Source organism: Massilia sp. Bi118 (assembly GCF_918697865.1).
Taxonomy (GTDB): Bacteria; Pseudomonadota; Gammaproteobacteria; order Burkholderiales; family Burkholderiaceae_D; genus Telluria.
The window spans coordinates 56647-170128 of sequence record NZ_CAKKMV010000007.1 but is presented as its reverse complement, the minus strand read 5'-3'; the positions used below and the strand labels follow the sequence as shown (position 1 = coordinate 170128).

102 protein-coding genes (2 of these 102 running past the window's edge) are annotated in these 113482 nt (G+C 62.9%); 50 read left to right on the top strand and 52 right to left on the bottom strand.

Going from position 1 to position 113482, the window contains the following annotated elements; genetic code table 11:
- The 10 genes from LQV39_RS12435 to LQV39_RS12390 all read right to left on the bottom strand — a co-directional run.
- A protein-coding gene (locus tag LQV39_RS12435; protein ID WP_230025923.1) for a metallophosphoesterase crosses the window boundary here: on the bottom strand, positions 1-638 show its start. Its footprint begins 664 nt before the window's first position; only the first 638 of its 1302 coding nucleotides appear in the window; it begins with the start codon at positions 636-638; its stop codon lies beyond the left edge, outside the window.
- Positions 639-765: 127 nt separating this feature from the next.
- Positions 766-2349, bottom strand: coding sequence for an alkyl hydroperoxide reductase subunit F (gene ahpF, locus LQV39_RS12430; RefSeq protein ID WP_230025921.1), 1584 nt, complete (start codon positions 2347-2349; stop codon positions 766-768).
- A 276-nt stretch (positions 2350-2625) separates the two neighbouring features.
- Positions 2626-3189 carry an alkyl hydroperoxide reductase subunit C gene (gene ahpC, locus LQV39_RS12425; protein WP_230025919.1) on the bottom strand — a complete coding sequence of 188 codons (564 nt, stop codon included), beginning with the start codon at positions 3187-3189 and terminating at the stop codon, positions 2626-2628.
- A 156-nt stretch (positions 3190-3345) separates the two neighbouring features.
- Positions 3346-4566, bottom strand: coding sequence for a hybrid sensor histidine kinase/response regulator (locus tag LQV39_RS12420; protein WP_230025917.1), 1221 nt, complete (start codon positions 4564-4566; stop codon positions 3346-3348).
- Positions 4563-5168 (bottom strand): chemotaxis protein CheB, encoded by a 606-nt coding sequence (locus LQV39_RS12415; protein WP_230025915.1) that lies wholly within the window; start codon positions 5166-5168, stop codon positions 4563-4565. Before LQV39_RS12415 ends, LQV39_RS12420 begins: the two co-directional genes overlap by 4 nt.
- Complete coding sequence (locus tag LQV39_RS12410) at positions 5168-6022, bottom strand: protein-glutamate O-methyltransferase CheR (RefSeq protein ID WP_230025913.1); 855 nt, start codon at positions 6020-6022, stop codon at positions 5168-5170. Before LQV39_RS12410 ends, LQV39_RS12415 begins: the two co-directional genes overlap by 1 nt.
- Positions 5995-9462: a response regulator gene (locus LQV39_RS12405; protein WP_230025911.1), complete on the bottom strand. Its 3468-nt coding sequence runs from the start codon at positions 9460-9462 to the stop codon at positions 5995-5997. Before LQV39_RS12405 ends, LQV39_RS12410 begins: the two co-directional genes overlap by 28 nt.
- A 91-nt stretch (positions 9463-9553) precedes the next feature.
- The gene (locus LQV39_RS12400) at positions 9554-12088 is read right to left on the bottom strand and encodes an excinuclease ABC subunit UvrA (protein WP_230025909.1); all 2535 of its coding nucleotides are present in this window, start codon (positions 12086-12088) and stop codon (positions 9554-9556) included.
- Positions 12089-12170: 82 nt separating this feature from the next.
- The gene (locus LQV39_RS12395) at positions 12171-13250 is read right to left on the bottom strand and encodes an SDR family oxidoreductase (RefSeq protein ID WP_230025907.1); all 1080 of its coding nucleotides are present in this window, start codon (positions 13248-13250) and stop codon (positions 12171-12173) included.
- 86 nt (positions 13251-13336) lie between these two features.
- Entirely contained in the window at positions 13337-14581 is a 1245-nt protein-coding gene (locus LQV39_RS12390) for a glycosyltransferase (protein ID WP_230025905.1), read from the bottom strand.
- A 228-nt stretch (positions 14582-14809) separates the two neighbouring features.
- Between LQV39_RS12390 and LQV39_RS12385 the strand changes: the two genes are divergently transcribed.
- Entirely contained in the window at positions 14810-16435 is a 1626-nt protein-coding gene (locus tag LQV39_RS12385) for an ATP-binding cassette domain-containing protein (protein WP_230025903.1), read from the top strand.
- A 90-nt stretch (positions 16436-16525) separates the two neighbouring features.
- Positions 16526-17053 (top strand): hypothetical protein, encoded by a 528-nt coding sequence (locus tag LQV39_RS12380; protein WP_230025901.1) that lies wholly within the window; start codon positions 16526-16528, stop codon positions 17051-17053.
- A gap of 83 nt (positions 17054-17136) precedes the next feature.
- On the opposite strand, the gene LQV39_RS12375 is transcribed toward LQV39_RS12380, so the two are convergent.
- Together LQV39_RS12375 and LQV39_RS12370 are read right to left on the bottom strand one after the other, a co-directional pair.
- The gene (locus LQV39_RS12375; RefSeq protein WP_230025899.1) at positions 17137-17601 is read right to left on the bottom strand and encodes a DUF1854 domain-containing protein; all 465 of its coding nucleotides are present in this window, start codon (positions 17599-17601) and stop codon (positions 17137-17139) included.
- Positions 17601-19883: an ABC transporter ATP-binding protein gene (locus tag LQV39_RS12370; RefSeq protein ID WP_230025897.1), complete on the bottom strand. Its 2283-nt coding sequence runs from the start codon at positions 19881-19883 to the stop codon at positions 17601-17603. The genes LQV39_RS12375 and LQV39_RS12370 overlap by 1 nt, the downstream gene beginning before the upstream one ends.
- Positions 19884-20110: 227 nt before the next feature.
- On the opposite strand from LQV39_RS12370, the gene cphA (LQV39_RS12365) reads away from it, so the two are divergent.
- The 5 genes from cphA (LQV39_RS12365) to LQV39_RS12345 all read left to right on the top strand — a co-directional run bounded on the left by cphA (LQV39_RS12365) (position 20111) and on the right by LQV39_RS12345 (position 26133).
- Positions 20111-22300, top strand: a complete 2190-nt coding sequence (gene cphA / locus LQV39_RS12365; RefSeq protein WP_230025895.1) for a cyanophycin synthetase — start codon at positions 20111-20113, stop codon at positions 22298-22300.
- A gap of 20 nt (positions 22301-22320) precedes the next feature.
- Positions 22321-24897: a cyanophycin synthetase gene (gene cphA / locus LQV39_RS12360; RefSeq protein WP_230025893.1), complete on the top strand. Its 2577-nt coding sequence runs from the start codon at positions 22321-22323 to the stop codon at positions 24895-24897.
- Between the two features lie 194 nt (positions 24898-25091).
- Positions 25092-25433: a hypothetical protein gene (locus tag LQV39_RS12355; RefSeq protein ID WP_230025892.1), complete on the top strand. Its 342-nt coding sequence runs from the start codon at positions 25092-25094 to the stop codon at positions 25431-25433.
- 77 nt (positions 25434-25510) lie between these two features.
- Positions 25511-25765, top strand: a complete 255-nt coding sequence (locus LQV39_RS12350) for a hypothetical protein (RefSeq protein WP_230025890.1) — start codon at positions 25511-25513, stop codon at positions 25763-25765.
- A 149-nt stretch (positions 25766-25914) separates the two neighbouring features.
- Complete coding sequence (locus LQV39_RS12345) at positions 25915-26133, top strand: hypothetical protein (protein WP_230025887.1); 219 nt, start codon at positions 25915-25917, stop codon at positions 26131-26133.
- Positions 26134-26514: 381 nt separating this feature from the next.
- Here LQV39_RS12345 and LQV39_RS12340 read toward each other — a convergent pair whose 3' ends face one another.
- Both LQV39_RS12340 and LQV39_RS12335 read right to left on the bottom strand, forming a co-directional pair.
- Positions 26515-27270: a hypothetical protein gene (locus LQV39_RS12340; RefSeq protein WP_230025886.1), complete on the bottom strand. Its 756-nt coding sequence runs from the start codon at positions 27268-27270 to the stop codon at positions 26515-26517.
- Positions 27271-27538: 268 nt separating this feature from the next.
- Positions 27539-29527 (bottom strand): DUF262 domain-containing protein, encoded by a 1989-nt coding sequence (locus LQV39_RS12335; protein ID WP_230025884.1) that lies wholly within the window; start codon positions 29525-29527, stop codon positions 27539-27541.
- 73 nt (positions 29528-29600) lie between these two features.
- On the opposite strand from LQV39_RS12335, the gene LQV39_RS12330 reads away from it, so the two are divergent.
- From LQV39_RS12330 to LQV39_RS12310, 5 genes are read left to right on the top strand one after another with little or no spacing between them, the layout of a single operon-like run.
- The gene (locus LQV39_RS12330; RefSeq protein ID WP_230025882.1) at positions 29601-30008 is read left to right on the top strand and encodes a very short patch repair endonuclease; all 408 of its coding nucleotides are present in this window, start codon (positions 29601-29603) and stop codon (positions 30006-30008) included.
- Positions 30009-30049: 41 nt separating this feature from the next.
- Positions 30050-31462 (top strand): DNA cytosine methyltransferase, encoded by a 1413-nt coding sequence (locus LQV39_RS12325; protein ID WP_230025880.1) that lies wholly within the window; start codon positions 30050-30052, stop codon positions 31460-31462.
- 17 nt (positions 31463-31479) lie between these two features.
- Entirely contained in the window at positions 31480-32943 is a 1464-nt protein-coding gene (locus tag LQV39_RS12320; RefSeq protein WP_230025878.1) for an McrB family protein, read from the top strand.
- Positions 32943-34706 (top strand): DUF2357 domain-containing protein, encoded by a 1764-nt coding sequence (locus tag LQV39_RS12315; protein ID WP_230025876.1) that lies wholly within the window; start codon positions 32943-32945, stop codon positions 34704-34706. Before LQV39_RS12320 ends, LQV39_RS12315 begins: the two co-directional genes overlap by 1 nt.
- A 17-nt stretch (positions 34707-34723) precedes the next feature.
- Positions 34724-35047, top strand: a complete 324-nt coding sequence (locus tag LQV39_RS12310; protein ID WP_230025874.1) for a hypothetical protein — start codon at positions 34724-34726, stop codon at positions 35045-35047.
- A gap of 82 nt (positions 35048-35129) precedes the next feature.
- Here the strand turns inward: LQV39_RS12310 and LQV39_RS12305 are convergent, their stop codons facing one another.
- Together LQV39_RS12305 and LQV39_RS12300 are read right to left on the bottom strand one after the other, a co-directional pair.
- Positions 35130-35879 carry a DUF4142 domain-containing protein gene (locus tag LQV39_RS12305; RefSeq protein WP_230025872.1) on the bottom strand — a complete coding sequence of 250 codons (750 nt, stop codon included), beginning with the start codon at positions 35877-35879 and terminating at the stop codon, positions 35130-35132.
- On the bottom strand, positions 35858-36208 hold the full coding sequence (locus LQV39_RS12300) for a hypothetical protein (RefSeq protein ID WP_230025870.1): 351 nt from the start codon (positions 36206-36208) through the stop codon (positions 35858-35860). Before LQV39_RS12300 ends, LQV39_RS12305 begins: the two co-directional genes overlap by 22 nt.
- Positions 36209-36382: 174 nt before the next feature.
- Between LQV39_RS12300 and LQV39_RS12295 the strand changes: the two genes are divergently transcribed.
- Positions 36383-36679, top strand: a complete 297-nt coding sequence (locus tag LQV39_RS12295) for a hypothetical protein (protein WP_230025868.1) — start codon at positions 36383-36385, stop codon at positions 36677-36679.
- Between the two features lie 626 nt (positions 36680-37305).
- On the opposite strand, the gene LQV39_RS12290 is transcribed toward LQV39_RS12295, so the two are convergent.
- The 4 genes from LQV39_RS12290 to LQV39_RS12275 form a co-directional block, all read right to left on the bottom strand.
- Positions 37306-37629: a hypothetical protein gene (locus tag LQV39_RS12290; protein WP_230025867.1), complete on the bottom strand. Its 324-nt coding sequence runs from the start codon at positions 37627-37629 to the stop codon at positions 37306-37308.
- Positions 37626-38600: an ArdC family protein gene (locus tag LQV39_RS12285; protein WP_230025866.1), complete on the bottom strand. Its 975-nt coding sequence runs from the start codon at positions 38598-38600 to the stop codon at positions 37626-37628. Before LQV39_RS12285 ends, LQV39_RS12290 begins: the two co-directional genes overlap by 4 nt.
- A complete protein-coding gene (locus LQV39_RS12280; protein ID WP_230025864.1) occupies positions 38597-38995 on the bottom strand; it encodes a hypothetical protein in 399 nt (132 codons plus the stop codon). Before LQV39_RS12280 ends, LQV39_RS12285 begins: the two co-directional genes overlap by 4 nt.
- Before the next feature lie 146 nt (positions 38996-39141).
- On the bottom strand, positions 39142-39366 hold the full coding sequence (locus LQV39_RS12275) for a hypothetical protein (protein WP_230025862.1): 225 nt from the start codon (positions 39364-39366) through the stop codon (positions 39142-39144).
- 25 nt (positions 39367-39391) lie between these two features.
- Here LQV39_RS12275 and LQV39_RS12270 point away from each other — a divergent pair, with 25 nt between their 5' ends.
- The gene (locus tag LQV39_RS12270) at positions 39392-40156 is read left to right on the top strand and encodes a hypothetical protein (protein ID WP_230025860.1); all 765 of its coding nucleotides are present in this window, start codon (positions 39392-39394) and stop codon (positions 40154-40156) included.
- Between the two features lie 63 nt (positions 40157-40219).
- On the opposite strand, the gene LQV39_RS12265 is transcribed toward LQV39_RS12270, so the two are convergent.
- Positions 40220-42271 carry a type IV secretion system DNA-binding domain-containing protein gene (locus LQV39_RS12265; RefSeq protein WP_230025857.1) on the bottom strand — a complete coding sequence of 684 codons (2052 nt, stop codon included), beginning with the start codon at positions 42269-42271 and terminating at the stop codon, positions 40220-40222.
- Positions 42272-42438: 167 nt separating this feature from the next.
- On the opposite strand from LQV39_RS12265, the gene LQV39_RS12260 reads away from it, so the two are divergent.
- The 5 genes from LQV39_RS12260 (at position 42439) to LQV39_RS12240 (ending at position 45549) form a co-directional block, all read left to right on the top strand.
- Complete coding sequence (locus LQV39_RS12260) at positions 42439-42999, top strand: hypothetical protein (protein ID WP_230025855.1); 561 nt, start codon at positions 42439-42441, stop codon at positions 42997-42999.
- 60 nt (positions 43000-43059) lie between these two features.
- A complete protein-coding gene (locus tag LQV39_RS12255) occupies positions 43060-43611 on the top strand; it encodes a hypothetical protein (protein ID WP_230025853.1) in 552 nt (183 codons plus the stop codon).
- Positions 43612-43805: 194 nt separating this feature from the next.
- The gene (locus tag LQV39_RS12250; RefSeq protein ID WP_230025851.1) at positions 43806-44417 is read left to right on the top strand and encodes an NYN domain-containing protein; all 612 of its coding nucleotides are present in this window, start codon (positions 43806-43808) and stop codon (positions 44415-44417) included.
- Positions 44418-44797: 380 nt separating this feature from the next.
- Positions 44798-45031, top strand: a complete 234-nt coding sequence (locus LQV39_RS12245) for a hypothetical protein (protein WP_230025849.1) — start codon at positions 44798-44800, stop codon at positions 45029-45031.
- Entirely contained in the window at positions 45028-45549 is a 522-nt protein-coding gene (locus LQV39_RS12240) for a hypothetical protein (RefSeq protein ID WP_230025847.1), read from the top strand. The genes LQV39_RS12245 and LQV39_RS12240 overlap by 4 nt, the downstream gene beginning before the upstream one ends.
- Before the next feature lie 118 nt (positions 45550-45667).
- Here the strand turns inward: LQV39_RS12240 and LQV39_RS12235 are convergent, their stop codons facing one another.
- On the bottom strand, positions 45668-46267 hold the full coding sequence (locus LQV39_RS12235; RefSeq protein WP_230025845.1) for an AlpA family transcriptional regulator: 600 nt from the start codon (positions 46265-46267) through the stop codon (positions 45668-45670).
- 349 nt (positions 46268-46616) lie between these two features.
- On the opposite strand from LQV39_RS12235, the gene LQV39_RS12230 reads away from it, so the two are divergent.
- The 6 genes from LQV39_RS12230 (at position 46617) to LQV39_RS12205 (ending at position 57939) form a co-directional block, all read left to right on the top strand.
- Positions 46617-47957 (top strand): hypothetical protein, encoded by a 1341-nt coding sequence (locus tag LQV39_RS12230; protein WP_230025843.1) that lies wholly within the window; start codon positions 46617-46619, stop codon positions 47955-47957.
- A gap of 1009 nt (positions 47958-48966) precedes the next feature.
- Positions 48967-50154, top strand: coding sequence for a site-specific integrase (locus LQV39_RS12225; RefSeq protein WP_230025841.1), 1188 nt, complete (start codon positions 48967-48969; stop codon positions 50152-50154).
- A 125-nt stretch (positions 50155-50279) separates the two neighbouring features.
- A complete protein-coding gene (locus LQV39_RS12220; protein WP_230025839.1) occupies positions 50280-50582 on the top strand; it encodes a hypothetical protein in 303 nt (100 codons plus the stop codon).
- 3 nt (positions 50583-50585) lie between these two features.
- The gene (gene mobF, locus LQV39_RS12215) at positions 50586-53564 is read left to right on the top strand and encodes a MobF family relaxase (protein WP_230025837.1); all 2979 of its coding nucleotides are present in this window, start codon (positions 50586-50588) and stop codon (positions 53562-53564) included.
- 95 nt (positions 53565-53659) lie between these two features.
- Complete coding sequence (locus LQV39_RS12210; protein ID WP_230025835.1) at positions 53660-54487, top strand: hypothetical protein; 828 nt, start codon at positions 53660-53662, stop codon at positions 54485-54487.
- A 365-nt stretch (positions 54488-54852) separates the two neighbouring features.
- Positions 54853-57939 carry a TrlF family AAA-like ATPase gene (locus tag LQV39_RS12205; RefSeq protein WP_230025833.1) on the top strand — a complete coding sequence of 1029 codons (3087 nt, stop codon included), beginning with the start codon at positions 54853-54855 and terminating at the stop codon, positions 57937-57939.
- Positions 57940-58025: 86 nt separating this feature from the next.
- Here the strand turns inward: LQV39_RS12205 and LQV39_RS12200 are convergent, their stop codons facing one another.
- From LQV39_RS12200 to LQV39_RS12190, 3 genes are all read right to left on the bottom strand, one after another.
- Entirely contained in the window at positions 58026-58592 is a 567-nt protein-coding gene (locus LQV39_RS12200; RefSeq protein ID WP_230025830.1) for a DUF4755 domain-containing protein, read from the bottom strand.
- Positions 58593-58601: 9 nt separating this feature from the next.
- Positions 58602-59390 (bottom strand): hypothetical protein, encoded by a 789-nt coding sequence (locus tag LQV39_RS12195; RefSeq protein WP_230025828.1) that lies wholly within the window; start codon positions 59388-59390, stop codon positions 58602-58604.
- 68 nt (positions 59391-59458) lie between these two features.
- Complete coding sequence (locus LQV39_RS12190; RefSeq protein ID WP_230025826.1) at positions 59459-60025, bottom strand: DUF4755 domain-containing protein; 567 nt, start codon at positions 60023-60025, stop codon at positions 59459-59461.
- Positions 60026-60158: 133 nt separating this feature from the next.
- Here LQV39_RS12190 and LQV39_RS12185 point away from each other — a divergent pair, with 133 nt between their 5' ends.
- Entirely contained in the window at positions 60159-60563 is a 405-nt protein-coding gene (locus LQV39_RS12185) for a helix-turn-helix domain-containing protein (RefSeq protein WP_230025824.1), read from the top strand.
- 165 nt (positions 60564-60728) lie between these two features.
- Here LQV39_RS12185 and LQV39_RS12180 read toward each other — a convergent pair whose 3' ends face one another.
- Positions 60729-61646: a helix-turn-helix domain-containing protein gene (locus LQV39_RS12180; protein WP_230025822.1), complete on the bottom strand. Its 918-nt coding sequence runs from the start codon at positions 61644-61646 to the stop codon at positions 60729-60731.
- A gap of 316 nt (positions 61647-61962) precedes the next feature.
- On the opposite strand from LQV39_RS12180, the gene LQV39_RS12175 reads away from it, so the two are divergent.
- On the top strand, positions 61963-62697 hold the full coding sequence (locus LQV39_RS12175; RefSeq protein ID WP_230025820.1) for a PEP-CTERM sorting domain-containing protein: 735 nt from the start codon (positions 61963-61965) through the stop codon (positions 62695-62697).
- A gap of 75 nt (positions 62698-62772) precedes the next feature.
- On the opposite strand, the gene LQV39_RS12170 is transcribed toward LQV39_RS12175, so the two are convergent.
- On the bottom strand, positions 62773-63624 hold the full coding sequence (locus tag LQV39_RS12170) for a hypothetical protein (protein WP_230025818.1): 852 nt from the start codon (positions 63622-63624) through the stop codon (positions 62773-62775).
- A gap of 95 nt (positions 63625-63719) precedes the next feature.
- On the bottom strand, positions 63720-64307 hold the full coding sequence (locus LQV39_RS12165) for a helix-turn-helix domain-containing protein (RefSeq protein ID WP_230025816.1): 588 nt from the start codon (positions 64305-64307) through the stop codon (positions 63720-63722).
- Between the two features lie 223 nt (positions 64308-64530).
- On the opposite strand from LQV39_RS12165, the gene LQV39_RS12160 reads away from it, so the two are divergent.
- Complete coding sequence (locus LQV39_RS12160) at positions 64531-64710, top strand: hypothetical protein (RefSeq protein WP_230025814.1); 180 nt, start codon at positions 64531-64533, stop codon at positions 64708-64710.
- Positions 64711-64714: 4 nt separating this feature from the next.
- Here LQV39_RS12160 and LQV39_RS12155 read toward each other — a convergent pair whose 3' ends face one another.
- Complete coding sequence (locus LQV39_RS12155; protein ID WP_230025812.1) at positions 64715-64894, bottom strand: hypothetical protein; 180 nt, start codon at positions 64892-64894, stop codon at positions 64715-64717.
- Positions 64895-64932: 38 nt separating this feature from the next.
- Positions 64933-66471 (bottom strand): tyrosine-type recombinase/integrase, encoded by a 1539-nt coding sequence (locus tag LQV39_RS12150; RefSeq protein ID WP_230025810.1) that lies wholly within the window; start codon positions 66469-66471, stop codon positions 64933-64935.
- Positions 66472-66831: 360 nt separating this feature from the next.
- Between LQV39_RS12150 and mutS the strand changes: the two genes are divergently transcribed.
- Both mutS and LQV39_RS12140 read left to right on the top strand, forming a co-directional pair.
- Positions 66832-69462 carry a DNA mismatch repair protein MutS gene (mutS, locus tag LQV39_RS12145; protein ID WP_230025808.1) on the top strand — a complete coding sequence of 877 codons (2631 nt, stop codon included), beginning with the start codon at positions 66832-66834 and terminating at the stop codon, positions 69460-69462.
- Positions 69462-70490: a hypothetical protein gene (locus LQV39_RS12140; RefSeq protein WP_230025806.1), complete on the top strand. Its 1029-nt coding sequence runs from the start codon at positions 69462-69464 to the stop codon at positions 70488-70490. The genes mutS and LQV39_RS12140 overlap by 1 nt, the downstream gene beginning before the upstream one ends.
- 55 nt (positions 70491-70545) lie before the next feature.
- On the opposite strand, the gene LQV39_RS12135 is transcribed toward LQV39_RS12140, so the two are convergent.
- Positions 70546-71088 carry a peptidylprolyl isomerase gene (locus LQV39_RS12135; RefSeq protein ID WP_230025804.1) on the bottom strand — a complete coding sequence of 181 codons (543 nt, stop codon included), beginning with the start codon at positions 71086-71088 and terminating at the stop codon, positions 70546-70548.
- Between the two features lie 79 nt (positions 71089-71167).
- Between LQV39_RS12135 and LQV39_RS12130 the strand changes: the two genes are divergently transcribed.
- The 3 genes from LQV39_RS12130 to LQV39_RS12120 all read left to right on the top strand — a co-directional run bounded on the left by LQV39_RS12130 (position 71168) and on the right by LQV39_RS12120 (position 73288).
- The gene (locus LQV39_RS12130) at positions 71168-72289 is read left to right on the top strand and encodes a cupin domain-containing protein (RefSeq protein WP_230025802.1); all 1122 of its coding nucleotides are present in this window, start codon (positions 71168-71170) and stop codon (positions 72287-72289) included.
- 4 nt (positions 72290-72293) lie between these two features.
- The gene (locus LQV39_RS12125) at positions 72294-72764 is read left to right on the top strand and encodes a hypothetical protein (protein WP_230025800.1); all 471 of its coding nucleotides are present in this window, start codon (positions 72294-72296) and stop codon (positions 72762-72764) included.
- 239 nt (positions 72765-73003) lie between these two features.
- On the top strand, positions 73004-73288 hold the full coding sequence (locus tag LQV39_RS12120) for a hypothetical protein (protein WP_230025798.1): 285 nt from the start codon (positions 73004-73006) through the stop codon (positions 73286-73288).
- A gap of 153 nt (positions 73289-73441) precedes the next feature.
- On the opposite strand, the gene bamC is transcribed toward LQV39_RS12120, so the two are convergent.
- The 9 genes from bamC to LQV39_RS12075 all read right to left on the bottom strand — a co-directional run bounded on the left by bamC (position 73442) and on the right by LQV39_RS12075 (position 83304).
- Entirely contained in the window at positions 73442-74578 is a 1137-nt protein-coding gene (gene bamC, locus LQV39_RS12115; RefSeq protein WP_230026174.1) for an outer membrane protein assembly factor BamC, read from the bottom strand.
- A 23-nt stretch (positions 74579-74601) separates the two neighbouring features.
- A complete protein-coding gene (dapA, locus tag LQV39_RS12110) occupies positions 74602-75495 on the bottom strand; it encodes a 4-hydroxy-tetrahydrodipicolinate synthase (RefSeq protein WP_230025796.1) in 894 nt (297 codons plus the stop codon).
- A 118-nt stretch (positions 75496-75613) separates the two neighbouring features.
- Positions 75614-77311: a group II intron reverse transcriptase/maturase gene (gene ltrA / locus LQV39_RS12105; protein WP_230025794.1), complete on the bottom strand. Its 1698-nt coding sequence runs from the start codon at positions 77309-77311 to the stop codon at positions 75614-75616.
- A gap of 1113 nt (positions 77312-78424) precedes the next feature.
- On the bottom strand, positions 78425-78985 hold the full coding sequence (locus LQV39_RS12100) for a bifunctional 2-polyprenyl-6-hydroxyphenol methylase/3-demethylubiquinol 3-O-methyltransferase UbiG (RefSeq protein WP_230025792.1): 561 nt from the start codon (positions 78983-78985) through the stop codon (positions 78425-78427).
- Positions 78985-80184 (bottom strand): tryptophan--tRNA ligase, encoded by a 1200-nt coding sequence (locus LQV39_RS12095; protein WP_230025790.1) that lies wholly within the window; start codon positions 80182-80184, stop codon positions 78985-78987. The genes LQV39_RS12100 and LQV39_RS12095 overlap by 1 nt, the downstream gene beginning before the upstream one ends.
- A 15-nt stretch (positions 80185-80199) precedes the next feature.
- Positions 80200-80853: a site-2 protease family protein gene (locus LQV39_RS12090; RefSeq protein ID WP_230025788.1), complete on the bottom strand. Its 654-nt coding sequence runs from the start codon at positions 80851-80853 to the stop codon at positions 80200-80202.
- Positions 80854-80872: 19 nt separating this feature from the next.
- Entirely contained in the window at positions 80873-81496 is a 624-nt protein-coding gene (locus LQV39_RS12085) for an L-threonylcarbamoyladenylate synthase (protein ID WP_230025787.1), read from the bottom strand.
- A gap of 21 nt (positions 81497-81517) precedes the next feature.
- A complete protein-coding gene (locus LQV39_RS12080) occupies positions 81518-82351 on the bottom strand; it encodes a 3',5'-nucleoside bisphosphate phosphatase (RefSeq protein ID WP_230025785.1) in 834 nt (277 codons plus the stop codon).
- A gap of 74 nt (positions 82352-82425) precedes the next feature.
- Positions 82426-83304 carry an alpha/beta fold hydrolase gene (locus LQV39_RS12075; protein WP_230025783.1) on the bottom strand — a complete coding sequence of 293 codons (879 nt, stop codon included), beginning with the start codon at positions 83302-83304 and terminating at the stop codon, positions 82426-82428.
- Between the two features lie 161 nt (positions 83305-83465).
- Between LQV39_RS12075 and LQV39_RS12070 the strand changes: the two genes are divergently transcribed.
- The 5 genes from LQV39_RS12070 to LQV39_RS12050 all read left to right on the top strand — a co-directional run bounded on the left by LQV39_RS12070 (position 83466) and on the right by LQV39_RS12050 (position 86876).
- Positions 83466-83990: a gamma carbonic anhydrase family protein gene (locus tag LQV39_RS12070; protein WP_230025781.1), complete on the top strand. Its 525-nt coding sequence runs from the start codon at positions 83466-83468 to the stop codon at positions 83988-83990.
- A gap of 3 nt (positions 83991-83993) precedes the next feature.
- Positions 83994-84950 (top strand): Hsp33 family molecular chaperone HslO, encoded by a 957-nt coding sequence (gene hslO / locus LQV39_RS12065; protein WP_230025779.1) that lies wholly within the window; start codon positions 83994-83996, stop codon positions 84948-84950.
- A 12-nt stretch (positions 84951-84962) separates the two neighbouring features.
- Positions 84963-85388 (top strand): thioesterase family protein, encoded by a 426-nt coding sequence (locus LQV39_RS12060; protein ID WP_230025777.1) that lies wholly within the window; start codon positions 84963-84965, stop codon positions 85386-85388.
- 116 nt (positions 85389-85504) lie between these two features.
- Positions 85505-86272, top strand: a complete 768-nt coding sequence (locus LQV39_RS12055; RefSeq protein WP_230025775.1) for a DUF3108 domain-containing protein — start codon at positions 85505-85507, stop codon at positions 86270-86272.
- A gap of 232 nt (positions 86273-86504) precedes the next feature.
- Positions 86505-86876: a PAAR domain-containing protein gene (locus LQV39_RS12050; RefSeq protein ID WP_230025773.1), complete on the top strand. Its 372-nt coding sequence runs from the start codon at positions 86505-86507 to the stop codon at positions 86874-86876.
- A 48-nt stretch (positions 86877-86924) separates the two neighbouring features.
- Here the strand turns inward: LQV39_RS12050 and LQV39_RS12045 are convergent, their stop codons facing one another.
- From LQV39_RS12045 to LQV39_RS12020, 6 genes are all read right to left on the bottom strand, one after another.
- Positions 86925-87674 (bottom strand): hypothetical protein, encoded by a 750-nt coding sequence (locus LQV39_RS12045; protein ID WP_230025771.1) that lies wholly within the window; start codon positions 87672-87674, stop codon positions 86925-86927.
- Between the two features lie 141 nt (positions 87675-87815).
- A complete protein-coding gene (locus LQV39_RS12040) occupies positions 87816-88058 on the bottom strand; it encodes a hypothetical protein (protein WP_230025769.1) in 243 nt (80 codons plus the stop codon).
- Positions 88059-88069: 11 nt separating this feature from the next.
- Positions 88070-88435 carry a cell division protein FtsB gene (gene ftsB, locus LQV39_RS12035; protein WP_230025767.1) on the bottom strand — a complete coding sequence of 122 codons (366 nt, stop codon included), beginning with the start codon at positions 88433-88435 and terminating at the stop codon, positions 88070-88072.
- 71 nt (positions 88436-88506) lie between these two features.
- Positions 88507-89793 (bottom strand): phosphopyruvate hydratase, encoded by a 1287-nt coding sequence (gene eno / locus LQV39_RS12030; protein ID WP_230025765.1) that lies wholly within the window; start codon positions 89791-89793, stop codon positions 88507-88509.
- A 160-nt stretch (positions 89794-89953) separates the two neighbouring features.
- Positions 89954-90805, bottom strand: a complete 852-nt coding sequence (gene kdsA, locus LQV39_RS12025) for a 3-deoxy-8-phosphooctulonate synthase (protein ID WP_230025758.1) — start codon at positions 90803-90805, stop codon at positions 89954-89956.
- Positions 90802-92502: a CTP synthase gene (locus LQV39_RS12020; protein ID WP_230025751.1), complete on the bottom strand. Its 1701-nt coding sequence runs from the start codon at positions 92500-92502 to the stop codon at positions 90802-90804. The genes kdsA and LQV39_RS12020 overlap by 4 nt, the downstream gene beginning before the upstream one ends.
- A 236-nt stretch (positions 92503-92738) precedes the next feature.
- Between LQV39_RS12020 and LQV39_RS12015 the strand changes: the two genes are divergently transcribed.
- The 4 genes from LQV39_RS12015 (at position 92739) to LQV39_RS12000 (ending at position 97284) form a co-directional block, all read left to right on the top strand.
- A complete protein-coding gene (locus tag LQV39_RS12015) occupies positions 92739-93884 on the top strand; it encodes a YjgN family protein (protein WP_230025746.1) in 1146 nt (381 codons plus the stop codon).
- 5 nt (positions 93885-93889) lie between these two features.
- Positions 93890-94963 (top strand): M48 family metallopeptidase, encoded by a 1074-nt coding sequence (locus tag LQV39_RS12010; RefSeq protein WP_230025744.1) that lies wholly within the window; start codon positions 93890-93892, stop codon positions 94961-94963.
- A gap of 131 nt (positions 94964-95094) precedes the next feature.
- Positions 95095-96783 carry a methyl-accepting chemotaxis protein gene (locus LQV39_RS12005; protein ID WP_230025742.1) on the top strand — a complete coding sequence of 563 codons (1689 nt, stop codon included), beginning with the start codon at positions 95095-95097 and terminating at the stop codon, positions 96781-96783.
- A 102-nt stretch (positions 96784-96885) separates the two neighbouring features.
- Positions 96886-97284 (top strand): PRC-barrel domain-containing protein, encoded by a 399-nt coding sequence (locus LQV39_RS12000; RefSeq protein WP_230025740.1) that lies wholly within the window; start codon positions 96886-96888, stop codon positions 97282-97284.
- Between the two features lie 131 nt (positions 97285-97415).
- Here the strand turns inward: LQV39_RS12000 and LQV39_RS11995 are convergent, their stop codons facing one another.
- The gene (locus LQV39_RS11995; RefSeq protein WP_230025738.1) at positions 97416-98741 is read right to left on the bottom strand and encodes an amidohydrolase; all 1326 of its coding nucleotides are present in this window, start codon (positions 98739-98741) and stop codon (positions 97416-97418) included.
- Between the two features lie 215 nt (positions 98742-98956).
- On the opposite strand from LQV39_RS11995, the gene LQV39_RS11990 reads away from it, so the two are divergent.
- Positions 98957-100657, top strand: coding sequence for a methyl-accepting chemotaxis protein (locus LQV39_RS11990; protein ID WP_230025736.1), 1701 nt, complete (start codon positions 98957-98959; stop codon positions 100655-100657).
- A gap of 133 nt (positions 100658-100790) precedes the next feature.
- On the opposite strand, the gene LQV39_RS11985 is transcribed toward LQV39_RS11990, so the two are convergent.
- On the bottom strand, positions 100791-103955 hold the full coding sequence (locus tag LQV39_RS11985; protein WP_230025734.1) for an error-prone DNA polymerase: 3165 nt from the start codon (positions 103953-103955) through the stop codon (positions 100791-100793).
- 85 nt (positions 103956-104040) lie between these two features.
- Here LQV39_RS11985 and LQV39_RS11980 point away from each other — a divergent pair, with 85 nt between their 5' ends.
- Positions 104041-104811, top strand: a complete 771-nt coding sequence (locus tag LQV39_RS11980) for a PhzF family phenazine biosynthesis protein (RefSeq protein ID WP_230025732.1) — start codon at positions 104041-104043, stop codon at positions 104809-104811.
- 100 nt (positions 104812-104911) lie between these two features.
- The gene (locus LQV39_RS11975) at positions 104912-105361 is read left to right on the top strand and encodes a hypothetical protein (protein WP_230025730.1); all 450 of its coding nucleotides are present in this window, start codon (positions 104912-104914) and stop codon (positions 105359-105361) included.
- Here LQV39_RS11975 and LQV39_RS11970 read toward each other — a convergent pair.
- From LQV39_RS11970 to LQV39_RS11960, 3 genes are read right to left on the bottom strand one after another with little or no spacing between them, the layout of a single operon-like run.
- Positions 105358-105744 (bottom strand): DUF1801 domain-containing protein, encoded by a 387-nt coding sequence (locus LQV39_RS11970; protein ID WP_230025728.1) that lies wholly within the window; start codon positions 105742-105744, stop codon positions 105358-105360. The two genes, LQV39_RS11975 and LQV39_RS11970, sit on opposite strands and share 4 nt — an antisense overlap.
- Positions 105741-106163 (bottom strand): SRPBCC domain-containing protein, encoded by a 423-nt coding sequence (locus tag LQV39_RS11965; protein WP_230025726.1) that lies wholly within the window; start codon positions 106161-106163, stop codon positions 105741-105743. The genes LQV39_RS11970 and LQV39_RS11965 overlap by 4 nt, the downstream gene beginning before the upstream one ends.
- Positions 106160-106483 carry a helix-turn-helix transcriptional regulator gene (locus tag LQV39_RS11960; protein ID WP_230025724.1) on the bottom strand — a complete coding sequence of 108 codons (324 nt, stop codon included), beginning with the start codon at positions 106481-106483 and terminating at the stop codon, positions 106160-106162. The genes LQV39_RS11965 and LQV39_RS11960 overlap by 4 nt, the downstream gene beginning before the upstream one ends.
- A 123-nt stretch (positions 106484-106606) precedes the next feature.
- Between LQV39_RS11960 and LQV39_RS11955 the strand changes: the two genes are divergently transcribed.
- The 4 genes from LQV39_RS11955 to LQV39_RS11940 all read left to right on the top strand — a co-directional run bounded on the left by LQV39_RS11955 (position 106607) and on the right by LQV39_RS11940 (position 112489).
- Complete coding sequence (locus LQV39_RS11955) at positions 106607-107377, top strand: DJ-1/PfpI family protein (protein WP_230025722.1); 771 nt, start codon at positions 106607-106609, stop codon at positions 107375-107377.
- 92 nt (positions 107378-107469) lie between these two features.
- A complete protein-coding gene (locus LQV39_RS11950) occupies positions 107470-110739 on the top strand; it encodes an EAL domain-containing protein (protein WP_230025720.1) in 3270 nt (1089 codons plus the stop codon).
- Between the two features lie 4 nt (positions 110740-110743).
- Positions 110744-111814 carry an AI-2E family transporter gene (locus LQV39_RS11945; RefSeq protein ID WP_230025718.1) on the top strand — a complete coding sequence of 357 codons (1071 nt, stop codon included), beginning with the start codon at positions 110744-110746 and terminating at the stop codon, positions 111812-111814.
- Between the two features lie 21 nt (positions 111815-111835).
- Positions 111836-112489: a hypothetical protein gene (locus LQV39_RS11940; RefSeq protein ID WP_230025716.1), complete on the top strand. Its 654-nt coding sequence runs from the start codon at positions 111836-111838 to the stop codon at positions 112487-112489.
- Here LQV39_RS11940 and LQV39_RS11935 read toward each other — a convergent pair.
- Entirely contained in the window at positions 112482-112742 is a 261-nt protein-coding gene (locus LQV39_RS11935; protein WP_230025714.1) for a hypothetical protein, read from the bottom strand. The two genes, LQV39_RS11940 and LQV39_RS11935, sit on opposite strands and share 8 nt — an antisense overlap.
- A gap of 482 nt (positions 112743-113224) precedes the next feature.
- Here LQV39_RS11935 and LQV39_RS11930 point away from each other — a divergent pair, with 482 nt between their 5' ends.
- On the top strand, positions 113225-113482 hold the 5' end (the start) of the coding sequence (locus tag LQV39_RS11930) for a TonB-dependent siderophore receptor (protein WP_290368581.1). Its footprint extends 2121 nt past the window's final position; the window shows 258 of its 2379 coding nt (coding positions 1-258); its start codon is at positions 113225-113227; the stop codon falls past the right edge of the window.

Sequence of the window (113482 nt, the reverse complement as noted above, 5' to 3'; positions counted from 1 at the left end):
AGGATATATTGTTCGTGATTGCCGAGCAGGACATGGACGGCTCCGCCGTGGCTCTGCGCCTGGAGGCTGAGCCCATACAGGCGCCAGAGCACGGCAAAGACCTCGCGGCCGCGATCGACCGAATCGCCGGCGATGACCAGATGATTGCTGCCATAGCGCCAGTTACCTTCTGCGTCCACGACGCCGAGCTTGACCAGGGCCGCATCGAGGAAGGCGCGGTTACCTTCGATATCGCTCAGGACCGCCAGCTTCTTCGGCATGGCAAACTCGGCCGGCGGGATGGTGGCGCGGGCCAGCGGATACGATGAGCGCCTGCCCGCGCAATCGATGTCGAGCCGGGCGCCGCGTCCCTCGGCGCGATGCGCATGCTGCTCGCAAAACCAGGTGGCCTGCCAGTTGCCGGCGGCATCGGTGCGAACGATGGGACCATCGAGGAAGCCGGCAATCGTGGGATCGTCGGCGGTGCCGCCGTAGAGCGGGAGCGCCATCTTCCCGGCCGGCCCGAGCGGCAGAAGCAGCCGCTTGTGCGCCCCGTGCTCGGTCAGCTCGACGCTCGCCTGCGACAACATCATGGCCAGCAATAGCACCGGCAGCAGCATCAGCACGAACAGGATCCGGATCAGTTTTTTACGCCGCACGCCCACTCCTCTTTATAAAAATGCAAGAGGCGTAACGATGGCTCAAAAGATGAATCCATGCAACAAAAAAACAGCGTCCCCCTCGCGAGGGACGCTGCTTTGCTTGCTACCGGCCGTGGCCGGGGCCTCAGGCCGCTTCGACCGCCACCGGCATGCGGATCAGGTAGTCGAAGGCCGACAGTGCGCACTTGGCGCCGTCGCCGGCCGCGATCACGATCTGCTTGAACGGCGTGGTGGTGGCGTCGCCGCCTGCGAACACACCGGGGATGTTGGTGCGGCCGTGGGCGTCGACCACGATCTCGCCGAAGCGCGACAATTCCACGCTGCCCTTCAGCCATTCGGTATTCGGCACCAGGCCGATCTGCACGAACACGCCTTCGAGCTCGACGTGACGGTCTTCGCCCGACACGCGGTCCTTGAAGCTGATGCCGTTGACCTTCTTGCCGTCGCCGGTGATCTCGGTGGTCTGGGCGTTCACGTGCACGGTCACGTTCGGCAGGCTGTTCAGCTTGTTGACCAGCACCGCGTCCGCCTTCAGCTGATTGGCGAACTCGATCAGGGTCACGTGCTGGACGATGCCGGCGAGGTCGATCGCCGCTTCCACGCCCGAGTTGCCGCCGCCGATCACCGCCACGCGCTTGCCTTTATACAGCGGGCCGTCGCAGTGCGGGCAGTAGTTCACGCCGGCGTTCTTGTACTGCTCCTCGCCCGGCACGTTGACGTTCCTCCAGCGCGCACCGGTCGACAGGATCACGGTGCTCGACTTCAGCGAGCCGCCGTTGGCGAATTTGACTTCGACCAGTTCGCCCGGCGCCGACGGCGCGATCAGTTGCGCGGCTTCCTGCTGGGTCATGATGTCGACGCCGTAATGGCGCACCTGGGCTTCCAGCGCGCTTGAAAATTTCGGGCCGTCGGTTTCCAGCACCGAAATGTAGTTCTCGATCGACATGGTGTCGTTCACCTGGCCGCCCATGCGGCCGGTGGCGATACCGGTGCGGATGCCCTTGCGGGCCGCGTACACGGCGGCCGCCGAACCGGCAGGACCGCCGCCGACGATCAGCACGTCATACGGCTCTTTCGCGTTCAGCTTGGCGGCGTCGCGCTCGCCGGCGCCCTTGTCCAGCCTGGCGACGATCTCTTCGACCATCATGCGGCCGGAACCGAACATTTCACCGTTCAGGAACACCATCGGCACGGACATCACCTGGCGCTCCTCGACTTCCTTCTGGAAGGCGCCGCCTTCGATCACGGTAGTCTTCACGCGCGGATTCAGGATCGCCATCAGGCTCAGGGCCTGGACCACGTCCGGGCAGTTATGGCAGCTCAGCGACATATAGACTTCGAACTCGTAGTCCTCGTCCAATGCTTTAATGGTGTCGATGGTGTCCTGCTCGACCTTGGGCGGGTGGCCGCCGGTCCACAGCAGGGCCAGCACCAGCGAAGTGAATTCGTGGCCCAGCGGCAGGCCGGCAAAGCGCAGGCTGCTGTTACTACCCGTACGTTGCAGGCTGAAGGACGGCTTGCGGGCGTCGTTGCCGTCGGTGCGCAGGGTGATCTTGTCGGCGCGCAGGCTCTGGATGGTCTGCAGCAGGTCGAGCATCTGCTTCGAGGTGTCGCTGTCGTCGAGCGAGGCCACCAGTTCGAAGGAATGCTGGACGCGTTGCAGGTAGGCACCCAGCTGGGTTTTCAGGTCATTGTCGAGAGCGCTCATGGTCTTGTCCTTTTCGTTCAAACGTGCTCAGGCCGATGCGACGCACATGCGGACGCATCCAATCAAATCAAAGTGGTAAATCCAAGCCGGCAGATCGACCAGTTTGATCGCCTGTCTTTCAGGGCAGGCCCATCGCGTGTGGGCTGCTTTTTGGGAGGGGGGAGAGCACGTCCCGCCCCCCGGCGGTCGGTGCTCTGGTGCTGCTGGTGCTGCTTGTGCTGCTTGTGCTGCTGGTGCTGCTTGTGGGCACATGGTGCCCACCCTACGTATTACATATTAGATCTTGCCAACCAGGTCCAGCGACGGCTTCAGGGTTTCAGCGCCTTCGGTCCACTTGGCCGGGCACACTTCGCCCGGGTGGGCGGCGACGTACTGGGCAGCCTTGACCTTGCGCATCAGTTCCGATGCGTCGCGGCCGATGCCGTTGTCGTGCACTTCCATGACCTTGATCTGGCCTTCCGGATTGATCACGAAGGTGCCGCGCAGGGCCATGCCTTCTTCTTCGATCATGACTTCGAAGTTACGCGACAGGGTGCCGGTCGGGTCGCCGATCAGCGGGTAGTTCACTTTCTTGATGGCATCCGAGGTGTCGTGCCATGCCTTGTGAGCAAAGTGGCTGTCGGTCGACACGCCGTACACTTTGACGCCCATCTTCGCGAATTCCGGCTGGAAAGCAGCCAGGTCTTCCAGTTCGGTCGGGCAGACGAAGGTGAAGTCGGCCGGGTAGAACATCAGAACCGACCAGGTGCCTTTGAAATCGGCTTCGGTCAGGTCGACGAACTTGCCATCGTGGAAAGCGGTTGCCTTGAACGGTTTGATTTCGGTGTTGATGATGGACATGAAAGCTCCTCTTTCGGGGTTAAAAAAAACGTCAGGTACGCACTATACCGCGCACGCACTTGAATGTGAAATTAATTGAACGGATTTCCTCAATTGATTTTAGCTATCGCTGGCGTGGATTGAGATACGTGGGCTCGGGAGGCCACGTCACGGAGTTCAAGCAGAAACGGCAGCAGCTGCCGGCACCTCGGCCTCGCTACAAGGCAGCAGCAAACTGAAAGTCGCCCCCTGCCCCGGCACACTCTGCACCGTCAGCTCCCCGCCGTGAGACGTGGCCAGCTGGCGCGAAATGTACAGGCCCAGGCCCAGCCCCTTCGGCTCGCCGCTCTTGGCCCCGCGCTCATAGGGTTCGAAGATGCGGTCGATGTAGTCGGGCGCGATGCCCTTGCCGTGGTCGCGCACGTCGATGCGGACATTGCAGCCGATCTGGTGCACGCTGAGCTCGACCGTGCCGCCGCCGCCGTAGCGCAGCGCATTGGTCAGCAGGTTGACGATCACCTGCTCGATGCGGAACTCGTCCCAGATGCCTTCCACCGGCGCGTGGGTTGCCAGCTGCAGGCTGGAGCTGGCCGCGGCCGCCTGCAGCGAGAGGTCGTTGACGACCCGCTCCAGCAGCCCCATCAGTTCGACTTTGGCCGGACGGATCGACAGCGTGCCGCTCTTCATGCGCGAGACGTCCAGCATGTCGTCGATCAGGCGGATCATGGCCTTGATCTGGCGCTCGTCGCGCTTGATCATGCCCGACATCTGCTCGGGGTTGAAGGCCGGCAGGTTGCCGCGCTTGATCTGCAGGCTGCGCATCTGGGTTTCCAGGAATAAGGTATTTAACGGAGTCCGCAGTTCGTGCGCCACCAGCGACATGAAGTCGTCGCGCATGCGCAGCGAGCGCTGCAGCTCTTCCTGGGTCTTGTTCAGCTCGCGCAGCAGGGTTTCCTGCTCGCGCCGGCTGCATTCCAACGCCTCCATCTGGCGCCGCATCTCGCGGCGCTGCTGGTCCAGCGTGACGAAGACGTTGACCTTGCTGCGCACGGCGTCCGGGTCGAGCGGCTTGTACAGGAAATCGACGGCGCCCTGCTCGTAGCCCTTGAAGGCATAGTTCAGCTCGCGCCCGGCGGCCGATACGAAGACGATCGGGATATTGCGGGTGCGCTCGGTGCCGCGCATCAGCTCGGCCAGCTCGAAGCCGTCCATGCCGGGCATCTGCACGTCGAGGATGGCCAGCGCGAACTCGTGCTCGAGCATCAGGGTCAGCGCTTCCTCGCCGGAGCTCGCCTGGAACACCTGGCGCTTCTCGTCGCGGATGAGGGCGTCCAGCGCGCGCAGGTTTTCCGGCAGGTCGTCGACGATCAGCAGTTTGCTTGGGTCTTGTGCGCTCATGATAACGTGGTCTCCAGCATGGGCAGCAGCGCCCCGATGCGGGCCAAAGGCAGGATCAGGTGCGGGGAAAATCGGTCGATGGCGCTCTTCGGCATGGTGGCCACCTGGGCGTCAGCGGGGTCTTGCACGACGGTCAGGCCGCCGCTCGCGTGGATGCGCGCCATGCCTTCGGCGCCGTCGTGATTGGCGCCGGTCAGCAGGATGCCGACCAGGCCGGCGCCATAGGCGTCGGCGCTGGATGCCATCAGTACATCGATGGACGGGCGCGCGAAGTGCACCGGCGGTTCGCAGCTCAGCGAAAACGTGAAGTCCTTCTCCACCGACAGATGGTAGCCGGCGCCGGCAAAGTAGACGGTGCCCGGCTCGATGACTTCCTTGTCCTCGGCTTCCTTGACCGGCAGCGGCAGGCGCTCGCCGAACAGCTCGGCAAGCCGGCTTTCGCGGTCGCCCGGCAGGTGCAGGATGCAGACCACCGGCAAGCCATAGCCGGCCGGCAGCGAAGGCAGCAGCGTGCCCAGGGCCTCGACCCCGCCGGCGGAGGCGCCGATCACCACCGCCTCGACGCGGCGGCCGGCGAGCGCGGCCTGGATATCCGTGCTCATTACGGTCCTACCTTGCGGAACACCCGCTCGCGCTTGGCCAGCGGCTCGAAGCGCTGGGCGTAGCTGGAGAAGTCGATGCTTTCCTTGCTGCCCAGGCCCAGGAAGCCGCGGTGCACCAGCGATTCGTGGAACAGGCCCAGCACCCGGTTCTGCAGGCGCCGGTTAAAGTAGATCATCACATTGCGGCAGCTGATGAAATGGGTCTCGGCGAACACGCTGTCGGTGGCCAGGCTGTGGTCGGCGAAGGTCACGTTCTCCACCAGCTCGCGCTCGAACAGGGCGCCGCCGTAGGCCGCCGTGTAATAGTCCGAGAAGGCCTGCGTGCCGCCGGACTTCTGGTAGTTCTCGGTGTACAGGCGCATGCGCTCGAGCGGCATCACGCCGCGCCGCGCCGCTTCCAGCGATTCCGGATTGATGTCGGTCGCGTAGATCAGGCTGCGCTCGAGCAGGCCCTCTTCCTTCAGCAGGATCGCCAGCGAATACACTTCCTCCCCAGTGCTGCAGCCGGCCACCCAGATCTTCAGCGACGGGTAGGTCTCTAGGTGCGGAATCACGTGCCGGCGAAGCGCCAGATAATAGTCCGGATCGCGGAACATTTCCGTCACCGGGATGGTCAGGAATTGCAGCAGCTGGGCAAAGGCGGCCGGCTCGTGCATCACCCTGGCCTGCAGCGCGGACACGGTATCGCATTCCATCACGCGCATGGCGGCCTGCACGCGGCGCTTTTGCGAAGCGCCGGTGTAGTCGCGGAAGTCGTAGTTGTACTTGAGGTAGACAGCTTCGACCAGCATCCGCAGCTCGATGTCGATATCGCTCGGGGGCTTGCTCAAATCCGCTCCATGGTCGGCATCCATACCCGCAGCAGCGAGTACAGACGGGTCAGGTCGATCGGCTTGGCCAGGTAATCGTTGGCGCCGGCGGCCAGGCACTGTTCCTGGTCATCCTTCATGGCCTTGGCCGTGATCGCGATGATGGGCAGGCGCGCGAAACGCGCATCCTGGCGGATCCTGCGCGTCGCTTCCAGTCCGTCCATGCCGGGCATCATGACGTCCATCAGCACCAGGTCGATATTGTCCACTTCGTCGAGCTTGGCAAGGGCTTCGAAGCCGTTGCGGCCCACCACCACATTGGCGCCCCGCTGTTCGAGCGCGCTGGTCAGTGCAAACACGTTGCGCACGTCGTCGTCCACCAGCAGGATGGTCCTGCCTTCGAACACCCGGTCGCGTCCACGCACGCTCTTGAGCATGGTCTGGCGCTCGGACGAGAGCGTCGACTCCACCTTGTGCAGGAACAGCGTGACCTCGTCCAGCAGGCGTTCCGGCGAACGCGCCCCCTTGATGATAATCGAGCGCGAATATTTCAGCAGTTCCGCTTCTTCCTCGCGCGTCAGGTTCCGTCCCGTGTAGACAATGACGGGCGGGAAGGAGCAGAGTTCTTCCATGGACATAGCCTTGAGCAATTCATTACCCTGCATATCGGGCAGCTTCAAGTCGATGATCATGCAGTCGAAAATCTGCGTGCGCAACAGGTTCAGCGCTTCCTCGCCCGAACCGACGGCGGCGATCTCGACGTCATTGTCCGAGATCAGCTTGACCACACTGTCGCGCTGGCGCTCGTCGTCCTCGACCAGCAGCACGCGTTTCACTTTCTGCGCCGATTTTTCCTTGAGCTTGACGAACACCTCTTCCAGCTGTTCACGGGTGGTCGGCTTCAGCGCATAGCCGATCGCGCCCAGGTGCAGGGCTTCGCCGCCGTTCTCCTGGCTCGACACCACGTGGACCGGGATGTGGCGGGTGGACGGGTTTTCCTTCAGCTGCTGCAGCACCGACAGGCCGGAACGGTCCGGCAGGCGCATGTCGAGCAGGATCGCATCCGGGTTCTCGGCGGCCGCCAGTTCCAGGCCCTCCGCCGCCGTCAGCCCGACCAGGCAGCGGAAGTCCATGTCGTGCGCCAGGCCGTAGAGGATGCGGGCGAATTCCGGCTCATCCTCGATCACCAGCGCGGTGCGCCGGCCCGACGCTGCCTCGAGGCGATCGTCGTCGAAGCGCGGCCCGGCCGGTGCTGCTTCCTGGGTTTCAGGCGCGGCCGGCGCCGGCGCAGGCGTGCGCATCGGCGGCGCCGCATGCACCAGCTGCGGCGCCGGCGGGGTCGCGGCGACGGCGCCGTTGCGCGGCAGGCTGAGGGTGAACGTACTGCCCTCGCCCGGGGTGCTGGCCAGGGTCAGGGTGCCGCCCAGCAGGCTGGTCAGATCGCGCGAGATCGACAGGCCCAGGCCGGTGCCGCCGTACTTGCGCGCGGTCGAGCCGTCGGCCTGGTGGAAGGCGTCGAAGATCTTGTCCTGCTGGTCGGGCGCGATGCCGATGCCGGAATCCTGCACCATGAATTGCACCCAGCCGTCGGCGTTTGCGCTGACGGTCAGGCGGACGCGGCCGGCGTCGGTGAATTTCACTGCGTTCGACAGCAGGTTTTTCAGGATCTGCTCGAGGCGCTGGCGGTCGGTGTGGATGGCCATCGGCACGTTCGGCTCGACCGTCACCGAGAATTCCAGTTCCTTCTGGCGCGCCAGCGGCTCGAAGGTGCGCGCCAGGCCCTCGACCACGCGGCGCAGCGGCAGCTCTTCCGGCACCAGCTCCAGCTTGCCGGCCTCGACCTTGGAGATGTCGAGGATGTCGTTGATCAGGTTCAGCAGGTCGTTGCCGGCGCCGTAGATGGTCTGGGCAAAGCGCACCTGCTCCTCGTTCAGGTTGCCGGTGGTGTTATCGGACAGCAGCTTGGCCAGGATGAGCGAGCTGTTGAGCGGCGTCCTCAGCTCGTGCGACATGTTCGCCAGGAATTCCGACTTGTAGCGGCTGGCGCGCTCCAGTTCCAGCGCGCGCTCGCGCAACTGGTCCTGGGCGGTGGTCAGCGCCGTGTTCTTGAGGTCGAGGTTGGCGGCCTGCTCGGCCAGCTGCTCGTTGGTCTGCTCGAGTTCCGCCTGCTGGTTCTCCAGCGCCGTCTGCGATTCCTCGAGCGCGCGCGACTGTTCTTCCAGCTCTTCGTTGGCGGTGCGCAGCTCTTCCTGCTGGACCTGCAGTTCCTCGTTCATGGCCTGCTGCTCTTCCAGCGCCACCTGCAGGCGCTGGCGGTAGACCACCGAGGCCACCGAGGCGCCCACGGCCGGGCCGATCAGCTCCATGAATTCGGTATCGCGCTCCCGCACGCCGTGCAGGAAGCCGATCTCGATCACACCCTTGATCTTGCCGTGGTTCGAGATCGGCGCAATCAGCAGTTCGCGCGGCGCGGTCTCGCCCAGGCCCGAGCCGACCTTGATGTAGTCGGACGGCAGTTCACGCAGGGTCAGGATGCGGTTCTGGTCGGCGGCCTGCGCGGCCAGCGAATTTTTCGGCTGGATCACCTTCGCGTGGCCGTCCTGATTGGCAAAGCCGTAGGCGCCGATGCGGGTCAGGACGCCGTCGTCGCTGCGCGCGTACATCGCGGCCACGACGCCGCCCAGGTAGGGCGTGACGAAATCCAGCACGGCGTGGGCCAGCGGCTCCAGTTCGTGCAGGTTGGCACTCTTGCCGGCCAGCTCGGCCTGGCCGCTGCGCAGCCAGTCCTGGTGGCGCAGCAGCGCATTGTGCTCGGCCTCGTGAGCCAGGATCTCGCCGTAGGAACCCGACAGCTTCACCAGTTCGCGGCGGCCGAACAGGGCCAGCAGGCCGGCGACGGTCAGGCTGAACAGCAGGAAGGCGCCGACCGACCAGCCGATCACGGTACGCGAAGAGCTGTTGCGCTCCTGCAGGATACGTTCTTCGGATTCGATGAAGAGCCTGAACTGGCGCCGCACCTCGTCGGTCAGCACCTTGCCACGCCCGGACTTGACCAGTTCGAGCACGTCGGCATTCTTTGCGCGCTGGGCGATGACTTCCTCGGCGTACAGCTGCCATTCGCGCTGGGCGGTACGAATCCGGCGCACACGGTCCAGCTGGGAATAATTATCGTCGACCATCCTGGCCAGGTCGTTCAGCGCCGCGTCGACCTTCGGCTTGGCATCGCTATAGGGCGAAAGAAATTCCCTGTCGCCAGACAGGAGGTAGCCGCGCATGCCGGCTTCCATGTCCGCCGACATGCGGCTGACTTCATTGGCCTGTCCGATCACCTTCTCGGAATGCTCCACCCAGCTGAGCACATTGATCAGGTAGGCAATGATGCCCACGAAGACCAGCGCGCTCAGTATGCCCATGCCCAGCGGCATGGCGACGTTACGGGACAGGATACGGCGGAACTGGCCGCTGTCGATACTCGATCCGGTCATGCTTATTCGCTAACTCTTAGGGAAAAAATATCCTAAGTGTAACGCAATCGCAAAATCGCGCGCGTTCTATTGGGCGCGAATTTGCCGCGTTTTAGCGTAAATACCGGGCGAGATACGATGCAGTTCGGCTGGTCCGGCTGCTTGCCACCGTCTGCGGCGGTCCCGAGGCGACGATCGTGCCGCCGGCCTCGCCCGCGCCCGGGCCGACGTCGATGACCCAGTCGCAGGCCGCCGCCACCCGCATCGTGTGCTCGACCATGATGACGGTGTTGCCGGCGTCGACCAGGCGGTTCAGCTGGGCCACCAGGCGGTCGGTGTCGAGCGGGTGCAGGCCGGTGGTCGGCTCGTCCAGTACATACAAGGCGCCGCCACGGGTGGCGCGCTGCAGTTCCGTCGCCAGCTTGATCCGCTGGGCTTCCCCGCCCGACAGCTCGGTCGCGCTCTGCCCCAGGCGCAGATAGCCCAGGCCGACCTCGCGCAACACCTGCAGCGGACGCGCCACCGGCTCCTGGTCTTCGAAGAAGGCATGGGCTTCGTCGACAGTCATGCCCAGCACGTCGGCGATGTTCTTCTCTTTATACGTGATCTTCAGCGTGTCGGCGTTGTAGCGCGCGCCCTCGCAGGTCGGGCAAGGCGCGTAGACGCTGGGCAGGAACAGCAGCTCGACCATCACGAAGCCCTCGCCGGCGCAATGCTCGCAGCGGCCTTTCGCCACATTGAAGGAGAAACGACCGGCGTCGTAGCGCTTCTTCTTTGCGCTTGGGGTCGCCGCGAACAGCTTGCGCACCTGGTCGAACAGGCCGGTGTAGGTGGCAAGGTTGGAGCGCGGCGTGCGCCCGATCGGCTTCTGGTCGACCCGCACCAGGCGCTTGATCCCTTCCATGCCCGCGACGATCCGGCCTTCGGTCTCGATCAAAGGCTCCTGTTCCAGGCCCGGCTCTTCTTCCGCTTCCTCCTGCGGTGCGCCCTGCCCCAGCGCTTCTGTGACGAGGTCGACCAGCACCTGGCTCACCAGCGAGGACTTGCCGGAGCCGGAGACGCCGGTCACGCAGCTCATCACGCCCAGCGGGAACGCGACCTTCAAATCGTGCAGGTTGTTGCGGGTGACGCCTTCGAGTTTCAGCCAGCTGCTGGGTTCGCGCAGCGTGCGCGCCTCGGCTTTTATCTCGTCGAACAGGTAGCGCTTCGTGTGCGAGCGCTCGACCTGCTTCAAGCCCTCGGGCGGGCCGCTGTAGAGGATCTCGCCGCCGCCCTCGCCCGCCTGCGGGCCGACGTCGACGATCCAGTCGGCGCAGCGGATCACGTCCAGCGCATGCTCGACCACGAACAGGGAGTTGCCGGCGTTCTTCAGCTGGTCGAGCGCCGCCAGCAGCGCCTCGGTATCGGCCGGATGCAGGCCGGCCGAGGGCTCGTCCAGCACGTAGACCACGCCGAACAGGCTGGAACGCACCTGGGTCGCCAATCGCAGGCGCTGCAATTCGCCCGGCGACAGGGTCGGCGTGCTGCGTTCTAGCGCCAGGTAGCCCAGGCCCATGTCGAGCAAGACGCCGAGGCGCGCACACAGGTCGGCGGCGATACGCTTCGTGACGATCAGCTGCTCCGGGTGTTTGGCGGCGGCCGTATCTTTACCGACCTCGCCTTTTGCGAACGGCTTCATCAGCCTGGCGAGCCGCTCCAGCGGGAGGCGCGACAGCTCGGTGATGTCCAGGCCCGCGAAGGTGACGGACAGGGCTTCCTGGCGCAGGCGCTTGCCTCGGCACAGCGGGCAGGAGGTAGAGACCATGTAGCGCGCCACGCGCTTCTTCATCGACGCACTCTCGGTGTTGGCGAAGGTCTGCAGCACGTAGCGGCGCGCGCTGCTGAAGGTGCCCTGGTAGCTGGGCGTTTCCTTGCGCTTCAGGGCGCGCTTCGTCTCCTCCGGCGTCAGGCCGGCGTAGACCGGCACGGTCGGGGTCTCGTCGGTGAACAGGATCCAGTCGCGGTCCTTCTTCGGCAAGTCGCGCCAGGGCGTGTCGACGTCGTAGCCCATGGTGACGAGGATGTCGCGCAGGTTCTGGCCATGCCAGGCCGGCGGCCAGGCGGCGACGGCGCGTTCGCGGATGGTGAGCGTATCGTCCGGCACCATCGACGCCTCGGTGGCCTCGTAGACGCGCCCCAGGCCCGAGCACTGCGGGCAGGCGCCTTCCGCGGTATTCGGCGAAAAGGACTCGGCATACAGGAGCGGCTGGCCGGGCGGATAGTCGCCGGCGCGCGAGTAGAGCATGCGCAGGGAGTTCGACAAGGTGCTGACGCTGCCGACCGAAGAGCGCGCGGTGGGCGTGCCGCGCTGCTGCTGCAGGGCCACCGCCGGCGGCAGGCCGTCGATCTCGTCGACTTCCGGCACCGGCATCTGGTGGAACAGGCGGCGCGCGTAAGGCGACACCGATTCCAGGTAGCGCCGCTGCGCCTCCGCGTACAGGGTGCCGAAGGCCAGCGAAGACTTCCCGGAACCGGAGACGCCGGTGAACACGACCAATGCGTCGCGCGGCAGCTCGACGCTGACGTTCTTCAGGTTGTGCTCGCGCGCGCCGCGTACGCGTACGCGGCCGTGGTCGGCGTGGGTCTTTGATGTGTCGGATGCCTTCATGACTTGATTGAAACGCACTCTGCCATTGCTGGCGGTGCGGTGACGCACAGTCCGTCGTTCCCGCCTACGCGGGAACGACGGCTCAGGGAATCAGCCGCTGCGCCCGCAGCGCCGCGAACAGATCGAAGAAAGAATCCTCGGTAGCCTGCCAGGCGGCAAAACCCAGCCGTCGGCTATTGGCCATGTCCGTCATCACCTCGATCGGGCGGCCGAGGTCGAGGTCGGTGTGCCAGGGCGAAGCCAGCCGGCTCAGATCCGCCTCCTGCAAATGGTGGCGGCGCGCGATCTCGCTCCACAGTCCGGCATCCTCGGCCATCGCGGCTTCCAGCGGCTGCACCGTGCCGTTGAAACCTTCGGCCTGCACGCCGAACCAGGCCGCCAGCCGGCGCCACAGCCAGCTCCAGCGGAAATAGTCGCCGTTGGTGATGTTGAAGGCTTCGTTGCGCGCAGCATCGCAGTCGGCGGCCCAGCGCAATTGCCTGGCCAGCATACGCGCATCGGTCACGTCGCTCAGGCCGTTCCACTGCGCTTCCGAACCCGGGAACTGGAAGGGGCGCCCGGTCTCCTTGCAAATCGAGGCATAGACGGCCAGGGTCGTGCCCAGGTTCATGGCGTTGCCGACCGCCATCCCGACGATGCTGTGCGGACGGTGGATGGTCCAGGTGAAGCGGTCGCGCGCGGCGGCGGCATAGACCTCGTCTTCCTGCGCATAGTAGAAATTATCGAGCGGCAGGCGCGGCTGGGATTCGCGCAGCGGCGTGTCCGGCAAGGTGCCGGAACTGGCGTAGGCTTCGAAGGGGCCGAGGTAGTGCTTCAGGCCCGTGACCAGCGCCACGTGGCGCAGCGATTTCCTGGACGACAGCGCATCGAGCAGATTACGCACCAGCAGCGCGTTGACGCGGATGTTCTCGGCCTCGCTGTCCTGGCGCATCCAGGTCGTGATGAAGACGTGGGTCGGTGCATCGTTGCCCATCGCTTCGGCCAGCGCCGCCTCCAGCCCGACCACCTCGAGCAGGTCGGCCGTCACCGGGATCAGGCCCGGCAGGTCGCGCGGCGGGCGGCGCGCCAGGCCGTACACTGTCCAGCCATTGGCCAGCAGTTCGCGGGCGGCATAGCGGCCGCCGATGCCGCTCGCGCCGACGACCAGTGCGCTTCGTTGCATGAGTTCGCTCCAGGGGAAATGACGGGGAACCGCCATTCTTGCGCGCTTTCGATCAGGGCCGGCGCGCCGTTGCCCCGGCTCATCGGTTAGCCGCCGGCCGCCAGCATTTCCAGACGCAGGCGCAAGCCCTGCAGGCCCTGCCCGAGTGCGAAGCGCCGGCTGATTCGGCGGCAGCGCGCAACCAGCTCCCGATCGCCGAGCAGCTGTTGCAATCCCCGCGCCAGGCGTACGCCGTTGAGCCGCGACGCCCTCGCACGGAAGGCCACGCCCAGGGCGGCGACACGCGCCGCGTTGTCGAACTGGTCGTGCGCCAGCGGCACCACCAGCTGGGGCGTGCCGGCGCGCAGGGCTTCGGCCGTGGTGCCGATGCCCCCGTGGTGGACCAGCACCATCGCGCGCGGCAGCAGGCGCCGCAGCGGCACGTAGTCCTGCCACAGGATGGACGAGGGCAGGTCTCTCGGCAACTGCTCGCGATGCGGGGTCAGGAAGACGGCGCGCAGGCCGATCAGTTCGACAGCCGCGCGCGCATGTTCGAAATAGGCGCGCGACTGGGTGTTGCCCGTACCGTGGGTGAAGACGACCGGCCTGGCGCCCGGCTCTGCGTCCAGGAAGCGTTCGAGCTCGGGCGACAGGACAGCGTCGGGGTTCGGATCGAACAGGGGAAAGTCGGCGCGGTACATGGGCCTGGGCCAGTCCGGCTGGGTCGGCGCGAACCAGTCGGGGAACAGCGTTACCGACAGGTCCGGCACGGCGAACAGGTGCGTGAGCATGCTGTCGACCTTGTTCATGCCCCGTGCCTGCCGCGCCGCGTTCACATCCTTCAGCGCCACCGGATCGATGACGCCGGCGGCCAGCCGCCGCAACAACCAGCTGCGCAGGCCCAGCGGCACCCAGCGCGGCACCGGCCAGGGACCGAACATCAGCGGATCGTGGATGGTCGGCAGGTTTTGCGGCGCCAGGTAAGCTGCCGCCACTTTCAAACCGGGACGCCTGGCCCGGCACAGGTCGGCCTCCGGCAAGGCCAGCGGATGGACCAGCAGCACGACCGCCTCGTCGGGCGGCAAGGCATCGACGAAAGGCACGATCTGCGCCATTGCCGGCCGCGTCGCGCGCCACACCACGCCAAAGCCGCGCGTCGCATGCCAGAGGTCGGGGTCGGCCAGCACGGCCGCGTCGACTGGCAGGCCGACGAAGCTCAGGCCGCTGTCCTTGACGTAGGGTGCGTGCTGCTCGGGCGCGAGGAAGCTGACCTTGTGGCCGACATCCTGCAATGCAAGCGCCATCGCCATGAAGGGAAACAGGTCGCCGGCCGAGCCGATGGTGACGACCACGAAGTGTGTACGTGCGGGTGTGTCGATACCGCCTCCGATAAAATATCAGCGTCGTCCCCGCGCAGGCGGGGACCCAAGTTTGCTAGAATACCGCCAACTTCAATTGGAGGACTTCACCCATGCGCCTGTAATGCCCGCTCTCGCAATCACCGCGACAGCACAGAACCCTCATCGCCGCTTTCGATTGGAAGGCCGGCGCGGTTTCGACTGGCATTACAAGGATCACACATGGCGCATCCCTATCTCCTGGCCCTGCACGGGCTGACCCTCGCCCTTCCCGACGGGCGCATTCTGTTCCACGACCTTCATGAAACGTTCGGCGCCGAACTCGTCGCCCTGATCGGCCCGAATGGCAGCGGCAAGTCCTCGCTCGGCCGCGTGCTTGCCGGCTTGTCCCAACCGGCACAAGGCCGTGTCGAGCACGCCGTCCCGGTTCATTACGTCGAACAGCAGACGGGTCTTCTTCACGCCACCAGCCTGGCGCAACTGGCCGGCCTCGATGCGCTACTGGGCGCCCTGCGGCGTTTGGCGGCCGGCGACGCGCGCGATGATGACTTCGCGATCATCGGCGAACGCTGGGACCTCGAAGCACGCTGGCAGGCGATGCTGGACCAGGCCGGGCTGGCTGAATCCATGACGCCGGCGTCGCTGTCCGGCGGCCAGCGCACCCTGCTCTCCCTGATCGGCGCTTTCTGCAGCGAGGCCGGCTTTCTTATCCTGGACGAACCCGGCAACCACCTCGACCGCGAGCGGCGGCGCTTCCTGATCGAGCAGATGCAGGCCTGGCGCGCAGGCGGCCGCGGGCTACTGGTGATCAGCCATGACCGCGAACTGCTGGAGCACGCCGACCGCACGCTGGAAGTCCACGCGCGCGGCCTGCGGCGTTATGGCGGCGGGTGGTCGCTGGTCTCGGAGCAGCGCGGCGCCGAACTGGCCTCGATGGAAGCGCGGCTCGAACGTGCGCGCGTCGAGCGCCGCAACGCAGAAGCGACGATGCGAACCGAAGCCGAACGCGCTGCACGCAAGAGCGCCCGCGGCGCGCGCGCGAAAGCGGCCGGCGGCCAGCCGAAGATCGTCCTCAACGCCCTGCCCCAGCGCGCCCAGCAGACCGACGGCGCGCGCGCCGAGCGCCATGCGCAGCGGCGGCAGGACCTGAAGCAGGACGTGCTCGACGCCTTCGATGCGCTCGACGGCGCGCTGGAGCGGCCCAGCTTTCCGCTGCTGGACTTGAATATTCCCGACGGCCAGTCGGCCGTGGTGCTGGAAGAACTGGTAGCGCCGTGGGGCCCGCGCCACCCGCTGGACTGGGGTGCGAACGGTGCGGCGAGGATCGCGATCCGCGGGCCGAATGGCTGCGGCAAGTCGACCCTGCTGCGGGTGATCGCCGGCGAGATCACGCCGCTGTCCGGCCGCTGCCGTACGCTGCCTGCGGTGCTGCTGGATCAGCATTTGGCGATGCTGGATCCTTCAAACAGCCTGCTCGATCAACTGCGCGCAACTGCGACTCAATATGACGAAGGCCGGCTGCGCCAATACCTGGCGCTGGCCGGTTTGAAGCCTGACCGGGTGCAGCGTCCATCGGGAAGTTTGAGCGGCGGTGAAAGAATGCGCGGGGCGCTGCTGTGCGCCGTGCTGCGCGAACCGGCGCCGCGTTTGCTGCTGCTGGATGAGCCGACCAATCACCTGGACTTGCATGGGATCGAGGCGCTGGAGGCGATGCTGCAATCGTGGCAGGGTGCGCTCGTGGTGGTGTCTCACGACGAGCGCTTCCTCGCCCAGCAAATGCTTACCCATCAATTAAGCTGGAATCAATACGGATGGGTTAGCAAGCTGGGCATGGCTTACTGCGATTAGCACAAAGTATATGTACTATTGCACAATGGAAAATGTCCTCATAGACTTATAGAGGCGCATCGCTCACCTTTTGATACCAGGACTTCGCAAATGCCGATAGATGAACTGATCACACCGCTGACACCTTCGCTCAACATCATGCTCGGCGCGCTTGCTGCCACCCTCGCCGCACGACTGCAGTTTTGGTCAACTGAGCGCACCCAAAAGGCACGGCTGAAAGTCGAGAAACTGGAACGCGCCTATCAGCTATCCCAAAAGATCGCAGAAGGGTATAAAAGAGAAATCATCAATGCGAAACGGCACTTGCCGGCGCACCCAGATAAATATAACGAATATCGACAGCATCTGGGCAGCGAAGTCAGTGAGCTGAAGATGGTTATAAGAAGCTATGCGCCTTCCCTTTCGGCATGCCTGCAGCAGGTCGAAAACGGTCATAAACCATTGAAAGAAGCATTCGAAGAAATCGACAGCCAGATCGCTATGGGCACACCGCTCACCGGAATCGATTTCCCAGCGCTATTTCAACTTTGGGAAGGCTATTTGAAGCTATTGAATCAAGGACTCGTCGGTATCAAGCGTGGCATTGAAGAGCAATTGCTCGCACTGACCAAAAATTAGCCCTGACCTGTCCGCTCACCATTGCAAGAGAGGACGACTCGCTGTCACGGTATCAACGAATGCACGTGGCGCGAGTTAAAGGCTTACAGGAACCGATCCAGAATCTTCCGGCTACCCTTATCGATCGCAAACATGTCGCGAATAAGGAAGTGAATCCCATGGCTGTCGGCGATCAGCAAGGAGTAAGCGCCCAAGCGGCGAATATCCTCCTCCCCCTTCAGCACGAACTCGGTGTCGCCCCGGTCCGTCTTCACCCGCCAGGTCGAAGGCGTGGCAAAACTCGACACGCCCTTGATCGACTGGATCTCGGGCATGAACTCGCGCCCATCCAGCTCATCGGTCACCAGCGCACGCACTTCGGGCGGCACGTCCGCGAGGTCCTCGATCCAGGCCACTTCCTTGCCGCCTTCGCGCACCAGCGAGATGCCGCGGCTCGGCGCCTGGACCGGGAAGGAGCGCACCGGCGCGACGCCGACGAATTCTTCGCCCTCGGCATTGGTCAGCACCAGCTTGCCGAACGAATCGCGGCGTAAAGTAAAAGTCGTCATCAGTCTTCCTTGCCTTCGTCGTCCGGACCTTCGTCGACGTTGCGCGCCTGCGCTTCGTACAGGCGGTAGTAGGCGCCTTCGGCGGCCATCAGTTGGTCGTGGTTGCCCTCTTCCACCACCACGCCGCGGTCCAGCACGACCAGGCGGTCGGCGCGGTGCAGCGTCGACAGGCGGTGCGCGATGGCGATCGTGGTGCGGCCCTGCACCAGGTTGTCGAGCGCCTTCTGGATTTCCTTCTCGGTTTCCGAGTCCACCGAGGAGGTCGCCTCATCGAGGATCAGGATAGGCGGGTCGATCAGCAGGGCGCGCGCAATCGAGATGCGCTGGCGCTCGCCGCCGGACAGGCCCTGGCCGCGCTCGCCGACCATCGAGTCGTAGCCCTGCGGCAGGCGCAGGATGAATTCGTGGGCGTGGGCGGCGCGGGCAGCGGCAATGATGTCTTCGCGGGTGGCGTCCGGCTTGCCATAGGCGATGTTCTCGGCAATCGTGCCGAAGAACAGGAAGGGTTCCTGCAGCACCAGGCCGATGTGGCGGCGGTAGTCGGCCACCGCGAACGAGCGGATATCCTTGCCATCCAGGAGAATGGCGCCCTCGGCCACGTCGTAGAAGCGGCAGATCAGGTTCACCAGCGTCGATTTGCCGGAGCCGGAATGGCCGACCAGGCCGACCATCTCGCCGGCCTTGATATTCAATGAAACCCCGCGGTTGACCGCGCGGTTGCCATAGCGGAAGCCGACTTCGCGCAGTTCGATGTTGCCCTGGACCTTGTCCAGCTTGATCGGGTTGACCGGATCCGGCACGCTCGACACGTGGTCGAGGATGTCGAAGATGCGCTTGGCGGCCGAGGCCGACTTTTGCGTCACCGAGACGATACGGCTCATCGAATCCAGGCGCACGTAGAAGCGGCCGCTGTAGGCGATGAAGGCGGACAGGGTGCCGACCGTGAGCTCGCCCTTGCTTACCTGCCAGATGCCGAAGCACCAGATGACCAGCAGGCCGAGCTCCGTCAGGAAGGAGACGGTCGGCGAGAACAGCGACCAGACCTTGTTCAATTTATCGTTGACGGCCAGGTTGTGCTTGTTCGCATCGCGGAAGCGGACGGCTTCGCGCTTTTCCTGGGCAAAGGCTTTCACCACGCGGATGCCCGGGATGGTGTCGGCCAGCACGTTGGTGACCTCGCCCCACACGCGGTCGATCTTTTCGAAGCCGGTGCGCAGCTTGTCGCGCACGACGTGGATCATCCAGGCGATGAAAGGCAGCGGCGCCAGGGTGACCAGGGCCAGCTTGGGATTCAGGCTGAACAGGATCGCGCCGGTCATGATGATCATGAGCACGTCGGACAGGAAGTCCAGCAGGTGCAGCGACAGGAACACGCAGATGCGGTCGGAGCCGCTGCCGATGCGGCTCATCAGGTCGCCGGTGCGCTTGCCGCCAAAAAACTCTAACGACAGCCGCAACAGGTGCTCGTAGGTTTCCGAGCGCATGTCCGCGCCCATCCGTTCCGACACCAGGGCCAGCACGTAGGTGCGTCCCCATCCCAGCGCCCAGGCCAGGACTGCCGAGGCCAGCAGGCCGCCCATGTACATGTAGACCAGCCCGGTGTCGATCTTCTGGCCGTTCTGGTAGGGGATCAGAACGTTGTCCATCAGCGGCATGGTCAGGTAGGGGGGAATCATGTGTGCGCCGGTACTGGCCAACATCAGCAAGAATCCGAGGAACAGCTGCCCTTGATACGGCTTGGCGAAGCGCCACAAACGGAACAGGGTCCAGGTGGACGGCGGGGTGTGCAGCACCTTGGTACAGATCGGGCAGTCTTCCTGGTCGGCTTCGAGCGGCGCCTTGCAGCTCGGGCAGGTGTGCTGCTCGGGCGGCTGGACGGCGACGCCGGTCAGGTAGCTCTGGACCTGGTCGTGGAACTGGTCGACCAGGCGGATCGCCTGCAGGTTCTGGCCGAGGGTAAAACGCCAGGCCGCCAGCAGGCCCCTGGCGTCGACCAGCTCGATGTGGCCGACGCCGGCGTGGTCGTAGTGGCGCATCGCCAGCCCGGCGCGGTAAGGCCAGTCGCGCCAGTGCTTGTCGCCGGGGCTGAGCGTGAGTAAGCGAATGTTTGTTACAACCAGTATCCCTTTGGTGAAATGTAATTTCGCGTCGAGGTCAACCTCGAGGGCGCTTAAAACGTTTTCCCCTGGCGCAAGCTTTTTCTGGACGTCCGCCTGCCATTGCTCGGGCAGGAAACTGGCGGCTGCCAGCGGTGCGGAAGGAACTAGTTGTTGAGTCGTCATGTGCTATCAGGAATTCGTGTGCGCCAAAAGCATGGAACGCTGAGCAGGGCACGCCGGTTGACAGGCGTACGGTATTCTATCGGCGGGGGCGAGACTGGCAGAATTCGGTTCAGCACGGTAAGCTTCGTTTCGGCAAGTATACAACATGTGCGCTGCAGCAATTCGGCACAAACATAAGGCAACGCCGCGTGGTGAGAGAGCGGTCACTGCGGGGCAAGATATTTTTCATGACAAACAAGAAAGACATTAAGATTCTTCGTGTAACCCACCTGCGTGGACCGAACATCTGGACTTACCGCCCCGTCATCGAGACCTGGCTCGACATCGGCGAACTCGAAGAATGTCCTTCGAACACCCTCCCCGGCTTCAACGAGCGCCTGACCGCCTGGCTGCCGGGACTGATCGAACACCGCTGCGGCGTCGGCGAGCGCGGCGGCTTCCTGGAACGCCTGCGCGACGGCACCTGGGCCGGCCACATCCTCGAACACGTCGTCCTCGAACTGCAGAACATGGCCGGCATGAAGACCGGCTTCGGCAAGACCCGCTCGACCAGCGACCACGGCATCTACAAGATGGCCTTCCGCACACGCGACGAAGTCGTCGGCCGCGCGGCCCTGCAGGCCGGCCACGCGCTCCTGATGGCCGCCATCAACGACACCCCGTTCGACATAAAGGCCACGGTGGCGCAGCTGACCGAACTGGTCGACCGCTACTGCCTCGGCCCGTCCACCGCCAACATCGTCGATGCCGCCACCGAGCGCCGCATCCCCTCGATCCGCCTCACCGAAGGCAACCTGGTACAGCTCGGCCATGGTGCAGCTCAGCGCCGCATCTGGACCGCCGAAACCGACCGCACCAGCGCCATCGGCGAAAGCATCGCCAGCGACAAGGACCTGACCAAGACCCTGCTCGCTTCCTGCGGCGTGCCGGTGCCGGAAGGCGCTGTCGTGCGCAGCGCGGACGCCGCCTGGGATGAGGCCGAGGACATCGGCCTGCCGGTGGTGATCAAGCCGGTCGACGGCAACCATGGCCGCGGCGTGACCCTGAACCTGATGAACGAAGCGGACGTGAAGGCCGCCTATGCGATCGCCGCCGAAGCCGGCGACTCCAGCGCCGTGCTGGTCGAGCGCTACGTGCCGGGCAACGAGCACCGCCTGCTGGTGGTGGGCTCGAAAGTGGTCGCCGCCGCCAAGGGCGAATCGCTGTTCGTGACGGGCGACGGCAAGTCGACCGTCACCGAATTGTGCGACAGCCAGATCAACACCGACCCGCGCCGCGGCCTCAGCGAAGAACACCCGCTCGGCCTGGTGACCCCGGACGACGACGAGATCAAGCTCGACCTGCAGCGCCAGGGCCTGACCCCGGCCTCGGTCCCGCAAGCCGGCCAGAAGGTGCTGATCCAGCCGAACGGCAACGTCGCCGACGACGTCACCGACGAGGTGCATCCGGACGTGGCCTACGTGGCGGCGCTGGCCGCGCGCGTGGTCGGCCTCGACATCGCCGGCATCGACCTGGTGTGCGAAGACATCTCGCGCCCGCTGGAAGAACAGCGCGGCGCCATCATCGAAGTCAATTCCAGCCCGGGCCTGCTGGCCCACATCAAGCCGGCCACCGGCAAGCCGCGCGAAGTCGGCAAGGCGATCGTCGAGCACCTGTTCGCCGATTCGCCATCGGCTGGCGACGCCTCCGGCCGCATCCCGGTGATCGGCGTGACCGGCCAGCGCGATGCCGCCCTGGTGTCGCGCCTGGTGTCCACCGTGCTGCGCCTGTCGGGCAAGTACACCGGCGTGGCCAACCGCCACGGCCTCTACCTGGATGGCCGCAAGGTGACGCCGGCCGACTGCACCCGTTTCGACGCTGCCCAGCGCCTGCTCATCAACCGCAACGTGCAGGCCGCCGTGTTCGAATCGCATGCGCGCGCGATCCTGACCGAGGGCCTGCCCTACGACCGCTGCCTGGTGGGCGTGGTGACCGGCATGGGCTCCGTCGCCGACGTCGAGGACCTGTACGTGCGCGACGAGGACGCCCTGTTCAACGTGGTGCGCAGCCAGGTCGACGTGGTCCTGTCCGAAGGCGCTGCGGTGCTGAACGCCGCCGACCCGCAGGTCGTGAAGCTGGCCGAACTGTCCGATGGCGCTGTCATCTTCTACGCGCTGGACGAGAACAACGAAGTCCTCAGGCAGCACCGCGCCGCCGGCGGCCGTGTGGCCTTCCTGCGCGACCAGCACATCGTGCTGGCCCAGGGCGCCGAAGAAGCGCCGCTGCTGGGCCTGGCCAAGCTGAAGCCGGCCACGGCGGGCGAGCCGGAAGCGGTGCTTGCCGCCTCCGCCGCCAGCTGGGCGCTGGATGTGCCGACCGACCTTGTCTGCGCGGGCCTGCGCACCTTCGACGCGGCCGCCCAGAAGGCCGACATTTAAAAACATTAGGATCGATTCATATGGAAGTATCTCGCGTCCGGGCCCTGCGCGGTCCCAACCTGTGGAGCCACCACACCTCGGTCGAGGCGATCGTCTCCTGCTCGCCGGAAGAAGAGTCGATCAAGTCGCTGCCCGGCTTCGAAGCCCGCCTGCGCGCCCTGTTCCCGCAGATCGGCCAGCTGCAGCCCTTCGGCCATGACGACACCATCCCGCTGGCCCACGTGCTGGAAGTCGCGGCCCTGGCCCTGCAGGCGCAAGCCGGCTGCCCGGTCACTTTCAGCCGCAGCACCGCCACCATCGAGCGCGGCATTTACCAGGTCGTGGTCGAGTACAGCGAAGAAGACGTCGGCCGCCTGGCACTGACCCTGGCCGAGCAGCTGATCCAGGCCGCGCGCGCCGACCAGCCGTTCGACCTCGACGGCGCCCTGCACCAGCTGCGCGAACTCGATGAAGACGTGCGCCTCGGCCCCTCCACCGGCTCGATCGTGTACGCCGGCGTGGCCCGCGGCATCCCCTTCCGCCGCCTGACCGAGGGCAGCCTCGTGCAGTTCGGCTGGGGCAGCCGCCAGCGCCGCATCCAGGCCGCCGAGATCGACGCCACCGGCGCCATCGCCGAGACCATCGCCCAGGACAAGGAACTGACCAAGAAGCTGCTCGATGCCGCCGGCGTGCCGGTGCCGCTGGGCCGCGTCGTGGTGGACCCGGACGACGCCTGGGCCGCCGCCCAGGAGATCGGCCTGCCGGTCGTGATCAAGCCGAAGGACGGCAACCAGGGCAAGGGCGTGACCGTGAACGTCAACACCCGCGAACAGCTGACCGCCGGCTTCCATGCCGCTTCCGAATTCCGCGACGACATCCTGGTCGAAAAATACCTGCCAGGCCACGACTACCGCCTGCTGGTGATCGGCAATCGCCTGATCGCCGCGGCCCGCCGCGACCCGCCGCACGTGGTCGGTGACGGCGTGCACACGGTGCGCCAGCTGGTCGACACCGTCAACCAGGACCCGCGCCGCGGCACCGGCCACGGCACCGCGCTCACCAAGATCCGCTTCGACGACATCGCCCTCGCCTCGCTGGCCAAGCAGGGCTATGACGCCGAATCGGTGCCCTTGAGGGGCCAGCGCGTCACCCTGCGCAACAACGCCAACCTGTCGACCGGCGGCTCGGCCACGGACGTGACGGACGACGTGCATCCGGAAGTGGCCGCACGCGCCATCGCCGCCGCGCACATGGTCGGCCTCGACATCTGCGGCGTCGACCTGGTCTGCGACAGCGTCCTCAAGCCCATCGAAGAACAGAACGGCGGCATCGTCGAAGTCAATGCGGCTCCCGGCCTGCGCATGCACATCTCGCCATCGTTCGGCAAGGGCCGCGCGGTGGGCGAAGCGATCATGGACACCCTGTACGCGCCCGGCGACGACGGCCGCATCCCGGTGGTGGCCGTGACCGGCACCAACGGCAAGACCACCACCGTGCGCGTGATCGCGCACCTGCTGGCGACCTCCGGCCTGCGCACGGGCATGACGAATACCGACGGCGTCTACATCCAGGGCCGCCGCATCGACAGCGGCGACTGCAGCGGTCCGCGCAGCGCGCGCAACGTGCTGCTGCACCCGGACGTCGACGCTGCCGTCTTCGAAACCGCGCGCGGCGGCATGCTGCGCGAAGGCCTGGCCTTCGACCGCTGCCAGGTAGCGGTGGTGACCAACATCGGCGCCGGCGACCACCTCGGCCTGAACTACATCACCACGCTGGAAGACCTGGCTGTCCTCAAGCGCGTGATCGTGCAGAACGTGGCGCCGGACGGCATGGCGGTGCTGAACGCGGCCGACCCGATCGTCGCCGCAATGGCCGAGAACACCCGCGGCGACGTGACCTACTTCGCGCTGGACTGCTCGCTGCCGATCATGCAGAAGCACCGCGCGCAAGGCCGCCGCATCGTCTACGTCGAGAACGGCCACATCGTCGCGGCGCTGGGCAAGCAGGAAGAGAAAATCGACCTGAAAGAAGTGCCGATCACCCGCGGCGGCGTGGTCGGTTTCCAGGTCGAGAACGTGATGGCCTCGGTGGCCGCGGCCTGGGCCGTCGGCATCGATTGGAGCACCATCCGCACCGGCCTGAAGACCTTCGTCGGCGAGAGCGACAATGCGCCGGGCCGCTTCAACGTCTTCGACTACAAGGGCGCGACCGTGATCGCCGACTACGGGCACAACCCGGACGCGATCCAGGCCCTGACGCAAGCCGTGGAAGCCATGCCGGCCAAGCGCCGCTCGGTCCTGATCAGCGGCGCCGGCGACCGCCGCGACGAAGACATCCGCGACCAGACGCGCATCCTGGGCAAGGCCTTCGACGACGTGCTGCTCTACGAAGACCAGTGCCAGCGCGGCCGCTCGGAAGGCGAAGTCGTGGCCCTGCTGCGCGAAGGCCTGAAGGACGCACCGCGCACCAGCCACGTCGAAGAGATCAAGGGCGAATTCGTCGCCATCGACCGCGCGCTGGAGCGTTTGCAGCCGGGAGATTTGTCGCTGATCCTGATCGACCAGGTCGACGAGGCGCTGGCGCATATTGCCAAGCGGGTGGCGGAGGCGAAGGCTTGATTGGCTTGAGGTGAGCAAAAGACGGGCGCCAGACGGCGCCCGTTTTCTTTTGTTAACTCGTCGTCCCCGCGAAGGCGGGGATCCAAGTTTGACGCACACCACGAAAGCCACACGATTCAGTTAGCCACCGCACAAGCCCCACCCGCCGCATGCCTTACCATGAACGGTCACGACATCGCCCGGGCAGCAAGATCATGACGAACGACAAGGCTCCAAGCGAACTCCCCTTCCGCTCCCTGCTCTACCGCTTCCTCTTCTTCGACTGGCTGTTCCGCGACGTCAGCGCCGCGCGCAACCGCATCGAGCGCCACGCCGCCTTCCAGCACAACCGCAAGATGAGCCGCTACCTGCCGGTCTACCTGCGCCGCTGGTCCTTCCTCACCGCCTTCGACTTCGCGCTCGGTGTGCTGTTCGAAAAGGTGCTGCAGGCCGGCCTGCTGTCGGCCTGGTTCTTCACCTGGACCTGCGTGACCCTGACCGGCATGGTGGTGATCACGGTCGCGTGGCTGGTACTGACCCACGCCAGACCTTCATGACATTCTTGATGTCAACTAAAATTTCCTAATCGCAAATGCGCGATCATTGCCTCTACCCAACCACCACGGAGGCACACATGACTTACCTGCGCATGGCTCAGAAAGTTCCCCGTCTCTACCCCGGCAATCGCAAATTCGAACGGCGCATCGATGAGCGCACCGCCAGCGACATCGGCGACGCCCTGCGGACCGACAGCGTCCAGGCAGCGGCGATGGCAATGGATCACCTGCAAGTCGACGTCGATGTAGCGCTGCGCGTCTTGGCCGGTAAAAATGACGATCGGGGCAAGAAGCGGCGACAAGCAGACGAAGACTTGCCGGCCGCCGCCTGAATCAAGCTTTCCGCACTTGTCTTCCTCCGTCCTGTGCCGGCATTGCCGGCCGGGACTTCGTTGCTCACCATCCCCCTGCACTGTTGACGTTCGCTAAGTTGCCATATCGGCAAGGCGAGATCATGTCATTTCAATAATGGAGGTTCAAAATGAGCTACCAATGGATCGACGACCACGGCCTTACCCGCAACCCGCACACCGACGCCCTCGGCGAGCGCCGTACCGACCACCAGACCGCCGAGAAAATCCGCGATGCGTTGCGAGCGCGCAGCATTCATGCGGCGGCGCAGGCGCTGGAGCATCAGCACGTCGATCTGGCGACAGCCTTGCGGGTGCTGGCGAAGCCGGAGTGGCGGCGGGCGTGTTGACGAACAAGCTCCTTTCACCCTCCCCGCCCAGCCCTAACGCGGTAAAATGGCAACCCAAGCCCGGCCCCCTGCCGGGCTTAGCCTGAATAGCCATGAACGTCCCACACGAAATCAACGCCGCTGCGGCCAAGGCGCTTGCCACCGCCGAAAAACACACTCCGATGATGCAGCACTACCCGCGTATGACTTTCTAATGGCCGTCTTTACTACGATATGACAGACAGTCGAGTCTGGCAGTCCCCTCCTACTCCCCATTGGCAACGTTGGCACTCGCTGCCCAAATGACGGCGGCCCTTCCTGCCGGGTAAGCTCCTCGCTGTAATCGGAACATGCCGAAGTCTTCTGTAATGGCCGACTCAAAGCCATCGATTCTCAGAGATGCTAGTCGCCCCGGTTTCGAGGAGAAACGTTGGCCGCCCCCATTTGTCGAACTGCGGCAAAGCGTTCGCGGAAATCGATCATCTCCGGCTTGATCGCATTCATCTCCGGCTTGATCGCATCTTTGTTGCTCGAATTGGCTATGCCAAGGTAGGTATCAAAGTAATATCGCGACAAAGCCTTCGACGCGTTGGCGATTTCAATCGCCAGCTTTTGACGTTCTTGGCCGTAGGGACTCTTGCGAAGCGCCGCGGCGGGCGGCATCCTCCACTCACTCGGATCCGGCAGACGTTTCAAAACGGTCTCAACTACGGACCCGACAAAGTAGTCGTTGCCGCCTCTCCAATAGGCCTCGTAGGCAAATATCATGGCAGAGCAGTGGTCGTTGTGCGCCACCTGCCCCTCCCACATGTTGCCAAAATAGCCGATGGAGTAACGAATTTTCGCGATCATCTGTCCGTATAGCGTCATCTGATCGACGTCCGACCAGTGCAAATTTCTTAACGCATTGGATGACTTTGGACTCACATAAACCGCTGCTAGCCGGAGGGGTTGCACCTCACAATCGGCTTCATCAATAATGTCGAGGATGAAGCGGTTGGCGTTCTCAAAATTCGCCAGCCAATACCCAGCTAAACGGACGAACGCCGATTTGAACTCATCGTGCAACTCCTTCAATTGTTCGCCCAGTCGCACTGGATCCTTATCAAAAAGTGGGGGATTGCCATTAGATTTGCTAGGCACGTTGGTCATCTTCATAAACTAGAGCTCCTAGATCGATTTCGAACACGCCGGAAGTAGCCACTGTCGGCCGCAGAGTTCTCATTTTCGGATCCGCGCGTAAGCATGAGAGTTACTTGCGGTAGAAAATGATAAGGCCGTGTCTGTCTCAATGAATAACTGCCGCTGCCGATGACAACGCTTCCTCATACTCTTGGCCGCCCTGCGAATTCGCATCATCCTTGCTTTCGTGGGGCTTGTGGAGACCCATAGCGCTACGTGCCGCGACCTACGGTGGGTTGAGCTATCAGCTTGCTGGCCTAGGCCAAATTGCGCAAAATTGCATACCAAGTTGCTTACCTCGAGCCAAGATCGTCGACTCGTCCCAATAAGGCAGTTCGTCAAAGTAGCGATTCAGCCGCAGCACGGAATTTTTATATTCGGCACGTTTAGTGTCGAAGTCGCCGTTGCTTGCAGAGGGGTTCAAATATTTGTTCACCAAAGTCAGGTTGCCTAAGGTCTGCAAAGCATTGTTCCGCAGACGGATAGGCTCGGACAAAGTTGCCAACTCACCCTTGGCGAGCCAGTGGGTCGTAGCAACGCCAGCGGGCACCTTCTGGCCTTGAATCGTCCAGTGCGCGCCCCAGGAAACCGGCATCACGTGCTCCACCTGGAGCAGCGTTTGCACATTCAAATCTTCGGTTTTTTTGTTTCGTTGATGGATCTCAATGCGCTCTAGCATAATCCGCAGCGTCGGCGCGCGCAGCGAGTGCCCAATAGGGCGATGCATCGCCGCGTCGAGCACCTCCTCGTCCGTCGGCCAGTGTCTTGTGCTGCCTCTTCCGCTTAGAAGTTTAGCTCGCAGAGCTTGGGGAACTTGCGCTGATGTCACTCCCATAACTGATCTCAACACGTCCACAAAAAATATGTTGTATTCCTTGGTTTCCCCACCGGTCAGCATCCTCCTTGCCAAGAATGATTGGAGCATCCCAAAGCACTCCGACAGCTCCTCAGGCGAGAGCTCGGCATCCACCTCCAAATAAAGGACAAGTGGAAGGGCTGTGGAGACGTCGAAATCCATCAAAATCCGGCGCAAATCGGTGCTGGGGAGTGCCGACACCATCGCCGACTCATACTGTTGATAGACGTCGCCATGACGAACGAAATCGGCGAGCTCCATTTCTACTGACGGATACTTGGGCGGCGCGCTCGATATCCACTGGCGATACACTTCGTTGACGCGCCTTGCGTCGACCATCACGCCTGTTTTCGCCATCAAAAAGTAGCGCAGCCCGAGGTCCAAGCGCGAGTATGAGCGGCCGCCTCGCTTCGTTTCAGCGCTCCAAAATGGCGTCTCGAATTGACTCCAATATTTTTTAAAAATTTCGTCCCGGTTCGCTTTCTGCTTTTCCGCTCGCATGAAGATCAGACTCCGCAATAGGTCGGACTGTGACAGGGGGCGACCCTGGGAATTAAGAGAGTAGAAAATCTCCTGCGAATCATCACCTTCGGACAGCACGATCTCGACAACGCAAAAATCCTGCTTGAGAGATTGGAACACGGCATAGCCAACGTCCTCTTGGCTCTTCCCGGCTGCGGTCTCGGCGGTTGAAAAATATTCCCTCAGCCGCTCTTCGAAATATAGATAAGCCTCCACAAGATTGCTTCGTGGCTCAAACTTCTTCTTTCTGGGCAGTTTGACAAGAGGGTATGCCCTCTCTACAGCCTGTCTCGAACCGGAGAGCAAAACAGTCTTGAAAACTTCCCTATTCAGCAGTGTCGGCCACAGCTTGAACCTTTCTTCGTCAGGATTTTCCATGACGTCTTGATCGGAATTTTCTATGAATCGATTGATTGGCCTTGCCAGGGCCTCCCACCCGTTGGCACGCGCCACATCGCGAAACGCGCACAACAAGATCTGCAAGGTAGTCAGCCGCTGTTGGCCATCGATGATGAGAAAACGCTTCACTTCCCTTGGCGACTCGGCTCGAACGCCCTCGATGATGAGAGCTCCCAAGTAGTGCGGCATGGCCTGACCACCTTCGAGGCGCAAGTCGGCCTTCTCTACGATGTCCTCCCAAAGCGTTTCCCATTGGGGCTTTTGTTGCCATACGTAGAGGCGCTGGAACATCGGAACGATGTAGCGCAACTGCGCATTGAACAGCGCGTCGAGGGTCAGCGGATTGGCTTGCATGAGGGAGGCAGCTTTCGAGTCAAATTTCTCGCGCGCATGGCAAAGTGTCTTGCCCGCATCGACGAGAGAGCAATATTTATTATCAATTTTACCATCCAGCAAAGACTATGGCGCCGCCTGTTTTTAGCATGTGAGAACATGGTTCCAGTTGACATCATGGGTGGTAAAATATCGAATGGACCGCATCACATCCGCAGAACGCAGCGCCCAGATGTCCCTCGTGAAGTCCAAGAATACAGGGCCGGAACTCCTGGTCAGGAGGCTGGTCCATTCGTTGGGTTATCGCTATCGTCTGCACGGGGCCAAGCTACCTGGGAAACCTGACTTGGTCTTCTCGAAACGAAAAAAAGTCGTGTTTGTTCATGGTTGTTTTTGGCACCGCCACGCGGGCTGCAAGAAAGCCACAACGCCGGCGACCCGCTTGGACTATTGGCTTCCTAAATTCGAACGGACAGTCGAGCGCGACCAGCAGAGCCTCGAACGGCTTTCTGCGCTCGGGTGGTCTGCGTTGATCGTGTGGGAATGCGACCTCAAAGATTTGAACGCTCTTGGCCAACGGCTCAAGGCGTTTTTGGACGACTGATCAAACGGCAAGCAGCCCGAACAGAAAAGAAACGCCCCAGAATGAAATACACCTTAGCCGAATTTTTTTGTGGTTGCGGAGGCACCTCCCGCGGCTTCACCCGCTCTGGCCGCTTCAACGTCCTTCTCGGCAACGACGTCAAGCCGGAAGCGTTGAGGACTTACGCATACAACCATCGCAACGACGAAATTGCTCCTGCGACCATACGCCAAGACATACGCACGCTGAAAGTTTCCGCCATCGAGGAGGCCCTTAAAGACCGCGGCGCGCGCCCTGGCGACCTCGACTGCCTCCTGGGCGGCCCGCCATGCCAGGGCTTCTCGCAACTGCGCCGCAGCGAGCATCGCGAAGAAGGTGAAATTCGAAAGTTCCGCGGCTACAGCCAGCTCGCGCACGACCCTCGAAACGACCTTGTGCTGCGCTATTTGGAAGTGGCCGAGGCGTTGCGGCCTAAATTTCTGGTCATCGAAAATGTGCCACAGATGCTCAATCACGGATTTGACGGCCGGCTTGGAAAGCTATCCGAAATCGTGATCGACATGCTTGAGAAAGATCTGGGCTACCGCGTCGAGGTCGCGGTGGTGAATTCGGCCGACTACGGCGTGCCGCAGCTGCGCGAGCGCGCGATTTTCATCGCCAGCTCCATTGGCCCCGCGTCGCTGCCTCCTCCGACGCATCGAGACCCTTCGAAGCTGGTCGAGGGCATGGACCTGCTGCCATGGGTGACCGTTGGCGACGCCATTGGCGACCTGCCCGAGCCGTCGATGAAGGAAGACATTTTTGGCGGCCGCGGCTTGGACCTCTACCGAGGCGAGCCCAGCGCTTACGGCAGGCTGATGAGGACGTCGGCGACCTTCCCCTACAACCACATCACGCGCGCCTATAAAGAATCCATCGTCGAGACCATCAAGGAAATGCGGCCAGGCCAAACCTGGGACGCTGAAAGCGCTCGCATGCGCTTGGCCTATGAGCAGTCCATCGCGGCGCTCGCGAAGGAAAAAGAAATCACTGAGAAGGCAGCGCGCAAGCTTCTCGAAAAAGCGGGCTCGATCAATCCGGTGTTCTACAAGGACTACTATTGGAGCGCTTATTCTCGTCTGTCCCCTGACGCGCCGGCTTTGACGATCACCGCCAACGCGAACTTCTTGGGCTCGGGCCGATTCACACACCCTACCGAAAACCGCGGCATTACGATGCGGGAAGCGGCTAGGCTGCAATCGTTCGACGACGACTTCCGCTTCATTACATCCGACAACGACGACATGGACACGACGAGAATCGGCATCGGCATGGACATGGTGGGAGAAGCGGTTCCTCCGCTGCTTGGAAAAGCGATCGCCGAACACTTGGCTCGACAGCTTGACGCCCGTGCCGAAGTCGTCGCTACGCCCTCTCCCGCCCCGGCGCCGGGAAAAAAATCTAAAAGCAAAGAACGCAAAGCCGAATTGGCTTAATTTGAAGAAAGGAAAAAATGGCGCTGTCAAACCAAGAAGTGGCTGAGATCGCAAAAACCGCTGTCGTCGACATGTTGCAAGCTTACGGACCAGAGCACAAATTTCCTTTTGACGCCATCTGGCAGCACGTTCCTTCACATATCAACATTCCAAGCAACAGCCGTCCGCATCAATCGAGGACGTTGATCAATCAAGGTTATTTGGAAAAAACAGGCGGCGTGACGAAGGCCGCCTCGGACAAGCGCGCCGGCAGCGCGACGCCGGAGTATCGTTTTGGTGAGGCACTGGTTAAGCGTGAGAAGGCCGCGACAGCGCCCGCAGTCTCGACTGGCAGCGAATCTCCAAGCGAGCTACTCCAAGCGCTACAGCAAACAATGGAAGCAGAGGGTTACGTGACCTCGGCGGCTGAGCTCGCGAACTTCTACCTCGCAATGATGGCTAGCCCGCTGGTGATTTTGTCTGGCATTTCTGGCACAGGAAAAAGCTTGTTGCCTCGTAAATTCGCCGAGCGCACCAAGTCTAGTTTTCAGTCAATCGCCGTGCAACCGCAATGGTCCGACAACAGCGACCTGTTTGGCTACGTGCCGACGTTGGCCCCAAACGCCTTTGTGGAGGGGCGCCTTGTCCAGAGTTTGCTGGATGCGAAAAACAACCCGTCGAAGCTGGTGATCGCCGTGCTCGACGAGATGAACCTAGCACCGGTCGAGCATTATTTCAGCGATTTCCTTAGCATCACGGAAACCCGCGCGCGTCGTGGCGGCGTCATCGAGACCGATCCGCTTCCCATTGAATTGCCAAAAGCGCGCTCTGAGGGAATTGACGAGTTCGCGCCCCTGCGCGGCATCGGCCTCCCCCACAATTTGCGAGTCATCGGGACGGCCAACATGGACGAGAGCACGCATTCGTTCAGTCCGAAAGTTCTCGATCGAGCTTTCACCATCGAGTTCGACGATCCCGACTTGACCGTGTTCGCAAGCGGCGCGGCACCCTCGGCGCTGACGTTCGAGTCACTCGCATCGATGATTGTGGACGTCGGCAACGCCATTTCTATTCGCGAAGCCACCGCGACGAGCCAGCCCATGTTCGAAGAAATCGCGCAGCTTTTGGCGGACATCCAAGACATGTTGTCGCCGGCTGGGATCAAGTTTGGCTACCGGACACGCGACGCTATTCTGCTCTACATGCACTTTTGGCAAAAACTCGGCATTTCCGACATCGTCACCGCGAGCGCGGCGCTGGATTTCTGCATCCTCCAAAAAGTCTTGCCCAAGATCGCCGGCAGCGGTGACGCGCTGGCCGAAGCGCTTACCAAGCTGCAAGCTTGGCTTGAAAAGGATCGTTCGGCGAAATCTGAGGGCGAAGCGGAGCCAAGCTTGACGACTCTTCGATTCACGGAGCCGTTCATGCGAAGCGCCAAGAAAGTGGAGCGCATGATCGCTCAGCTTGAATCGGACGGCGCGACGCACTACTGGGGAACCTGATGCCGCTGCTGTTGCGCGCCGAAGGCAAGGGTTGGAGCTTGGAAATCATCGGCAAGCTTCCGACGATGCCGCCCTTTATCCCCACATTGCCGCTATCGGAAGTCGTGGCCACTGGCGTTGCGGCGGTTTCAACCTTGGATCAGCAATCGGGCGGGCTTCAAACGCGGGCGCCGGGTGACATGATCAGCCCGCTCTTCTTCGAAGCCGTGGCCTACGACATCCATATCGAAAAGACGCCCGGGTCCCTGTTTAAGCTGACGCTGCCGCCAGGCGCAGAAGAGCGCAGGGTTCGCGACGGCAGCGAACACCACACGCTCAACTTTGGCAACAATGTCGGCTTCGCCGACATTGGCGTCGCCGCGGCCGATGGCGCGTTTAAGCTGCGCCTGGAAGTGTTCTCTCGCAAGGTCGATTACAAGACAGATTACGTGGCCATGCGCGACGAAATCTCGGCGGTGCTGCGCAATCTTGCTATGACGGCCAATGCGAAAACGTATGGCCTGGCTGCGCCGGCGAAAAATCACCGCCCGACGTTGGTCGAGTGGTTCGCGTTGCTCAAAACCCATTTCGACGACTTCGTCAAGTTGGCCAACGCCGTCGCCCGCAAACCTCACACGGCCCTGGTCCAGCGCGCGGTCCAGCGGGACACCGATCGGGCTCGGCGCGTCACTCGCCAAACCTTGTCGCGCGCGCTTCGCCGAAACAACTCTGGCCCAGTCCACCCTGACTTGGGCGTCGCGCTCCCCCGACGCATCGACGAACACGTTTCCTCCATCACGTTCGACACCGCGGAGAATCGATACTTCAAAGGCTTGCTCGAAAAGACTTATCGCAATATGCGAGCCTTGTCGAAGATCGACGAATCTGGGGACGAGGACGCCGAACGCGATTCCGAACAAAAGTTTTTCGTCTCCATCCGCCCTGATCTCAAAGCCATGGAGCGCAGGCTTGAAGCCGTAATGAAGGCGTCATTTCTTCTTACCGTCGGCCCGGGCACGCTCGAACGCCCCGCGTCGATGGTCTTGCACAAGCACCCCATCTACTCGCGAATCGACAAGCTTGCGCGCCTGCTCAACGGGGGGCTTTCCTTTGCCGGCGACATCGTCCCGGTGGGTGTCAAAGACACCGCGCTGCTTTATGAATACTGGTGCTTCATCAAAATTGTCGAGCTGCTGCGCGAGCGCCACGAGCTGGCTGACCAATCCATTGTCAAGACCAACCGCTTCAAGACGACGGTGACGCTGGCCAAGGGCAAAGCATCGGCTATGCGCTTTGTCCACTCTCCGTCAGGCAAAGATCTCTTTGTCGTCTACAATCGGGTGTTCGACAGGCTTCCGACGATCGCCCAAAAACCAGACAATGTAATCCAGATCGCAAGCGAAAATCGCTTCTATATTTTTGACGCCAAATATCGCATTCAGTTCGACAAGTCTTACGTCGGGCAGTTCGGAGGCCCTGGCCCGAAGACCGAAGACATCAACACAATGCATCGGTATCGGGACGCTATCGCCATTCCGCATCCCATGCGGCGCAAGGAATATCTGCGTGGCGTTGTGCAAGGCGCCGTCGTCCTCTTTCCCTATCCCGACGAGGAAAAATACACGGGGCACCGCTTCTATAATAGTATCGCCGAAGTCGAGATTGGCGGCCTTCCCTTCTTGCCCGGCGCCACCTCCCTGATGGATGCGAAGTTAAGCGCTTTGATCGATGCGGAGTATTCCGTTGAAGAGCCGCAACCAAGCGATGGCCGTCCCCTACAATAACGAGAAAGTAAACTGCTATGAACGAAAAACGCGCTCAATACCTCCAACTTCCAAAATCTTTGGTCGTTGAGGAAGACGATATACCCGAAATCATTACCCAAAAAGCCGTAAAGCTTTATTTGGAATATGGAAAATACGGTGCGGGACTTATATCAGCAGATGCTGAAAAGATAATTGAACGTGAAAGCGAAGCCCTGACGTCCTATAACGCTTCGCAGTTTCAAACCCTAGAGGCACTTTTAAAAGCGCTCATTGACCCGGAAAAAATCGAAGAAAGCCGCCAGCGCGCGTTAAGCTTCTACAATCTGGTGGTGGCTTCGCTGCCATCGAAATCGCACTGAGCTTGCGAAAAAATTCAATTCGCCGAAAGTAAAAACCGCCGTCTGGTGTAGCCAGCGCGACGGCTTTGTCAGCGTTGAAAAATTATTTTCCAGAGGCCATGCCGGATTTCGAAGAAGCCATCTGGTCCGCCGACTTAAGGTGCTGCTCCACCACCGGCATGTGCTGGTCGGCCACAGCCTTGACATCGGCATCCTTAATCTTCTTCGCGTCGGCCATCAGCTTTTTGTGCACCATGCTGTGATCTTTGACGCCGCCGTTTTGCATGTAAGCCTTGTCGAACGCGTCGCCGCTGAGCTTTTCCAATTTGGCCGCCATGGCTTTGTGCGTCGCGTCGGGTTCGGTCGGCAGGGTTACGCCCTTTTGCTGGGCAACAGCTTGGACCTTCGTCAAAGCTTGGCCGTGATCGTCAATCATCTGTTGAGCATATGCTTTGACTTCGCTGCTTTGCGCTTTGGATACGGCAATTTTGCCGGCGGCTACTTCATTGATGTCCGCTTGCGCCATGTCCTTGAGCGCCTTCTGGTCTCCGCTGCTCAGCTTATCGCCCGACGAGGCGCTCGTCCCTGCAGCGCCGGACGCGCCCATGCTCATGCCAGAGGAACCTGCCTGCGCACGGTTTTCCATGCCCGAGCTGTTTGTGTTGTCCACAGTGCCATCGGTGGCCGTCTTTCCAGACATGTTCTGCTTGCCTAGGCTAGACGTGCCAGTTTGGCTGACGCTTTGACTAGCCGTATTAGCTTGGGAGTTTTGTGCTTGGGTCGCGAACGGGACGAACATGGCCGCGGCTGCCGACGCGGCAAGCAAACGCTTCAACACGTTTTTGTTTTGCATCTGAGATCTCCTAATTCATAGTGGAAATTGGCGCCCAGCTTGCATAGCAGGCCCGCCATCATAACAAGCCAGTTGAGCATATCAATGTTTGAAAATACACAGCGCGCGTTAGCGACATGGGATAAAACTAAGGTTTTTCCAACCCAACGCACGGCGAGGTTCCAACTAAATTCCTTAATTTCCTCCGCCATTGGCTGCACTTGATATGAAGGACATCCAACTTCGTCTGCGCCGAGGTGATCGCGAACGCGCAAGCGGCCTTCGATGCCAACGGTCACGTCTTGGCCCTGGACGGACAGATCAATCCGCGCGTCATGGATTGAACTCATGTAGCAAAGCTCGCGGCAACTCTGCAAAGGCCTATGCCGATCCCTTCAGGTTGGCCCATGTATCGCGCTTGCGCCCGGACGGCGCAAGCGGGCATGACTCGCCGGGGCGATCAGTGGCCGGTGCTGCTGCGACCGGACGTGGTGTTCGGCGTCGAGGCGCCCGTGCCAGTCTGAGTGCTCGAGTTCGGTAAGCTCGACGCCGACGAGGCGCCGGTGCTGCCACTCATGCCACTGGAGCTGGGAGAGCCGGTCGCGCCGCTCGCGCCCGACGAACCGGACGAACCATTCATGCTGCCGGACTGGCCACTGGTGCCTGTGCTCGTGCCGGCGCCCGAGCCACCACTGCTCGATCCGCTCGTGCCCATGCTGCCGCTGCCCGAGGTGCCAGTGCTCGATGCATCGCTGCCGCTGGAACCGGTGCTTCCACTCGAGCCGCTCGAACCACCTTGGCTATTATGCTTGCGCGATTGATGCTGTTTCTTGGAGTGCTTGGTCGATGGGCTGCTCGAGGAAGAGCCCGCATCCGATTGCGACGTTGCCGTCGAGCCGCCGGTCGACGAGCTGGCGCTCGACTGAGCCTGAGCGTTCACTACGCTGCACATCGCCACTGCAACGGAAGCGCTTAGCAGGCCTTTCAGTAACTTATTCATTTTCATGTCGCTCTCCTAATAGATATGGGGCAAAAATCTCAACAAAATCAAGCGAATTTGTGAGGTGAAGAAGTGTATGATGCGCTCTTTTATCGGTGCGCTCGTTAGCCTTGTGGAAAGAACAAAAGCACCCGCACACCCCTGCGGCAGATGTGAACGTGTTTTCTCCGATCGCGCGCCCGAGCGCCGGAGCGGCTCACCTTCATGCGCGCCAGGCAATCGTCTGCGCAAAAGCGCCGCCAAAGCGCGGAAAAGTAGCGACCATTTCCGCCAGCACTTCAGGATTAGTCGCGGCGCTTGCGAGCTCGCTTAAAGCTCTTGCAGAGGTCGCGCAGCATATGCCCCCAGCCTCCCCATCCTGCAAACTCTTGACATCGCGAGCGCGTAGCCCCAACCGGCCTAATCAACGCAGCAAAACAAAAACAGTCCCGCCTCGAAGGGCCATCGTCAATCCGACGCCCATCCTAGAGAATGGACGAACAAAGGCGAGCCGCCGCTAAAGCACGCTGCCATGACGTTGTATTCAAGGAATTCGACGGCGCCATCGGAGTCCATGCCGTCGCGGCGCATCAGCTCGTGGACGATGGCTTCGATGTCATAGACGACGCGCGGCTCGCCATCGACCTCTACAAGGCCGACGATGGCCGTGTCGTGGCCGTCGATGAACATCAGTGGCTCGCCGCCTGCCGCGTCCACACAAGCTTGCCGCAACATGACCTGATCGTGGACTTGCCGCCCCAACGGATTGCCAGCGCGTGGTTCATCCTTCATCCCGTGCTCCTCTCATATTCTTCGACCCACTCTTTGTGCTCGTCCATCGCAGTCCTCTGCCGCTCCAAGCCGAGCATATAGCCGGCCATAAGCTCCGCGTCCTTAGCCGCTGAAAAGATCGCCATGGGGTCCGCCGCCACAGCCTTCACCCAGTAGTTGAGATATGCGGCATGGTTGTCGATGTGCGCCTGCGACATGGGCACGCCAGTCTCCGCCGCGAGAATGGCCGAGCAAATTTCGGCGCGCAGCTCCTCGACGGCGTAAGCTTCATCGCCCCACTTCTTCGCCAACGCATCTTTGCGGTCGAGGCGCTTCGCGTGCAAAGTGCTGTGCGCGCCTTCGTGCAGGGCCGTGGAGTAATAGTCATAAACGCTGTGAAAGGATGTCTTTGGCGGCAAGCGCACTTCGTCAAGGGAAGGCACGTAGCATGCCTGCGCGCCGCCGTGAACGACGAGGAGCCCAGTCCGCTCCCGCAGCGCGGACATCATCGACTCGGCGCGCTCCACTGGGTTAAAGTCCAAACCAGCCGCGGCTTCAAGCTTAGGAACGCCATCGATTTGTTCAGCATTGAAGATCGTGTAGCGCCGCAGGACGAACGTGCGCCGTGAGCCCTCTTCGGTCTTGGCGTCTTGGGCTCCCTCCGTAAAGGCCGTGGCGTCCGTTTTCCCCAGTTCAACCAGCTTGACTATCCCGGTCCCTTTTTCGCCACGCCTCACCTGCCAACCCTTAGCTTGGGCTTGCTGGTAAGTCATCCAGCGAGGATCGGAGCGACCCGACAGGGCGAGCAACAAGCGATTGATCCCTTTGTAGCCGTTGCCCGAGGTCGGATTCATCGGCCGAAGCGCTCGACTGTTCCAAGGCTTTTGCCAAGGCGTGTCTCCACGCTGCATGGCATCGATCAACGTTTTGGCGATCTCCGATTTGAGATCCGTTCGCGGTGACGCCGCATCGACAGTAGCGGGAGCGTTCATGGCCGCTCCCGGCTGCCCACATCGGCTTCCAAGTCAGATACGCTACGCGGCGGCAACGCGCCGGCGACGTCGGCTTGCGCCGGCGCGCCACCTCCACCTTCATCGTCTCGTGCGCGTCGAAGCTTGGCGAAGAGGGCCGAGTCGCCCAACGCGCTCCACTCGGTTTCTGAAAAAAACGCTTCGCCGTCCAATTTGGACACTCGGCGCTTCCCCGACTGCGTGGACCACAGCGCGGCCAACCTGGCCAACACCAACGCGAGTTTGCCGACGCCAGCTCGGCTGGCGAACCCGTCGGCCAGCTCCGCCCTTTCTTGCTCCAGCGTCGAAATGCGCGTTGCTTCCACCGCGCCAGAACAAGTTGCTACATCCAATGCGCCATCGTCATGTTCGTCCATGCTCCTCCCCGTCGACTCACCATGAGCCTGGCGGGATTTGCTGGCGCGTGTTTCCATCCGCCGTCCTCAAGCGGCTGCGCCGATGGGCGGATGCTTATCGTGGCTCGGAAGCTATTCGACCAAGAACAACATGCAGGATCAGGAGCTCAGTCTCCGGTGTATGCGAATTCGCCCCACGTGTCGCGATGCCGCTTGCGAAACATCGCCTCGAGCGCGGCTCGCTGTTGCGTCGAAATTTGCCATTGGCACTCGACTTCATCAAGCCATTCCATGTCCATCCCCCATTCGAGCTGAGATTTCAGTTTGGCTTGCTCGGCTGTCTTTTTCGCATCGTAATTGAAGACGGATGCCAACATAAGGACTGTGTTCATGTCCTCATGATATCGTCGAGGGGGAATGTTCACAGGTGGCGACGCCAAGCCCAAGTTTTTTTCGTTTGCCATGCGATGTCCGTCGAGAGAAGATCGTGAAGGCTTCTCAAAATTTTCACAAGTCGTCAACGAGGCGAACGCGATCATGAACTCAGATGTGTTTCAACTGCTTCTGGCCCATAAGAAGATTGTGATGTTGTCCGAATCCGTTTGGGAAACCGCGAACGATGCGAATGGCGCGCAAAGGCTCGAACTCCTCGCATCGTTAAGTGCCGGCAGCGATCCAGCGTTCACCCTGCGAAGACAAGCGCTGGGACGGGAAGCGACCGTTGAGGTATTAAATCGAGATGACGTCGCGGCGGCGCTTCGAGCAGGCAAGCCTTGGCTTCAACACATCGTCGAATTAACACAGCAAGGGGCGCGTGTTTTGGAAATGGATGAGGAGAAGTCGGAAAGAATTTATTTGGAATCGATTTCGTTTGGGGCGGCGACTCTTTCGATCACCTACGAAAGAGTGTTGGACCAAGGAATCGAGCGCGAGGATTATCGTCTCGTCTTAAGAACGCCGAAAAGCAGGCCAAAGCAAAGGGACTATCCGATGGCTGTCGACGACGTAGCCTCTGCGGTTGCGCGTGGGGAGCCGATCCTACTTCTAGCCCTCCAAGTTCACGAAGAAGCTCGACTCGCGCTGTTGTCGGAAGACGCGGGAATTTTCTCCGCCGCCGAGGCAGCCGCAATTAAAGTGGCCGCCGCATCCCCACCGACAAAACGCGGCGCGCTTTCTCTTTAAGAGGGGCCGCCCCTCCCAGCCAAGAGAAGCATCATTGGCGAGCGCTGTCTTTTTTGGCCTTTGTCATTCCAGACCGGCGTCATCATTGGCGAGCAATGCTTCGATTTCCGCAATGGTGGGCATTCGCGACGTGGGCGCGGCCCAGGGGAGCGCCTGGGAATCGAGATCGTCGACAAGATCCAAGAGATCATTTAATTCTCGGGCGTCGTCGTCGGATATCAGCTCGCCATCCGCCGTAATGGCTTGGCTGAAATCAGATTGCGACTCATCGAGCTTCCTTGTTTCCGCCACCTTGGGGATTGCGCCTTCCGACGTCGGCGCGGCAAAACCTTTCTGGTGAGCGAGAGCGCTTTGTTCCTTCGAGCTGTCGATCTCTTCGAAAACGAAACGCCGTGTCCATGGCGCGGGGACGTGCGCGGGCCGAGCGTTCTCCATGTCGAAACGAGGCCAGAACAGCTCGTAGGCGTCTCCGCCCAAGCACAACGCCATGCGCACTCCCCGTCCATCCGGCGTCAGGCCCAGACGGGAGGCGAGCTCGGAGGGCTTGTAGAGCGCGAGCTCGTCGCGCGAAAATGAAAGCGTCGTCGAGCGGCCCGCTCCATTCCCGACCGACGCCGACACGTTCGCGCGCTCCACCTCCCGGCTGCCCAGCGCTTTGCAAAGCTGTTCGGAGGTCTCGCCAGGCATCATCTGCCCCAACAAGATCGAGCCCGCCATTGAGACGATGGCTTTGACGGTCTTGTCCCCGTGGATCTCTTCAAGCTGGCCGAGATCCTGGCAGGCGACCACGCAGCGAAAGCCGCGCGAGCGGCCGACGTCGAACAATGGGCGAATTGGGACTTTGCCCATCTGCGCGGCCTCGTCCGCGATCAACCAAATTTTTCGACGCGGGTCGTCGTCCATCTCGACGCTGTTGACGATCGCGGCCACGACGCCGACGATCCCCTCCAAACAACTTTTCGCAAGGTCTGGATACGCCCCGTGCCCCTGCAAAATAATCTGCCCGCGCTTGTCGCGCCCATGCGTCCAATCGACGAAGCTCACCCGCCTATGTTTTGGCGTCTCGCCCCAAGCCTGCGCCAGATCGCGCACAGGGGACATGAACGACGCGAGGTTGATGAGAATGCCTTGGGTCGTCACCGACGCCCGCTCCACGGCCCGCGCGGCTTCTGGATGGTGCCGCTCCATCATTGGCAAAATTTGCGACTGCGGAGCCGAGGAGATTTCGTCGAGCTCTTTCCAGCCCCAGTCGTCGCGCCGAGTCGCCTTGAGGTAGACCATGAAGCCGACGAGAAGCTGGCGGGCGGCGTTGGACCACATTGGATCTTGGGCCTCCCTGACAAATGCGGCCGCGAGCCGGCGCATGTCGCCAAGGTTTCGCATGTCCCGCGCCACGTCCCATGCGAGGGAGCGAGCGTCCCACGGCGCGACGATCGCTGGGCGCCCAAATCCTTTGGTGAACTCGCCTTTGGGGTCGAAGATCAGTGCGCGCTCGTCTTTGGCGACCACCTTCGCGATCAAAGGCTTCAACGCGGTCGACTTGCCGCTGCCGACGCCGCCGACGACGAGCATGTGGCGAGTCCACATGTCGGCCGAATAGGTCACGCCCGGAGCGATGTCATGGTCGGGACGCGCGGCGCAGCGCTTGGCAAGCAACTTGCGCAATTCGGCCTTTGCGGCTTCCCCCTCCCAACGGGCCGGACCGCGAAGCACTGTCAGTCCATCGCGTGGCCTGAGCATCTTTGGCGCCAGCCAAGCCCCTGGGCAGCAGCCTGCCAGAGCAGCGGCGCAGGCCCTCCATTGCAACGCAAACTTGGCTGAGGGCGAAAGCGCAGCCAAGCCAGAACCATAGCCAGACGCTTCGCGCGCGAAAGCCGGCGCGAAAGCTTGGTGGATCAGCCAACGCATCGCCAGCCCGGCATGTTCGCGCAGCTCGCCAGGAGGGGCTTCGAGCCCCGGCAGCGGCCTCCACAGCGCGGCCAACGCCGCCACGCCAGAGAGCGCTGCGAGCGCGACGCTCGCAAACGCCCATGACGAAATTCCCACCCGCTTGGCTGTGGGCGCCACCAAGGGCATCGCCCCAAGGTCATGCCAAGTTTTTTCCCGTCGCGCCATTGCCTCGCCTCCCATCGAGGCATTGCAGGCCGAGCATCGCCCGAGCCGGCCTTTCGTGCGGGAGACGACAGCCGGCGATGGCGCCCTTCGGTCGGGCCGCCGGGCCGCGACGGCGTTTCGCCCGCCATCTGAGCAGAGCCCACGACACCACAACCACGGAACGCACAATGACCCAACACGCCACGCCGCAGGACATCTTGGACGCCTTCGCGAACCTATGCGACCGGGAAAAGCGCGTCATTCACGCGATCGCCCGCAAGCACTTGGGCGGCACGCGCTTCTCGGAGCCGCTGGATCTCGTCCATGAGGCGTTGTTTCTGTCGGTCGAAGGGCGGCGCAAATGGCCGATGAATATCGACTTCGCCATCTTCCTGTCGATGACGATCCGCAGTGTCGCCTACGCGGACCGCACCGTCAGCGAGAACGCCATGGCGGCGAGAGCCCCGGTGGAGGAGATTGTGGAATGGTCCATCGCGCCGCACGCGTCCCACCCGTCCGCCGAAGCGTGCGCCGAGCAGGCGCAAGACTGCCGGATGGCATGGTCCAAAGTCGCCTCGACGCGCGGCCGCTTGGCCGAGCGCGATCCTATCGCCGCGCGAGTCCTCGACGGCTTCGTGGCCGAGGCTCCCGCCGCCGAGCTGCGCCGCGAGCTGGGAATCTGCGCCGCCGAGTTGGACGCGGCCAGAAAGAGAGTCTTGCGCGCGCTGCGAAATACAGCGAGACTTTGAAGCCGACGGCGCAAAGCGGGAATTTGCATTCGACGCCGCCAACGCTCGGAGCCCGCCAACATGAAAAGCAAAGCGAAGCGAAAAAGCGAAGACAATCACAACGCGCGGCCGCTCCCGGTGGAGGAGTATGCTCACTTGGTCGAAGGCTTGAGCGAAGCCGACATCGAAGCCGCATGCGCGCAAGACGGCGCCGTTCCAGGCGGCGTTCCGCCTGCTTGGTCGACGAGGCGCCCCATGAACAAGTCGGGAGAGCGCCTCAATGCCCCGACCGTCTCAGGCGCGCCGGCACCACTTTGGTTTGAATGGGAGCGCGCGCAACCTTGCCGTATCGTCGCGCGCGGCGAAGACCTCGCCGCCCTTGGCATCCACGACGGCGACGAATTTGTCATCGATGGGGACGCCGAGCTCAACGAGGGTGACCTGGTCGCCCTCGAAGGCAGCCAGGGACGGCTGCTCAGAAGGCTGCGCTACGTGGGCGGGGCTCTCTTGCTTTGCTCTGGAAACCTCGAGCGACCTGCCATAGCATGCGACTCGAAAATGCTTTTAGTCGGAGTTGCCAAGGCTATCCAAGAACTTGAAGCAATGAACGTGCCCCGCACACGTGCGGTTTGACACGAGCTAGTTCATTGGTATAATTGAAAAATCCGTCAAGCCTGTAGGCAGGCATCTATCCGCTACGCTCGTAGGCGAGCATCAAACCGTCAAGCCTGTAGGCAGGCAATTTTATCCGCTACGCTCGTAGGCGAGCATAGCCCCAAGAGGAAACTCTTGGGGCATTTTCTTTTCTGGACCGTGGAGCGTCATTAATGAATGTTGCGGTTTTCATCGACGGCGGACACCTTCGTGTGTGCGCCAAAAAAGCTCACAAACAATATGATCCGGCGTTCATCGTGAACGTCGCGAACTCATGCGTCGTCGCTGGCGAAAAGCTGTTTCGGATCCTTTACTACGACTGCGACCCTTACACCGGCACCGTGCAGCTACCCGTTTCCAACGGTCAAAAAACTTTCAACGCGCCCAACAACTTGTTGGATGATCTTGGAGCATTGGAGTATGTCGCTGTGCGCCGCGGGATCTTGAAGTTCAGAGGCTGGGACCGCACCCCGGCGAGCTTGAAAGCGGCCAAAACCGCAGCGGATACGGGCGCTGTGGCGCCGCCGCTGGCCGACCACGACTTCAAGGCCCGCTTTGAGCAAAAGGGCGTCGATCTGCGCATCGGTCTGGACATGGTCACCATGGCGAACACCGGCGCGGCCCAGTTGATGATCGTCATCACTGGCGACACTGATCTCATTCCGGCCTTTAAGCTCGTGCGCGCTCGAGGCTTCCAGGTCGCTGGGGTGAACCTGCCCAATTCACAGATAATCCATGAGTTGCGGCAGCATTTAGACTTGTTCAGGACCGTCGCGGCCTGGTAACCCCTTCACATTCTGGCGCCAGCCAAGCCCATGAGATAGGTTCACGCCACGCCCTTCCAGAATCACTCAAACACTAACGGCCCGCTGGACCGTTAGTGTTTTCAGCGCGCATTGCGCTTTCGACGGTTGATAGGTCAAGTTCCCCCGCTCGAAGGGTGTCGTCTGCTGCTTTGTTCGCTGCCGCGTCCACTTTCGCTCGCGACCACGCGTCGGAGCGGCGCCAGCGACCAAAGCTCGGTCTAAGGTAGCAAGGCATCAACACAAAGCCTGTTTGCTTGGGCTACGACATATGGATTTCGCGGTCCTTGACCTCAAGTGGTATACTAGGGTAAAGATTGGATTAGCCTTGGCTCGAGAGAGCCGTCGCCAATGGAGGCAATATGTCAAACAAACAACGCATCGCTACATTTTCCCAGCAACCTTCCCACGTCGAGTGGAAAGCGGCTGAACTGCTGACGCCCTCCATGGAAACGCACTTGGCTCGCGCCGCAGCTGAACTGCATGAGGCGAGTGAGCGCGCCGCGCTTGAGAAAATGCGTGACGCCTCCATCGCAAAGTTCAAGGAAAAGTTTGGCAATGCCATGAGGGTCAAGAAGGCTAGCTTTGTCGGATGAGTTCGTCAGCCAATTGGGTCACTCCATCCGTTCGCGATGTGATTTTGTTGGACAAGTTTCCCGGCCGTGAGCCTGCGCCGCATTTTGGCCTCGTAGTCGGGTTGTTCAAAATGATTTTCGAGACAGAGAAAGGCGAAGTTCACGCGCGATTCCTTATGGTCGCCCCAGGCACATCGGTCAAGCCACAATATCCTCTTAGGTTAAATATTGAATTGCCTGTTCAACAAGGCGATGGCGGAGTTGGCAAGCCCACGAAGTTCTACTTTGATGATCTCGTTCAAATTTTTGAATTTCCATCGGAAGCAATAATCGAGAATAACAAACCGAGAGCGCAACCCGATCAAGCATCGACAATCATTGGCGCGCTGGATCCCTCCATCGATCATATCGCGCGCATTCGTCGTCATTATGATGGCAACATGATGAACTTGTATGCGAAGGTTTTGGACCGGTTTGGAATCGATATTGAGGAGTGCCTAGATATCAGTGCCAAAAAACCGATGTCTTTTTGGACTTGATGGCGTTTATTTCCTCATCAGGCAGTTGATGCACCGATATGCACTCGCGCTATTGACGTTGATTGTCGGTGTCGTTCTTTTCGTTAAAAATAAAGCGGCCTAAGGGCCGCTTTATTTTTCAGCGTGTCTTAGGCCTGCGCCGTGTTGATGGATCGATGCCGGCCGCTCGAAGGGCGTCGTCTGCAGCTTTGCTCACGGCCGCGTCCACTTCGGCCCGCGACAATGCGCGGGGCTGGTTGGCCGCGCCATGCGCGTCCGCGTTGACGGCCGCCGCGCGCGGCCGCGATGGCTTCTCCCCGAGCGCCGGCCCTGTCCTGTCTCCGGACAAGTGCCACGCCACCAAGTCGTCGATCCATACCCTAGGAGAAGCGTTCATCGCCCGATAGGGCAGAAAAAAGCGTCCAGTCCGGATCAACGTGTAAATCGTCGACGGCGCGATCCCTAAGATCATCGCTAGTTGCGAGACGCTGAGGAACGCCGAGGTCAACTTGAACCGCGACACATACCACATGCGCGTCGCCTGCGTTCGATCGGGATCGATGGAAACGTGGACCGCTCCTTTTTGAGCTTCCGCCAGTCCGCCAGCCGCGCAGTTCTCAATCGCGATTCCGCCAACGGCCGCTTCCAGTTGCGCGGCTTCGGCCAGGCCGGCCTCCATGCCAGGCCAACATCTCTCCGCTTGCTTGCCTCCCTCTATCCTCTCTCGACGTCGTTCCATGAATCCTCCCAGAGTCGCCGCCCACGCGGCGTCGTGGGAATGCTGCGAAGCGCGCGCAAAACGCCGTCGCCACGCCGAGCAAATCGATCCATCTCGACGCGCGGTCGAGACAGCTCCGCCCATCAGGCGCCACGCAAATTTTTGGCAAAAGCTGCCGGTTGAGCAGCCATCTACCTGCGCAGGGCGTTAGTCGCCACGCTTCGGAACTGCGCCGATAAGCGCGCAAGAACGCCAAGTAAAGTAGCGCGAAGCGTGCTATTGACAAGATGGTTGGTCCTTGAGAAGCGTATACCCAAGAACTGTTAGAAAGTTGTTTACGCGTTTACGCATCAGTGTCGGAGGACTGACCATGAACTCGAAAGAGATTTCGCAAGAAGACGATCCCAACGAATGGCCGCCTTACCACTACCCGCCTGCCACGCGCTTGGGCCAGGGCAGCGAGTCTGGCGGCGGCGCTGCGCTCGGCCCGTATGAAGCGCCTCGCGGGCTCCACGCCGCGCAACCATCCATGGCGTCGAGCGCGTCAGCGAGCGAGAGCGGTGGCGGGACGTCAAGCGAGGATCATGCGTTGCCGGCCGAAAGCGCCGCTTCTGGCTGCTATCGGCTGCCGCCAACGCGCCCCTCCCCGCCAGCCTCCCTGGTCGGCTCGGACTGGATGGCCGGCGTAGACGTGGACCACGAAGCGCCTGCGAACGCTCCCGAGATGGCGCCCGACGACGCGACGCCCGGCACGGGCTGCGCGCAAGCCGCGCCCGAAGAGGAATCCACACCAGCGGCGCCTCGCGGCCGGCAGCTCAAACGATCCTATGGACGCGCGATGGCGCCGATGGCCGCGGCCCCAATGCTTTTGCCGCTGGCCCACGAGCTCGACATGTTCCCCGCCTTCATGTCGAGAAGCGCCCTTTTTTCCGCCATCCGGTCCAACAGCGGGGGCTCTCACGCCGGCCCGCTTAAGGCGTCGGGAAAAGTGTCCCTTGCGCTGCAAGGGCCGCGGCTGTCGATGGCGGACAAGCGCGTTTGGCAGGCGCTCGTCAGGCTGGCCAAGCGCGGCCGCGTGGACGTGGCGGGTCCATTCGACATCGCGTTGACCGAGGTTGCGGAAATGGCGGGATTTGGGCGCGGCCAAACGCGCTCCGCTTGGGAGGCCATCGAACGGTTGGCGGCGTCGAAGGTGGATGCCGTCGTCGACGGCGTGGCCGTGAACGGATGGCTTTTGGCTTCGGCGAAGAAGGACCGGCGGCGTCGTTCGGTCGCCTTCGACGCGGCTTTCATTGAGGCGGCGTTGGCTCGCGTCCTCAACGTCGAATTGGTCGGCTCGCCGCGCGGCCGGTCCCAGCCGCCCTTGGCGCAGTGGCTTGGCGATTACTTCTTGTCCCACGAGCCCTCGGACAAAGCGCCAGACTTGGATTATTTGCGCGGGCTCTGCGGCTACGGCGGGGCGCCGAAAGACTTCGCCGCGGCATTGGAGGAGGCCATGGATGCGCTGGCGGCCTCGCGCCCCGACCTGATCGAGGGGTGGTCAATCGACAAATCCAAGCGGTCGAGCCTCAATTGGACCCTCGCCGCACGACGCGGCGGCTATTGCCCAAGGGCCAAGCATCCTCCCAAGCTCAAGGCGGTCCCCGTGCCAACGCCAGCCAGCCTCGCCATGGCGGCCGCCGCGGCGCGACGCCGCGGGCCTGCGTTATGACATTGGCTTTTAAGCCAATTCTGCGGCGCGACTTAAAGCTGGCGCGCCATGCGTGCGAGTTCCAAAGCTTTGCGCAACGGTAGTCAGTGGCGAGACGTTTTGACGCATATAAGTTTACTTCCGGTGTTTAAATCGCCGCCAGCGGTGTTGGAGTCGCCGCTGGCGGCGCTTCGCCCTATGACGGCCTCGCATGTCGCTTGCGCGGGCTTTGCCGTTCCCGGCGCCATCGCATCGCACGGCATGCTTGATTCAAAGCCGCATTCAATTCCCCGACAGCCTCGTTTAATTTGCGTGCATCGGCGTTGAGTCCGCCGCCAGCGGCGCCTTGACGGCGCCATGTTCAATGTTTTTTCTAGAACAAAGCGAAAGGTTTTGCGGAAACTGTTCCAATCGGCCTGTCGGCGTTGAATTCGCCGGTAGCCGCGTTTAAATCGCCCACATCAGCGTTGTATTCGCCGATCGCGCGCCGCAGCCGCGTTTAATTCTCCGGAATCGGCGTTTGATCCGCCGCCCGCTCTATGAGCTATAGGTTTTAATAGAACTTCAAAAACAATAGGGATGTAGCCGGCGGCCACGGACCGCGCTTGCGCGCGGCCGAGCCCGCCCCGTCGGCCGAGCGCGGCGCCAGCGCCGCTGACTTCTTGGATCGCCAAACCCATGGCGACGGGCCCGACGGGCCTCGCCGGCAAGGCGGGATGAACGGTTTTTCGCGCCGTTCGTCAGCCCGTTCGCACCGCGGAATTCGCACCGCGAATTCGCATGATCTGCTCGATCAACTCTGTTAGGAAATCAGAAGATGGCGAATGGACATTACAGAAAACGAATTTTAACTAATCATAACAATAATAAATGTTTAAATTGAACAGAAATTTGGCGGAGGAGGGCAACATCAGGGGCATCGAGTTTTTCGTCTCTGTTCCCACCTGCCATGAAACCGCCACTTGCGCCAACTTCCTGTTTGCGAGGTAGTTTATTTCGTGCCGTTCGCAACACCGCGAATTCAACCGCAATGTCAGTCTTCCAATCGTCACGCCGTTCGTCGATTTCTCGGAGAGTCAAGCCTGATCGTCAGCAGCAACAACAACAACAACAACAACAACAACAACAACAAGGAAAATATTTCATGGGAATCAAAATACTTAAACTCAGCAACGGCGATGTCAGATTTGAGGCGGACGTTCGCATCCAAGGCGTTGATCGCAAGACCGCGACGTTCGACACCAGGGACGCGGCCGAGGAATTCATCCGCTCCGTAACGGCCGCGGCAAGGACAGCCAAGCGTTCCAGCGCGGTTTACCGCTTAGCGCAAAAGGCAAAAATCGGAGGCCAGCGAACATACGACCGCGCCTTGCTCGCCGACGTCATCGCGGCCTTCGTCGAAAGCCCGAAATGCTCAGCGCGATGCGCGAAAGACCTCATCCCCGTCGTCAACCTTATCGGGAAGGTCACGGTCGAACAGGCCAACGAAGCTTGGACAGAGAGCTACGTGGCAAAAGCGCGCGTGACAAAAACCCATATCGGCACGGCCTACTCGTATAGCACTATACGAGGCCAAGTCGCCAGCCTCATCGTCGCGTGCAAATGGTGGGCCAAGCAAAATGGCGTCCGCGATCCCATCATTGAAATTTCGACAGCGTGCTTTCCAAAAAATTGGGAAAACAAGCGCGATCGAAGGCTGGAAGACGGCGAATACGATCGCATTATGAATCGAATCAGCCATCGACGAAATCACAGCGCCCATTGGCGTTGCCTCGTCGACCTCTGTTTGGAAACAGGCGCGCGACAACAGGAGCTTGTGCTTGCCCGTTGGAGCGAAATGACGCGCGACGATCAATTATGGAAGATCCCGGCCGAGCATACGAAAAAGAAGAAAGAACGCCGCGTTCCCCTTTCTGGCAAAGCGCGGGCGATTATCGTCGAGCTTAGGTCGCTGCGGCAGCCCGGGGACGAGCGCATTTTTCAAGTTTTTCCCAAGCCAAACTGGGTCTCCCATCATTTTGGCCGCATTGTCAAGGCCACAGGCGTCGTCGACTTTCGATTTCATGACCTGCGCCACGAAGCGATCAGCCGGATGTCCATCGACAAGCCGAAGGCTCCAATCAAAGCCATCATGGAAATCGTTGGCCATCAGACTTATCAAGCCTTCACGCGATATTCGCACCTGCGCGATGACGAGCTCATCGGCTTGCTCGACTGAGTCGCTCGACTGCCAACACCTCCTTTGTCGCAAGACACCTCCCGCCAAATTTTCGGCCCGTCTTAACGGGCCGTTATTTATCGCGGAACCGCAATTTCGTCAGCATAGTAGCTGGGAGGGCATCGATGATCGACCAGAATGACAATACGCTCGAAGCCGAACGGGCGCGGCGCAAGCGTGAGAAAAACCAAGCTTTTTACGCGCGCAGTAAATCCCAAACCGAGCATGTCCTGCTCAGACTCGGGAAAGGCTCGCTGGCCCTGCTGGACGCGGCGCGCGCCGGCACGGGAATGTCGAGATCAGCCTATATCGATGCCTTGCTTCGATCGAACGCTTGCGCTGTTCGCCCGGAGCTGCCGTCCACCCGCGCCCCTTCCACCAAATCTATTGGCGACGAGTTCGAGGCCCTATTCGGCGAAGGAGCTTAGGCCATGCTGTCGATCACGAAGATCAACTCGTCCGCCAACCAAGCCAAGCGAGGCAACGCTGGCGGATATCTGCATTACCTGGGCGGCCCGTCCACGTCGACAAAACAGCGCGGCGACTTCGACGACTATGCTCGCGGCGAGGCTAAGCAAGCCGGCCCACCGCCGACATGGGCATGCATCGGAGCCGGTCGGCTGGGCCTTTCGGGCGTCGCCGAAGCCGAGCAGGTGGAGCGGCTCGCCCAAGGCTTTCATCCTCTCACCGGCGAGCCGCTCGTCAAAGGCGCCGGCGACAAACATGTCATGGGCCTGGACATGACGTTTTCCGCGCCCAAAGACGTCTCCGCCATCTTCGCCGGGGCCGACAGCGCGACGCGCGACGCCGTGGCGCAAGCCGTCATGGACGCCGCCAGGACCGCCCTCGCCCACGTCGAGACCGAATGCGTCACTCGCCATGGCAAAGCCGGTGCCACCAAACGCTTCGCGCGCGCCGCGGTCGCCGCGTGCTATCCCCATTTCGCCAGCCGAGCGCTCGAGCCCCAGCTCCACGTGCACGGGTTCCTCTTCAACCTCGGCAAGCGCGAAGGAGACGAGGAGTGGAGCGCGCTGGAACAACGCGCGCAGTTCGAGCGCAAAATGGCCACGGGCATCCTCTTCCGGGTCGAGCTGGCCAGCCGCATAAAGGCGCTTGGCTTTGAGGTCGAGCCGGCCGGCGCATACTTCACCATCCGCGGCGTCGACCAAGCACAGCGCGACGCTCTCTCCTCCCGGTCCAAACAGATCGCCGAGTATGTCCGCCAGTGCGGGATGCTCGAAGTCGACGGGGCCGCCGCCCGCGAGGTGGCCGCCCTCAACACGCGCGCCGCGAAAGCCGAGCCGCCGCTGCCGGAGCTGCTGGCCAGCTTTTCGAAGCAAGCGGCAGATATTGGTCTCACGCCCGCGAGCGTCTCCGCCATGCGCGGGCCTGCCCCGTCGGTGTCGGCGGTCGCATCCATATTGGCGCCTGAAAGCCCGGCGTCGATCGGCCTCGATCTCCTTGGCGCGCCGCCGACCGGAGCCGACCCAGCGCCTTTCTCCATCGACCATGGCGCGCTGATGGAGCGGCTGATGGAGTCCCAGTCGTGCGCGACCTCCTCCGACGCCCTTGCGGCGATCTGCGAGATGGCGATGGGCCAATGGGATGCGGCCGAATGCATCGCGGAGCTGGATCGATTCCTCGCCTCGCCGATCGCGGTCAACCTAGGACGCACCGAACAGCTCAATGAAGTGTTCACGTCCAAGGCGACGCTGGCTACCGAATCTAAGTGCTCGGACGCCGTGAGCCGAGGCGCCGACGATCAAGGGCACCGGTTAGGGCGAGACATCATCGACCGCGAGTTTGATCGCCTCGAAGCGGAGATATCCGCCAAGATCGGCGCGCCGGCGTCGCTGGCCCAGCAGCGCGCCGCGGCGGCCCATGTAGCTTGCGAGACGGGCCGCCACGCCTTCGTTGAAGGCTGGGCCGGCACGGGCAAGACGACGATGCTCAAAGCCCTTGGCGAAGCTTATAAGGCGTCCGGCTTCGAAGTCCTCGGCTGCTGCCAGTCCGCCGCCGCCAGCCAAAACCTCGCTCGCGAGACGGGCATCCCGTCGCGAACTATTGCGAGCCTGCTCCACGCTCTGGACAAGGGCAAAGCCCACTTGGGTGAGAAGACGATCCTGATCCTCGACGAGGCCGGGATGGTCGGCTCGAAAGAGTTTTCGCTTCTGCAGCGGGCGATCATGGACGCCGGCGGCAAGCTCGTGGCCGTCGGCGACCCGAAACAGCTTCAACCGATCGCCGCGGGCGGCATCTTCCGGACGCTTTGCGAGCGCCACGGCAAAGCCGAGATCTCGAACATCCAGCGGCAGCGCACCGACTTTGCCCCCCTGCTCGACTGGCTGCGAGGCCGGGGCGACCTGACCAAGGCCGCGGCCGTGGCGCTGCGCGCCCTTCCCGAAGACGCCAGGCTCGCCGCCCTCGAATCGATGTGCGCCCATCAGTCCAAGCTCGCCATCGCCTTCGGCCGATGGCGCGAACGCTACGACCACCAATGGCTGCGCGACGCAGTGCGCAAATTCGCCATGGGCGATGCCAAGGAGGCCTTGTCGATGCTCGACGAGCGCGGCCGCTTGAAGCTGATATCTGGCCACGCCGCCATGGTCGACGCGCTGATATCCGACTGGGCCGCCGACAAGGCCGCGCTACCGGCAAAGACGATGATCGCGGGAACGCGGGCGGAAGTGCGGGAACTCAACGACAAGGCGCGCGCGCTGCTGATATCCGCTGGCCAAGTGCGCGACGCCGAGGGCTTGGATGCCGAAATCATCCATCGCGACGAGACGCGCGAATCGAAGCGCTTCGCGCCTGGCGATCGTGTGGTGTTCACCAAGAACGACAAGGACGTCGGCGTCGCCAACGGCGTCGCGGGGACGATCGTCGCGATCGAGCGCGCCATGTTCACGCCGCTGCTGCGTATCGAGCTCGACGACGCGAACGAGCGCGGCGACAAGGTCGTGATGGTTCCGCCGGCCTTCGGCCGCTTTGACCATGCCTACTGCCTCACCAACCACAAGAGCCAGGGGCGCACCTTCGACTCGGCCTATTGCTTGGTCAACCCGTCGATGGCTGACCGCGAGTGGACCTATGTGGCGGCGAGCCGCTCCCGCTTCTCGACGACGATCTATGCCAATCGCGGCGCGCTCGCGCCGATCGACATCGATTCCCACCAGGCTCAGGCGACCGAACCTGGGGGCGAAGACCGCTCCGCCCTGGTCGAAAAGCTCGCTTTCGGCATGTCCAGGAGCCGCGGCAAGGGGACCGCGCTGGACTGGACTCCGGAAGCCGAAAACGGCGGAATCGCGCCCTCCACGAAGGCCAAAGTCTCCCCATCGGCCGCGGCTCGCTTTCTGGCCGCGCTTTCGGCCAAAGCCACGCGCAGTCGCGGCGCCGCACCTGAACGCTGACGAGTCTTCGCGCCGCGATGCCTGAACCATGCTTTGGCCACGACATAAGCTAGCGGCCGAATCTTAAATCACCCTGCCCCCGTCGAGGAGATGCCATGGCCCTCAAGCGAAGCGAAGCGAGCTTAAAACGTGCGCCGGCGCGCCCAGCAAACAAAAGGGACCGGGAGGCGGAAACCGAAGCTGGCGTCTTGTTGGCAGGCAGCGACGCGGCTTGGACGCGCGACGCCGTGACATTTCGACTAACCGAGCAGCGCAAACGGGAACTGCGCGCTTTGTCGCACGACGGCGGCGAGTTGCCCTCACCGACGGCAGCTTTGGATCAGGCGATCGAACTGGCCATCGCCGCGCGGGCGCGTGAAGCCGATCACCAACCTGTCGCCGGCCGCGACGAGCCCGACATCGCCGCGCTGGCCGACGAGCTGCGCGACGCAGCGCGCGCCCTTGCCGGCGCGGCGAGCGGGTGGCAGGAGATCCGAGCGCAGCTCGCGCGCGTCGCCGCCGACTGCGCGGAGCTCCGCGCGGCGATCGCTTCCGCCGCGATGCTCGCCGACGGCGTCCCTGTCGGCGAGACCGACGCTCCGGCGCCGCTCAGGGAGTGGCTTGAGCGGCAGGCCGGCCCCGCGACGGCTTGGCTTGTCGTCAAGGCGAGCTGGCTCGGGAAGCGCCCAGCGAGCGCGGGGCTTTCGACTTGGGAGTTTGAGGCGCGCGAGCTTGGCCGCGATGGGCAAGGTCACGCGTCCCAGGCTGAATCCTGCCGAGTGTTGCTCGGCCCCGCGCCGGCAGATGGCCCCCTTGCGAGGCTCGACCGCGACGGCGGCTGCGTCCTTTCGTGCGCGCGCAACGGCCAAGGATGGAGGGTGTCGCTGCGCTGCGCCTTGGAAGGCGGCAAGCTCGGCGAGGCGTTCGCCGAGCTGTCGATTTGAGGGGCGCGCTAAGCGCGCACCGCGCCCGCACCGCGGACAGGTGCGTCTGGTGTATAACCCAAAAGGCATGAATTCCCCCAGCCTCCAAACAGGGCTTGCTGCCCATGCCCAATCCACGCATCGGCGTCGCAAATGCGATACCATCATTGAGTCGTCCGCGAGAGCTGCCGCGCAGCGAGCCATTGTGGCTTATGGCGAATCGCCTGAACCCGCCGTTGCTTTTCCGTCCTCGCCCCAAAAAGCAATCTCCACTCCTCGCATTTTCAAAAAGATACGAATATAATTATTTTGATAATTTATGTTCGTTAATTTCTTGCCCCTAGCTTCGATGAATGCGCGCGACAGGGCGCCTGTTCGGAGACAAGATGAGCAACATGTCAGTGGGGTCAACTTGGAAGAAATGGGATCTGCATGTCCATACGCCGGCGTCCATCGTGCACAACTACGAGGGAAATCAAGAAGAGGCGTGGGAATCGTTCTTAACGGATCTTGAACGCCTTCCGCCTGAATTCAAAGTCATCGGCATCAACGACTACCTGTTCGTCGATGGCTATGAGCGAGTTCGGCGCGAGAAGGCTTCGGGACGCCTCGCCAACATCGACCTCATCCTGCCCGTCGTCGAGCTGCGGCTCGACAAATTCGCCGGCGTCGTAAAGCGGGACAAGGACGGGACCTATTCAAAGTCCGACTGGAACCGGATCAATCTCCATGTCATTTTCGACGCGCTCGATCCGGACACCATACGGCAACAGTTTTTGTCGGCCCTCGCGCCGTCGTATGACTTGGTCCCGTCGGCTGCGGACTACAAGGGCCGCTGGAATGCAGTAATTTCGCGTCAAAGCGTTGAGCAGCTCGGCGAGCTGATCATCTCATCCGTGCCAGAGGACAAACGCGAGGCCTATGGATCTCCCCTGCAAGAAGGCTTCAACAACCTGTGCGTGAGCATGGAAAAGGTGATCGATGCCCTGGACAATCACAACTTGAAGGATCGCTTCCTGATCGCCGTGGGCAAGACGGAGTGGGACAACATGAAGTGGGACGACCAGTCTATCGCCGAGAAGAAAAACGTGATCAACCGGGCGAACATCGTCTTCACCGCCGCCGAAAGTCCGGAGAAATACGAGCAAGCGCGCAGCAAGCTTACCGAATCCAAAGTCAACAACCTCTTGTTGGATTGTTCTGACGCCCACGCGACCAGCGACAACGATCACAAAGACCGGGTTGGCAACTGCTTCACATGGATCAAAGCCGACGCCACCTTCGACGGGCTGCGCCACGCGCTCACCGAGTTCAAGGATCGAGTTTTTGTCGGCGACCGGCCGCCAAAGCTGCGTCTGGCCGACCAACATCGCACGAAATACGTTTCGCGCATCAAGATCGGAAAAAAGGCCACGGCTGGCGATGGCCCTCACTGGTTCGACGCCGACATCCCGCTCAACCATGACCTGGTCGCCATCATCGGCAACAAGGGCAGCGGCAAGAGCGCGATGGTCGACATCCTTTCCCTCGCGGGAGGGACCAAGAACGGCGAGGGATTTTCGTTTCTGACCCCCGATCGCTTTCGCAGCCCCAAAACGAGATTCGCCTCGCGCTTCACGGCGGCTCTGACTTGGCACGACGGCAGCGCGACGGAGCAGGCGCTCGATCTTGATCCATCCACAACCTCGGTGGAGAGGGTCAAGTATTTGCCGCAGAAATACGTCGACACTTTATGCAACGAACTGGGCGAGCTGGGCTCTGGAACGTTCGACGCCGAGCTTCGAAAAATCATCTACACCCACGTCCCGGAAGAGGACAGGCTTGGCCACGCGTCGATGGACAAGTATCTCGAATTCAAGGTGGCCGAGATCGCTCAGGAACGGGCGCGCCTCGCCCGAGAGCTCACGAAAGTGAACGCCGAAATCATCGCAATCGAAGGAAGGATGTCGGACGAATTTCGCCAGACTCTCGTGGCAAAGATCGATGCAAAGAACGGGGAGTTGATGGCGCATGATGCATCAAAGCCCATCCAAGTCGAAGATCCCAGCGCCTCAGAAGCATCCCAAGCCGAGTCCAGCGAGGCTTCCGCACGCATTCAGGAGCTTGAGGCCCTAGATGGCCAGCTTCGCGCGGAAGAGACTTCCGCACGAGATCGTAAGATCGTCGTGACTAAAAAGCAGGCCACCCTGATGCGCGCCGAGCAAGCAATCGAGAACCATCGCAAATCGCATGCTCAATTCATGTCCGAGCTTGACGTCTTGCTCCAAGAAGCGAGCGCCGACTTCACGTCCGCCGACCTGGTTCAAATGTCGATCACCATGGCGCCAATTCACCACCTGCTGGACTCGGGAAAAATGGAAGCGGAATTTCTCGACGCGACGTTGGGAGGAGACCTCGAAGGCAGCATTCCGAAGCGGAGGGAGGCGCTGGAACGCGACATCGCGGCCGCGAAGGGCAAGCTTGGGGAGCGCGCGCGGCTTTTCGTCCTCTACAAAGAAGAGCTCGGGTCATGGGAGCGTCGCCGCGCCGACTTGATCGGCGCCGCCGATAAGCCCGACAGCTTGACGGGCCTTCAGGCTGAGCTTGCGGGCCTCGCCGACCTGCCCGCGCAGCTCCAAGCGAGCGCCTCGACCAGAAGCGAGATGACGCGTTCGATTCACGCCCTCATCGCGCAAACGGTGGAGGAATACCGGCGCCTCTACGCGCCCGTTCAAGCGTTCGTGAAATCCATCGAAAGCATGGACATGCCCCTCCCCCTCGGCTTCGACGTTCGGATCGAAGAATCGAGCTTCCAGGACGACTTTCTCGACAACGTCAATCGGCAGTCTCGGGGAACGTTTGCGGGGGTGGAGGAAAGCTCGACGCTCGTCCGCAATTTGCTGCGCGAGGCGGAGTTCTCGTCGGCTGAAGGCTCCGTCGAATTCGCGGAAAAAATCGATCGCATGCTCCGCGCGGACCATCGCGATACGGGCGACATGCGGCCGACGAAATTCGCCGATCAGTTGAAAAAAGGGCGTCAACCGAACGAAGTCTTGGACCACCTCTACGGACTCAATTATCTGGCCCCACGGTATTCGTTGACGTTCAACGGGCAGGAAATCAGCCAGCTCTCGCCAGGCGAGCGAGGGCTGCTTCTGCTGGTGTTCTATCTCTTGGTGGACAAAGACGACATCCCGCTTGTGATCGACCAGCCCGAGGAGAACCTCGACAACCAAACGATCTATCGCGTGCTCGTCACCTGCATCAAAGCCGCCAAACAGCGCCGCCAAGTCATCATGGTCACGCACAACCCGAACTTGGCAGTGGTGTGCGATGCCGAGCAAATCATCTATGCGACCCACGACAAAGCGACCAATCGCTTCGCCTACATCTCGGGCGCCGTGGAGTCGCCAAAGATCAAAGAATGCGTGGTCGAAATTCTCGAAGGCACCGAGCCAGCTTTTAGAAATCGTAAGCAAAAATACGGCTTGTGATGCTTGATATCCGCTGCGTTCCTTGCGAACGCAGCGGGTCTTTGCCAGGCGTCGCGCTCCATTGAACGCTGGCGGGACAGGGGTTTTCAAACAGGCTGTCTTACCAGCGCTTGCTCGTCCAGTTCTTGCCGAAGAATCTCGGCCCAGCGCGCTCGGTCCGCGGCGTCGAACATCGAAACGCGCCACAGCGGATGCTCGACATCCTTCATCGTCAAAAACAGTCCAGTTTCGCGATCGGCTTGCATCGATGCGGCAATGTTCTGCGAGCCCGCCGCGATGGTTCCGCTCACTCCGTATCCGACTGCCCCGCCCGCCCGGCTGACCTTTCGGACGTCCCACTCCCGCACGTCGTCATAGCCATAAATTTTGGATTCGCCACCGGCTGAGACGGCAATCCGCCGCGTCCGCGAGTTCAGCACGATCGCGGTGTTTCTCTCCGAGTGCGCGAAGTTCGAATCGAAGGGAATGCCGACGGCTTCGCATGCCGCCGCTTTGAGCGTGTCGGCGTCGCTTCTGGCCGACTTCGCCCTCGAAGAGAACATCCAGAGCGCCACGCCAATCGCGACAACCGTCCCGGCGCCTGCGGGACCGGCAGCCAAGGTCGCGAACAGAAGGCAAACAAGGGCTCCAACAATCGTCAATGTCGCTTTCATGCCAGTTCCTCATTTGTTGGCGAGATTGACGAACCAAAGGCGCTGGTCTCCATCGAGGGGCCCTCGATAGCCCATGGCGAGAAACATCTCGCCGAACAGATATCCGCCGTTGCCGTAAAGCGCGCGAGCCTCTGGCGTGTCGAAAGGGATGAGTTGCGACGGCACGCGAGGACCCGCGGTGCGGACCTGCTCCGAGCTGATCGACACTGGGGCCATGAGCGAACGGTAGTTGCGCAGGGCTCCCATGGTCAGCCGGCTTCCGTCAGCCTTGAGATCGCCATTGCAAAGCGCGACGCCGTCGACGTTCTGCGACTTCTTGTTCGACGTCCAGATCACCGCGTCGAATTTGATGCACTCCGGCGGCCGGGCTAGGTTGGGCGTCGTAGAGCCCGGCATTTGCGTCTGATACCGAAGGTTTGGCTCGCTGACCAGCGTGTCGGAGTAGTCGATGATGCGAATGCTTACGCGTGGCCAGTAGTCGCCGGGCCTTGCAATCGGGTGGCGCACGAACAGGCCCGCCAAGGGCGTCTCTTGGATACGCTTGCCAGCCCAGCGAGGTTCAGCTGGATGGGCCTCCTCGATCATGACATTGACGGCGTTGATCGACGCCATCTTGCCTTGTCGTTGGGCCGCCGGCTGAATCGGATGCGACGATGCCGTCGCGCCAACGGGACTGAGCGCTCCACTCAATGCTTGGACCGCATTGTTGAAACTCGGTTGGGCCATGGAGCCGGCCGTTTGAGCGCAGCCGGCCAACGCCATGGCCGCCAAGACGCAGATTGCAATGTTTGATTTCACGTTTTTTTCCTATTCAAAAGATAAAAAAAAGCGAAGCGCGATGCGCCTCCGCAACGAAGCTTCGGCCTTTACGCCTCCGCAGCGCGCTCGTTCACCTCTTGCCGCAAGAGTTCCATCCAGCGCTCGCGTGTGCGCAAGTCGCGCATCGCGACGCGCCATGTCGGGCAGTCGAGATCGCGAAACGTCAGGAACAATCCAGTGTTGGCCCGCGCGTCGCGCGCCATCCTCGCATTCGCCCCCGCTGCCATAACGCCATTGGCGACTCCAAAAGCCGGCGTCACGCTTCCCGCGCGCTCTTCGCGAATCGTCCATTCGCGCAACTTCTCGTAGCCATAGGTGCGATAGGCTCCGCCGCTAAGGACGCCGACGACCCGCTGATCGCGATTGATCGCGATGCCAGTGCCGTTCTCGCTGTGATCGAAGCCGCGCCCTGGCGTGACGCCGATGTCGTCGAGCATTTTCTTGTGCGCGGCTTTGCGCCGCTTCGATCGATCCATCGCAAACCAGACCAAAGCTGCGGTCGGCGCCCACCCGATAGCAAAGACCGTGATTTTGGCAAGCCCGCCCGGTGCGAACGGCGCGAACACAGAAACGATCAATCCCCAAACCACGAACACTCCCGCCAGCAATCCCATCGCTATCTCCTATGACCGCGGCCAAAGCGCCACCCTGCAGAAACGCATACTAAACTAATTTAGTTGACACACAACTTTTAAAGTCCTTCAAACCGTGGAGTGGAGACTCGACCATTGGAGTCGAGGAGATTTCATGCAACATCCACTTCATTCATCGTCCCACGACACCGTGCCCGCAAATGTCTTGGACATTCGCAAAGCCATCGGCCATTCGATCGCCCGGGCTCGCCAAGACGCCGGCCTGACCCAAGAAGCCGTCGCGGAGCGCCTTGGCATCGGCCCGGAGGCCGTCTCTCGACTGGAGCGCGGCATCGGCTCGATCACGGCCGAACGCTTGGTCGTGCTCGCCGAGATGTTTGGCTGCCGGTCGGACCAGCTGTTGCTCGGCGCGAGCTCCCGCCCCGACGATCAAGCCGCCGCGGTCGCCCAGCTTCTCGATGGCTTGGCGCCGCGCGAGCGCGTATTCGTGCTTGAAAGCGTCGAGCGTCTCGTGGACTTCTTGCGCCAGGGCGGCGAGCGCCAGCCGAAAAGGCCCTGACGCGCAGCGCCATCAATCCACGCCTGACTTAGCCGCGAGGTTATAGCAACGTAGATGGATTGAATTGAATCGGCGCGACAGCGAGCTGAACGCTAAGCGCCGGCGGATTTTGGGAATGGGCGCGACGCGATCGCGCCCACGCGGCGACAAAGTAGGCGTCGAACCTTAAAGTTCGTCGAAAGCCGCGCGGTGCATCATCTGCCCGTGCGGGCGCCCATAGGGCAGGCGCGATTCGAAGCCGTCCGCCTTGCGGTCGTCGCGCGCGATCTCGACAAGCATGGTCGGCGTCAAGCCGCACGAAGCGCGAAACGAGCGGCTCATGTGCGCCGCGTCGGAAAAGCCGCAGTCCGCGGCGATGCTCGTCAGGGTGTGGCCGGAGAAGAGACCGGCCGTGGCGCGCATCATTCGGTCGGCGCGGCGCAACGCTTGCGCCGTCAGCCCCACATCGCGCAAGCTTCGCTCAAGAGTCCTTTTATGACAGCCCAGCTTGCGAGGCAAAAGCGAAAGCGGCGCGAGCCAATCGTCTTCGATGGCGCGCGCCACGTCCGCCCCAATCCCATAGCCGCGGCCAAGGATTTCCGCGAGGTGCGAAACCGAAAGCGGCCGCGACAGACACGTCCCGCCGCTTTGCACGTGCTCGATGACGCTCGCGGCGACCGTCAACGTTGCGGTCCTGCAAGGGCTGGGGTCGTCTGCGAGCGTGCGCAAGTCGCGCGCCGCGGCGAGCCGCCTCACGCCTCGCTGGCCCTGGTCTTTAATGTCGACGCTGGTGCGCACCGCAAGGTTGGCCGTCGCGTTGTAGAGGTTGTAGCCGCGCAGAGCGCTCTCGGCGCGATTAAGGTTGGCCAAAAACGCGATCGCCGGATTGAGGTCGGTTTCGAGAAAGTCGCGCACCAAGCGCTGGACGCCTTCCTCTCCGATCCCTTCTCGGGCGCGGGCGCGCCCGGCGGCATGGTAGCGCGGGTAAGCGAGATGGCCATCCACCGCGTGCGACACCGCCGCGGCGAAGCGGCGGTCCGCGCTCCATCCCGCCTCGGCCTCCAAAGCGTGGACGACAACGTGGTAGGCGAGTGGCTCCTTCAATCCGCGCTTTCTTATCGAGCGTTGGCGGCAAGTCCTCATTGGAGCCGCAACCGACATGTATAAATATTAATATCATCGCACACACGGAGCAACGAGTTGGCGCCGCGTTGGAACTGCTGTGCTGGCAAGAGCGAGCTGCGTCGCCCGCCGCCAAAGCAAGCGCCACTGCGAAGAATGACACAGGGATCGATCAAAAGCTTGAATTGGCGCGACAACTCCCGCGCGTCCAGCGCAAGCTCTGTCGCGCGGATTCAAGCGAATTTGTTGTCATTTCTTTACGCTCAACCCTTTCAAACCGAAAACCGAAAGGGACCTCATGAAAGCAAGACCAACGCGCGTCAAAGCCGCCCTCCAAGCGGCCTTCGCGATCTCGCTCGCCTCTTCGTTGAACGCCGCCGCCACACCGTTGACATGGAATGCCGCGTCGGACTTTTCCACGTCTTCCTCCGCTGGCGAAGCGTGGTCCTACGGCACGACTGGGATGTCACTTGACGGCGCATTCAACCTGTTCACGCAGGCTGACTCCCTCCCTGGTTACAGTTATTGGAGCGGTCCCTCATACGCGCAGATCGGCAAAGCAGGGCCATCTGGTTTCGCTTCGGGCACCGTCTCAGTTCCGGCAGGCTCCCTCAATGTCAGCCCTGGCGCCAATGGCGAATACGTCGTGTTGAGGTTCACAGCCCAGTCGGCCGGATCGTATGCGATCGACGCCGCGTTTTGGGGCGACGACTTCGTCGGGCCGACGACCACCGACGTCCACGTGCGCCTCAACGGCGCGGACTTGTTCGGTGGCGCAATCGCGAGCTTCGGCAAGGCCAACGGCCTCTCGTGGTCGGGGCCAGTCGTGTTGGCGGCGGGACAGGCGATTGACTTCGCGATCGGCTTCGGCGCCAACAAAACCTACAACTACGACAACACAGGGCTGGATGTGACGGTTGCGCAACTGGACGCTAGCATCCCCGAACCGGGCACGCTGGCTGTCACGTCCTTGGGTTTTGGACTGCTCGCGGCATCGCGGCGCAAGTCGCGTCGCGGATCGGTCGCCGGTTGAGAGAACCGGACTGGGATCGCAAGACCGACGCCCGCTTGACTCCGGCCGCTTGGCCAGGATTTGAGCGGGCGCCGATTATGCTTTCGGCTCAGTCGACTGCGCGCCCAGTTTTCGCGCGGCGATCAGGTCAAACACCTCCGTGGCGAAAGTTTCGACAGCTTCCGCCAGATCGCGCGCGTCTTGCTCGAACACCGCGACCGGATTGCCATCGCGCCCGCATCCGCTTCGATGCACTATATCGTGGCGCTTCGACAATGCTTGCTCGAAGACGCCAACCCCTGGCAGTTTCACGCCGAGCCCGAACCTGAATAGCTGCGCGACTTTGTCCCAGCGGTGCCATACTAGGTTTTGCAGGTAGGCGAGCGTGCGCGCCTCGATGGCGTTGTGCTCTTCAAAGATGTCGCCTAGCTTCATTGGCTGGTCTTTGAAGTCCGGCATGCGCGTGACAATTCCTTTGAGGACGTCGCGATCGCGCTTGACCCAGTAAACCATCGTTTCCCAAAGATACGCCTCCAACGCCGAGATGGCCGCTCCAAACACCAATTTGGGCAACTGAGCCATCGCGGCGGGCTCCCCGCGAAGTTCGAAGATGCTCAGGGATTCACGCAGCCGCGCGGCCAATTTCCAAAGCGGGTCGACAGGCCTGTCGAAATCGAACGCGAAGATCTGCGCGAAGTCTTCTTGAGGTTCGACAATCGGCTCCCACCGCGCTCCGGCTTTGAGATAGAGATCCGCCGCCAAAGCGCCGATGGCGGCATCGTCGGCCACGGCGCCGAATCGCTCTCGCAAGAGTGTTCGTGGGTCGCCGCCCCAAACGGATTCTCCCATCCCAGCGCTCCATGCGGTTTCAGCATCCGGAGCGAAGTAACGGGCGAGAAACCAGCGGCGCATCAACTCAATCTGCTCGTCGCCGCTCGCGAGATGCATGTCGGCGTCGGCTGGTTCAAAAGGAGCTGACTGGGGCCAGTCCGCCGGCCAGCCAAGCTCAGTTTGCGATCGCTGGGAGCCTTCTCGTTCGCAGCTCATCTGCGGGCCTCGGGACGGCGAGCTTCCGATGCGATCTCGGATGCTTCCACGCCGGCCTCCGCGCGCAGCAACTCGGAACGCAGGACGTTTGAAACGGCGCCGGCCAAAGTTCGGTGGCTCGCCAAGTCGCTCCACGTTCGGGCCGCGGCGTCCGCCACGGGAAGCCATGCGATTTCATACATTCCCAGTCGCTCGACGACGGTCCCCACCAGCGCCGCTTCGACCATGCCAACGACCTGGCCATGGGCGTCGACCCAGAACGCTTCCTCGCGCGCGAGGTCGGCGACGGACATGAAAAGCTGGCCTTTCCGAACAGCCGCCTCCACGGTCGAGGACACTTTGTTCGCTCGCATCCAGGCAAGCAAATCCGCTTTCTCGTAGAGGCATTTCTGGTTTGACCCGACCGATCCGCGGCCGCCTCCTTGGATGTAAGCCGGACCGGTGCCCTTGGCCCTCATAGATTCCAGCGCGCTCACCGAGCTGCGCAAGAAGATCGCCGCTTCGCTTGTGGTCAAAGCCACCGCGTCCGGGAGCGCGTGCAGTCTCGCGAGCGCGTCCAAGTCTGCTAAACGAGTGGAATTCATATCCGTCCTTCGTTCCGGTTACGACCGCAGTTTTTGATGGCGAAAGCCTGCCGCGTTCAATGACGTTGCCCCGACCTCTGCATTGCCGAGGCTGCGGTCGTGAAACGCTCTCCCCTAGCCCTCGCCAGCCTCGGCGACTCGACATCCGGTAATCCCAACGAACTTCTTGCTTTCGCTTGACATTCGCTTTGGAGCGCAGCAAAACGCTCAACAGGAGGCGGCCATGGACGAACAGGAACAAGAGCGCAATTCAAAAACCATCGAGCAACGCATCGCCGCAGTGGAAGACTGGCTGGCGTTGATCACCGATCAAAAGTTCCCTGGAACACGGGACCTCGAAGGCTTCAAACGAAAATTGGCCGAGCTAGCGCAATTCAAAAACCGCAATGCGATAGACTCCTGACGCTTCAACGCTCCAAGAGCTTTAGGATTTGGGCCCCGACTCCCCAATTCAGTTCGTTGAATCTGTCACTTTGGAGCTCGTCGCCTTTTTTGTTCAGCTCCGCGACGGCGGCGCTGGCAGGGCCCAGTTGATTGAGTATCGCTTTCACCGCCAATTGCAGAGCTTGAATTTCGGTTTCGGACATTGCTCGAACTCCTAGAAAAATTGTCGAAATATTTTACTTCATTGTCGAGAAGTTAAATCTTTTTTTGGCCTGCCCGAACGAGGCTTGGCCGCTCGACTAACGTGAGGCTCCGGCGCTGGCAACATTGGCCAGTCGACTGGTTTGAGCGCGTTGTAGACGTTGGGCGCCTTGGCCAGAATTCCCTGCTCGATCCGCGTCATCCATTCGGTAAGCAACGCCCACTCCGGTTTCGTGTAGGTGTCGGTCACGTTGGCGTCGGCATGGTTGAAGAAGCGCTTTCGAATGCCTTCGGGCACATCCAACGACTCCATCACCGCCCCAAACGACCGCCGCAGGTCGTGGCGGGTGAGCTTGTCAATCCTTGCCTCGTCGCGCAACGCGTCGAGAAGCGTCGTCGCGTCCGAATAGTGACCGCTCTTCGATTTCACGCTGCGCGCCGGGAAGACGAAGCCGCGCGACTTGATCTCGAATCCGCGCCGAGCGCACTCCTCGGCCGCCGACACCTGTCGCCGCCGCAAAAGCTCGGTCGCCATTGGGCCTAACGGCAAGCGATGATTGCGGCCGTTTTTCGTGTTTGCGAAGAAGACATGGGGTCCATGCTTTTCGTCGCCCTCGAAGTTCACGTGGCTTACCACCATGCGCTCTTCGCGCGACAGCAGCTCGCCCCACTTGCATGGCGCGTGCTCGGACTTGCGACATCCCCAGAGCAACATGAGGATCAGATAATGGACGCCGGTTTCGTTGTCGTTGACCGCGCGCTTGGCCCAGGCCACTTCCAAAAACTCGCCCACCGTCTTCGAAGGCGTCAGTGGGTTGCGCTTGCCTTCCTCTTCGCGCGCCGCTTCGATCTGCTCGCGCGAGCGGAATGCCTTGTTGATCGTCAGGATCATGAATGGGTTCGCTCGAAGCAATGGTTCGCGGCCGGCCGACGCGGCGTCGAGCTCTTCCATGCCCATGCACCAGCGCACGGCCGCCGAAGCCCAGCGAAAGGCTTGCTCGTTGGCGGTGGGGTGGGCCGACTTGCCGACCTCAAAGCGCTGCTGAATTTCGTCCGGGGTCAGCTCTTTGATGCGCTTGTCCATCCACTTCCAGGCGGCGAATTTGCGCGCGGCGCGGTCCGCGACACGTAGCGTTTCCTTAGTTGCCGGCCGCTGCGTGCGCGTCGCAAGATGATGCCTATATTTTTCGAACGCGTCTCCCAGCGTCAGCTCGGCGGCGGAGCGCTTGCGCGCAGTCTCGTTGGGATTCGCGCGCGTCTCGACGATCTCCAACGCCATCTTGCCCGCTTTGGCGCGCGCGTTCGACAACGCGCTCTTGGTGTCGGCCATGAAGTCCGCGACGTTGCCCACCGTAGGCATGAAGGATTTGCCATGAACTTTTCTGCGGATCACGAACGTCTTCTTCTTCGCGACGCGGACGCCGAACCCTGGCGGCGCTTCCTGACTCGAGTCGTAGACGATGTAGTCCTTCCCGCTAGGGTTGGGCTCGAACAGCAGCTCGCCCTTCGCGTCGATTCCCACAGGCTTGGAATCCAGCCGCAAGCGCTTGATGAGCGCCATGGTCAGTTCAATTTTCATCGCCGCTCCCTGAACGAAATCAGTCCCCGGCGCGGGGGACTGCGCAAAAAGATTAACGTATAATTCTGTCCTCGTTGTCGCTCGGCCCATGGGGGACCAAAATCCGTGTCAAAACTCCTTGTTTTTCAATGAATTACAAGTCGAGAAGACCGCCGGGGGACTGAAATGAATTATATAGAAATTTTTCCCTCTTTAGTTCCCTCCTCGCACCCATCAACCGCTGGGCAAACAATGGCAAACGAGGGCACACTAAGGCAAACGAAGGAACCGAATTTTGCGCAAGTCGTTGAAAAATATGAAGATTGACACTCGCAGGGAATGGCAACGATGAGCGCAGTTTTGCAAGAAAAAGTCACGCCAATGATGCAGCAGTACCTCCGTATCAAGGGAGAGTACCCGACCATGCTGGTCTTCTACCGCATGGGCGACTTCTACGAGCTGTTCTTCGAGGATGCCGAGAAGGCTTCGCGCATCCTGGGCATCACGCTGACGGCGCGCGGGACCTCCAACGGCAATCCGATCAAGATGGCGGGCGTGCCCTTCCACGCGCTCGATCCCTACCTTGCCAAGCTGGTGAAGCTGGGCGAGTCCTGCGCGATCTGCGAACAGATCGGCGATCCGGCCCTGAGTAAAGGCCCGGTCGAGCGCAAGGTGGTGCGCGTGGTCACGCCGGGCACGCTGACCGATTCGGACCTGCTGCCGGAGAAGGCCGAGCGCCCGCTGCTGGCCGTGTGCACGGTCCCGAACCGCAAGCATGTCACCACCGGCCTCGCGTGGCTGTCGCTGGCCAGCGGCGCGCTGCGCCTGATGGAGTTCAGCGCCGATTCTAAAAACGCCGCGCTGCGCCTGGTGCAGGAACTGGAGCGTATCGCGCCGGCCGAGGTGCTGCGCGCGGACGCTCACGGCGGCGACATGTTCGAGGAGACGAGCATTGGCCACAACCAGCGCGTGCCGGAATGGCATTTCGAGGTCGTGCACGGCCACAAGGCGCTGCTCGACCAGTTGGGCGTGTCGACCCTGAGCGGCTTCGGCTGCGATGGCCTGGGCGCCGCCTTCGGCGCGGCCGGCGCGCTACTGCGCTATGCCCAATCGACCCAGGGCCGCGGCCTGCAGCACGTGAAGAGCCTGTCCGTCGAATCGGAGAGCGAATTCATCGGCCTGGATGCCGCCACGCGCCGCAACCTGGAGCTGACCGAGACCATCCGCGGCACCGATGCACCGACGCTGTTTTCGCTGCTGGACGGCTGCCGCACCGCGATGGGTTCGCGCCTGCTGCGCCACTGGATCCACCATGCGAAGCGCGACCAGTCGGTGGCGCGCGGCCGCCACGAGGCGATTGCCGCGCTGGCCGAACACGATGCGATGGCGGCGATGTCGGGCACCTTGGCCCACGTGCCGGACGTCGAGCGCATCACTACCCGCATCGCCCTGCTCACCGCGCGCCCGCGCGACCTGGCCTGCCTGCGCGACGGCCTGAAACAGCTGCCGGTGCTGCGCGAGTCGGTGGCAAGCTGCTTCATCCCCGGTGACTCGTGCCTGCTGCGCGACATCCATGAAGCCATCGCGATTCCCGAGCACTGCCTGGACCTGCTGGTGCGCGCGGTGGCCGAGGAACCGGCCGCTATGGTGCGCGACGGCGGCGTGTTCGCGCGCGGCTTCGATGCGGAGCTCGACGAGCTGCGTGCGCTGTCCGAGAACGCTGGCCAGTTCCTGGTCGAGCTCGAGGCCCGCGAGCGCGCCCGCACCGGCATCGCCAACCTGCGCGTCGAGTACAACCGCGTGCATGGCTTCTACATCGAGGTCACCAACGGCCAGGCCGACAAGGTGCCGGAAGACTACCGCCGCCGCCAGACCCTGAAGAACTGTGAGCGCTACATCACGCCAGAGCTGAAGGCCTTCGAGGACAAAGCCCTGTCGGCCCAGGACCGCGCACTGGCGCGCGAGAAGCTGCTGTACGACCTGCTGCTCGCCGACCTGGCCCCGCACATCGCCTGCCTGCAGACCGTCGCGCGCGGCATCGCGCAGATCGACGCGCTGGTGGCGCTGGCCTCGCACGCGGTGCGCAACAACTGGTGCAGGCCGCAGCTGGTGGCCGATCCGTGTTTGACCATCGTCGAAGGCCGCCATCCGGTGGTCGAGAACCAGATCGAGCGCTTCATCGCCAACGATTGCAAGCTCTCCAACGACCGGCGCTTGTTGCTCATTACCGGTCCGAACATGGGCGGTAAGTCGACCTTCATGCGCCAGGTCGCGCTGATCACGTTGCTGGCCTATGTCGGCAGCTACGTGCCGGCGACCAGTGCGGCCATCGGCCCGATCGACCGCATCTTCACCCGCATCGGCGCCTCCGACGACCTGGCCAACGGCCGCTCCACCTTCATGGTCGAGATGACGGAATCGGCGGCGATCCTGAATGGCGCCACCGAGCACTCGCTGGTGCTGATGGACGAAGTGGGCCGCGGCACCTCGACCTTCGATGGTCTCGCACTGGCCTGGGCCATCGCGCGCCACCTGATCGACGCCAGCCGCAGCTTCACGCTGTTCGCGACCCACTACTTCGAACTGACGCAGCTGCCGGAATCGCATCCGAGCGCGGCCAATGTGCACCTGTCGGCGGTCGAGCACAAGGACAGCATCGTGTTCCTGCACGCGGTGCAGGACGGCCCGGCCTCGCAGAGCTACGGCCTGCAGGTGGCCCAGCTGGCGGGCGTGCCCCCAAGCGTGATCCGCGCCGCGCGCAAGCACCTGGCGCGCCTGGAATCGCAGGCGCTGGATGCGACGCCGCAGCTGGACCTGTTTGCCGCCGCGCCCTGCGACGACGACATGCTGGCGGAAACGCCGCTCGATGCGGCGCCCGCCGCGGCCGCGGTGCAGGCGGTGGCGGAAGAATCGCCGGCCCTGACCCTGCTGGATGCGATCGACCCGGATGCACTGACCCCGCGCGAAGCGCTCGAGCGCCTGTATGAGCTCAAGCGCCTGGCCAGCGCGTAATGCGAACGACTAGCCGGCGCCTGAGCGTCCTTCTCGCCGCCGTCCTGCTCACCAGCAGCGCGCTGGCCGCGAAGAGCGCGAAGAACGTCAAAGCCGACGACGACACGCATCGCTTTGCCGTCATAGGCCACAGCCTCGGCGACGGCTTTGGTGCGCGCCTCAAGCAGGCCATTGACGAGGCCGACGACAAGTCGACCGCCTTCGTCATCGTCACCGGCATCAAGGGCGCGAAGGAAGCCTGCAGCGACAAGCTGTACCAGCAGCGCCGCGAGCTGGTGGCCGATGCGCGCCGGCCCGCCATCGTCGTCCCCACCGCCAGCGACTGGACCGGGTGCCGCAACAGCGCCGGCCGCACCAATGCCATCGAACGCCTGAACCGGATCCGCGAACTGTTCTACGCCGAGCCGCAATCGCTGGGCGCGCGCAAGCTGCCGCTCACGCGCCAGTCGATGAGCCCGCGTTTCCGCAGCTATGCAGAGAATGCCCACTGGTCGGTCGGCAAGGTGCTGTATGCGGCACTGAATCTCCCGGCCAACAACAACCACTACCTGACGGAAGCGGGCCGCAACAGCGAATACGAAGACCGGCTGGTGGCCAACCGCTTCTGGCTGAACCGCCTGTTCGCCATCGCGAAGCGCGACAAGCTGGAAGCGATCGTGCTGTTTGCCGAGGGCGACTTGAAAGCGCTGTCGCAGCCGACTGGTTTGCGCGCTCTGCTGCGCCGCGCGGTGCCGGACAACGACGGCTTTGCCGAGACGCGCCGCCAGGTGCTGGCGCTGGCGCAGAAATTCCCGGGCAAGGTGCTGCTGGTAGACAGCGCGCCGCTGGCAAAGGGCGCAAAGCCGGCGATCGAATGGCGCGGCAATCTCGGCCATCTGTCGGTCGGCAAGGAAGAGATCGAGGTGACGGTGGACCCGGCGCGCAAGACCCTGTTCAAGGTCGGGGAAGCGGAGGATGCCGGCGAGAAGACCAAGCCGGAAAAGCAGGAGAAGCAGGAAGAATCACGCCATCCAAAAGCGATCAAATGAGCAGACGCAAAAACGCACGGGCCGCAATCAGCGGCCCGTTTTCACATCCGCTGAATCAGTTCAGCGGCTGGCTGCGGAAGTGGTCGCCTTCCTCGCCGTCGTCCATGTCCTCATGGCCGTGGTGGTGGCCATGGGCGCCATGCACGTGGCCGTGGGCGATTTCTTCTTCGGTGGCGGCGCGCACGTCGATCACCGACAGTTCGAAGCGCAGGGCCATGCCGGCCAGCGGGTGGTTACCGTCGAGCACGACCTTGTCGTCCGCGACTTCGGTCACGGTGAAGATGGTCGGCTCTTCGTCGCTGCCCTCGGCCATGCCTTCGAACTGCATGCCGACTTCCAGCGGTTCCGGCAGGCGCGAACGCTCTTCCACCTTCAGCAGGCTCGGGTCGTAGTCGCCGAAGGCGTCTTCCGGCTCGATCTGGATGGTCGACGAGTAGCCCACTTCCTTGCCGTCCAGTTCCTCTTCGATCTTCGGCAGCGTGTTTTCGTAGCCGCCGTGCAGGTACACCATCGGCTGAGCGCCGTCTTCGATCAGGTTGTTCTGGGCGTCGGACAGCTTGTAGTTGACCGATACCACCGTGTTCTGGGCAATCTTCATTGCGCTTCCTTTCGTGATTGAGGCTCGGATTATACTCCCTGCCGCGACGCTGCCTTTCAGTGGCAGTTTATAATGTCGCATGAAAAAATTACAGCTCCTCGGGAACATCACTCCCGCCCAGTTTCTCCGCGATTACTGGCACAAGAAGCCGCTGCTGATCCGGCAGGCGATCCCCGATTTCAAGCCGCTGCTCAAGTTCGACAAACTGGCCGAACTGGCCAGGCTCAACCACGTCGAATCGCGCCTGGTGACGCTCGCCGATGGCCAATGGGACATGCAGCACGGCCCGCTCCAGGAACTGCCGCCGCGCAGCCAGCGCGAGTGGACCATGCTGGTGCAAGGCATCAACCTGCACGACCCCAGGGCCGACGCACTCCTGCGCGAGTTCCGCTTCGTGCCGGACGCGCGCCTGGACGACCTGATGGTCAGCTTCGCCACCGACGGCGGCGGCGTCGGTCCCCACTTCGATTCCTACGACGTTTTCCTGCTGCAGGCCCAGGGCCGGCGCCGCTGGCGCATCGGCGCCCAGCAGGACCTGAGCCTGGTCGAAGGCCTGCCACTGAAAATCCTCGCCAATTTCGAGCCGGAAGAGGAATTCGTGCTGGAGCCGGGCGACATGCTCTACCTGCCGCCCCACTACGCCCACGACGGCGTGGCCGAAGGCGAGTGCATGACTTATTCGATCGGCTTCCGCTCGCCCTCCTTCCAGGAACTGGGCGAAGCCTTCCTGCAGTTCATGGCCGACGCGATCGACCTGCCGGGCCGCTACGCCGATCCGGACCTGCAGCCGGCCAAAAATCCGGCCGAGATCCCGAAGGAGATGCTGAGCAGCATCACCGAAGAATTGAACAAGGTGCGCTGGGACGAGGAAGACGTCACCATCTTCATGGGCGAATACCTGTCCGAGCCCAAGCACAATGTGTTCTTCACCCCGGTCGCCAAGCCGCTCACCGTCGGCCGCTTCATGGAGCAGGCCGCCAAGCGTGGACTGAAGCTGTCGCCGAAGACGCTGATGTTGTACCGCGGCAAGCACGTGTTCATCAACGGCGAATCCTTTGCCGTAGGCCGCGCCGACAAGACCGTGCTCGACGTGCTCGCCAACCAGCGCGGCCTGGGCGGCGCGATGCTGGAGCAGGGTTCCGATGACGTGCTGGAAGCGCTCTACACCTGGTATTCCGACGGCTGGCTCGAGCTGGGCTGATCATATGGAGATCCTGCGCTTCGATACCCGGGCCGAGTTCCAGCGCCAGCAGCGCGCGGTGCTGGAGCGCGCGCAGGCTTCGCTCGCGCTGTTCGATCCGGATTTTTCGCTGTTCGTGCTGGGCGAACCGGACGCCGATGCAATCCTGCGCCGCTTCCTCCGCGGTGGTGGTACGCTGCGCCTCGTGATGCACGATCCCAGGCATATCGAGCGCAACTGGCCGCGGTTCTTGCGCCTGTTGCGCGAACATGGTCACCGGATCGAATGCCGGGTCACGAATCGCGGGATACGCCAGCTCACCGACTCCTTCTGCATTGCGGACGGTGTGCATCTGGTGCGGCGCTTTCACAGCGACCATTTGCGGGGCGAAGCGGCCTTTGATGCGCCGCAAGAAACGGAAGTGCCGCGTGAGCGTTTTGCGGCAATCTGGGAGGAATCTCAGCCCGGCCTGCACGCCACCGTGACCGGCCTTTGATACTGAATTTCCCTATGAAACTGATACATATGGTACTGTTACAAGTTGTAACAATATGAATGTTGTTGTTACCTACAATAGTTTCAGGATAGCATGTGTTTTCTATTGCGATTCAGTAAATTTGGCTATAATATCGGGTTAGGAAGATTCCGTTACGGTAATTCCTAACGAGCGATAATTACCGGTAATTATTCATCGCATTAGACCTACTTCCCTTTTGAATTAACTAAGGAAAAACCATGAAAAAATCTCTGCTGATCGTTTCCCTGCTGGCTGTTGCTCTGGCTGCTTGCTCGAAGAAAGAAGAAGCTCCTGCTGCCGCTCCGGCTGCTGAAGCAACCGCTCCGGCCGCTCCGGCTGCTGACACCACCGCCGCTCCGGCTGCTGCTCCGGCTGCTGACGCTACCGCCGCTTCGCCGGCTGCTGCTGACGCTGCTGCTTCGGCCGCTTCGGCTGCTGCTTCGGCCGCTTCGGCTGCTGCTGACGCTGCTGCCGCTGCTGCTGCTCCGGCTGCTTCGAAGTAATCTGCATTACTTCAAAAAGAACCGGCCTGCGGGCCGGTTTTTTTACGCCTGTACTATTCACCACGCCATTCCTGCAAAAACGAGAATGTCGTATTTACGCGGGCAATAAAAAAACCGGCCAGCAGGCCGGTTTTTCTCTGGAGCGGAACCGGATTACTTCAGCTCATCCGCCAGCAGCTTCAGGATCTTCGCGCCGGTTTCCGAGGTCTCCGGCTTGCCATCATTGGTCTGCACGCTGACATCCGTGGTGGTCGCATTCGGCACTGCCGAGACCAGCACGCGGTAGCGCTGGGCTTCCTTGTTCTTGTCTTCGTTGCCGAACAGCTTGCTGAAGAAGCCTTCCTTGGCGACCTTGTCCGGATCGACGTAGCGCACGAAGTAGATACCTTGCACGCGGTCGCGGTCTTCGACAGTGAAGCCGACGCGGTCGAGCGCCAGGCCGACACGGCGCCATGCGCGGTCGAAGCCTTCGTCGACGACAACCTTGCCGTTTTCCAGCTTGGCGTGCTGGGCTTCCGGCGCGGCGTTGACGACGGCGGCGGTGGCCTGCTTGACGTCGGCCGGCTTGGTGCCGCCGGTCAGCTGGGCCATCAGACGGCCCAGGAACTCGGCTTCGAGGCCCGGGTCGCTCGGACGCACGGTCCAGGTCGTGGTTTCCTTCTGCGGGCCGACCAGGACTTCCTCGGCGCCACGGTGGCTGATGTAGATCTCGGTCGAACCGTCGGGACGGCGCTCCAGGCGGGTGCGGAACTTGTCGCGCTCACCGGTCGAGTAGGCCGAATCGAAGACCTTGCCGATGGTGCGGCGGATGATGTCCTGCGGGATCTTGGCGCGGTTCTCGGCCCAGTTGGTTTCCATGATGCCGGTCTGGGCGTTCTCGGTTTCCACCGCGAAGCCGACGCTCGGCCAGAAGGCCTGGAGCTGCGGCCACAGCTGTTCCGGAGTTTCCTTGACCACCAGCCAGCGCTGGTTGCCGGCGCGCTCGATGCGCACGGCATCGGTCGAGACCGGGCCGACAGTACCGCCTGCCACAACCGGCGCAGCCGGGTTGCCGCGCGCCTGCTGGAAGCCCGAGGCGGTGGCGACGCCGCGGCCATCCGGCACGGCGTAACGGTTGTCTTTCTGGAGCTGGGTCAGGTCCGGCGGAATGTCGAGCGGCGCTGCTTTCTTGGCGGCGCGGTAGTCCACCTTGTCCGATTCGAACACGGTCGTGCACGCTGCCAGGCTGAGTGCCAGGGCGGTCAGGGCGACGGTGCGGGTAGCGTGGTGAGTCTTGATCTTGCGATTCATCATGTGTTCTGAGTCTGAAGCTATCAAAGTACGCCCGATTCGCGCAGCGCTGCGCGGACGGTGTCGTGGTATTGCGCGGACAGCGGCGCCAGCGGCAAGCGCAGGCCCGCCGGCATCTTGCCCATTTCAGCCAGCGCCCATTTGACCGGGACCGGATTCGGTTCTACGAACAGCTTCGCGTGCAGCGACAGCACGCGGTTATTGATTTCCACGGCACGGGCAACCTGCCCCGCCATCGCCGCCTCACACAGTTCGTGCATGGCGCGCGGCGCGACGTTGGCCGTCACCGAAATATTGCCGGCGCCGCCCATGAACATCAGCGACATCGCCGTCGGATCGTCGCCCGAATACACGCCGAAGGGCTTGCCGCCGGCGAAGGAGCGGTCGATCTCGCGCAGCAGCTCGGCCCCGCGGCCGATGTTGCCGGTCGCATCCTTGATGCCGACGATGTTGTCCACCGCCGCCAGGCGCAGCACGGTCTCGTTGCTCATGTCCGCCACGGTACGGCCCGGCACGTTGTACAGGATCACCGGCAGGTCGACCGCTTCCGCGATCGCCTTGAAGTGCCGGTACATGCCTTCCTGGGTCGGACGGTTGTAGTACGGAACCACCTGCAGCGAGGCGTCGGCGCCGACATCCTTGGCATGGCGGGTCAGTGCGATCGCTTCCGCGGTCGAGTTGCCGCCCGAGCCGGCGATCACCGGAATACGGCCAGCGACGTGCTCGACCGTCAGCCTGATCAGTTCGCAGTGCTCCTCCGGGCTGACGGTCGCCGATTCGCCGGTCGTACCGACGATGACGATGCCGTCCGTGCCTTCCGCAACATGCCAGTCGATCAGTTTTCGAAGGCTGTCCTTGTCCAGACTGCCATCTTCAAACATCGGAGTGACGATTGCTACTATGCTGCCCTTAATCATAATCAGTGGACCGTGCCGTTAATAAAGTTGGGTAGGAAGAGCCTGTTACCAGGCCCCTCCCCCCGTAGAACCGTGCGTGCGACTTTCATCGCACACGGCTCGAGTGTAATAAAAGCTCCTATACAGGAGCCGGCTTAACAACTTTCAAACCTAGGCTGTGTATCTGCCTGTGGCAAGTCGGGTGCACCAGAACTTTGTTGCTGAGAGCTTCCGAGCCGCCGTTCACCTTGTAGACGATATGGTGAACATCCGCCTCCTCAGTCAACTCAAAGCCACATACCGGACACTTCCCCTGCTGGTCGAGATACAGTCGAGCCCATCGCTTGAAGAATACCGCTTTACGCTTCATCCTCGTTTGCAGGGTCTCTTCCAGGTACGCCTCGTCCTTCGGGTCGTAAGGGTTAAATTCTCCCTTGATCTTCAAGTGCCTTAATATGGGCGTGCTAGACAGCGAGTATAACTCTAGCACATCTTCTGCACCATCTTTCTTGGCTGCATTTACGGCAAACACCCAATTTCGATCTTCAACCGTCCGCCAGTACTTCTTGCGAATGTCGTCCTTCTTCTTTCGTGGGTGCCTGCGCTTAGCCCAACGCACGAGACGCCAGTACAGCAGCGCATCGATGCGCGAGAAGGTTTCCTTTGCCACGACCGGGCTGTGATACGCCGTCCAGCCCATCAGCTTGGGATTCAGCGCGCGGATAAGATCCTCCTGCGTCGCCGTCGCCATCGATCTGACAACTCTTCTCAGCTCGTCATAGAACGCTTTCACGTTCTTCTTGCTTGGCTTGATGAGCAGCTTCCCGGAGTACTTGCGGAAGTTCCAGCCAAGGAAGTCAAAGCCATCGTCAATATGCACGACCCTCGTCTTCGACCTGGAGAGCCTGAGACCTCTCTCCGCCAGGAAGGATTCAAGCCAGGGAACGACCTCGTTTTCCAGCAGCTCTTTCGAGTCCGCAGTGATCACGAAATCATCGGCATACCGTATGACTCCGAGCTTGAGCTTGTTGGTCCGAACCGTGCCCCACTTCCCGATGAAATGTTCGGTAAGGCCTGCTTCCAGTCCGTTCAACGTCCAGTTCGCTAGTGCCGGGGAAATGACACCTCCTTGCGGCGTTCCAGCGACTGTTGCAGCCAAACCTGCCTTGTCAATCACACCGCACTTCAGCCACCTTTTCAGGATCAGCTTGTCCATGCAGACGTGCTCAAGTAGCCACTTGTGATTGATGTTGTCGAAGAACCCCTCGATGTCCGCGTCGAGCACCCATCCAGCTGAAATCTTCCGGGCCATTTTCACGAACAGTTGGGACATCGCATCTGCTGTGCATCGAGATCGCCGGAACCCATACGAGTTCGGGTCACTCTTCGTTTCCAATACCGGATCAAGAGCAAGCTGATGCAGCGCTTGCATTGCCCTGTCCAGCATGGTCGGAATCCCCAGCGGGCGCATCGTTCCGTTCGCCTTGGGAATGTACACACGACGCAATGGCAAGGGGTGGTAGCCCCGCTTCTTCAACCGGGATATCGCCACATACTTCCACTCTGGCGTGTCCCACAGCTCACGGTCGACTCCTGCCGTCCGTTTGCCTCGGTTCTCCGTCACTCGTCTCACTGCCAATGCTCTGGCAGAAAACGAGCGGGTCAGCGACCGTTGCAAGGATTTGACCCTGCGCCAATCGCATGACGCTGTTGCCTTCGCTAGCCGGACCTGCATGGCTCTCACGTTTCGCTGGACTAAGCCCCAATCCACCGTTGCCCAATCCCTGTCGACGTGTGAGGACGCAGAACCGGCCATCATGCCGCCAGTTACTTCCATGCTGTACCTCCATAGTCAATGACTTCAGAGGCCGCACGCCGTCCCCGAAGGGATGACGTGTTCCCTCCTGGGTCCAATGAAATAACTACAAAGCCGGAACAGATGCTAACGACTACTACACCTCATGGAAGTCTGCCCCCTTTCGGGCGGGACAAATCTTGAATCCCTATCCGGACCATTACAGCCCGGCCTTCGCTTTTTCCACGATCCCCCTACCCGCTATCCCAACAGCTCGCGCCTGCCTGCTCTTTCGGTGTTTTGTCCGAACAGGCGAGAAGACGGGCTTACCACGTTCCCTGCAATGCCGACGCGGGACTTGACCACCTCCCGCGACCTACCGTTTAGGGTCCATCTTTCCCCCGGTGACCGTTCAACGACGTGCTCTGTTTTTCAATCAGGGCAACCGGTCACGTACCTTTTGGTTAAGGCCATCAAGCAGCTTAAGCCTTTCAATCGTCACGAGGGTTCACACGATGGTTCAGTTAATTTACCCATGCGGCACTAGCCTTGCCCCGCAACCGCCTGCTGCTGGCAGTATCCATGTTCCACTCGCGTGGCGCATGACAGTAAGAAGCTCCTGTGGGACGTGTTCCTGAGGCTTCGAACCCCACCGTTACCGGTGACGCACGCTCAGTCCAGGCTACAGATGGTCGTACATCTGGTTGTGGCACCACTAAATAATTCATGGACACAACAAGGCATCACAGAGCAGAGGTGCTCTGGACAAGGAGACATGTTGCACGCCTCCCCGCTCCACTCATGACACAAAGAATGTTGTAAGCAGTTGTTACGAAAATGCCTACAGTGACAAAAATGCTACATCCTGCCAATATCAAGCTACAACTTCAGACAAAGGCTCGACCTGTCACCTCCATTAATGCGAGGCAACAACTCAATTGTGCAGTTCCAGAGGGAACTGAATAAAGCGTCGGAGCCGAAGCGCCAGACGGTTCTCTCAGAGTGAAACTTCAGAATAATGCTCGCCAAAACGCACAAGGCCAGCTTTTGTGTCCAGGCAACACTCAACGTGTCGCACTAAAAATTCGATTGTACTGGATAGCCCGAGGTTATGGTTCATTTCGCATTTAGATAAACCGTTCGGTTACAGCTCGGTTACAAATTCCCCCGATCGAGCCTGGCCGCCCCCAGGTCGAAGCCCTGCCCCACCGCGCACAGGCGCTGCACGCGCGCCGGCTTGGGCGACTCGACGACGCCGTCTTCGTAGGCCACCACCCGCAAACCGCCGCTCGCGACGAGGGCCAAGAGTTCTCCCGGATTCAGCAGGAAGTCCGGGTTCGACGGCTTGCCGAAGATTTCGTTCCCACGGGCGAAGGTCTCGTAGATCAGCACGCCATCCGGCGCCAGCGGCGCGGCGATCCGGCCGAACAGCGGCCGGTGCAGATAATTGGTAACGACGATGCCGGCCAGGCTGCCCGGCGCAAAGGGCCAGGCGGCGCCTGGCGCTTCCAGGTCGTGCTGGAGCGTGACGATGCCCTGCCCCGCAGCCGCCGCCAGGGCCTGGGCATCGCGGTCGAGGGCGGTCACGGCGTGGCCGAGCGAGGCCAGCAGGCGCGCATGGCGGCCGCGGCCGCAGGCGAGGTCGAGCGCCTGGCCCGGACGGATCAGCGGCGCCCAGCGGGCGACCCAGGGGGAAACAGTGTCAAGGCTATGCATCAGTAACCGAGACCCATGGCGTCGCGCACGTCGCGCATGGTTTCCTGGGCCAACCTTCGCGCCTTCTCGCAGCCGTCGGCGACGATCGCGCGCACCAGCGTCGGGTCGTCCAGGTATTGCTGGGCGCGCTCGTGCATCGGCTCCTGCTCGGCCAGCACGGCGTCGACCACCGGCTGCTTGCACTCGATGCAGCCGATGCCGGCGCTGGTGCAGCCCTTCATGACCCAGTCTTTCGTGGCGCCGCTCGAGTAGACCTCGTGCAGCTGCCACACGGGGCACTTGAGCGGGTCGCCCGGGTCGCTGCGGCGCACGCGCGCGGGGTCGGTGGGCATGGTGCGGATCTTCTTCGTGACGGACGCAGGATCCTCGCGCAGCGAGACCGCATTGCCATAGCTCTTGCTCATCTTGCGGCCGTCCAGGCCCGGCAGGCGCGATGCTTCGGTCAGCTTGACTTGCGGCTCGACCAGGATGATCTTGCGGCTGCCCTCGAGGTAGCCGAACAGGCGTTCGCGGTCGATGTTCGACAGGCTGCCGGCATCGTCCAGCATCGCCCGCGCCTGTTCCAGCGCGGCGTCATCGCCTTCCTGCCGGTAGGCGGTGCGCAGCTCGGTGTACAGGCGCGCGCGCTTGCTGCCGAGTTTTTTCACCGCATCCAGCGCCTTCTGCTCGAAGTCCGGCTCCTTGCCGTACAGGTGATTGAAGCGGCGTGCGATCTCGCGCATCATCTCGACGTGCGGCACCTGGTCCTCGCCCACCGGCACCTGGGTCGCGCGGTAGATCAGCACGTCGGCGGCCTGCAGCAGCGGATAGCCGAGGAAGCCGTAAGTGGCGAGGTCACGGTTGGCCAGGTTCTCGATCTGGTCCTTATACGTCGGCACCCGTTCCAGCCAGCCCAGCGGCGTGGCCATCGCCAGCAGCAGGTGCAGCTCGGCGTGCTCCGGCACCCGCGACTGGATGAAGAGGGTCGCCTGCGAAGGGTCGATGCCGGCCGCCAGCCAGTCGATCACCATGTCCCAGGTGCTCTTTTCGATGATGCCCGGATCGTCGTAGTGCGTGGTCAGGGCGTGCCAGTCGGCCACGAAGAACAGGCAGGGCAGCTCGGACTGCATGCGGATCCAGTTCTTCAGGGCCCCGTGGTAGTGGCCCAGGTGCATGAGCCCGGTGGGGCGCATGCCGGAAACGACGCGGTCGGGGAACATGGCTAACCGCTTGAATCAGCTGAGGACGGCGCTCAGCGGGTAGACGATCACCCGCAACAGGATCTGCGCCACCGCCATGACCGGCAGCACCCAGTAAGGCAGCAGCTTCAGCAGCATCAGACCCAGCAGGATGAAGAAGCCGTAAGGCTCGATGCGCGCAAATTTATACGCCAGCTTGTTCGGCAGCAGGCTGAACAGCACGCGGCCGCCATCCATCGGCGGGATCGGCAGCAGGTTAAAGGCCAGCAGCACCAGGTTGGTGATGACACCTGCCTGGGCAACCCGGTTCGGGAAAGGTTCGCTGACGCCGAAGTATTCGAGGAACATCGCCAGCAGCAGCCACAGCAGCGCCATGCCGAAGTTGGCGGCGGTGCCGGCCAGCGCGACGAAGGCCATGTCGCGTTTCGGCTTGCGCAGGCGGCCGTAGTCGATCGGCAGCGGCTTGGCATAACCGAAGGCGAAACCGGTGGTCAGATACAGCAGCGCCGGCAGAATTACGGTGCCGAAGGGATCGATGTGGGCCATCGGGTTGGTGGTGACACGGCCGGCCGCGAAAGCCGTCATGTCGCCGAAATATTTTGCGGCATACGCCTGGGCGGCGTTGTGCATCGTGATCGCAAAAAGAACGGGCAGCGCATAGACTGCGAGGTTACGTATTTGTTCATCCATACGGGGATTTTAACAGACGCTAGAGCCCGAACGCCGCCGGATCGCCGCGGCCTTCGCGCAGCAGTACCGGTTCGTCGCCGGTCAGGTCGACGATGGTGGTGGGTTCGAGGGTGCCGGCGCCGCCGTCGATCACCAGGTCGAGCTGCTTGCCAATGCGCTCCCTGACCTCTTCCGGATCGGACAGCATGTGGTCGTCGCCGGGCAGTTGCAGGGTGGTGCCGATCAGCGCTTCGCCCAGTTCTTCCAGCAGCGCCAGCAGGATTGCGTTCTCGGGCACGCGCAGGCCGATGGTCTTGCGCGAAGGGTGCGACAGGCGGCGCGGCACCTCGTGGGTGGCGTCGAGGATGACCGTGTAGGGACCGGGCGTGACGGCCTTCAGCAGGCGGTACTGGCGGTTGTCGACGCGCGCATAGGTCGAGATTTCGGACAGGTCGCGCACCAGCAGGGTCAGGTGGTGCTTCTCGTCGACGCCGCGGATCCGGCGCAGCTTTTCGACCGCGGCCTTGTCGTCGAGGCGGCAGACCAGCGCATAGGCCGAATCGGTGGGCGCGGCGACGATGCCGCCCGACTGGATGATCTGGGCGGCCTGGCGGATCAGGCGCGGTTGCGGGTTCTCGTGGTGGATTTCGAAGTATTGGGTCATGGCCGGCTCGTCTTCTCCAACTCAGAACCAGTCGTGCCACACCGGCGTCACGCCCGCCGGCAAGGGCGGCAGCTTGTCGAATTCCACCCGGGACTCGCCCGGCGCGTGGAAATCGGTGCCGCGCGAGGCCAGGAAGCCGTAGCGGCGCGCCGCTTCGGCATAGGTCTCGTACTGGTCCGGGGTATGGCTGCCGGTGACCACCTCGATGGCCTTGCCGCCCAGCTGCTTGAATTCGTCGAACATCGCCCCTTCCGCCACTGGCGAAAAGCGGTAGCGGCCCGGGTGGGCGATCACGGGCACACCGCCGGCCTGGCGGATCCATCCGACCGCCTCGGCCAGGCTGGCCCAGCGGTGCGGCACATAGCCCGGCTTGCCTTCGGTCAGGTATTTGCGGAAGACTTCGGAGGTGCTGCTGCAGGCGCCGGTCTCGACCAGGTAGCGCGCGAAGTGGGTGCGCGACAGCAGGTCCGGGTTGCCGACATATTTGAGGGCGCCTTCGTAGGCATTCGGGATGCCGGCCCGTTCCAGCTGGGCCGCGATCTCGCGCCCGCGCGCATCGCGTCCGGCGCGCGTGGCCGCCAGGCCCTGCACCAGCGCCGGCTCGTCCTCGTTCACCTGCAGGCCGACCACGTGCACGGTCTCGCCGCCCCAGGTCACGGAGATCTCGACGCCGGGCACGAAGCGCATGCCCAGCTCCTGGGCCGCCTTGCGCGCGGCCTTGGTGCCGCGGATCTCGTCATGGTCGGTCAACGCCCACACGTCGACCCCGCCCTTGCGGGCATAGGCCGCCACGGCGGCGGGTGCGAGCACGCCGTCGGAGACGCTGGAATGGCAGTGGAGGTCGACTTTGAGCATGGTCACATTGTAACCGCATCCCATCGATCACGAATGCATGCGTCCGCGTGGGCACGGGGTGCCCACCTGTCACATCAGTCCGCCAGGAACTCCTCGATCATCTGCGCAAGGAGTTCCGGCTGGTCATGATGCAGCATATGCCCCGCCTCCGGCATCATGCGCGGCGTCACCTTCGCCAGGTGCCCCATGCGGCGTTCGACTTCGGCGCGCGCCTGCTCCTTCGGCCCCATCCACATCCACATATTCGTGTGCTCGGCCTCGACCCACAGCACCGGCGCGGTGACGCGGCGCCAGCAGGCCATGATTTCCTCGACGTGGTACAGCAGCGGGCCGCGCATCTTGTGCGCCGGGTCGCCCAGGATTTCCCACTGGCCCTCGTCGTTCTGCGCGGCCCAGTGCGGCGCCAGGAAGGCGGCGCGCTCGGCGGAAAGACGCGGATTGGTCTTCTGCAGGCGCGAGGCCACCTCGTCCAGGCTGCCATAGGGGCGCATGCCCGGCGGCGACTTCAGCTCGTCCAGCCAGCCGGCGTAGCGGCCAGGCGCCGATTCCGGTTTCGTTGCCGCCAGGCCGAAGCCTTCCAGGTTGATCAGGCGGGCGACGCGCTCCGGCCGCACGCCCGCATACACGCTGACGATATTGCCGCCCATGCTGTGGCCCAGCAGGTTGACGGCCTCGCCCGGCGCGTAATGGTCGAGGATGGCGTCGAGGTCGGCAAAGTAATCCGGGAACCAGTAGGTGTCCGTGCCCGGGCGCTCGGTCAGGCCGAAGCCGCGCCAGTCGTGGGCGATCACGTGCCAGTCGCCCTCGAGGGCATCGACCACGAACTGGAAGGAGGCCGACATGTCCATCCAGCCATGCGCCATGAAGAGCTTGGGCGCGCCTTCCCTGCCCCAGTGCCGGACATGGGTGCGCAGACCGCGGATGCTGAGGAATTCGGAACGGGAAGGAGTCATGTGGCTGCCTGGATAAGAAAGATGAAATCGAACGACCGTTCGCATTATAAGCACAAGCGACTTGATTTGCTGGAGGGCGTCCCCATCTCAGCCCCTTGCCGGACGACAGCTGGCGCGAGGGCGTAAAATAGCGATATTCATAACCTCCCGCGAGCATATCCATGGCAATTTACCAGCTGGGCGAGCATGCGCCCGAGATCGACGCTTCCGCCTACGTCGCCGATTCGGCCAATCTGATCGGCAAGGTGACCATCGAAGCGAAAGCATCGGTCTGGGACGGGGTAACGATCCGCGGCGACAACGAGCGCATCACGGTCGGCGAAAACAGCAATGTGCAGGAAGGCACGGTGATGCACACCGACATGGGTTTCCCGCTGGTGATCGGCAAGGGCGTCACCATCGGCCACCAGGCCATGCTGCATGGCTGCACCGTCGGCGACGGCTCGCTGATCGGCATCCAGGCCGTGGTGCTGAACGGCGCCAGGATCGGCAAGGGATGCCTGGTCGGCGCCGGCGCCCTGGTGACCGAGGGGAAGGAATTCCCGGACCACTCGCTGATCCTCGGCACCCCGGCCAAGGTCGTGCGCACCCTCACGGAAGAAGACATCCTCCGCCTGCAAGGCAACGCCGCCAGCTATGTCGAGCGCGGCCAGCGCTTCAAGGCGGAACTCAAGAAAATCGGATAAAGAATGACGACTGATACCAGCAAGGACATCCTGCAAAAATTCATCTTCGACAACGCCGCCGTGCGCGGCGAGCTGGTCGAGATTTCAAACGCCTGGCGCGAGATCCAGTCGCGCCACGTCTACCCGAAGGCAGTCAAGGGCTTGCTGGGCGAAATGGTTGCCGCCGCCGCGCTGCTGTCGGCCAACCTGAAATTCAACGGCTCGATCGTGATGCAGATCTTCGGCGACGGCCCGGTCAAGCTGCTGGTGGTCGAGTGCGACGCTGAGCTGCACCTGCGCGCCACCGCCAAGCTGAGCCCGGGCGCCGTGGTGCCCGACGATGCCTCGGTGACCCAGCTGCTGAACGTGGGCGGCCAGGGCCGCTTCGTGATCACGCTCGACCCGAAGGACAAGGTCCCGGGCCAGCAGCCCTACCAGGGCGTGGTGCCGCTGCACGGCGAGGACATCGCCACCGTCATCGAAAACTACATGCTGCGCTCGGAACAGATGGACACCAAGCTGTGGCTGGCGGCCGACGACAACGTTGCGCGCGGCCTGCTGCTGCAAAAGCTGCCGCGCAACAGCGAAGTCGAAGGCCAGGTGGCCCAGGCGACCGAAGAGGAAGACGCCGAGACCTGGAACCGCGCGCTGGCGCTGGGCGGCACCCTGAAGCAGGAAGAGCTGCTGAGCGTCGACGTGGAAACCCTGCTGAAGCGCCTGTTCTGGGAAGAGACGATCCGCGTGTTCGATCCGATGCACCCGGAATTCCACTGCAGCTGCTCGCGCGAGAAGGTCGGCAACATGCTGAAGATGCTGGGCAAGGAAGAAGTCGACTCCGCCCTGCACGACCTCGGCCAGCTGGCGATCAACTGCGACTTCTGCGGCAAGCACTACGAGTTCGACGCGGTCGACTGCGCCCAGCTGTTCGCGGCCGACCTGACTGCCGACGCGATTGCGCCGGCCTCCGATGTGAAGCACTGATAACAGGTCCGCATGCGCGACACGCCCCGCTCCGCCTTCCCGCATTTCTGCGCGATCGCTACCCGCTGGATGGACAACGACGTCTACGGCCACGTCAACAACGTCCATTACTACAGCTACTTCGATACGGCGGTGAACCGCCTCCTGATCGAACGGGGCGTGCTCGACATCCACGGCGGCAAGACGGTCGGTTTCGTGGTCGAAACGGGGTGCTCGTATTTTGCGCCGGTGGTGTTCCCGGACACCGTGCACGTGGGCGTGCGCGTGGCCAAGCTCGGTAATTCCAGCGTGCGTTACGAGATCGGGCTGTACCGCAACGACGACGAGCTGCCGGCTGCGGCCGGGCATTTCGTGCATGTGTATGTGGATCGGGAGAGCAATCGGCCGGTGCCGGTTCCGGAAGACGCGCGCGCGCTATTGGAAACGCTGCAAATGTAAGCGGTCGTTCCCGCGAAGGCGGGAACCCAAGTTAAACGTGCATATCCATTTGTTGTTGATCTGATATATACATCATCGGCATACTCGGCGGTATTCCCCACTCCGCCGAGGTCTTCATGCGCCGCATCCTTCTTCCCACCCTCCTCGCCTGCCTGTGCGCTTCCGCCCAGTCCGCCGTCACCAGCGTCGACGTCGGCGCCCCGCTGCCGCGCTTCAGCCTGATCAAGCCGGGCACCCACTACTACCTGCGTTATTTCCGCACCGCCGACGGCGCCAGCATCCCGCTCGATATCTGGGCGCGCGAAGTGCGCTTCGAGCAGCGCGACGGCAAGCAGCAAATGCACATCGTGCAGCGCTGGGACGGGGCGATGGCCTCGCCGACCGCCCCTGCTGCCGTGAAGCGCCTCGATTCCTGGTTCGAGACCGCCACTTTCCGCCCGCTGAGCCATGTGCGCATCACCGAGCGCGATGGCAAGAAGCTGGTCGAGGGCTTCACGTTCGCACCGGACCGCGTCAGCGGCATGCCGGACCTGGCGGACAACGCGCAGAAGGCGCTCTCGGTTCCCTCCCCCGAGCCGACCTTCAACTTCGAGACCGACATCGAATTCCTGCAGGCGCTGCCCCTCGCCGAAGGCTACGAAGCCAGCATCAACTTCTACCACCCGGGCGGCGGCTCGGCGCCCAAGCGCTACAGCTTCAAGGTGAGCGGCTCCGGAACCATCGCCGGCCCTACCGGCCCGGTCGACTGCTGGCTCGTGACCACCGACTACGGCACGCCGGGCGCGGACTCGACCTTTTGGTTCGCCAAGGGCAGCCAGCTGATGCTGCGCCAGGAAAGTGCAATGCGCGACGGCAAGGTGCTGGTCAAGACCCTGATCGACTGAAAAAACCTTTTATCCGGACAGTCAAGTCGAACCGGAAAGATTCCTGTCGGAATTCCCTGAATCCCTGCCTTGCGTATTACCAATTTGAGCAACATCAATTGGCGTGAATCAACGGCGCGGTCCAATGGCCACCAGTGTACGGAAGCGTACACACGGTGCCGGGACAATGTCGCTTTTGTACAAAAGGCGTCATTGGTCCGGTCAGTCGAATCCGTCGTTTGGAGATCAGGGAATGAATGAAACTAGTGTTCCGCGCAAGGTGCTTGCCCGTTATCCGATTGCAACCGTCGGCTCGCGCACCAGCCGCGGCGGCCAGGTTGTGCTGGCATCGAATGACCAGTTCGCGGACGATTACCACGTCGCCTGTGTCGGCGACCGCGTCCGCTACCCGGACGGCAGCGAGAGCGTGATCGTGTCGGGGGCCGGCCATGCCTCGACCATCGCCAACCGTCCGATCGCGCTGGTCGGCAGCCACGTCGCCAACGGCGACCGTATCGTCATGCGCGCGCAAAGCATCGGCGAAATCGTCGTGCTGGAAGGCGAACCTGTGCCGGGCCTGCTCGAGCCGGGTTATGTGCCGCCGCTGGCGGGCAGCGCCGCCTGAGCTTCGCCAAGCCTCGGCTGCCGGCGCCGCCCTTCGGCGACCGGCGGCTCAGGCTGGGTTCGCCTGCTGGCCGCTCTCGGCAAAGGTCACGATGTCGAGCGGTCCGGAAAATTCGATCACGTCGCCGCTTTTTATGCGCTCGGGATCGATCCTGAGGAGCTTGCAGTTGCCGATGCTGCCGTCGGACACCGGTTTACCGTCGATGAGGATGTCGCCGCTGGCGTCGAGGAAGCAGGCCTTGATGGCATCGTGCCGGTCGCGCTTCAGGTGCCGCAACTGCCGGTTGAAATAGGAAATCTTCCCGAGCAAGGTATCGATCTGCTCCGAGGCCTTTCCCAAGTCGGCATAGCGGATGCGCTGGCCGGCTCCCACCCGCAGGGAAAAATACAGGTAGAGCGGCCGGGTGGTCGGCTCCCTGAACAGGATGCTCCCCTTCTCCCGATAAGCGCCGTCCACGTCCGGCAGCACGAAATAGCCGCCGCGGCGCACCGGCACGTTCAGGTCCACGGAAGGACTGACGATCGCGACACCCCAGCGCTGCGGCATATAGGCATCCTGCTCGGCGTCCGACATGAACGGGTATTTTGCGCGCACGAGCACATCCACCAGCCGCGGCTCGGCCGGCTGGTAGGACTGGAGCAGCCGGAAGCTCTCGATGACGGGACGGTAGGGCAGCTCGCCGAATTGCTTCGATTCGCTGACCTTGACGGTGAGCGGCGCGGCGGCCTGGGTGGCCGGCGCCCGGTCTTGCGCAGCCCCATGCGGCGTCCAACAGAAAATCAGTGCAAACGCGAGCACAGGCAAGGCCTCGGCCCGGATAGGCAGAGAATACAAGAGTTCCCCCAAACAGTTAGCTTATGGGAAACATTGTATTCGTAAATTCCCTGAGGGTAACTTAATTCCGGCTTAAAAAAATGGCAAGCTGGGATCGGGCCGCTGTCACGGCATGTGCAGGTCGATGACCTTCATGATGGCGAGCGTGGTGTCGAGGCTCATCTCGCCGGCCAGCATGGCTTCGGCGAGCTCGGCGCGCGGCAGGCTGGCGGCGGCGGACAGCGCGGCCAGGCCACTTGAACCCGCGACCGCCGCCAGCGCGGCGGTCATGGTTTCGGCGCTGCCGCTTTCGAAGGCCGCGGCCAGGCAGGCGGCGACGGCTTCCAGGGTGTTCAGTTGGTCGGTCATGGGAGAAACGCTCAGTCGTCGAGCGGCTTCTGGGGCTTGGCGCCCTTCGCGCCTTTCGGCTCGCGCGGCGGTGGCGGCGGCGTCATCATGACGGCCGGCTTTTCGTCCTTGCGCAGCACCTGCACGAAGATCTCGTTCTGCTTGATCATGCCGAGTTCGTAGCGGGCGCGTTCCTCGACGGCTTCGGTGCCGTCCTTCAGGTCGCGCACTTCGGATTCGAGCTTGGCGTTGCGCGCCCTCAGCTGGTCGGTGCGCGCGTGGCTGGAGGCGAGCTGGCGCTCCAGTTCGCCGACGTCCAGCCAGCCTCCCTTACCCAACCATAGCGGGTACTGGATCAGCAGCAGTAAGGTGGCAAGAGCAAGGGTGATGAGGCGCATGAATGAAGAGTATACGAAAAAATTCCCGCCAGCCGATGCCGACGGGAATTTTCTGTTGCTGCGATCTTACATTACTTCAGGTTGTAGAACGCGTCGCGGCCCGGGTAGGTAGCGATGTCGCCCAGGTCTTCCTCGATGCGCAGCAGCTGGTTGTACTTGGCCATGCGGTCCGAACGCGACAGCGAGCCGGTCTTGATCTGCAGGGCGTTGGTACCGACCGCGATGTCGGCGATGGTCGAGTCTTCGGTTTCGCCCGAACGGTGCGAGATCACGGCGGTGTAGCCGGCGCGCTTGGCCATCTCGATGGCGGCGAAGGTCTCGGTCAGGGTGCCGATCTGGTTGATCTTGATGAGGATCGAGTTGGCGATGCCCTTCTGGATGCCTTCTTTCAGGATCTTGGTGTTGGTGACGTACAGGTCGTCGCCCACCAGCTGCACTCGCTTGCCCAGGCGGTCGGTCAGGATCTTCCAGCCGTCCCAGTCGCCCTCATGCATTGCGTCCTCGATCGAGATGATCGGGTACTTGTCGCACCAGGTTTCCAGCATGTTGGTGAAGTCGGTGGCGCTCAGTTGCATGCCGCCTTCGCCTTCCAGCACGTACTTGCCGTCCTTGTAGAACTCGCTGGCGGCGCAGTCCAGGCCGATGGCGATGTCCTGGCCGGCCACGTAGCCTGCCTGCTCGATCGCCTGCATGATCAGCTTGATGGCTTCTTCATGGTTCGCAACGCTCGGCGCGAAGCCGCCTTCGTCGCCGACCGCGGTGTTCAGGCCCTTCGAGTGCAGGATCTTCTTGAGGGTGTGGAACACCTCGGCGCCGTAGCGGATCGCTTCCTTGAAGGACGGGGCGCCCACCGGGATGATCATGAATTCCTGGATGTCCAGGTTGTTGTCGGCGTGCGCGCCGCCGTTGATGACGTTCATCATCGGCACCGGCATCTGCATCGCGCCCGAACCGCCGAAGTAGCGGTACAGCGGCAGGCCGGCTTCTTCGGCGGCTGCCTTGGCGACGGCCATGGAGACGGCCAGCATCGCGTTCGCGCCCAGGCGGCTCTTGTTCTCGGTGCCGTCCAGGTCGATCAGGGTGCGGTCCAGGAATGCCTGTTCGTTGGCGTCCAGGCCCATGATGGCTTCGCTGATCTCGGTGTTGATGTTCTCGCAGGCCTGCAGCACGCCCTTGCCGAAGTAACGCTTCGGATCGCCGTCACGCAGTTCGATCGCTTCGCGCGAACCGGTCGATGCGCCCGACGGCACGGCGGCGCGGCCCATCACGCCAGATTCCAGCAGAACATCGCACTCGACGGTCGGATTGCCGCGCGAGTCGATGATTTCGCGGCCGATGATATCAACGATAGCACTCATGGTTTTTCAGTCTCCGGAAGGTAAAGAAATCGAGGGGTCAGAGCCCGGTTCACTCGGTTGGGCTCTGACCCCGGTTTTCAGTGTTAGCGCAAATGTGCCAGCGTTTCGATAGCGCGAGCAAACTTGGGTTCCCGCCTTCGCGGGAACGACGGGCTATGTGTTACTCGAAGTTGGACTCGATGAACCCAGCCTTCTTGACGATACGATCGATCTCGACCAGCGTCGTCAGCAGTTCCTTCATGCGCCCTAGCGGCACCGCATTCGGGCCATCCGACAGTGCGCAGGCCGGGTTCGGGTGGGTTTCCATGAACAGGCCCGACACACCCGCTGCAACCGCGGCGCGCGCCAGCACCGGCACGTGCTCGCGCTGGCCGCCGGACGAGGTGCCCTGGCCGCCCGGCAGCTGCACCGAGTGGGTCGCGTCGAACACGATCGGGCAGTTCGATTCGCGCATGATGGCGAGCGAACGCATGTCCGACACCAGGTTGTTGTAGCCGAAGGAGACGCCGCGTTCGCAAGCCATGAACTGGTCCGGCAGGCCGGCTTCAGCGGCCGCTGCACGTGCCTTGTCGATCACGTTCTTCATGTCGCCCGGCGCCAGGAACTGGCCCTTCTTGATGTTGACCGGCTTGCCCGAACGCGCGACGGCGTTGATGAAGTCGGTCTGGCGGCACAGGAAGGCCGGGGTCTGCAGCACGTCGACGACGCTGGCGACCACCGGAATCTCTTCTTCGGTGTGGACGTCGGTCAGGACCGGCACGCCGATTTCCTTGCGCACGTCCGCCAGGATCTCCAGGCCCTTCTCCATGCCGGGACCGCGAAAGGTCTTGCCGGACGAGCGGTTGGCCTTGTCGAAGGACGATTTATAGATGAAGGGAATGCCCAGCGCGCTGGTGATTTCCTTCAGCGTGCCAGCCGTGTCCATCGCCATCTGGCGCGATTCGATCACGCAGGTGCCGGCGATCAGGAAAATAGGCTGGTCGAGGCCGACTTCGAATCCGCAAAGCTTCATGCTGCATCTCCTTGCACGGCCGGCGCAAAGCTGCTCACATTCGCCGGCTGCTGGTTGCTGTTTTCGGCCTGGTGCTTCAGGGCCGCCTGGATGAACGACGTGAACAGCGGATGGCCGTTACGCGGGGTCGACTTGAACTCCGGGTGGAACTGCACGCCGATGTAGTACGGGTGCGCTTGTTCTCCACTGCGCGGCAGTTCCATGATCTCCAGCAGGTCTTCGTTCGGGGTACGGGCCGACACCACCAGGCCGGCCGCTTCGATCTTCGGCAGGTAGTAGTTGTTGCCTTCGTAGCGGTGACGGTGGCGCTCGGTCACGACGTTGCCGTAGATCTCGGCAGCCAGCGTGCCCGGATTCACCGCGCAGGTCTGGGCGCCCAGGCGCATGGTGCCGCCCAGGTCGGAGTTCAGGTCGCGCTTCTCGACCTTGCCGTCATGGTTCTGCCATTCGGTAATCAGGGCGACGACCGGCTGGTCGGTTTCCGGATCGAACTCGGTCGAGTTGGCATTCGGCAGGCCGGCCACGTGGCGCGCGTATTCGATCAGCGCAACCTGCATGCCCAGGCAGATGCCGAGGTAAGGGATCTTGTTCTCGCGGGCATAGCGCGCGGCCATGATCTTGCCTTCCACGCCGCGCTTGCCGAAGCCGCCCGGCACCAGGATGGCGTCGTACTTGGCCAGATGGGCGCAGCCGGTGCTCTCGATCTCTTCCGAGTCGATGTACTCGATGTTGACGCGGCTCTCGGTGTGGATGCCGGCGTGGCGCAGCGCCTCGGTCAGCGACTTGTAGGATTCGATCAGGTCGACGTACTTGCCGACCATGCCGATGGTCACTTCGTGCTTCGGGTTTTCCAGCGTGTGGATCAGCTTGGTCCACATCGACAGGTCGGCCGGCGGCGCCTCGAGGCCCAGGGCTTCGAGGATGATGTCGTCCAGGCCCTGGTCCTGCAGCACCTGCGGCACCTTGTAGATGGTGTCGACGTCCCACACGGAGATGACGGCCTGCTCTTCGACGTTGGCGAACAGCGAAATCTTGGCGCGCTCGTCGTCCGGGATGCGGCGGTCGGCACGGCACAGCAGTGCGTTCGGCGAAATGCCGATCTCGCGCAGCTTCTGTACCGAGTGCTGCGTCGGCTTGGTCTTCAGTTCGCCGGCGGACGAGATGTACGGGACCAGGGTCAGGTGCACGAAGGCGGCGCCCTTGCGGCCCTGGCGCAGCGACAGCTGGCGCGCGGCTTCCAGGAAAGGCAGCGATTCGATGTCGCCGACGGTGCCGCCGATCTCCACCAGCGCCACGTCCACGCCTTCGGCGCCGCGGCGGATGTAGTCCTGGATCTCGTTGGTGATGTGCGGGATCACCTGCACGGTCTTGCCGAGGTATTCGCCGCGGCGTTCCTTGCGGATCACCGATTCATAGATCTGGCCGGTGGTGAAGTTGTTCACCTTGCGCATACGGGTGCTGATGAAGCGCTCGTAGTGGCCCAGGTCGAGGTCGGTCTCGGCGCCGTCGTCGGTGACGAAGACTTCACCGTGCTGCGTCGGGCTCATGGTGCCCGGATCGACGTTGATGTACGGGTCGAGCTTCAGCATGGTGACTTTGAGACCGCGCGATTCGAGGATCGCGGCGAGGGAGGCGGCCGCGATCCCCTTACCCAGGGAAGACACGACGCCGCCAGTGACGAATACGAATTTGGTCATTGTGCAGATGGTGCCGAACGGCACGCGCGGGAAATTGAAATTATACCTTAATCCTGCAAATACTTCTTCATTACAATTTGGCAATTCAGGCCCATAGCGGGCAATGGCGCCGCTTTGCCGCCATGGCGTGGCGTATCCGACTCAGCCTGCATCAACAGCTCTTGCAAAAATTGCCAATACACGTGAGCTGTGGCTACACTGGGCGTCTTTCCTTCATGTCAACATCGAGCCCACCCATGATCGAGCATGACTACGCCCTGGACGCGACCCTGCCGGTCGATACCGTCCCCGAGGATCCGCCGGCGCCGCTGGCCTTCGGCTTCAGCGGCAGCGGCGGCGAATACTTCCGCATCTGGATCGTCAACCTGCTGCTGACCGTGGCCACGCTCGGCATCTATTCGGCCTGGGCCAAGACCCGCCGGCTGCAGTATTTTTACCGGAACACCCAGCTTGCCGGCGCCAGCTTCGACTTCCGCGGCAATCCGGCGGCGATCCTGCGCGGCCGTTTGCTGGCGGTGGTGCTGCTGGCCGCCTACCACTACGCCTTCGGCTTTTCCGCCGTGGCCGGCGCGGTCACGGTGAGCCTGCTGGTCTGCCTGCTGCCCTTCATGATGCGCTCGGCGCTGCGCTTCCGGCTGTCGAATACCTGGTACCGCGGCCTGCCCTTCGGCTTCGCCGGCGAGATCCAGCCCGCCTACCGCGCCTACGCGCTGCCGGTGGCCATGTTCGTCCTGCCGGGCGCCCTGGTCGCCCTGCTGCCGGACCGGCCGATGGTGAGCGCCGTGTTCCTGCTTTATCTGCTCTGGCCGCTGATGCACGGCGCCATGAAGCGCTACCAGCACAGCAGCCTGACCTACGGCGACCAGCGCGCCGAGTTCGGGGCCAGCAGCACCGAGCTGGCCGCGCCCTATGTGGTGAGCTTCGTGGCGGGCATCGTCGTCTTCGTCGTCCTCGGCATGATGATGTATGCGGGTTCGCAGCTCCGCGCCGACACCGGGGCGCGCGGTATCGCGTCCGCGCTGATACCGCTCGGCGCCGTCCTGCTGGTCTACCTGTTCCTCATCTTCAGCGCCCTGTTCGTGATGGTGCGGATGAACAATATCGCCTGGTCGGAGACCCGTTTCCCGGGCGTGCGCATTGCATCCGCGATGCGGCTGCGGTCCTACTTTCGCCTGCAGGCCGTCAACGTCCTGCTCACCTTGCTGACCCTGGGCCTGTTCCGTCCCTTCGCCGCAGTGCGGACCTGGCGTTACCGCCTGGCCCACGTGCATGTCGAGGCGCCCGATGGTTTCGAAGCCGCGACCGGCCAGGCAAGCCGGCGCCCCGCCACCGCGGCCGGCGACGGCAGCGCGGAATTCCTCGGCCTCGATCTTTCCTGGTGACGAACATGACCAACGCTCTCTATTTCGACGGGCGCAACGCGCGCCTGCATCCGGTCCGTCTGAACGTGGACGCCGGCATGCTGCGGCTCAGTTCCCCGGCCTTCGAGCGCAGCTATCCGGTCGGCGCGGTGACGCTGTCCGAACCCTTTGCCGCCGCGCCCGCCGTGCTGCGCTTTGCCGACGGCGCCAGCTGCGAAGTCGCCGGCGACGGCCGCCAGCCGCTGCTCGACGCGCTCGGCTACCGCAAGAGCGCCGTGGTGCGCTGGCAGGAACGCTGGCCGGCCGCACTGCTGGCGCTGGTGCTGCTGGTGGCGCTGCTGGCCCTGCTCTACTTCCGCGGCTTGCCCGCCGCCGCCGAACGCATCGCCGAGAAACTGCCGCCTTCGGTCGACATCCGCCTCGGCCGCGCCGCCCTGGCCAGCCTTGAACGGCACGGCCTGCTGGAACCCTCGCGCCTGAGCGAGCAACGCATCGCCGAGGTCCAGACCCTGCTGTCTGGCGTGCTGCCGGCGCATCCGCGCGTGCCGATGCGGCTGCTGGTGCGCAATTCGCCCAAGCTGGGCGCGAATGCGCTGGCCCTGCCGGACGGCACCATCGTCGTCACCGACTGGATGGTGCGGCTGGTCCAGAACAAGGACAACCAGCTCGACGAAGCCGGCAAGGAGCAACTGGCCACCGTGCTGGCGCACGAGGTGGGGCATATCGAGCACCGCCATGCGGCGCGCGCAATGAGCGGTTCCTCGCTGATGGCGGCGCTGTCGGCCGCGCTGTTCGGCGATTTCAGCGCGGTGGCTGCCGGCGTGCCGGCGGTGCTGACGCAGATGCAGTATTCGCGTGCGATGGAGCTGGATGCCGACGATTACGCGGTGGCCCTGCTGCGCCGCCAGGGTCGTTCGCCTGTCGCCTTCATCCAGGCGCTCCAGGCTCTGGAAAACCAGGATCCGGACGAAGCCGATACCCCGCGCTGGCTGAAGACCACGATGAGTTACATGTCGACGCATCCGGACACTGCCGGGCGCATCGGGCGCCTGGAAGGGCTGATGGAGGATGAAGCGGAAGCGAAGGGAGAGAAACAGTGATTATTGGGCAAGAATTTGTTGCGTAAAAATTGCAGTCGCTATCTAAATACTCTCAAAAGTAACAAAAATTGCTGTTCTGAAAGTACAATTTTGGGTGAGTTTTCATTCGATTTTGCTTTCAAAGGACAGTCATGGGTTTTTTCAGTCGATTCAATATTGGTAAACGGCTTGCGCTCGGCTTTTCGCTGACCCTGGCGATGGCCGTTCTGATCGCAGGCGTCGGCATGTCGCGCCTCGGCAATGTGGCGAACGAGGCCGCCGGCGTACTGGCGGCGCCGCTGGCCAAGGAGCGCCTGATCACCGAGTGGTACATGCAGATTTTCGCGGCCGTGCGCCGCACCGCCGCCATCGTCAAGAGCAGCGACGATTCGCTGGTCGCCTTCTTCAAGGAAGACGCGGCTGCCACCGGTTCGCGCTCGACCGAGCTGATCAAGCAGATCGAGCCGCTCATCACCCCGGGCGAGGAGCAGGCGCTGTTCAAGAGGATTGGCGATCAGCGCAAGGCCTACTCGAGCGCGCGCGACGCCGCCGTCAAAGCCAAGGCCGATGGCGATATGGAACTTGCCGCGAAAATCCTCAACGAGCAGTTCACCCCGGCCGCCAAGGCCTACCAGGAATCGGTGCAGCAACTGGTCGGCATGCAGCACGCGAACATCGGCGCCGCCTCCAGCGACATCCTGGCAGGCGCGCGCGCCAGCGAAACCCTGATCACCGTGCTGACCGTCTGTGCGGTCGCACTGGGCGCGCTGAGCTCGATCCTGCTGACGCGCGGCATCGTGCGCCCGATCCGCGAAGCGGTCGCGGTGGCCGAAACCGTGGCCGCCGGCGACCTCACCCGCCACATCGAATCGCACTCGAACGATGAAACCGGCGCCCTGCTGCGCGCGCTGCGCCACATGAACGACAGCCTGGCCGGCATCGTCAACGACGTCCGCGGCGGCACCTCGTCCATCCACGGCGCGGCCGGCGAGATCTCGGCCGGTAACCTCGACCTGTCCGCGCGCACCGAGCAGCAGGCGGCGGCGCTGGAACAGACCGCGGCCTCGATGGCCCACCTGACCGACACCGTGCGCCAGAACGCCGACAACGCGCGCCAGGCCAACCAGCTGGCCATCACCGCCTCCAGCGTCGCCACCAAAGGCGGCGACGTGGTCGGCGAAGTGATCCTGACCATGGGCTCGATCAACGAGTCGTCGAAGAAGATCGTCGACATCATCGGCGTCATCGACGGCATCGCCTTCCAGACCAATATCCTGGCGCTGAACGCGGCGGTGGAAGCGGCGCGCGCCGGCGAACAGGGCCGCGGCTTTGCCGTGGTGGCAAGCGAGGTCCGCACCCTGGCCCAGCGCTCGGCCGCAGCGGCCAAGGAAATCAAGGAACTGATCACGGCCTCGGTCAGCAAGGTCGACGCCGGCGCCAAGCTGGTCGACCAGGCCGGCGACACGATGGGCCAGGTGGTCGACTCGATCCAGCGCGTCACCGACATCATGGCCGAGATCGCGTCCGCCAGCCAGGAACAGACCGGCGGCATCGAGCAGGTGAACCAGGCGATCGCCCAGATGGACGAGGCGACCCAGCAGAACGCGGCCCTGGTCGAAGAATCGGCCGCCGCCGCCGGCTCGCTGCAGGACCAGGCGGCCAAGCTGGCCCAGGCCGTGGACGTGTTCAAGGTCGAGCGCCAGGCCGCCCTGGCCGCCGCGCCGTCGCGGATCGAACCGGCGGCCGGCCTGCCCGCCGTGCGCCCGCAGCCGGCGCGCGCCGCGGCCGCCAAACGCCCTGCTGCTACCGCCACTGTCGGCGACGGCTGGGAAGAGTTTTAAACCGTAGGGTGGGCACCCCGTGCCCACCCTGCAACGTGCGCGTCCGAACCGAGTTTCGCCGGACTCGGGTTATGCTTGCGTCTCCAATCAAGGAGACGAAAGATGTCCTACGAGGAACGAGACGATTACGGTATGTACAGGAACAAGCACGGCAAGGGACCGGGCCCGGAACTGATGGGTGCGCACACCCTGCTCGGCGATCACGTCCATAACCTGCAGAACGAGCACCTCGGGGTCATCAAGGAATTCATGGTCGACATGCGCAGCGGCGCCATCGCCTATGCGGTGATGTCGTCGAGCCGCTTCCTCGGACTGGGTGAAAAGCTGTTCGCGGTGCCCTGGCAGGCTCTCACGCTGGACCCGCAGCACAAGCGCTTCACGATGGACATCCCGAAAGAGCGCATCGAGAACGCGCCGGGATTCGATACCGACCACTGGCCGGACATGGCCGACCTCGAATGGGTCGGCGCGGTGCAGGACTACTACGGCACGCAGCCGTAAACGATAACGACACGCGGCGCTAAAACGTCGTTCCCGCGCAGGCGCCGTGCTGCGCACGGCCCCAAGTTTGTTCGCGTTTCGACTGCTCTAACAGAACTTGGGCCCCCGCCTGCGCGGGGGCGACGGTTTGATTACTTCTTCGGCGCCAGCAGATCCAGCAGGATCGCCGTTTCAGCCTTGATGGTGTTCACCACGGTCGGCTTGAAGTCCGGCGCCCATTGCGGCGAGTGGGTGCCCGGCAGCGGCTGGCCGGCCTTCCTGGCCGCGTCCAGACGCGAACCGTCGACCGCGCCGACGTGCAGCAGCACCGCCTTCACGCCCGGCTGCTGGCCGTATTGCGAGAAGTCTTCCGAGGTCATCTTGGCCGGCATCTCCTTCACGAATTCCGGACCCACCGCGCCCTGCACGGTCTTGACCATGCGGCCGATCAGCTCGGGATCGTTGTAGACCGAATCGGTGCCCGGCTGGACGTCGACCAGCGGCTCCTTCGGTGCGCCGGCGGCCATCGCCTCGCCCTTGGCTTCGCGCGCGATGCTGGCCAGGACGCGCTTGCGCACTTCCGGCTTGAAGGTACGCACCGACAGCGACAGCTTGACCTGGTCCGGGATGATGTTGGCAACGGTGCCGCCGTGGATGCTGCCGACGGTGATGACCAGCGGGTCGATCGGGTTGTTCTCGCGTGCGACCAGGGTCTGCAGGGCCAGCACGATGCGCGAGGCGATCACGATCGGGTCGCGTGCTTCATGCGGCACGGCGCCGTGGCCGCCCTGGCCGAAAACGGTGATGTTGACGACGTCGGACGACGCGCGGAACGGGCCGGCGTGGTACATGATCGTGCCCGAGGGCATGGTGGCGTCGTCGTGGAAGGACAGTGCGTAGTCAGGCTTCGGGAAGCGCTTGAACAGGCCGTCCTTCAGCATTGCTTCGGCGCCGTGCACGGTCTCTTCGGACGGCTGGCCGATCAGCATCAGGGTGCCGCTCCAGGCCTTGCGGTTTTCGGACATCAGCTTGGCGGTGCCGTACCAGGCAGCCATGTGCAGGTCGTGGCCGCAGGCGTGCATCACCGGGGTCGGTTCGCCGGCGGCGTTCTTGCCGGTGGCCTTGCTGGCGAACGGCAGGCTGGTCTTTTCCTGGACCGGCAGCGCGTCCATCTCGGTGCGCAGCATCACGACCGGGCCGGGGCCGTTCTTCATGATCGCGACCACGCCGGTGCCGCCGACGCCGGTGGTGACTTCGAAGCCCAGCTTCTTGGCGAGTTCGGCCAGCCTGGCGGAAGTCTTGTGTTCGGCGAAGCCGAGTTCCGGGTTGCGGTGCAGGTCCTGGTACAGGGTTTCGATCGCCGGGTAGTTGGCGTTGAGCTGCTCGGCGAACGGCGCCGGCAGGTCCGCCGCGCCGGCTGCGCCACCGATGAGTCCGGACAGAAGAAGGGTATTGCGGAGAATGCTGGAAGGCTTCATGGGAAAGGTTTTTTAAGGTTGATGACAGCTTTTTTAGACTATCAGCCGAATCCATTTGTAACAATGAAGATTTAACAATTACCCCATCGATTGTCGGAATAACCCTACAAAATGTTGCATAAAAATTTCCATAACGTATTTTTTCATTCCGTTCGGAAACGTCACAACAGTACAATCCGCACATTCTCTGCATTGCTTCTTCAAAAGGAATATCGATGGGATTCGTTGCAAACATCAAGATCGGCAAGCGCCTCGGACTGGGCTTTGCGCTCATCCTCGCGATGACGGTCGTCATTTCGGCTGTCGGCGCCTGGCGCATGAACAAGATCGCCGACCGCACCAAGGCCATGATGGCCGTGCCGCTGGCCAAGGAACGCCTGATCACCGACTGGTACACCCTGAACTTCGCCTCGATCCGCCGCACGGCCGCCATCGCGAAGAGCTCCGACCCTTCGCTCGGCGCCTACTTCAAGGAAGACTCGGCCGCCTCGGTCAAGAAAGCCGCCGAACTGCTCAAGCAGATCGAGCCGCTGATCACCGCCGACGGTCCTGAAAAAGAACTGTTCGCGAAGATTCTCCAGCAGCGCAAGGCCTACAGCGCCTCGCGCGACGGCACCGTCAAGGCCAAGGCCGACGGCAATGCGGAAGAAGCGGCGCGCATCCTCGAGAAAGAATTCACCCCGGCCGCGCAGAAGTACCAGGACCTGCTGCAGGAACTGGTCACCATGCAGCGCAACAGCATGAACGAGACCGCCGGCGCCATCGACAGCAATGCGGACAGCAGCACGAATCTGATCGTCATCCTGTGCGCCTGCGCGCTGGCGCTCGGCGGCGTCATGTCCTGGCTGCTCACCCGCGGCATCGTGCTGCCGATCCGCGATGCGGTGGCGGTGGCCGAAACCGTGGCCAGCGGCGACCTGACCCGCAACATCGAAGCCAATACCAAGGACGAAACCGGTTCCCTGCTGCGCGCCCTGCGCCACATGAACGACAGCCTGGTGGGCATCGTCAGCCAGGTCCGCGGCGGCACCGACACCATCGCCACCGCCTCGCGCGAGATCAGCGCCGGCAACCTCGACCTGTCCTCCCGCACCGAGCAGCAGGCCGGCGCGCTGGAAGAAACCGCGGCGTCGATGGAAGAACTGACCACCACCGTGCGCCAGAACGCGGACAACGCGCGCCAGGCCAACCAGCTGGCCATCGCCGCATCCGAAGTGGCGACCCAGGGCGGCGCCGTGGTCGGCGAAGTCATCACCACCATGGGCGCGATCAACGACAGCTCGCAGCGCATCGCCGATATCATCGGCGTGATCGACGGCATCGCCTTCCAGACCAATATCCTGGCGCTGAACGCCGCCGTGGAAGCGGCCCGTGCCGGCGAACAGGGCCGTGGTTTCGCGGTCGTGGCTTCCGAAGTGCGTAACCTGGCCCAGCGTTCGGCCGCCGCGGCCAAGGAAATCAAGGAACTGATCAGCGCCTCGGTGGCCAACGTCGACGCCGGCACCAAGCTGGTCGACCAGGCCGGCGCCACGATGGAACAGGTGGTGGGCAGCATCCGCCGCGTGACCGACATCATGGCCGAGATCACCAGCGCCAGCCAGGAACAGACCGGCGGCATCGAGCAGGTCAACGGCGCCATCGCCCAGATGGACCAGGTGACCCAGCAGAACGCCGCTCTGGTCGAAGAAGCCGCCGCTGCTGCGTCCTCGATGCAGGACCAGGCCGCGAAGCTGGCCGAAGTGGTCAGCGTGTTCAAGCTGGACCGCGCGCACGATCTCGGCGCGGTGGCAGCACCCGTGAAGGCTGCGCCGGTGCGCGCTGCCCTGCCGCGCGCCGCGGCGCCGGTCCGGGTTGCCCCGGTCAAGCCGGCCAAGGCTGCGAAGCAGGCCGTGGAAGCGGACTGGGAAGAGTTCTAAGAGTCAGCTTGTAAACCTCGTCCCCGCGCAGGCGGGGACCCAAGTTCTGCCAGCGCAGTCGAAACGCGAACAAACTTGGGGGGATAGTGCCGAGGGCACTATCCCGCCTTCGCGGGGACGACGCGTTTTTGGGCTAACAAAAATCCCGGCTCTTCGTCGTCAAATCCCCCAGCAGGTGCGACATATCCACCAGCCGCTTGGCCACCAGGTGCCGCACCTCCCCTTCCCTCTGCCACACCCCGTACACGCCCAGCAGATGCGAATTCAGCACTTCGCGGCGCTGCTGTTCGACCAGGCTGGCCCACACGATCACATTGACGTTTCCGGTCTCGTCCTCGATGGTGAGGAAGAGCACACCCTTGGCCGTGCCGGGGCGCTGGCGCACGGTGACGATGCCGCAGGCGCGCGCCAGCTGGCCGTTGGCGAAATCCATCAGCACTTCGGCCGGCAGGAAGCGCTTGGCCAGCAGCTGCGGCCGCAACAAGGCCAGCGGATGGCGGCCCAGCGTGAGCCCTTGCGCGCGGTAGTCGCCGACGATCTCTTGTCCTTCGCTGGGTGCGGCCAATACCGGCGTCTCTTCGCTGATGCCGGCCGGGCGCAGCAGGTCGCGGTCCGGCACCGCGCCCACCGCTTCCCACAAGGCCTGGCGGCGGTGCCCGGCCAGTGCTTCGAGCGCATTCGCGCCGGCCAGCACCTGCAGGTCGCCGCGGTCCAGGTTCGCGCGGCGGGCCAGTTCGGCGGTGTCTGTAAACGGCCGGATCGCGCGCGCCAGTTCGATGCGCTCGGCGGCTTCCCTGCTCATCCCTCGCAGCATGTGCAGGCCGAGGCGCACCGCCGGCTGCGTGCGTCTGGCCTCATCGAACTCCTCCAGCGCCGACTCCCAGCCGCTGACCGTCACGTCCACGGGACGCACTTCGATGCCATGGCGGCGCGCGTCCTGCACCAGCTGCGAGGGACTGTAGAAGCCCATCGGCTGGCTATTCAATAAAGCGCACAGGAAGGCCGCCGGCTCGTGGCACTTGAGCCAGGAACTGGCATAGGCCAGCAGCGCGAAGCTGGCCGCGTGGGACTCCGGAAAGCCGTATTCGCCGAAGCCCTGGATCTGGCTGAAGATCTGCTCCGCGAAGCCGATGTCGTAACCCTTGGCCAGCATGCCGCCGACGATGCGCTCGTAGTACTTCTCGAGTCCTCCCTTGCGCTTCCAGGCCGCCATCGCGCGGCGCAGCTGGTCGGCTTCGCCGGGCGTGAAGCCGGCCGCCAGGATCGCCACCTGCATCACCTGCTCCTGGAAGATCGGCACGCCCAGGGTGCGTTCCAATGCGACCTTCATGTCCGGACTCGGGTAAGTCACCAGGCGCGGATCTTCGCGCCGCTTCAGATAAGGATGGACCATGCCGCCCTGGATCGGCCCCGGACGCACGATGGCCACCTGGATCACGAGGTCGTAGAACACGCGCGGCTTCATCCGCGGCAGCATGCTCATTTGCGCGCGCGACTCGATCTGGAAGACGCCGACGGTATCGGCGGCGCGGATCATGCGGTAGGTGGCCGGGTCGTCGGGCGGGATGTCCTGCATCTCGAACACGGTGCCGTGGCGCTGGCCCACGAGTTCGAGCCCTCGTCGCAGCATCGACAGCATGCCCAGCGCCAGCACGTCGACTTTCATCAGGCCCAGCTCCTCGAGATCGTCCTTGTCCCACTGGATCACGCTGCGATCAAGCATGGTCGCGTTCTCGATCGGCACCAGGCGGGACAGCTTCCCACGCGCCATCACGAAGCCGCCCGGGTGCTGCGACAGATGCCGCGGAAAGCCGAGCAGGCGCTGTGCCAGCGAGGCCCACTGCTGCGACAGCGGCGCTTCCGGATCGAGTCCGCTCTCGGCCAGGCGGTTCAGCAGGTCGGCCTTGCTGTCGAACCAGTGGTGCTGCTTGCAGACCTTCTCGACGATGGCGAGGTCGATGCCGAGCGCCCGCCCGCTGTCGCGCAGCGCGCTCTTGGGACGATAGCTGATCACCACCGCCGCCAGCGCGGCCCTGTCGCGGCCGTACTTCCGGTAGATGTACTGGATGACCTCTTCGCGCCGCTGGTGCTCGAAGTCGACGTCGATGTCGGGCGGCTCGTTGCGCTCCTTCGAGATGAAGCGCTCGAACAAAAGGCTGGCCCGCGCCGGGTCGACCTCGGTAATGCCCAGGCAGTAGCACACCGCGGAATTGGCGGCCGAGCCGCGGCCCTGGCAGAGGATTGCTTGCTGCCGGGCGAAACGCACGATGTCGTAGACGGTCAGGAAGTAGTGCTCGTAGCGCATCTCGGCGATGAGGCCCAGCTCGTGCTCGATCTGCGCCTGCACTCTGGCCGGGATGCCGTCGCGGAAGCGCCGGTGCGCGCCGATATAGGTTTCGCTGCGCAGGTAGCTGGCGGCCGTGTGGCCGGGCGGGACCACTTCGTCCGGGTACTCGTAGCGCAGCTCCTCCAACGAGAACGTGCACAGGCCGGCGATGCGCAAGGTTTCGTTCAGCGCCGCCCGCGGATAGATGTTCGCCAGGCGCACGCGCGAGCGCAGGTGCTGCTCGGCGTTCTGGGCCAGCTGGTAGCCGCATTCGGCGACCGGCTTGCCGATGCGCGTCGCGCTCAGGGTGTCCTGCAAGGGCTTGCGCGAACGGACGTGCATCACTACGTGGCCGAGCGCGACGATCTTCATACCGTGCTGCCAGCCGACTTCCTCGACGGTGGCGCGGTGGGCATCGTCGAAGGCGCGGTGCAGCAGATTCAGGCCGATCCAGGCGCGGCCAGGAAAAGTCAGCGCCATCCATGCTGCCTGCGCGTGCAGGCGGTCGACGCCTTCCTGGTCGTGGCCCGGGTAGGCCGGCAGCAGGATCGCCAGGCAGTCCGGCATGCCGTTTTCGAGGTCGGCGGGACGCAGCAGATACGTCCCCTTCTCGCTGCGGGTGCGGCCGAGCGTGATCAGCTCGGACAGGTTGCCGTAGCCGTTGCGGTTCTGCGCCAGCAGAAGTAGAGAAAGAGCCTCAGTGCCGTCCGGGTGTTTCAAGTGGAAGTGCGCGCCGATGATCAGCGGCAGCTTGGCCCCCTTCGCTTCCGCATGCGCGCGTACCACCCCTGCCAGCGAGCACTCGTCGGTGATCGCCAGCGCCGCATACCCCAGCTGCACCGCCCGCGCCACCAGTTCCTCCGCATGCGAGGCCCCCTGCAGGAAGGAGAAGTTCGACAGGCAGAACAGCTCCGCGTACTGGGGCAGGCCCAGGTGCAGGCCGAGTTGCGAGGATGGTGGGTCGGATGGCATGTGCAAATAGGTCTACAATTGTCTTAACAAAAGACAATACTGTATAAAAACACAGTATAACTGACGACTTCGACAATTGCGAAACATGCACGTGCAAACATTGAACTGCTTCGGGGCGCGGCCGGGTGAAGGGAACCCGGCGCTGGTGATCGAGAACGACGGCATGGACCAGGCGGCGCGCCAGGCACTCACGGCCGATCGCAACACCACCTGCGTTTTCCTTTCCCCGGAGCGCGAAGTCGATTACTTTTACCCGCACATGCGCAGCCCCTTGTGCCTGCATGCGACCCTGGCGGTGGCGGCGCTGCTGTTCGGCCGCGATCCGGGCGCCGGCGCGATCGCCGTGCGCACCGCGATGAAGGGCCAGCTGTTAACGCTGTCGTGCGAGGGCGATGACTACTTCGTGAAGCTGGCGGCCCAGCCGGCGCGGCAGGTGGAGATCGCCGATGAACAGGTGCGCGAACTGCTGGGCGCACTGGGGCTGGTCCTGGCGTCGAAGCCGCAAGTGGCCTCGGTGGGCAGCCCCAAGCTGCTGGTCGAGGTCCAGGATGCGGACTCGCTATATGCGCTGAAGCCCGACCTGGCCGGCATCGCCGCCTGGGGCAAACAACAGGGCGTGAGCGGCTTCTACGTGTATTGCCGGCTGGACGATAAAACGGTCGAAGGACGCAACTTCAACCACCTCGACCCGGCCCTGGAAGATGGCGCCACCGGCGTCGCGGCGGGTGCTCTGGCTGTGGCATTGGGACATGGCTTGACGGTGCGCCAGGGCCGCGCGACCGGGCACGATTGCCTGATCAAGGCGAGGGTCGAGGATGACGCGATCCTGGTTGGCGGCGCTGCCGAAGCAGCCTGAGGGGCATAATTCCAAAATGCATTTCACTCTCAAAACCATTTTGGTTCCGGCATTGGCCGCATGTGTGCTGACCGGTTGCGCCTCGCGCACGGCGTCGCGCATGGGCACTGCCGCCACGGCCCCGCTCAACGACCTCGGTATCCGGAAAACGGAAATCCCGGCCGTGCTCGAAAAAGCACAGCAGAACCCCTACCTGATGCCGCCCGGGCAGAGCTGTGTGGCCATCGCGCGGGAACTCCATGAACTCGACCAGGCCCTCGGCCCCGACTACGATGCGCAGGCCTCGGCAGCCAGGCAAGAGGAATCCTTCATGGACAAGGCCTCGGACGTTGCCGAGGACCAGGCCGTCGGCGCGGTGCAGCGGACCGCGGAGGGCCTGCTGCCTTTCCGCAGCTGGATCCGCAAACTGAGCGGCGCGGAGCGGCATTCGAAGCATGTGTCGGCCTGCGTCACCGCCGGCTCGGTGCGGCGGGCCTTCCTGAAAGGCCTCGCCGTCTCCCAGCATTGCACGCTGCCGGAAATTCCGGCGGCGGTGACCCAGAAAAGCTAGCGTTTCTTCGGCTTTGCCTTCGCCGCGGCATTCAGGTCCGCCGCAGCTCTTATCAAGGCCTTGAAGGCTTCCGCATCGACCTGCTCCCCTTCGCGGATATCGATCGCGCGCCGCGCATTCCCATCCAGGCTCGCGTTGAACAGCCCGGCCGGATCTTCCAGCGAGGCGCCCTTCAGGAAGGTCAGCTTGATCCACGATTTATACGATTCGCCGGTGCAGAGGATGCCGCCGTGCTCCCAGACCGGCGTGCCCATCCACTTCCAGCTTTCGACCACCTCCGGCACCGCTTCCCGGATCAGCCCGCGCATCCGGGCCAGGGCCGCACCGCGCCAGTCACCGAGGTCGGCGATGCGCTGGTCGATCAGGACGGAGGCCTCGTTCATGCTGCTTCCTCCAGGCCGCCCAGCACCTGCTCGAGGCCGCCGAAGAACTTGTTCCAGCCATACTGGGCGCCGTGGAAGGCCTGGTCCTGGTCCGGACGGAAGCCGCTCTGCTCCATGCGCAGGTGGGTGCCGGCGCCGCTGGGTGTGAGGGTCCAGGTGACCACGCTGTCCAGGCCCATCGCGGCCCAGGTGTAGGAAAGGCTGCGCTGGGCTTCGATCTCGAGCACCTGGCAGTCGACCGAACCCCAGTCGCCGGTCAGCGTGAAGCGCTGGTGCACGGCCGGCACGAAATTGTTCTTCATCAGCCAGGCTTCGATCAGGTGCGGTTGCGTGAGCGCGCGCCAGATCTTTTCCGGCGGATGCGCGAACTCGCGTTCGACGGTAACAGTGCGGAGCTGCTGTTGTGCGGAAGCGTTCATTGGTCCATCCTTTTCAAGAGGTCATCGAGATCGTCGAACCGGCTCTCCCAAAACCGGGCCATCTGCTGCGTCCAGCCGACCAGCGGGGCAAGCGCGCCCAACTGAGCGGTGTAATGGGTCTGGCGTCCCGCGTGCCGGTCGCTGACGAGACCGGCCTGCTTGAGGATGCCGAGGTGCTTCGACACGGCCGGCTGCGAAATGCCGGCCTGTGCGGTCAAGGCGCCGACCGTCTGCTCCCCTTCGCGGCAGAGGCGCTCGAAGAGGGCGCGCCGGGTGGGATCGGCGAGCGTTCTGAAGATGAGGTCGGGTGTCTGTTCCATGGTGATTCATAACTATTTGGTTATGTGAAAAAGTATAACCACGCGGTTATGAGTCCGTCAAGCGGAACTAAAGCACGGCGTGCCGACTCTGCTAGCAAGAGGCTGTCGATGGGAGGCATCATCATGAGCGCAAGCGGAAAACTCGCCGGGAAGCGGATTGCGGTTCTGGCGGCGGATGGCGTCGAGGGGATGGAACTGGACGCCGCGCTGGCGGCGCTGAAGGACGCGGGCGCGCAGGCCGCCCTCGTCGCCCTACGCCCGGGCCGGCTGCGCAGCATGCACGGCCACCAGCCGCACGATCTGGTGAAGGTCGACAGCAGGGTCGACGATGTGCAGGCGGCCGACTATGACGGCCTGCTGATTCCCGGGGGCTATATCGCACCCGACCTGCTGCGCCAGTCGGCCCCGGCGCGCGCCTTCGTGCGTGCCTTCGACGCCGCAGGCAAGCCGATCGCGGCGATGTCGCATGCGGCCCTGGTGCTGGTCTCCTGCGGGCTGGCGGCCGGGCGCACCCTGACCTCCTGGCCGGGCGTGCGCGACGACCTGGTCAACGCCGGCGCGGTCTGGTGCAACCAGGACGCCGTGCGCGACGGCCGCTTCCTCACCAGCCGCACCCCGCAGGACGCCGCCGCCTTCGTGCGCGCCCTGCTGCCCCTGCTGGCCGGCGAGCTTGACGCCGGCGCCGCCGCGCCCCAGGCCGATTCCGACCCGCCCCAGCAGGCGCCCTCCGAACTGCCCGACCAATCGCTGCGCTGGCTGGCCGCGCCCTCGCTCGGCGCCATGCTGAGCCTGGCGATCGTGGGCGTGGGCGTGGTCGCCGCCAACCGCAGCCTGCGCAAGCGGGGCGGCAGGGACGCGCCGGCCGGCCCGGCGGAAGCGGTCCAGGACGCTTGAGCACGCCTGCGCTCGCGTGCGCACGTGCGCGAGGCCAGCCCCGCATACTTCATGCTATCTTGATCACGACCGCCCATTGGGAGAATTCGTCGATGCAAGTCGTGCATATGCTGATGCTCGTCTTCCTGTGCGCTCCGCTGCTGGCGTGGGCGGCGCCGCTGCGCGTCGTCATGGACGAAAATTATCCGCCCTACGTCTACCGTAACCCGGACGGCAAGCTGGAAGGCTATACGGTCGACCTGTGGCGCTTGTGGGAAAAGAAAACCGGGCGCCAGGCGGAGCTCATCGCCGTCAACTGGTCCGAGGTCCAGACCATGCTGGCCGGCGGGCGGGCCGACGTGATCGACCCGATCTTCCGCACCCGGGAGCGCACCGCCACCCTCGATTTCTCCGAACCCTACGACACCGTGGCCACCGTCGTGTATGCCGATGCCTCGCTGCGCGGCATCCATGACCTCGCCAACCTGAAGGGCTTCGAAGTGGGCGTGCAGGCCGCCGACGCCTGCGCCGACGAGCTGCGGCGTGCGGGCATCTCCGGCGTGCGCATCTATCCGAGCTACCAGGCGCTGGTCGACGCCGCGGCCAGGCAGTCGGTCAAGCTGCTGTGCATGGACCAGTACTCGGCCGAGTACCGCCTGTACCGGCTCGGCCTGCAGCGCCAGTACCTGAAGGCTTTCGAGGTCACCCGCAACGACCTGCGGCGCGCGGTACGCAAGGGCGACAGCGCCACCCTGTCCATGGTCGAGGCAGGCATGGCGCGGATCACACCCGCCGAGCTCAGCGAGCTGCGCGACAAGTGGATGGGCCGGCCCCTGCCCTTCTTCCGCTACACCGAGCGGCTGCTGGAGGCCCTGCTGGTGCTGGGCACGCTGGTCCTGCTGCTGGCGGTCTGGCTGCGCTCGGTGCGCAAGGCGGTCCGCGTACGCACCGCCGAGCTCGAACGCGAAAAGGCGCAACTGCGCACCCTGGTCGAAAGCAGTCCCGACGCGATCTGGCTGAAGGATCCCGACGGCGTCTACCTGGCCTGCAACACGCGCTTCGAGGAATTGCTGGGCCGTACGCGCGGCGAGATCGTCGGCAAGCACGACGCCGATTTCTTCGGTCCGCTCGAGGCCGAGCACATGCACGAGACCGACCTTGAGGCGCTCAGGACCGGCACGCCGCTGGCCCACGAACAGCGCCTGACGGCGCCGGGCGGCAATAAGGCGCGCGTGTTCGAGGCCATCAAGACCCGCATTCCCGGGCCGGACGGCAAGGCGCTGGGCGTGCTGGGCGTCGGGCGCGACCTGACCCAGCGCATCGAACATGAACGCACGATCCGCCAGCAGGCGCGGATGCTGGCGGACATGAGCGCCCTGGCCCAGATCGGCGCCTGGGAAATGGACTGCGCCAGCGGCCGTCTCGAGTGGACCGACGAGGTGCTGCGCATCTATGGCTTCTCGCCCACCCAAGCGCCGAACGTGGACGCCTGCCTGGCCTGCTTCCTTGGCGAAGACCGCGACGAGGCCGAGCACGCCATGCATGCCGCCATGGTCCATGGCGAATCCTTCGACCTGGAGGGCCAGATCCTGACCCTGGCCGGTGCGCGCAAATGGGTACGGGTGCTGTGCAATGCGATCAAGGTCGAGGGCCGCACCGTGTTGAGCGGCACCGTGCAGGACGTGACCCACCGCCGCGACCTCGAAGAATCGATGCGGATGGCAAACCTGATCTACCGGACCAGCTCGGAAGCCGTGGTGGTGACCGACGAGGCCAACCGCATCGTCGACGCCAACCCGGCTTTCACGGCGCAGACCGGCTATACGCTGGACGAGGTGAGCGGCCAGCCGCCCCAGCTATTCGACTCCAGCATGCACGACCGCGGCTTCTATATGGCCCTGCAGCAGGCGCTGGCGGACCACGACCACTGGCAGGGCGAAATCCAGGACCGCAACAAGGACGGCCGCTTTACCGCCAAATTCGTCAACATCCGCGTGATCCGCCATCCGGACGGCAGGGTCTACCGCCACGTGATCCAGTTCCAGGACATCAGCGAGCAGAAGCAGAAGGACGAGGTGATCTGGCGCCAGACCAACTTCGACCCGCTGACCGGGCTGCCGAACCGCCGCCTGTTCCTCGACCGCCTGCAGCAGGACATGAAGAAGGCCCAGGGCGCCGGCCGCCGGCTGGGCGTGCTGCTGCTCGACATCGACCGCTTCAAGGACATCAACGACAGCTACGGCTACGCGCGCGGCGACGAAGCCCTGGTCGAGCTGACCCGGCGCATGGCGGGCTGCGTCCCGGCCGAGGCCACCGTCGCGCGCCTGGGTGGCGGCCTGTTCGGGATTGCCATCGGCGAAGGCGAGCAGGGCCTGCACCTGGAGACCATCGCCGGGGCCCTGATCGAGGCTGTGGGCGCGCCGCTGCGCCTGGCCGCCGACGAACTGGCCTATCCGTCCGCCAGCATCGGCATCAGCCTGTATCCCGAGGACGCGGCCGATGCCACCGCCCTGCTGGCCCATGCCGAGGACGCGATGTACCTGGCCAAGCGCGCCGGGCGCGGCCATTTCCAGTACTTCACGGCGGCCTTGCAGCAGCAGGCGTCCCTCAAGCTCAGATTGAGCCACGATCTGCGTACGGCGCTGTCGCACAGGCAGCTGCAGGTGTTCTACCAGCCCATCGTCGAGGCCTCCACCGGGCGCCTGTGCAAGGCCGAGACCCTGCTGCGCTGGGACCATCCCGAGCTGGGCCCGATCAGCCCGGCCAGCTTCATCCCGCTGGCCGAGGAAAGCGGCCTGATCGACGATATCGGCGAGTGGGTGCTGAGCGAAGCCATCGCCAGCATCGAACGCTGGCGCCAGAAGTACGACTGCACGATCGAACTGAGCGTGAACATCTCGCCGATGCAGTTCGAGCGCCAGGGCCGCCTGCCCTGGCTGGACCGCATCCTGCACGCGAGCGCGCCCAGCAGCAGCATCACCGTGGAGATCACCGAAGGCGTGCTGGTGAGCGACGCCGACCAGGTCTCGCGCTGCCTGGGCGCGCTGCACGGGGCCGGCGCCAAGGTCTCGATTGACGACTTCGGCACCGGTTTCTCCTCGCTGGCCTACCTGAAGCACTTCGACGTCGACTACCTGAAGATCGACAAATCCTTCATCAAGCACCTGGCCGAAGATGGCAGTGACAAGGCGCTGACGGAAGCGATCATCGGGCTCGCGCACCGCCTCGGCATCGAAGTGATCGCCGAAGGCGTCGAGAACGGCGCCCAGCGCGACGCGCTGGCGGCCTTCGGCTGCGATTACATCCAGGGCTGGTACTACTCGAAGGCGCTGTCGCGCGACGCCTTCGAGGACTACATCGAGCGGCAGTTGGCGTTATCATAAGCTCATGAACCCACCTGCCAGCCAATACACTCTCCAGCAAAAAGTTTTCCTCTTCCTCCTGACGATCGTCACGATCGGCTTCTTCTGGATCCTGACCCCTTATTCCGGCGCCGTGTTCTGGGGCATCGTGCTGGCGATCCTGTTCATTCCGCTGCACCGGCGCCTGCTGCGCGCCACCGACCAGAAGCACAACGTCGCGGCCCTGCTGACCTTGCTGTCCATCGTGGTAATGGTGATCATCCCGGTGGCCCTGATCAGCGCCTCGCTGGTGCAGCAGGCGGTCGGGGTCTACGACATGATGAAGTCGGGTCACATCGACTTCGGCCGCTACTTCAGCCAGATCCTGAACGCGCTGCCGGGCTGGCTGGTCAGTCTGCTGGAACGCTTCGACCTCACCAGCATCGCCTCGCTGCAGGCCAAGCTCACCAGCATCGCGTCCCAGGTCAGCCAGGTCGCGGCCAGGTATGCGCTCAACTTCGCCAGCAACACCTTCGACTTCCTGGTCAGCCTGACCATCATGCTCTACCTGCTGTTCTTCCTGCTGCGCGACGGCCATTCGCTGGCGGGCCGCATCAAGACCGCGGTGCCGCTGAGCATGAATTACAAGAAGCGCCTGTTCAGCAATTTCACCACCGTGATCCGCGCCACCGTGAAAGGCAATGTGCTGGTGGCGATCGCCCAGGGCGCACTGGGCGGCCTGATCTTCTGGATCCTGCACGTGCAGGCGCCGCTGCTGTGGGCGGTGGTGATGGCCTTCCTGTCGCTGCTGCCGGCGGTGGGCGCGGCCATCGTATGGGCGCCGGTGGCGATCTGGTTCCTGGTCACGGGCTCGGTCTGGCAGGGCGTGGTGCTGATCGCCTTCGGCGTGTTCGTGATCGGCCTGGTCGACAATCTGCTGCGCCCTCTGCTGGTGGGCAAGGACACCAAGATGCCGGATTATGTAGTGCTGCTGTCGACCATTGGCGGCATGGCGCTGTTCGGCTTGAATGGCTTTGTGATTGGGCCGGTGATTGCGGCTTTGTTCATTGCGGCTTGGGATTTGTTTGCTTCGGCTGAGGAATTTCATCAGGAATAAACGCACCAGGCAGATTCATCCATGCGATTGACCGGCATTTTTCTGTACCCCGATCTTGGAGAGTTCAAGTCGGAAGCGGCGTTTTCGTTCCGAAACCAAACCGGGTTCATTTGCCAGTATGTGCAACGATACCTGGCCGCGCGCCATGTGCAAGGCGACGGTTTTAACCGGATTTGCGTCATCTGCAAGAGCGTCGCGTCCGAGGCGACTTTCAAGAATACGGCAAGGTCTCTTTCAGTCGAAGTGCCATTCGACATGGCGGAGTACGAAAGAACGGCAAGGGACGATCTGCCCGACTATTTTATCGGCTTGCTGGAAGCCGGCTTGCGCAAGTGCAGTCGGGACCAGCATCTGTCTTTCGAAATCGTTGAAGAGGCTATCGCATCGTTCAGGGCTGGCGGCTATAAAAACCAGTGGGTCCACTCGACGACATTGTTTCGTTCAGCCGGACTCAAATGCCGGCTGACATGCAAACTCGACCTGTCCTGGTTTTACCTGGTTCTGGAAGTTGAACGTGATGGGCAGTGCATCTTTTCACAGGAAATTCTGAGAACCTTGCCCGATGCCTTGATGTACACGCACCAGTTCAAAGACATTGAGCTCAATGATCACGTCCTGGCGGTCAAGAACAAGTTTGGCACGCCGCTTTTCGAACTGGATCTCGCCGTCAGCTAGAAGACGCTTCCTGCAAACGGTGCGCATCCTTCGCTTCCAACTCCATCCCGTAAATCCGCTTCAAATCCTGGATCCGCGCCAGGCTTTCATCGCCGAACGCGCTTTTCCCCTCGAATGCATGCAGAACGATCCCCTCGACCAGGTCGCCCAGGCTCATGTCGTGGTACTCCGCCAGGCCCTTGAGCACCTTCAGCATCCGCTTCTCGATGCGCAGGCCGGTCTGGACCCGCTCCACTGTCAGCTTGTCAGCCATGGCGCCCTCCAATCAGATCCGGCATGGCGAAGGTCTTGCGCGCGGCGCCGGACGCCAGCAGCGCTTTCGAATACCAGCTGTCCAGCAGGCCACGCTGGCTCAGTTCCGGGTTCCGGGCGATGAAGCCGTCCCAGCCCCCTTCAGCCCACGTTCCGCCACCAGCGCCATGAAAGCCACCGTTACGGTCTCGTGGTAAAGGTCGGGTTTGCCCAGCTTGCCGGCCAGTGCCTGCAGGCCGTCGCGCATCGCGATGCAGGCTTCGAGGAAGGGCCGCGAACGCAGCAGCAGGAAGGCGGAGCGCAGGTGGGCGCAGTGGTCGAATCCTGCGGGTGCGAGACGCCCGGCAACGAACGCGTCGACCGTTCTACGTATGAATACTGATTATGGTTAGTAATGTTGTAGTTATGAGACGTTTAACTTCTTGCTCAAGGTTGCCAACTGGTAAATTCACGTAAATGCAATATTTACCCAGGAGCCAACACTTGAAACCCACCGCGATCCGTCAATCCCTTCTGCTCGCCCTGTACGGCAGCGCCGCCCTCGCCGCCTTCCCGTCCGGCGCCATGGCGCAGACCACGGCGCCCGCCGCCGCCGACAGCAGCATCCAGAGCGTGAACATCGTCGGCTCGCGCCGCGTCGGCAACACCTCGTCCACCGACACCCCGGTCCCGGTCGACTACATCCCGCTGACCAAGGCGGCCGAGCAAGGCGGCCAGTTCGACCTGGCGCAGACCCTGACG

What these genes read in the sequence shown, in the direction of transcription:
- hslO (WP_230025779.1), top strand. Translation starts at nt 83,994, where the DNA reads ATGACGACTGATACCAGCAAGGACATCCTGCAAAAATTCATCTTCGAC.
- LQV39_RS12100 (WP_230025792.1), bottom strand. Translation starts at nt 78,985, where the DNA reads ATGCATAGCCTTGACACTGTTTCCCCCTGGGTCGCCCGCTGGGCGCCG.
- ahpC (WP_230025919.1), bottom strand. Translation starts at nt 3,189, where the DNA reads ATGTCCATCATCAACACCGAAATCAAACCGTTCAAGGCAACCGCTTTC.
- LQV39_RS12235 (WP_230025845.1), bottom strand. Translation starts at nt 46,267, where the DNA reads ATGGAACGACGTCGAGAGAGGATAGAGGGAGGCAAGCAAGCGGAGAGA.
- LQV39_RS12345 (WP_230025887.1), top strand. Translation starts at nt 25,915, where the DNA reads ATGAGCTACCAATGGATCGACGACCACGGCCTTACCCGCAACCCGCAC.
- LQV39_RS11965 (WP_230025726.1), bottom strand. Translation starts at nt 106,163, where the DNA reads ATGAACGCTTCCGCACAACAGCAGCTCCGCACTGTTACCGTCGAACGC.
- LQV39_RS12120 (WP_230025798.1), top strand. Translation starts at nt 73,004, where the DNA reads ATGAAAAAATCTCTGCTGATCGTTTCCCTGCTGGCTGTTGCTCTGGCT.
- LQV39_RS11990 (WP_230025736.1), top strand. Translation starts at nt 98,957, where the DNA reads ATGGGATTCGTTGCAAACATCAAGATCGGCAAGCGCCTCGGACTGGGC.
- LQV39_RS12040 (WP_230025769.1), bottom strand. Translation starts at nt 88,058, where the DNA reads ATGACCGACCAACTGAACACCCTGGAAGCCGTCGCCGCCTGCCTGGCC.
- LQV39_RS12255 (WP_230025853.1), top strand. Translation starts at nt 43,060, where the DNA reads ATGAAAAGCAAAGCGAAGCGAAAAAGCGAAGACAATCACAACGCGCGG.
- LQV39_RS12285 (WP_230025866.1), bottom strand. Translation starts at nt 38,600, where the DNA reads ATGAACGCTCCCGCTACTGTCGATGCGGCGTCACCGCGAACGGATCTC.
- LQV39_RS12220 (WP_230025839.1), top strand. Translation starts at nt 50,280, where the DNA reads ATGATCGACCAGAATGACAATACGCTCGAAGCCGAACGGGCGCGGCGC.
- bamC (WP_230026174.1), bottom strand. Translation starts at nt 74,578, where the DNA reads ATGAATCGCAAGATCAAGACTCACCACGCTACCCGCACCGTCGCCCTG.
- LQV39_RS12405 (WP_230025911.1), bottom strand. Translation starts at nt 9,462, where the DNA reads ATGACCGGATCGAGTATCGACAGCGGCCAGTTCCGCCGTATCCTGTCC.
- LQV39_RS12160 (WP_230025814.1), top strand. Translation starts at nt 64,531, where the DNA reads ATGGACGAACAGGAACAAGAGCGCAATTCAAAAACCATCGAGCAACGC.
- LQV39_RS11950 (WP_230025720.1), top strand. Translation starts at nt 107,470, where the DNA reads ATGCAAGTCGTGCATATGCTGATGCTCGTCTTCCTGTGCGCTCCGCTG.
- LQV39_RS12250 (WP_230025851.1), top strand. Translation starts at nt 43,806, where the DNA reads ATGAATGTTGCGGTTTTCATCGACGGCGGACACCTTCGTGTGTGCGCC.
- LQV39_RS12095 (WP_230025790.1), bottom strand. Translation starts at nt 80,184, where the DNA reads ATGTTCCCCGACCGCGTCGTTTCCGGCATGCGCCCCACCGGGCTCATG.
- mutS (WP_230025808.1), top strand. Translation starts at nt 66,832, where the DNA reads ATGATGCAGCAGTACCTCCGTATCAAGGGAGAGTACCCGACCATGCTG.
- LQV39_RS12075 (WP_230025783.1), bottom strand. Translation starts at nt 83,304, where the DNA reads ATGACTCCTTCCCGTTCCGAATTCCTCAGCATCCGCGGTCTGCGCACC.
- LQV39_RS11960 (WP_230025724.1), bottom strand. Translation starts at nt 106,483, where the DNA reads ATGGAACAGACACCCGACCTCATCTTCAGAACGCTCGCCGATCCCACC.
- LQV39_RS12230 (WP_230025843.1), top strand. Translation starts at nt 46,617, where the DNA reads ATGAACTCGAAAGAGATTTCGCAAGAAGACGATCCCAACGAATGGCCG.
- LQV39_RS12280 (WP_230025864.1), bottom strand. Translation starts at nt 38,995, where the DNA reads ATGGACGAACATGACGATGGCGCATTGGATGTAGCAACTTGTTCTGGC.
- ltrA (WP_230025794.1), bottom strand. Translation starts at nt 77,311, where the DNA reads ATGGAAGTAACTGGCGGCATGATGGCCGGTTCTGCGTCCTCACACGTC.
- LQV39_RS12050 (WP_230025773.1), top strand. Translation starts at nt 86,505, where the DNA reads ATGAATGAAACTAGTGTTCCGCGCAAGGTGCTTGCCCGTTATCCGATT.
- ftsB (WP_230025767.1), bottom strand. Translation starts at nt 88,435, where the DNA reads ATGCGCCTCATCACCCTTGCTCTTGCCACCTTACTGCTGCTGATCCAG.
- LQV39_RS12370 (WP_230025897.1), bottom strand. Translation starts at nt 19,883, where the DNA reads ATGACGACTCAACAACTAGTTCCTTCCGCACCGCTGGCAGCCGCCAGT.
- LQV39_RS12375 (WP_230025899.1), bottom strand. Translation starts at nt 17,601, where the DNA reads ATGACGACTTTTACTTTACGCCGCGATTCGTTCGGCAAGCTGGTGCTG.
- LQV39_RS11975 (WP_230025730.1), top strand. Translation starts at nt 104,912, where the DNA reads ATGGGCACTGCCGCCACGGCCCCGCTCAACGACCTCGGTATCCGGAAA.
- LQV39_RS12210 (WP_230025835.1), top strand. Translation starts at nt 53,660, where the DNA reads ATGGCCCTCAAGCGAAGCGAAGCGAGCTTAAAACGTGCGCCGGCGCGC.
- LQV39_RS12350 (WP_230025890.1), top strand. Translation starts at nt 25,511, where the DNA reads ATGACTTACCTGCGCATGGCTCAGAAAGTTCCCCGTCTCTACCCCGGC.
- LQV39_RS11935 (WP_230025714.1), bottom strand. Translation starts at nt 112,742, where the DNA reads ATGGCTGACAAGCTGACAGTGGAGCGGGTCCAGACCGGCCTGCGCATC.
- kdsA (WP_230025758.1), bottom strand. Translation starts at nt 90,805, where the DNA reads ATGAAGCTTTGCGGATTCGAAGTCGGCCTCGACCAGCCTATTTTCCTG.
- LQV39_RS12000 (WP_230025740.1), top strand. Translation starts at nt 96,886, where the DNA reads ATGTCCTACGAGGAACGAGACGATTACGGTATGTACAGGAACAAGCAC.
- LQV39_RS12155 (WP_230025812.1), bottom strand. Translation starts at nt 64,894, where the DNA reads ATGTCCGAAACCGAAATTCAAGCTCTGCAATTGGCGGTGAAAGCGATA.
- LQV39_RS12385 (WP_230025903.1), top strand. Translation starts at nt 14,810, where the DNA reads ATGGCGCATCCCTATCTCCTGGCCCTGCACGGGCTGACCCTCGCCCTT.
- LQV39_RS12170 (WP_230025818.1), bottom strand. Translation starts at nt 63,624, where the DNA reads ATGCATCTCGCGAGCGGCGACGAGCAGATTGAGTTGATGCGCCGCTGG.
- LQV39_RS12200 (WP_230025830.1), bottom strand. Translation starts at nt 58,592, where the DNA reads ATGAAAGCGACATTGACGATTGTTGGAGCCCTTGTTTGCCTTCTGTTC.
- LQV39_RS12125 (WP_230025800.1), top strand. Translation starts at nt 72,294, where the DNA reads ATGGAGATCCTGCGCTTCGATACCCGGGCCGAGTTCCAGCGCCAGCAG.
- LQV39_RS12130 (WP_230025802.1), top strand. Translation starts at nt 71,168, where the DNA reads ATGAAAAAATTACAGCTCCTCGGGAACATCACTCCCGCCCAGTTTCTC.
- LQV39_RS12010 (WP_230025744.1), top strand. Translation starts at nt 93,890, where the DNA reads ATGACCAACGCTCTCTATTTCGACGGGCGCAACGCGCGCCTGCATCCG.
- eno (WP_230025765.1), bottom strand. Translation starts at nt 89,793, where the DNA reads ATGAGTGCTATCGTTGATATCATCGGCCGCGAAATCATCGACTCGCGC.
- LQV39_RS12355 (WP_230025892.1), top strand. Translation starts at nt 25,092, where the DNA reads ATGACGAACGACAAGGCTCCAAGCGAACTCCCCTTCCGCTCCCTGCTC.
- LQV39_RS11995 (WP_230025738.1), bottom strand. Translation starts at nt 98,741, where the DNA reads ATGAAGCCTTCCAGCATTCTCCGCAATACCCTTCTTCTGTCCGGACTC.
- LQV39_RS11945 (WP_230025718.1), top strand. Translation starts at nt 110,744, where the DNA reads ATGAACCCACCTGCCAGCCAATACACTCTCCAGCAAAAAGTTTTCCTC.
- LQV39_RS12175 (WP_230025820.1), top strand. Translation starts at nt 61,963, where the DNA reads ATGAAAGCAAGACCAACGCGCGTCAAAGCCGCCCTCCAAGCGGCCTTC.
- LQV39_RS12325 (WP_230025880.1), top strand. Translation starts at nt 30,050, where the DNA reads ATGAAATACACCTTAGCCGAATTTTTTTGTGGTTGCGGAGGCACCTCC.
- LQV39_RS12070 (WP_230025781.1), top strand. Translation starts at nt 83,466, where the DNA reads ATGGCAATTTACCAGCTGGGCGAGCATGCGCCCGAGATCGACGCTTCC.
- LQV39_RS11970 (WP_230025728.1), bottom strand. Translation starts at nt 105,744, where the DNA reads ATGAACGAGGCCTCCGTCCTGATCGACCAGCGCATCGCCGACCTCGGT.
- LQV39_RS12260 (WP_230025855.1), top strand. Translation starts at nt 42,439, where the DNA reads ATGACCCAACACGCCACGCCGCAGGACATCTTGGACGCCTTCGCGAAC.
- LQV39_RS12395 (WP_230025907.1), bottom strand. Translation starts at nt 13,250, where the DNA reads ATGCAACGAAGCGCACTGGTCGTCGGCGCGAGCGGCATCGGCGGCCGC.
- dapA (WP_230025796.1), bottom strand. Translation starts at nt 75,495, where the DNA reads ATGATTAAGGGCAGCATAGTAGCAATCGTCACTCCGATGTTTGAAGAT.
- LQV39_RS12060 (WP_230025777.1), top strand. Translation starts at nt 84,963, where the DNA reads ATGCGCGACACGCCCCGCTCCGCCTTCCCGCATTTCTGCGCGATCGCT.
- LQV39_RS12005 (WP_230025742.1), top strand. Translation starts at nt 95,095, where the DNA reads ATGGGTTTTTTCAGTCGATTCAATATTGGTAAACGGCTTGCGCTCGGC.
- LQV39_RS12245 (WP_230025849.1), top strand. Translation starts at nt 44,798, where the DNA reads ATGTCAAACAAACAACGCATCGCTACATTTTCCCAGCAACCTTCCCAC.
- LQV39_RS12265 (WP_230025857.1), bottom strand. Translation starts at nt 42,271, where the DNA reads ATGGCGCGACGGGAAAAAACTTGGCATGACCTTGGGGCGATGCCCTTG.
- LQV39_RS12190 (WP_230025826.1), bottom strand. Translation starts at nt 60,025, where the DNA reads ATGGGATTGCTGGCGGGAGTGTTCGTGGTTTGGGGATTGATCGTTTCT.
- LQV39_RS12080 (WP_230025785.1), bottom strand. Translation starts at nt 82,351, where the DNA reads ATGCTCAAAGTCGACCTCCACTGCCATTCCAGCGTCTCCGACGGCGTG.
- LQV39_RS12240 (WP_230025847.1), top strand. Translation starts at nt 45,028, where the DNA reads ATGAGTTCGTCAGCCAATTGGGTCACTCCATCCGTTCGCGATGTGATT.
- LQV39_RS12305 (WP_230025872.1), bottom strand. Translation starts at nt 35,879, where the DNA reads ATGCAAAACAAAAACGTGTTGAAGCGTTTGCTTGCCGCGTCGGCAGCC.
- LQV39_RS12410 (WP_230025913.1), bottom strand. Translation starts at nt 6,022, where the DNA reads ATGGATGCCGACCATGGAGCGGATTTGAGCAAGCCCCCGAGCGATATC.
- LQV39_RS12290 (WP_230025867.1), bottom strand. Translation starts at nt 37,629, where the DNA reads ATGAAGGATGAACCACGCGCTGGCAATCCGTTGGGGCGGCAAGTCCAC.
- LQV39_RS11985 (WP_230025734.1), bottom strand. Translation starts at nt 103,955, where the DNA reads ATGCCATCCGACCCACCATCCTCGCAACTCGGCCTGCACCTGGGCCTG.
- cphA (WP_230025893.1), top strand. Translation starts at nt 22,321, where the DNA reads ATGGAAGTATCTCGCGTCCGGGCCCTGCGCGGTCCCAACCTGTGGAGC.
- LQV39_RS12415 (WP_230025915.1), bottom strand. Translation starts at nt 5,168, where the DNA reads ATGAGCACGGATATCCAGGCCGCGCTCGCCGGCCGCCGCGTCGAGGCG.
- LQV39_RS12055 (WP_230025775.1), top strand. Translation starts at nt 85,505, where the DNA reads ATGCGCCGCATCCTTCTTCCCACCCTCCTCGCCTGCCTGTGCGCTTCC.
- LQV39_RS12225 (WP_230025841.1), top strand. Translation starts at nt 48,967, where the DNA reads ATGTCAGTCTTCCAATCGTCACGCCGTTCGTCGATTTCTCGGAGAGTC.
- LQV39_RS12185 (WP_230025824.1), top strand. Translation starts at nt 60,159, where the DNA reads ATGCAACATCCACTTCATTCATCGTCCCACGACACCGTGCCCGCAAAT.
- ahpF (WP_230025921.1), bottom strand. Translation starts at nt 2,349, where the DNA reads ATGAGCGCTCTCGACAATGACCTGAAAACCCAGCTGGGTGCCTACCTG.
- LQV39_RS11940 (WP_230025716.1), top strand. Translation starts at nt 111,836, where the DNA reads ATGCGATTGACCGGCATTTTTCTGTACCCCGATCTTGGAGAGTTCAAG.
- LQV39_RS12085 (WP_230025787.1), bottom strand. Translation starts at nt 81,496, where the DNA reads ATGACCCAATACTTCGAAATCCACCACGAGAACCCGCAACCGCGCCTG.
- LQV39_RS12315 (WP_230025876.1), top strand. Translation starts at nt 32,943, where the DNA reads ATGCCGCTGCTGTTGCGCGCCGAAGGCAAGGGTTGGAGCTTGGAAATC.
- LQV39_RS12400 (WP_230025909.1), bottom strand. Translation starts at nt 12,088, where the DNA reads ATGAAGGCATCCGACACATCAAAGACCCACGCCGACCACGGCCGCGTA.
- LQV39_RS12420 (WP_230025917.1), bottom strand. Translation starts at nt 4,566, where the DNA reads ATGAGCGCACAAGACCCAAGCAAACTGCTGATCGTCGACGACCTGCCG.
- LQV39_RS12150 (WP_230025810.1), bottom strand. Translation starts at nt 66,471, where the DNA reads ATGAAAATTGAACTGACCATGGCGCTCATCAAGCGCTTGCGGCTGGAT.
- LQV39_RS12300 (WP_230025870.1), bottom strand. Translation starts at nt 36,208, where the DNA reads ATGAGTTCAATCCATGACGCGCGGATTGATCTGTCCGTCCAGGGCCAA.
- LQV39_RS12205 (WP_230025833.1), top strand. Translation starts at nt 54,853, where the DNA reads ATGAGCAACATGTCAGTGGGGTCAACTTGGAAGAAATGGGATCTGCAT.
- LQV39_RS12340 (WP_230025886.1), bottom strand. Translation starts at nt 27,270, where the DNA reads ATGAAGATGACCAACGTGCCTAGCAAATCTAATGGCAATCCCCCACTT.
- LQV39_RS12140 (WP_230025806.1), top strand. Translation starts at nt 69,462, where the DNA reads ATGCGAACGACTAGCCGGCGCCTGAGCGTCCTTCTCGCCGCCGTCCTG.
- cphA (WP_230025895.1), top strand. Translation starts at nt 20,111, where the DNA reads ATGACAAACAAGAAAGACATTAAGATTCTTCGTGTAACCCACCTGCGT.
- LQV39_RS12135 (WP_230025804.1), bottom strand. Translation starts at nt 71,088, where the DNA reads ATGAAGATTGCCCAGAACACGGTGGTATCGGTCAACTACAAGCTGTCC.
- LQV39_RS12310 (WP_230025874.1), top strand. Translation starts at nt 34,724, where the DNA reads ATGAACGAAAAACGCGCTCAATACCTCCAACTTCCAAAATCTTTGGTC.
- LQV39_RS12020 (WP_230025751.1), bottom strand. Translation starts at nt 92,502, where the DNA reads ATGACCAAATTCGTATTCGTCACTGGCGGCGTCGTGTCTTCCCTGGGT.
- LQV39_RS11980 (WP_230025732.1), top strand. Translation starts at nt 104,041, where the DNA reads ATGCACGTGCAAACATTGAACTGCTTCGGGGCGCGGCCGGGTGAAGGG.
- LQV39_RS12320 (WP_230025878.1), top strand. Translation starts at nt 31,480, where the DNA reads ATGGCGCTGTCAAACCAAGAAGTGGCTGAGATCGCAAAAACCGCTGTC.
- LQV39_RS12380 (WP_230025901.1), top strand. Translation starts at nt 16,526, where the DNA reads ATGCCGATAGATGAACTGATCACACCGCTGACACCTTCGCTCAACATC.
- mobF (WP_230025837.1), top strand. Translation starts at nt 50,586, where the DNA reads ATGCTGTCGATCACGAAGATCAACTCGTCCGCCAACCAAGCCAAGCGA.
- LQV39_RS12270 (WP_230025860.1), top strand. Translation starts at nt 39,392, where the DNA reads ATGTTCACAGGTGGCGACGCCAAGCCCAAGTTTTTTTCGTTTGCCATG.
- LQV39_RS11955 (WP_230025722.1), top strand. Translation starts at nt 106,607, where the DNA reads ATGAGCGCAAGCGGAAAACTCGCCGGGAAGCGGATTGCGGTTCTGGCG.
- LQV39_RS12015 (WP_230025746.1), top strand. Translation starts at nt 92,739, where the DNA reads ATGATCGAGCATGACTACGCCCTGGACGCGACCCTGCCGGTCGATACC.
- LQV39_RS12330 (WP_230025882.1), top strand. Translation starts at nt 29,601, where the DNA reads ATGGACCGCATCACATCCGCAGAACGCAGCGCCCAGATGTCCCTCGTG.
- LQV39_RS12165 (WP_230025816.1), bottom strand. Translation starts at nt 64,307, where the DNA reads ATGAATTCCACTCGTTTAGCAGACTTGGACGCGCTCGCGAGACTGCAC.
- LQV39_RS12275 (WP_230025862.1), bottom strand. Translation starts at nt 39,366, where the DNA reads ATGAACACAGTCCTTATGTTGGCATCCGTCTTCAATTACGATGCGAAA.
- LQV39_RS12090 (WP_230025788.1), bottom strand. Translation starts at nt 80,853, where the DNA reads ATGGATGAACAAATACGTAACCTCGCAGTCTATGCGCTGCCCGTTCTT.